General features: G+C 46.5%; 115 protein-coding genes, 1 tRNA gene, 1 other RNA gene and 3 pseudogenes. 94 read left to right on the top strand and 26 right to left on the bottom strand.

The window, feature by feature from the left end; all coding sequences use genetic code 11:
- Positions 1 to 508: putative HNHc nuclease (locus tag FC47_RS03575; RefSeq protein WP_056967949.1), on the top strand; the 508-nt coding region annotated here is incomplete at its 5' end.
- Between the two features lie 3 nt (positions 509 to 511).
- On the top strand, positions 512 to 721 hold the full coding sequence (locus tag FC47_RS03570) for a hypothetical protein (protein WP_056967946.1): 210 nt from the start codon (positions 512 to 514) through the stop codon (positions 719 to 721).
- Here the strand turns inward: FC47_RS03570 and FC47_RS03565 are convergent.
- Complete coding sequence (locus FC47_RS03565; RefSeq protein ID WP_039945827.1) at positions 718 to 966, bottom strand: hypothetical protein; 249 nt, start codon at positions 964 to 966, stop codon at positions 718 to 720. The genes FC47_RS03570 and FC47_RS03565 overlap by 4 nt on opposite strands.
- A 68-nt stretch (positions 967 to 1034) precedes the next feature.
- On the opposite strand from FC47_RS03565, the gene FC47_RS03560 reads away from it, so the two are divergent.
- From FC47_RS03560 to FC47_RS03330, 49 genes and pseudogenes are all read left to right on the top strand, one after another.
- On the top strand, positions 1035 to 1850 hold the full coding sequence (locus FC47_RS03560) for a conserved phage C-terminal domain-containing protein (RefSeq protein ID WP_235803988.1): 816 nt from the start codon (positions 1035 to 1037) through the stop codon (positions 1848 to 1850).
- Positions 1851 to 1890: 40 nt separating this feature from the next.
- Complete coding sequence (locus FC47_RS03555; protein WP_056967942.1) at positions 1891 to 2718, top strand: ATP-binding protein; 828 nt, start codon at positions 1891 to 1893, stop codon at positions 2716 to 2718.
- An 11-nt stretch (positions 2719 to 2729) separates the two neighbouring features.
- Positions 2730 to 2954, top strand: coding sequence for a hypothetical protein (locus FC47_RS03550; RefSeq protein ID WP_056967940.1), 225 nt, complete (start codon positions 2730 to 2732; stop codon positions 2952 to 2954).
- 2 nt (positions 2955 to 2956) lie between these two features.
- A complete protein-coding gene (locus FC47_RS10555; RefSeq protein ID WP_155519132.1) occupies positions 2957 to 3130 on the top strand; it encodes a hypothetical protein in 174 nt (57 codons plus the stop codon).
- Positions 3130 to 3546 (top strand): RusA family crossover junction endodeoxyribonuclease, encoded by a 417-nt coding sequence (locus FC47_RS03545; RefSeq protein WP_235803989.1) that lies wholly within the window; start codon positions 3130 to 3132, stop codon positions 3544 to 3546. Before FC47_RS10555 ends, FC47_RS03545 begins: the two co-directional genes overlap by 1 nt.
- Before the next feature lie 65 nt (positions 3547 to 3611).
- Positions 3612 to 4112 (top strand): hypothetical protein, encoded by a 501-nt coding sequence (locus tag FC47_RS03540; RefSeq protein ID WP_056967938.1) that lies wholly within the window; start codon positions 3612 to 3614, stop codon positions 4110 to 4112.
- Positions 4113 to 4115: 3 nt separating this feature from the next.
- Entirely contained in the window at positions 4116 to 4394 is a 279-nt protein-coding gene (locus FC47_RS03535; protein WP_056967936.1) for a hypothetical protein, read from the top strand.
- The gene (locus tag FC47_RS03530) at positions 4378 to 4644 is read left to right on the top strand and encodes a hypothetical protein (RefSeq protein ID WP_056967934.1); all 267 of its coding nucleotides are present in this window, start codon (positions 4378 to 4380) and stop codon (positions 4642 to 4644) included. The genes FC47_RS03535 and FC47_RS03530 overlap by 17 nt, the downstream gene beginning before the upstream one ends.
- Positions 4641 to 4829 (top strand): hypothetical protein, encoded by a 189-nt coding sequence (locus FC47_RS03525; protein ID WP_056967932.1) that lies wholly within the window; start codon positions 4641 to 4643, stop codon positions 4827 to 4829. The genes FC47_RS03530 and FC47_RS03525 overlap by 4 nt, the downstream gene beginning before the upstream one ends.
- Positions 4830 to 4977: 148 nt before the next feature.
- Positions 4978 to 5223: a hypothetical protein gene (locus tag FC47_RS03520; protein WP_155519131.1), complete on the top strand. Its 246-nt coding sequence runs from the start codon at positions 4978 to 4980 to the stop codon at positions 5221 to 5223.
- Positions 5224 to 5482: 259 nt separating this feature from the next.
- Positions 5483 to 6316 (top strand): DNA cytosine methyltransferase, encoded by an 834-nt coding sequence (locus tag FC47_RS03510; protein WP_235803987.1) that lies wholly within the window; start codon positions 5483 to 5485, stop codon positions 6314 to 6316.
- A gap of 17 nt (positions 6317 to 6333) precedes the next feature.
- Positions 6334 to 6588: a hypothetical protein gene (locus tag FC47_RS03505; RefSeq protein WP_056967924.1), complete on the top strand. Its 255-nt coding sequence runs from the start codon at positions 6334 to 6336 to the stop codon at positions 6586 to 6588.
- A 107-nt stretch (positions 6589 to 6695) separates the two neighbouring features.
- Complete coding sequence (locus tag FC47_RS03500) at positions 6696 to 7241, top strand: hypothetical protein (protein ID WP_155519130.1); 546 nt, start codon at positions 6696 to 6698, stop codon at positions 7239 to 7241.
- Positions 7231 to 7722 carry an ArpU family phage packaging/lysis transcriptional regulator gene (locus tag FC47_RS03495; protein WP_056967921.1) on the top strand — a complete coding sequence of 164 codons (492 nt, stop codon included), beginning with the start codon at positions 7231 to 7233 and terminating at the stop codon, positions 7720 to 7722. The genes FC47_RS03500 and FC47_RS03495 overlap by 11 nt, the downstream gene beginning before the upstream one ends.
- Positions 7723 to 8297: 575 nt before the next feature.
- Positions 8298 to 8364: transfer RNA gene (locus tag FC47_RS03490), tRNA-OTHER, on the top strand.
- Positions 8365 to 8709: 345 nt separating this feature from the next.
- Complete coding sequence (locus FC47_RS03480) at positions 8710 to 8943, top strand: hypothetical protein (RefSeq protein WP_056967916.1); 234 nt, start codon at positions 8710 to 8712, stop codon at positions 8941 to 8943.
- Positions 8944 to 8996: 53 nt separating this feature from the next.
- Entirely contained in the window at positions 8997 to 9494 is a 498-nt protein-coding gene (locus FC47_RS03475) for a phBC6A51 family helix-turn-helix protein (protein ID WP_056967914.1), read from the top strand.
- Entirely contained in the window at positions 9484 to 10710 is a 1227-nt protein-coding gene (locus FC47_RS03470; RefSeq protein ID WP_056967912.1) for a PBSX family phage terminase large subunit, read from the top strand. Before FC47_RS03475 ends, FC47_RS03470 begins: the two co-directional genes overlap by 11 nt.
- Before the next feature lie 52 nt (positions 10711 to 10762).
- Positions 10763 to 12166, top strand: a complete 1404-nt coding sequence (locus tag FC47_RS03465; RefSeq protein ID WP_056967910.1) for a phage portal protein — start codon at positions 10763 to 10765, stop codon at positions 12164 to 12166.
- Positions 12156 to 13547, top strand: coding sequence for a minor capsid protein (locus FC47_RS03460; RefSeq protein WP_056967908.1), 1392 nt, complete (start codon positions 12156 to 12158; stop codon positions 13545 to 13547). Before FC47_RS03465 ends, FC47_RS03460 begins: the two co-directional genes overlap by 11 nt.
- A gap of 5 nt (positions 13548 to 13552) precedes the next feature.
- A complete protein-coding gene (locus FC47_RS03455; RefSeq protein WP_034539803.1) occupies positions 13553 to 13777 on the top strand; it encodes a hypothetical protein in 225 nt (74 codons plus the stop codon).
- 70 nt (positions 13778 to 13847) lie between these two features.
- Positions 13848 to 14180, top strand: a complete 333-nt coding sequence (locus FC47_RS03450; protein WP_056967907.1) for a YjcQ family protein — start codon at positions 13848 to 13850, stop codon at positions 14178 to 14180.
- Positions 14181 to 14361: 181 nt separating this feature from the next.
- Positions 14362 to 15024: a DUF4355 domain-containing protein gene (locus FC47_RS03445; protein WP_056967905.1), complete on the top strand. Its 663-nt coding sequence runs from the start codon at positions 14362 to 14364 to the stop codon at positions 15022 to 15024.
- A 2-nt stretch (positions 15025 to 15026) separates the two neighbouring features.
- Complete coding sequence (locus FC47_RS03440; RefSeq protein ID WP_056967903.1) at positions 15027 to 15857, top strand: N4-gp56 family major capsid protein; 831 nt, start codon at positions 15027 to 15029, stop codon at positions 15855 to 15857.
- 10 nt (positions 15858 to 15867) lie between these two features.
- Complete coding sequence (locus tag FC47_RS03435) at positions 15868 to 16227, top strand: phage head-tail connector protein (RefSeq protein ID WP_056967901.1); 360 nt, start codon at positions 15868 to 15870, stop codon at positions 16225 to 16227.
- Positions 16228 to 16536 (top strand): hypothetical protein, encoded by a 309-nt coding sequence (locus tag FC47_RS03430; RefSeq protein WP_056967899.1) that lies wholly within the window; start codon positions 16228 to 16230, stop codon positions 16534 to 16536. It abuts the gene before it with no gap.
- Positions 16529 to 16831, top strand: a complete 303-nt coding sequence (locus tag FC47_RS03425; protein ID WP_191978669.1) for a hypothetical protein — start codon at positions 16529 to 16531, stop codon at positions 16829 to 16831. The genes FC47_RS03430 and FC47_RS03425 overlap by 8 nt, the downstream gene beginning before the upstream one ends.
- Before the next feature lie 99 nt (positions 16832 to 16930).
- Entirely contained in the window at positions 16931 to 17620 is a 690-nt protein-coding gene (locus tag FC47_RS03420) for a hypothetical protein (RefSeq protein WP_056967897.1), read from the top strand.
- A 293-nt stretch (positions 17621 to 17913) separates the two neighbouring features.
- Positions 17914 to 18306, top strand: a complete 393-nt coding sequence (locus FC47_RS03415) for a gp17 family tail completion protein (RefSeq protein WP_056967895.1) — start codon at positions 17914 to 17916, stop codon at positions 18304 to 18306.
- A gap of 14 nt (positions 18307 to 18320) precedes the next feature.
- On the top strand, positions 18321 to 18905 hold the full coding sequence (locus FC47_RS03410) for a phage tail protein (RefSeq protein ID WP_056967893.1): 585 nt from the start codon (positions 18321 to 18323) through the stop codon (positions 18903 to 18905).
- An 11-nt stretch (positions 18906 to 18916) separates the two neighbouring features.
- Positions 18917 to 19264 (top strand): tail assembly chaperone, encoded by a 348-nt coding sequence (locus tag FC47_RS03405; RefSeq protein WP_056967892.1) that lies wholly within the window; start codon positions 18917 to 18919, stop codon positions 19262 to 19264.
- Positions 19265 to 19305: 41 nt separating this feature from the next.
- Positions 19306 to 19698 carry a hypothetical protein gene (locus FC47_RS03400; RefSeq protein WP_081036723.1) on the top strand — a complete coding sequence of 131 codons (393 nt, stop codon included), beginning with the start codon at positions 19306 to 19308 and terminating at the stop codon, positions 19696 to 19698.
- Between the two features lie 235 nt (positions 19699 to 19933).
- Positions 19934 to 20527: pseudogene (locus FC47_RS11105) on the top strand (tape measure protein); the annotation flags it as partial.
- Between the two features lie 1385 nt (positions 20528 to 21912).
- Positions 21913 to 22674: a phage tail family protein gene (locus tag FC47_RS03390; protein WP_056967888.1), complete on the top strand. Its 762-nt coding sequence runs from the start codon at positions 21913 to 21915 to the stop codon at positions 22672 to 22674.
- On the top strand, positions 22674 to 24965 hold the full coding sequence (locus tag FC47_RS03385) for a phage tail protein (protein WP_056967886.1): 2292 nt from the start codon (positions 22674 to 22676) through the stop codon (positions 24963 to 24965). The genes FC47_RS03390 and FC47_RS03385 overlap by 1 nt, the downstream gene beginning before the upstream one ends.
- On the top strand, positions 24965 to 25141 hold the full coding sequence (locus FC47_RS10550) for a hypothetical protein (protein WP_155519129.1): 177 nt from the start codon (positions 24965 to 24967) through the stop codon (positions 25139 to 25141). Before FC47_RS03385 ends, FC47_RS10550 begins: the two co-directional genes overlap by 1 nt.
- A 14-nt stretch (positions 25142 to 25155) precedes the next feature.
- Positions 25156 to 26517, top strand: a complete 1362-nt coding sequence (locus tag FC47_RS03380; RefSeq protein WP_056967885.1) for a BppU family phage baseplate upper protein — start codon at positions 25156 to 25158, stop codon at positions 26515 to 26517.
- Positions 26518 to 26534: 17 nt separating this feature from the next.
- Positions 26535 to 27044, top strand: coding sequence for an Ig-like domain-containing protein (locus tag FC47_RS03375; RefSeq protein ID WP_056967882.1), 510 nt, complete (start codon positions 26535 to 26537; stop codon positions 27042 to 27044).
- 12 nt (positions 27045 to 27056) lie between these two features.
- Positions 27057 to 27527: a fibronectin type III domain-containing protein gene (locus FC47_RS03370; protein WP_056967880.1), complete on the top strand. Its 471-nt coding sequence runs from the start codon at positions 27057 to 27059 to the stop codon at positions 27525 to 27527.
- 11 nt (positions 27528 to 27538) lie between these two features.
- Positions 27539 to 28021 carry a hypothetical protein gene (locus FC47_RS03365; protein WP_056967878.1) on the top strand — a complete coding sequence of 161 codons (483 nt, stop codon included), beginning with the start codon at positions 27539 to 27541 and terminating at the stop codon, positions 28019 to 28021.
- A 16-nt stretch (positions 28022 to 28037) separates the two neighbouring features.
- Entirely contained in the window at positions 28038 to 28406 is a 369-nt protein-coding gene (locus FC47_RS03360; protein ID WP_056967877.1) for a hypothetical protein, read from the top strand.
- A gap of 17 nt (positions 28407 to 28423) precedes the next feature.
- Complete coding sequence (locus FC47_RS10390; RefSeq protein ID WP_240164301.1) at positions 28424 to 28558, top strand: XkdX family protein; 135 nt, start codon at positions 28424 to 28426, stop codon at positions 28556 to 28558.
- A gap of 69 nt (positions 28559 to 28627) precedes the next feature.
- Positions 28628 to 29077 carry a phage holin family protein gene (locus tag FC47_RS03355; RefSeq protein WP_235803986.1) on the top strand — a complete coding sequence of 150 codons (450 nt, stop codon included), beginning with the start codon at positions 28628 to 28630 and terminating at the stop codon, positions 29075 to 29077.
- Entirely contained in the window at positions 29055 to 29990 is a 936-nt protein-coding gene (locus FC47_RS03350; RefSeq protein ID WP_056967875.1) for a GH25 family lysozyme, read from the top strand. The genes FC47_RS03355 and FC47_RS03350 overlap by 23 nt, the downstream gene beginning before the upstream one ends.
- 58 nt (positions 29991 to 30048) lie before the next feature.
- On the top strand, positions 30049 to 31122 hold the full coding sequence (locus FC47_RS03345; protein WP_056967873.1) for a hypothetical protein: 1074 nt from the start codon (positions 30049 to 30051) through the stop codon (positions 31120 to 31122).
- 121 nt (positions 31123 to 31243) lie between these two features.
- Positions 31244 to 31372, top strand: coding sequence for a hypothetical protein (locus tag FC47_RS11010; protein ID WP_268888866.1), 129 nt, complete (start codon positions 31244 to 31246; stop codon positions 31370 to 31372).
- 172 nt (positions 31373 to 31544) lie between these two features.
- Positions 31545 to 31754, top strand: a complete 210-nt coding sequence (locus FC47_RS03340; RefSeq protein ID WP_056967870.1) for a helix-turn-helix domain-containing protein — start codon at positions 31545 to 31547, stop codon at positions 31752 to 31754.
- A 225-nt stretch (positions 31755 to 31979) separates the two neighbouring features.
- The gene (locus FC47_RS03335; RefSeq protein ID WP_056967869.1) at positions 31980 to 32777 is read left to right on the top strand and encodes a Fic/DOC family protein; all 798 of its coding nucleotides are present in this window, start codon (positions 31980 to 31982) and stop codon (positions 32775 to 32777) included.
- Between the two features lie 42 nt (positions 32778 to 32819).
- Positions 32820 to 34187: an RsmF rRNA methyltransferase first C-terminal domain-containing protein gene (locus FC47_RS03330; protein WP_006499223.1), complete on the top strand. Its 1368-nt coding sequence runs from the start codon at positions 32820 to 32822 to the stop codon at positions 34185 to 34187.
- 138 nt (positions 34188 to 34325) lie between these two features.
- Here the strand turns inward: FC47_RS03330 and FC47_RS03325 are convergent, their stop codons facing one another.
- Together FC47_RS03325 and FC47_RS03320 are read right to left on the bottom strand one after the other, a co-directional pair.
- Positions 34326 to 34760, bottom strand: coding sequence for a Spx/MgsR family RNA polymerase-binding regulatory protein (locus FC47_RS03325; protein WP_006499222.1), 435 nt, complete (start codon positions 34758 to 34760; stop codon positions 34326 to 34328).
- A 13-nt stretch (positions 34761 to 34773) separates the two neighbouring features.
- Complete coding sequence (locus FC47_RS03320; protein WP_006499221.1) at positions 34774 to 35385, bottom strand: TetR/AcrR family transcriptional regulator; 612 nt, start codon at positions 35383 to 35385, stop codon at positions 34774 to 34776.
- A gap of 136 nt (positions 35386 to 35521) precedes the next feature.
- Between FC47_RS03320 and scrK the strand changes: the two genes are divergently transcribed.
- On the top strand, positions 35522 to 36400 hold the full coding sequence (gene scrK / locus FC47_RS03315; protein WP_006499220.1) for a fructokinase ScrK: 879 nt from the start codon (positions 35522 to 35524) through the stop codon (positions 36398 to 36400).
- Between the two features lie 651 nt (positions 36401 to 37051).
- On the opposite strand, the gene FC47_RS03310 is transcribed toward scrK, so the two are convergent.
- The 8 genes from FC47_RS03310 to mvk all read right to left on the bottom strand — a co-directional run bounded on the left by FC47_RS03310 (position 37052) and on the right by mvk (position 44870).
- Complete coding sequence (locus tag FC47_RS03310; protein WP_006499219.1) at positions 37052 to 37717, bottom strand: ABC transporter permease; 666 nt, start codon at positions 37715 to 37717, stop codon at positions 37052 to 37054.
- Positions 37717 to 38658: an osmoprotectant ABC transporter substrate-binding protein gene (locus FC47_RS03305; protein WP_056967867.1), complete on the bottom strand. Its 942-nt coding sequence runs from the start codon at positions 38656 to 38658 to the stop codon at positions 37717 to 37719. The genes FC47_RS03310 and FC47_RS03305 overlap by 1 nt, the downstream gene beginning before the upstream one ends.
- Positions 38645 to 39295 carry an ABC transporter permease gene (locus tag FC47_RS03300; RefSeq protein ID WP_006499217.1) on the bottom strand — a complete coding sequence of 217 codons (651 nt, stop codon included), beginning with the start codon at positions 39293 to 39295 and terminating at the stop codon, positions 38645 to 38647. Before FC47_RS03300 ends, FC47_RS03305 begins: the two co-directional genes overlap by 14 nt.
- Positions 39295 to 40491: an ABC transporter ATP-binding protein gene (locus FC47_RS03295; protein WP_033934877.1), complete on the bottom strand. Its 1197-nt coding sequence runs from the start codon at positions 40489 to 40491 to the stop codon at positions 39295 to 39297. The genes FC47_RS03300 and FC47_RS03295 overlap by 1 nt, the downstream gene beginning before the upstream one ends.
- Before the next feature lie 220 nt (positions 40492 to 40711).
- Positions 40712 to 41752: a type 2 isopentenyl-diphosphate Delta-isomerase gene (gene fni / locus FC47_RS03290; RefSeq protein WP_174435175.1), complete on the bottom strand. Its 1041-nt coding sequence runs from the start codon at positions 41750 to 41752 to the stop codon at positions 40712 to 40714.
- A 60-nt stretch (positions 41753 to 41812) separates the two neighbouring features.
- A complete protein-coding gene (locus FC47_RS03285) occupies positions 41813 to 42916 on the bottom strand; it encodes a phosphomevalonate kinase (RefSeq protein ID WP_006499213.1) in 1104 nt (367 codons plus the stop codon).
- Between the two features lie 26 nt (positions 42917 to 42942).
- On the bottom strand, positions 42943 to 43923 hold the full coding sequence (mvaD, locus tag FC47_RS03280; protein WP_056967865.1) for a diphosphomevalonate decarboxylase: 981 nt from the start codon (positions 43921 to 43923) through the stop codon (positions 42943 to 42945).
- Complete coding sequence (mvk, locus tag FC47_RS03275; protein ID WP_033934874.1) at positions 43923 to 44870, bottom strand: mevalonate kinase; 948 nt, start codon at positions 44868 to 44870, stop codon at positions 43923 to 43925. The genes mvaD and mvk overlap by 1 nt, the downstream gene beginning before the upstream one ends.
- Before the next feature lie 182 nt (positions 44871 to 45052).
- On the opposite strand from mvk, the gene FC47_RS03270 reads away from it, so the two are divergent.
- The 6 genes from FC47_RS03270 (at position 45053) to FC47_RS03245 (ending at position 52985) form a co-directional block, all read left to right on the top strand.
- Positions 45053 to 47896, top strand: coding sequence for a helicase C-terminal domain-containing protein (locus FC47_RS03270; RefSeq protein ID WP_056967863.1), 2844 nt, complete (start codon positions 45053 to 45055; stop codon positions 47894 to 47896).
- 51 nt (positions 47897 to 47947) lie between these two features.
- Positions 47948 to 48466, top strand: a complete 519-nt coding sequence (locus FC47_RS03265) for a cell wall elongation regulator TseB-like domain-containing protein (protein ID WP_039944952.1) — start codon at positions 47948 to 47950, stop codon at positions 48464 to 48466.
- Between the two features lie 24 nt (positions 48467 to 48490).
- Entirely contained in the window at positions 48491 to 49789 is a 1299-nt protein-coding gene (gene asnS / locus FC47_RS03260) for an asparagine--tRNA ligase (protein WP_006499207.1), read from the top strand.
- Positions 49790 to 50031: 242 nt separating this feature from the next.
- Positions 50032 to 50736, top strand: a complete 705-nt coding sequence (locus FC47_RS03255) for a DnaD domain protein (RefSeq protein WP_006499206.1) — start codon at positions 50032 to 50034, stop codon at positions 50734 to 50736.
- Positions 50737 to 50899: 163 nt separating this feature from the next.
- The gene (locus FC47_RS03250) at positions 50900 to 51907 is read left to right on the top strand and encodes a DUF1002 domain-containing protein (RefSeq protein ID WP_006499205.1); all 1008 of its coding nucleotides are present in this window, start codon (positions 50900 to 50902) and stop codon (positions 51905 to 51907) included.
- A gap of 145 nt (positions 51908 to 52052) precedes the next feature.
- Complete coding sequence (locus tag FC47_RS03245; protein ID WP_006499204.1) at positions 52053 to 52985, top strand: DMT family transporter; 933 nt, start codon at positions 52053 to 52055, stop codon at positions 52983 to 52985.
- A 75-nt stretch (positions 52986 to 53060) separates the two neighbouring features.
- Here FC47_RS03245 and FC47_RS03240 read toward each other — a convergent pair whose 3' ends face one another.
- Positions 53061 to 55313 (bottom strand): PBP1A family penicillin-binding protein, encoded by a 2253-nt coding sequence (locus FC47_RS03240; RefSeq protein WP_056967861.1) that lies wholly within the window; start codon positions 55311 to 55313, stop codon positions 53061 to 53063.
- 18 nt (positions 55314 to 55331) lie between these two features.
- Positions 55332 to 55949, bottom strand: a complete 618-nt coding sequence (gene recU / locus FC47_RS03235; protein WP_033934870.1) for a Holliday junction resolvase RecU — start codon at positions 55947 to 55949, stop codon at positions 55332 to 55334.
- A gap of 110 nt (positions 55950 to 56059) precedes the next feature.
- Between recU and FC47_RS03230 the strand changes: the two genes are divergently transcribed.
- The 14 genes from FC47_RS03230 to FC47_RS03170 all read left to right on the top strand — a co-directional run bounded on the left by FC47_RS03230 (position 56060) and on the right by FC47_RS03170 (position 73424).
- Positions 56060 to 56635: an SLOG family protein gene (locus FC47_RS03230; RefSeq protein ID WP_006499201.1), complete on the top strand. Its 576-nt coding sequence runs from the start codon at positions 56060 to 56062 to the stop codon at positions 56633 to 56635.
- An 87-nt stretch (positions 56636 to 56722) separates the two neighbouring features.
- Entirely contained in the window at positions 56723 to 57082 is a 360-nt protein-coding gene (gpsB, locus tag FC47_RS03225; RefSeq protein WP_174435167.1) for a cell division regulator GpsB, read from the top strand.
- A 30-nt stretch (positions 57083 to 57112) separates the two neighbouring features.
- Positions 57113 to 57489: RNase P RNA component class B (rnpB, locus tag FC47_RS10385), an RNA gene on the top strand.
- Positions 57490 to 58123: 634 nt separating this feature from the next.
- The gene (glgB, locus tag FC47_RS03220) at positions 58124 to 60091 is read left to right on the top strand and encodes a 1,4-alpha-glucan branching protein GlgB (protein WP_006499197.1); all 1968 of its coding nucleotides are present in this window, start codon (positions 58124 to 58126) and stop codon (positions 60089 to 60091) included.
- Positions 60092 to 60126: 35 nt separating this feature from the next.
- Entirely contained in the window at positions 60127 to 61272 is a 1146-nt protein-coding gene (locus tag FC47_RS03215) for a glucose-1-phosphate adenylyltransferase (RefSeq protein ID WP_039945028.1), read from the top strand.
- Positions 61262 to 62425 (top strand): glucose-1-phosphate adenylyltransferase subunit GlgD, encoded by a 1164-nt coding sequence (glgD, locus tag FC47_RS03210; protein ID WP_039944943.1) that lies wholly within the window; start codon positions 61262 to 61264, stop codon positions 62423 to 62425. The genes FC47_RS03215 and glgD overlap by 11 nt, the downstream gene beginning before the upstream one ends.
- 2 nt (positions 62426 to 62427) lie before the next feature.
- Positions 62428 to 63855 carry a glycogen synthase GlgA gene (gene glgA, locus FC47_RS03205; protein ID WP_056967860.1) on the top strand — a complete coding sequence of 476 codons (1428 nt, stop codon included), beginning with the start codon at positions 62428 to 62430 and terminating at the stop codon, positions 63853 to 63855.
- A 35-nt stretch (positions 63856 to 63890) separates the two neighbouring features.
- Positions 63891 to 66290 carry a glycogen/starch/alpha-glucan phosphorylase gene (locus FC47_RS03200; RefSeq protein WP_056967857.1) on the top strand — a complete coding sequence of 800 codons (2400 nt, stop codon included), beginning with the start codon at positions 63891 to 63893 and terminating at the stop codon, positions 66288 to 66290.
- Between the two features lie 29 nt (positions 66291 to 66319).
- Positions 66320 to 68155, top strand: a complete 1836-nt coding sequence (locus tag FC47_RS03195) for a glycoside hydrolase family 13 protein (protein ID WP_056967856.1) — start codon at positions 66320 to 66322, stop codon at positions 68153 to 68155.
- A gap of 656 nt (positions 68156 to 68811) precedes the next feature.
- Positions 68812 to 69663, top strand: a complete 852-nt coding sequence (locus FC47_RS03190) for a MetQ/NlpA family ABC transporter substrate-binding protein (protein ID WP_006499190.1) — start codon at positions 68812 to 68814, stop codon at positions 69661 to 69663.
- A 35-nt stretch (positions 69664 to 69698) separates the two neighbouring features.
- Positions 69699 to 70220 carry a peptide-methionine (S)-S-oxide reductase MsrA gene (gene msrA / locus FC47_RS03185; RefSeq protein ID WP_033935574.1) on the top strand — a complete coding sequence of 174 codons (522 nt, stop codon included), beginning with the start codon at positions 69699 to 69701 and terminating at the stop codon, positions 70218 to 70220.
- 188 nt (positions 70221 to 70408) lie between these two features.
- Positions 70409 to 70873 (top strand): NUDIX hydrolase, encoded by a 465-nt coding sequence (locus FC47_RS03180; protein ID WP_056967854.1) that lies wholly within the window; start codon positions 70409 to 70411, stop codon positions 70871 to 70873.
- Positions 70874 to 71021: 148 nt separating this feature from the next.
- Positions 71022 to 72197, top strand: coding sequence for an MFS transporter (locus FC47_RS03175; protein WP_056967852.1), 1176 nt, complete (start codon positions 71022 to 71024; stop codon positions 72195 to 72197).
- Positions 72198 to 72290: 93 nt separating this feature from the next.
- A complete protein-coding gene (locus FC47_RS03170) occupies positions 72291 to 73424 on the top strand; it encodes a THUMP domain-containing class I SAM-dependent RNA methyltransferase (RefSeq protein WP_056967850.1) in 1134 nt (377 codons plus the stop codon).
- A 101-nt stretch (positions 73425 to 73525) separates the two neighbouring features.
- Here FC47_RS03170 and FC47_RS03165 read toward each other — a convergent pair whose 3' ends face one another.
- Entirely contained in the window at positions 73526 to 74182 is a 657-nt protein-coding gene (locus FC47_RS03165; RefSeq protein ID WP_033935570.1) for an HD domain-containing protein, read from the bottom strand.
- A gap of 212 nt (positions 74183 to 74394) precedes the next feature.
- Between FC47_RS03165 and FC47_RS03160 the strand changes: the two genes are divergently transcribed.
- Both FC47_RS03160 and FC47_RS03155 read left to right on the top strand, forming a co-directional pair.
- Positions 74395 to 75261: a glycosyltransferase family 8 protein gene (locus FC47_RS03160; RefSeq protein ID WP_052133690.1), complete on the top strand. Its 867-nt coding sequence runs from the start codon at positions 74395 to 74397 to the stop codon at positions 75259 to 75261.
- Between the two features lie 173 nt (positions 75262 to 75434).
- The gene (locus FC47_RS03155) at positions 75435 to 76073 is read left to right on the top strand and encodes an NAD(P)H-binding protein (protein WP_056967848.1); all 639 of its coding nucleotides are present in this window, start codon (positions 75435 to 75437) and stop codon (positions 76071 to 76073) included.
- A gap of 849 nt (positions 76074 to 76922) precedes the next feature.
- Here FC47_RS03155 and FC47_RS03150 read toward each other — a convergent pair.
- Positions 76923 to 77762: an alpha/beta hydrolase gene (locus FC47_RS03150; protein WP_412133612.1), complete on the bottom strand. Its 840-nt coding sequence runs from the start codon at positions 77760 to 77762 to the stop codon at positions 76923 to 76925.
- A 131-nt stretch (positions 77763 to 77893) separates the two neighbouring features.
- Here FC47_RS03150 and FC47_RS03145 point away from each other — a divergent pair, with 131 nt between their 5' ends.
- From FC47_RS03145 to FC47_RS03130, 4 genes are all read left to right on the top strand, one after another.
- A complete protein-coding gene (locus tag FC47_RS03145) occupies positions 77894 to 78415 on the top strand; it encodes a GNAT family N-acetyltransferase (protein WP_006499181.1) in 522 nt (173 codons plus the stop codon).
- A gap of 80 nt (positions 78416 to 78495) precedes the next feature.
- Positions 78496 to 79347 (top strand): alpha/beta hydrolase family protein, encoded by an 852-nt coding sequence (locus tag FC47_RS03140; protein WP_006499180.1) that lies wholly within the window; start codon positions 78496 to 78498, stop codon positions 79345 to 79347.
- A 295-nt stretch (positions 79348 to 79642) separates the two neighbouring features.
- Complete coding sequence (locus FC47_RS03135; protein ID WP_006499178.1) at positions 79643 to 80368, top strand: AzlC family ABC transporter permease; 726 nt, start codon at positions 79643 to 79645, stop codon at positions 80366 to 80368.
- Complete coding sequence (locus tag FC47_RS03130) at positions 80355 to 80681, top strand: branched-chain amino acid transporter permease (RefSeq protein WP_056967843.1); 327 nt, start codon at positions 80355 to 80357, stop codon at positions 80679 to 80681. The genes FC47_RS03135 and FC47_RS03130 overlap by 14 nt, the downstream gene beginning before the upstream one ends.
- Positions 80682 to 80764: 83 nt before the next feature.
- Here FC47_RS03130 and FC47_RS10890 read toward each other — a convergent pair whose 3' ends face one another.
- Entirely contained in the window at positions 80765 to 81040 is a 276-nt protein-coding gene (locus tag FC47_RS10890; RefSeq protein ID WP_235803985.1) for a flavodoxin family protein, read from the bottom strand.
- A gap of 39 nt (positions 81041 to 81079) precedes the next feature.
- Positions 81080 to 81241 (bottom strand): hypothetical protein, encoded by a 162-nt coding sequence (locus FC47_RS10885; protein WP_235803984.1) that lies wholly within the window; start codon positions 81239 to 81241, stop codon positions 81080 to 81082.
- Positions 81242 to 81318: 77 nt separating this feature from the next.
- Here FC47_RS10885 and FC47_RS03120 point away from each other — a divergent pair, with 77 nt between their 5' ends.
- The 6 genes from FC47_RS03120 to FC47_RS03095 all read left to right on the top strand — a co-directional run bounded on the left by FC47_RS03120 (position 81319) and on the right by FC47_RS03095 (position 85647).
- On the top strand, positions 81319 to 82008 hold the full coding sequence (locus FC47_RS03120; protein WP_080967895.1) for a DUF2238 domain-containing protein: 690 nt from the start codon (positions 81319 to 81321) through the stop codon (positions 82006 to 82008).
- A 197-nt stretch (positions 82009 to 82205) separates the two neighbouring features.
- Positions 82206 to 83135: an SGNH/GDSL hydrolase family protein gene (locus FC47_RS03115; RefSeq protein ID WP_045025318.1), complete on the top strand. Its 930-nt coding sequence runs from the start codon at positions 82206 to 82208 to the stop codon at positions 83133 to 83135.
- 16 nt (positions 83136 to 83151) lie between these two features.
- A complete protein-coding gene (locus FC47_RS03110; RefSeq protein ID WP_056967951.1) occupies positions 83152 to 83754 on the top strand; it encodes a YpmS family protein in 603 nt (200 codons plus the stop codon).
- Positions 83755 to 83768: 14 nt separating this feature from the next.
- Positions 83769 to 83993 carry a YozE family protein gene (locus FC47_RS03105; protein WP_006499170.1) on the top strand — a complete coding sequence of 75 codons (225 nt, stop codon included), beginning with the start codon at positions 83769 to 83771 and terminating at the stop codon, positions 83991 to 83993.
- A gap of 18 nt (positions 83994 to 84011) precedes the next feature.
- Complete coding sequence (gene ylqF, locus FC47_RS03100; RefSeq protein ID WP_056967841.1) at positions 84012 to 84884, top strand: ribosome biogenesis GTPase YlqF; 873 nt, start codon at positions 84012 to 84014, stop codon at positions 84882 to 84884.
- Positions 84877 to 85647, top strand: a complete 771-nt coding sequence (locus FC47_RS03095; protein WP_056967839.1) for a ribonuclease HII — start codon at positions 84877 to 84879, stop codon at positions 85645 to 85647. The genes ylqF and FC47_RS03095 overlap by 8 nt, the downstream gene beginning before the upstream one ends.
- Before the next feature lie 159 nt (positions 85648 to 85806).
- Here the strand turns inward: FC47_RS03095 and dprA are convergent, their stop codons facing one another.
- Positions 85807 to 86682 (bottom strand): DNA-processing protein DprA, encoded by an 876-nt coding sequence (gene dprA / locus FC47_RS03090; RefSeq protein ID WP_056967837.1) that lies wholly within the window; start codon positions 86680 to 86682, stop codon positions 85807 to 85809.
- A 298-nt stretch (positions 86683 to 86980) separates the two neighbouring features.
- On the opposite strand from dprA, the gene topA reads away from it, so the two are divergent.
- Together topA and FC47_RS03080 are read left to right on the top strand one after the other, a co-directional pair.
- Positions 86981 to 89152 (top strand): type I DNA topoisomerase, encoded by a 2172-nt coding sequence (gene topA, locus FC47_RS03085; protein WP_048344841.1) that lies wholly within the window; start codon positions 86981 to 86983, stop codon positions 89150 to 89152.
- Between the two features lie 99 nt (positions 89153 to 89251).
- The gene (locus FC47_RS03080) at positions 89252 to 90136 is read left to right on the top strand and encodes an aldose 1-epimerase family protein (protein WP_056967835.1); all 885 of its coding nucleotides are present in this window, start codon (positions 89252 to 89254) and stop codon (positions 90134 to 90136) included.
- Between the two features lie 61 nt (positions 90137 to 90197).
- On the opposite strand, the gene FC47_RS03075 is transcribed toward FC47_RS03080, so the two are convergent.
- Together FC47_RS03075 and plsY are read right to left on the bottom strand one after the other, a co-directional pair.
- Positions 90198 to 90971, bottom strand: a complete 774-nt coding sequence (locus FC47_RS03075; RefSeq protein ID WP_006499164.1) for an SDR family NAD(P)-dependent oxidoreductase — start codon at positions 90969 to 90971, stop codon at positions 90198 to 90200.
- A gap of 172 nt (positions 90972 to 91143) precedes the next feature.
- On the bottom strand, positions 91144 to 91773 hold the full coding sequence (plsY, locus tag FC47_RS03070; protein ID WP_006499163.1) for a glycerol-3-phosphate 1-O-acyltransferase PlsY: 630 nt from the start codon (positions 91771 to 91773) through the stop codon (positions 91144 to 91146).
- 187 nt (positions 91774 to 91960) lie between these two features.
- Between plsY and parE the strand changes: the two genes are divergently transcribed.
- The 4 genes from parE (at position 91961) to FC47_RS03050 (ending at position 98810) form a co-directional block, all read left to right on the top strand.
- Positions 91961 to 93964, top strand: coding sequence for a DNA topoisomerase IV subunit B (gene parE, locus FC47_RS03065; RefSeq protein ID WP_056967834.1), 2004 nt, complete (start codon positions 91961 to 91963; stop codon positions 93962 to 93964).
- A gap of 13 nt (positions 93965 to 93977) precedes the next feature.
- Complete coding sequence (gene parC, locus FC47_RS03060; protein ID WP_056967832.1) at positions 93978 to 96464, top strand: DNA topoisomerase IV subunit A; 2487 nt, start codon at positions 93978 to 93980, stop codon at positions 96462 to 96464.
- Between the two features lie 138 nt (positions 96465 to 96602).
- On the top strand, positions 96603 to 97538 hold the full coding sequence (locus FC47_RS03055) for a manganese-dependent inorganic pyrophosphatase (protein WP_006499160.1): 936 nt from the start codon (positions 96603 to 96605) through the stop codon (positions 97536 to 97538).
- Positions 97539 to 97631: 93 nt separating this feature from the next.
- Positions 97632 to 98810, top strand: coding sequence for a zinc ribbon domain-containing protein (locus FC47_RS03050; protein WP_056967830.1), 1179 nt, complete (start codon positions 97632 to 97634; stop codon positions 98808 to 98810).
- A 71-nt stretch (positions 98811 to 98881) separates the two neighbouring features.
- Here FC47_RS03050 and FC47_RS03045 read toward each other — a convergent pair whose 3' ends face one another.
- From FC47_RS03045 to FC47_RS03025, 5 genes are all read right to left on the bottom strand, one after another.
- Positions 98882 to 99925 carry an iron-containing alcohol dehydrogenase family protein gene (locus FC47_RS03045; protein ID WP_056967828.1) on the bottom strand — a complete coding sequence of 348 codons (1044 nt, stop codon included), beginning with the start codon at positions 99923 to 99925 and terminating at the stop codon, positions 98882 to 98884.
- Between the two features lie 80 nt (positions 99926 to 100005).
- Positions 100006 to 101316, bottom strand: a complete 1311-nt coding sequence (locus tag FC47_RS03040; RefSeq protein ID WP_056967827.1) for a lanthionine synthetase LanC family protein — start codon at positions 101314 to 101316, stop codon at positions 100006 to 100008.
- Positions 101317 to 101985 (bottom strand): amino acid ABC transporter permease, encoded by a 669-nt coding sequence (locus FC47_RS03035; RefSeq protein ID WP_056967825.1) that lies wholly within the window; start codon positions 101983 to 101985, stop codon positions 101317 to 101319.
- Between the two features lie 24 nt (positions 101986 to 102009).
- A complete protein-coding gene (locus FC47_RS03030) occupies positions 102010 to 102792 on the bottom strand; it encodes a transporter substrate-binding domain-containing protein (RefSeq protein ID WP_056967823.1) in 783 nt (260 codons plus the stop codon).
- Between the two features lie 424 nt (positions 102793 to 103216).
- Complete coding sequence (locus FC47_RS03025) at positions 103217 to 104455, bottom strand: L-lactate MFS transporter (protein ID WP_056967821.1); 1239 nt, start codon at positions 104453 to 104455, stop codon at positions 103217 to 103219.
- 230 nt (positions 104456 to 104685) lie between these two features.
- Here FC47_RS03025 and FC47_RS03020 point away from each other — a divergent pair, with 230 nt between their 5' ends.
- Positions 104686 to 105183 (top strand): GNAT family N-acetyltransferase, encoded by a 498-nt coding sequence (locus tag FC47_RS03020; protein WP_056967819.1) that lies wholly within the window; start codon positions 104686 to 104688, stop codon positions 105181 to 105183.
- A 721-nt stretch (positions 105184 to 105904) separates the two neighbouring features.
- Positions 105905 to 106042, top strand: a pseudogene (locus FC47_RS11100) (YSIRK-type signal peptide-containing protein); the annotation flags it as partial.
- A gap of 17 nt (positions 106043 to 106059) precedes the next feature.
- Here FC47_RS11100 and FC47_RS10880 read toward each other — a convergent pair.
- Positions 106060 to 106290 (bottom strand): hypothetical protein, encoded by a 231-nt coding sequence (locus FC47_RS10880; protein ID WP_235803983.1) that lies wholly within the window; start codon positions 106288 to 106290, stop codon positions 106060 to 106062.
- A gap of 184 nt (positions 106291 to 106474) precedes the next feature.
- On the opposite strand from FC47_RS10880, the pseudogene FC47_RS11095 reads away from it, so the two are divergent.
- A pseudogene (locus tag FC47_RS11095) lies at positions 106475 to 107341 on the top strand (BspA family leucine-rich repeat surface protein); the annotation flags it as partial.
- 405 nt (positions 107342 to 107746) lie between these two features.
- Positions 107747 to 110058 (top strand): mucin-binding protein (locus tag FC47_RS10875; protein WP_420896566.1); only part of this gene is annotated, 2312 nt, incomplete at its 3' end.

Below are 110058 nucleotides of genomic sequence, written 5' to 3'. Positions count from 1 at the left end.
GTTAAGCGATATTCATCGCTGGTCAGGCGAACCGGCTGAGTGGTTGAAGGAATACTTTTACCTTCAATACACGATAAAGACTGCCGGGAAAGAAATTAGCTTGGCAAACGATACTGTTAGCACGGTATCAGATGCAACGGAACTAATTAATTTGGTGATCGATTTTATTTTCGATTACCAGGTTCCGATCAACGACGGCTATCCATTGTTGCCTCGTGATGAAGCATATTTTCAATTCAAGTGCATTCAAAAAAGGCGCTGCTTGATCTGCGGTCGTGCTGCTGACATCAACCACATTGATGAGGTCGGCATGGGTCGTAACCGTAACAAGTTAGACCATACGCAGGCAAGATTATCAGCCTTATGCCGGGTGCATCATACGGAATTCCATCAAATTGGTTATCAAATGTTTTGCAAGAAGTATCGCTTAACTAACTTAGGTGTGAAGGTTAACGCCGAAACACTGAAACGAATCGGCATGAAAGGAAATTACAGAGGAGGAAATTAAAAAATGGACTTCAAAGAAGAAATGGACGCTTATTCACAAGGATTGAGAAGAACGTTATTGCTATCGCCATTGGGCATTGACATTAGCGATGAAGCAAAAGAGTTAGCAAAGGACATCGCTAATTTATGCCGTGAAAGTGGCCTTGACTATGTAGAAATTCAAAAGGCCATTATCCATGCAGATAACAGCCTTTACTATCATGCGAAACCTTAATAATCCCACCGATCATTGTCTAGTTCGTGTTTCGCGTCAATTTGTGAATATTGGTCTGAAATTTGTTTAGTAGCACCAAGAATAAAACAGTTAGTTGAATGCTGATAGATTCCACGTTCTATATATCTATCGTCTGCATAACTCGTTGTTGTTACTTTTAACAATTTCCAACCATGTTCAAGCAGCTTATTAGCGAGATCAATTGATTCAACACTAGCTAAACGGTAAACATTTTTTAAATTCATAAAATCACCACCTTTAAAGTTGATATCAAGATTTTAACAAACAATCAGCATGAAGGGAGCTTATGGCAATGGATAAATACGAAGGAAGCCGACTATTCTTAAACATTCCGGCTGATGTCGCTCATATGCCAAACATTAAAGATAAATCAATCCTATTATTCGGTGAGATTTATTCAATGCTTAACGTAACGGGGAAGTTTTATATGAGCAACAAGGCGCTGGCAGAGCGTTTGCATTGCAAGCCAAGAACGATCACTGATTGCGTAAAGCAACTGCAAGAGTTAGGGCTGATCAACGTAAAGAATGTTTATCAACCTAACTCAAAAGCAATCAAAGGCCGTGAAATAACTCTCAACCCCCTATGGCAAAAAAATGCTAGAGGGTATAGCAATGAAATGCTAGAGGGGTATAGCAATAATTTGCTAGAGGGTATAGCAGCAGATTGCTATGTAAAAGAGCAAGAGAATAGAACAAAGAATAGAACAGTAAAAGATATATATAGTCAGGCAGAGCCTGACGGTGTAGCTGACAAAACGAAAACAATCATTGACTACCTGAACGAAAAAACAGATAGCCACTACAAAGCAACTACACCAAAGACCAAGCAGCTAGTTCAAGCAAGGCTAAAAGAAGGATTCACGGTTGATGACTTCAAAACGGTTATCGACAAGAAAACTGCTACTTGGCTGAACGACAACAAGATGAACAAATATCTACGGCCGTTAACGCTGTTTGGCACGAAGTTTGAAGACTACCTTAACGAGAAAGTAAAGGGCCAACCAGACAAGAACGATCCTTACTACACCGAAAAGATTAATCCGATGACTGGTCAGCCAGACCCTAACGGACTGACGCGGTATCAAATGGACAACGAATACTGGTAGTTTACGGATTTCAAATCCGAAAACATAATGGAGGTGAAACATGCTTAGCGTAAAAGATAGCGCCAAAGAAGGCGTTAAGAGTCTAAAGAAAATCTTTGCCAAAGAAGGCTGGGAACTGCCAGATGTTGATCTGACTGATAAGCAAGCAATGGCTGACTATCTTAAAAAGAAAGCTGAACCGCTGCATGCTGAATGGCGGAAAGAGAATGTACGGCACAACTTTAACCGAGTGTTTAACAAGTCGCTATGGACTGGTGAGCCAATCAAATTCACATATGCTGATTGGCAACCAAAGAAACAGCCAAACGAGCAATTGGCCCGTAATCTAGGCAATCAGTCGTATTTGTTAGCCAAAGAAATTGCGGAAGGCAAACCATATCGGGTTTATCTAGCAGGAAAGCCAGGCACTGGCAAGACAAGCCTAGCGTTGGCAATGGTTGATTTCATCAGAAACAACTCGAACAAGACGGCTATGTTTGTTTCAACTGATGCACTAGCAGAACTGTATGCAATGCGTTTTGACGACAAGCAAGCCCAAAACCGGCTTTATGAGTTGAACGCCTATATGAAGGGCGACAAGCGATTGAAAATTGAGCCGGTGGACGTTCTAATCTTAGACGACTTTGGAACGGAAGGCGGTATGCGGACCGACAAACAAAGTCAAGTCCGAGTTGATATGCAAAAGGGACTGTTTGCAGTAGCAGACGCACGATACGGCAATCAAGCGACGATTGTAACAACAAACAACACAATGGCAGAGCTTGAAGCTATGTACAACGAGAAGTTATTAAGCAGACTGATAACGCGGAATCAAAAGCGCCGACTGGTGTTTAACGGCATGACAGACGTTCGAGCAAGCATGATTTAGAAGGTGAAAAAATGCTGAAAGTAACGAAAGACAAAAAGATTCTGGACACTGAGCAACGTTGCGCTTGGTGTGATGGTTCGGGCTATCTGGACGCAATCGAACGCAAGTGCCCGTTCTGCGAAGGCGATGGCATGCTGCGTATTGACCCGGCAATCGTAAAAATCATGAAGAGTTCCGGGCATTGGGACAGCAACAACGAAGTAGACGCAAGCCTAATGCACGATATGGGGGTATAGAGTTGAAAGTTTTGGTGAAGTTATTCTACGCATTGGCGATTATCGCAATGCTGGCAACAACGGTCGGCTTTTTCTGGGCATTATGGATTAACGCCACTTTAGGTATCAAAGCAATGGTAACTGCTATGTTTAGCGCTTTGATTTTCGCTAGTGTCGGCGAGTCATTAGACCATTGATGATTAAGCTGATCTTACCGATTGAACCGGTAGCACAAGCAAGGCCACGAGCAAGAAGGTTCGGCAAGGGCATTCGGCTGTATGACCCACCTAAAACAGCAGCATTCAAGAAACAGTTGCGAGCATTGGCAACAGAGATGTATCACGATGCACCAGTCGAGGGTGAAATCTATATCAAGGTAGCCTTTTATCGAAAGATTCAAAAGAGCATATCGAAAAAAGAACACGATAGACGGGCGTCAGGAGCGCATAGACCGATTGTAAAAGCCGACTTGTCTAATTACCTTAAATCATTCGAAGATGCCTTAAACGGCGTTTTATGGAAAGATGACGCAATGATCGTTCACGAAGAAATAGACAAGTATTACTCGGACAAGCCAAGAATAGAGGTTGAAATTTATGCAAAAGAAACTTAACGGCCGTAAATGCTCTGTGGTTGGGAATTCTCAAGAAATTACGATTGAAGTTAGGAGTATGACAAATGCTGACTAAAGAGGAACTATCAAAAATCACCAAGCAAGCAATCGGAACGCTGCATTATACCTATATCGTTGGGAAGGTAAGCTCACAAAACAGCTTTGCAATTCAGCTGTATGACGCTATCAGTGAAGAGCTTGTCGCAAACTCGTTCATTTACGAAGGCGATAAGCCAGGCCGGTTCACAATTGATTTCGTACCAGAACGGAGCAACAAGACCGATCGTGAAGTGCTGCGTGATATTAACAGCCAACTGTACGACTATTTCGATGAACAACTAGAGCCGAAATATTATATCAAGCTGCTAAACACCGAATACGGGTATCTGGCAAAGGTAGAAGGCACAGATACGTGGAGCGTAACATCGCTCAAGATTGCCAAGATGAGCAACCAAAAAGTAGCGTTCACGGCTGGTGAAATCAGCGAAATTGCAAATAGCGATTTATGCGCTAACTTGAACCCTATGGATTTATGGCACGCTGCGGAAGAAGTCGAGGAGGATTAAATCATGGTATCAAGCTACAAAGGGACTGAAAACAACGAACAGCCAAAGCGCTTGTTGTTGGCGTTCGAAACGAGCGAAGAAGTTCAAAGGTTTTTCATCAAAGGCGTATTTCGTACCGAAACCGCGCTGATTGATCAAGCAATGCGCAAGGGTACGTTGTATCGCACTACTGGTGAATTTGGCAATATGATCGCTATCGTGCCGAACAAAATCATTAGTTTGTGTGAAATTCCTGACTTGGAACGAGTTAAGGGGCTGATTAAAGATGAAGATCAAGATTGACGACAACTATTACATTACTAGCGACAGTTACAACCCTGCCATTCTAGTTAAGTTTGGTATTAACAAGGAAAATGGCGAAGTCGTTGAGCTGCGGCGCTGGTATTGCGGACGCAAACTAAGTGCTGCGTTTGACGAGTATATCAAGCAGACGGCGAACAACGATGATGAGATTAAGACCATGCAAGGCTATGCTGCGCTAGTTGATAGCGCTGAAAAGCGGATTGCAAAGATGTTGGAGGAAAAAGAATGAAAGCAGCAAAAAGACTATTCGGAGTGTTGTTTTTCGTATCGTGGCTATCTACGTTTGTCGGAGCTTTTATTTATTTTTGGTTTGATGGTTCTAATGCTGCTATTGGCGACAAGGTGTTTTCAATTGCGTTGACGGGTGCAACGGTTTTCGGTGGTGCATATCTAATCATGAAGGAGCAAGAATAATGAGCAGTAAACGGGCACGGGAACATGCAGGGCTTGTACTTGCGTTGAAAGCATACAAGCGTTGCTATCGTGCCAACGGGCCAGGCGTTTCTGGTCCACGTTGGCGAGCATATCGAACGGAGCGAGAAAAGGAAATGAGGCGTTGGCGATGAACTTAAAGGAAATGTCGAAAGAACTAAAAGAACGGTTAGGCGTTGATATTATGTCGGACGCGTTATCTAAGCACGAACGCCAAGAACGAAAAATGAACAATTGCGTTTCAACTGATTATCCGTTAGGAAACGTTAGCGATATGTGCCGTGAAGAACAAGAAGACCCAGAAGAAATCAAGCAGTTAATAGATTGGTACGATTTCAAGTATTGCCCATACTGCGGGCGAAAATTATCTTTTTAGACGCAAAAACGAAAGCGAGGGACCTATGAAAATTTTATATGATTTGATCAAGACGTTCTTGGAAACAGGCCTTTTAGTTGCGATTCTCTTGATAGCGTCTTTTATCGAAAAAACATTTCACATTGACGGATTCGTGGCGTTGATGATAGTGGTACTGGTTTTACAGATTCTTCTAGGAGATAGCTGGCTATGTATTTGGAAGATTTAGAAGATAAACGAGCCGAGTTGGTTTTGCCGTTTGAGTTTTTAGAAAGGAAGATTGCTGGTCTATATGATTGTTTGGTCTTTATTCGACAGCGGTGAGGGTGCATATCAACGCACGATTAACCATTATTTCAAAGGTGCGTTGGACAACTACTCGCTTGGGATTGACAAGTTGCATAAGGGCAATAACTTTATCAACGTTAATCTTGCTGATTATAATGCAATTTTTGGCGATGATACATTGTTTGATACGTTGGATAAATTGCCAAAGCCAGACATTATTTTGGCAAGCCCACCATGTGAGTCGTGGAGCGTTGCCAGCGCTATGAAGGGGGGGAACAGCTGCTACGTTTGGAATACAGGCGAATTGATTATGCGCACAGATGCCAGCATGACAATTAACAACGACCATTCGCCATTTAAGCATATCCCTTGGAAAGTTATGTATACACGGGTTAATGGTGAGTTATGTGCTTACAACACCGTTCGTATTATTCAGCGTTACCAACCTAAGTATTGGGTAATCGAGAATCCATATAGCTCGCATATATGGCTCTACTTGGAACATTATCACGGCTTCAAAGGCTACTTAAATCAAGCACATTACGGGGCTTATAGCGACGATTTTCCCAAGAAACCAACTGGGTTCATGAGCAATGTAAAACTGGTGCTTAGAAAAATGCCCAAAGGTGCTAAAAGCAAGTTCAAGATCGGTTGCGACAAAGATGACCGCAAGCAAATTCGCGATTACAACAAGCGCAGCGACATTCCCGAATTGTTGGTCAAAGACATTTTAGACCAATTAATCAGCAAGGATCACACTTGCCGGAAATTACCGCAAGACAAAACGGAAGGACTGCTGCAATTCGTAACAGACATATTTGAGTAAGGGCGAGGTACAAAACGATGGAAATGAAACAGGTGAAAATCAGATTTCAGCAACGTCAACCTGTAACACTAGGCGATAGGCGTTGGTATCTGATCGAAGAAATAAATTATAACAACGGCGAAGTTATGTTAGATGAGTGTTGTTATGAATTCAAAAAAGATGGTGGGAAATTGGTATCTAAACATTTGCCAAAGGTATTGGCAACAGTTGGCAGCATTGAAGTGCCAGGATTGCTAATGTATAAACCTAGCGATTTAGGTTGGTGGTTCTAATGCGTAAAAATTGGAACGGTTTAGGGGCAGTTATAGTTGGTTGCATTGTATTTTGGGTGCTAGTAGCAATGGTGGTTTTGAAAGTGATAGGCGGTTAGATGGTAGACATGAAAGAGTTTTACTATTTAGAAAACTGGTATCGTACAACGTACCCGGATTTATATATGGAGTACGATTTCTTGGACGATGATGGTTGTCCAGACGGTGAAACAGCAACAGCAAAGTATAAGAGATTGCAAGGCATGATTAAGGAAATGCGAGCAAGCTATCATAAGCCGGGGCGAAGCGTTGATAACTTTTCCATTGAAGCCGAGATTTACGAAAAGCAAAAGGAAGCGCTTGAGCAAGGGAAAAGCTGGCATTGGGTTATCGAGAACGTGCCAATTTCTAGAAGTAGCTACCTTTACCATGTTCGGAAAAATGGTGCATTAAAAGTTATGCACAAAAAGATACCGTCAATCGTAGAAAAGCCGGGAATCAAAATCACTGTTAAAGATCTAAAACTTGGAAAAGTTATGCACTATAACAGTATCCAGGCTGCGGAACGTGCACTAGGTTTCACTCACCACACACTTCACAACTATTTGAAACGCAGACTAAAAAGCCGTATCTGGAACGCTATGAAGTCGAAAGGGGTTAGGCATGGAAATTAAACAAGCTGAACTATTTGACGAAATCGATGAGCAGGCAACCCGCCAAGCGGTGCGTGATTTCTTTTTTGATGATGGATTCAACAAGCGGACGTTTAGCCATATTTTACGCAAGGCGGGGTCAGGCGATATTAAAAGCCCGTCATTATCTGCTGACGGCGGTTTCGGCGGTGGCGGTGGAAATCACAACGAAGACGCTTTTATCGCTCACACGGAGTATTCACGGGCATTAAACGCGGTGTATGACGCAATCAACAATTGCTTGAGCGAAGAAAGCCGGGTTATTCTGAAAAACCGGTTTGTCAAGCGAGAACAGGTTGAAGACGTGAAAGAGCTGCTGCATATCAGTAGCAACAAGAGCTGGCATAAATCAGAAAAGTTTGCATGCTATGAGTTTTCAGAAACGATTGAAACAGCGATTGCAAAATACCAAGTTGAAGAGCTTTTCCCGACGTTTACAATCATGAAAAAAGCAACAGCTTGAAAAGTGGTATATAAGGTAGTACCAATTGGGGTACTAAGAGGGGATTAAACAATCCTTGAAAATGCGATATATTGGTATTGTGCCAGAGATGGCATAGAACCTTTCTGTTCCGATGGTCTTTCAAATTTGTTGGAAATGGAATCCTTTCAAGACGATTGTTTAATTTAGTCATACTTTGATTTCTAGGCTTGCATGCGCAAGAAAAATATTCGCGATTGCGAAGCGACTTTATACCTACTAAGCAAGGAAACTTGCTTTTTTATACCGTATAAGATGGCAAATGATTACTTCCGTAAACCTTAAACTTAATCGCTCCAATATATGATCATTTGCGAGGCGGTGCGATTCCGCCTTACGGTGTTACTACTCGAAAGACACGACGAGTAGTTGGAAGGTCCCAGGTGGGCTTGCTGTTAACGTTACTTGAACGATCTACCGGCGTTAGCAGCATGCAAAAAGTGGTGCGAGTCCACTACCTATCCTTTGCCAGAGATGGCGCAATTTAAATAGATTGCATAATCCTTTGCATATAATCCTTCCGGCAATGGTGTTCCTTATCAACGCCGGCGGGTTGTGTATCCTTAGCTCAATGGCAGAGCATCCTAATCCGAAGGTTCGCAGGTTCGATTCCTGCAGGATACGTTGCCTATGGGCAAAAAATAAAACTACTTTTCGTTGAGTTACACAAAGAATAGTTTTATAGCGTACGTTGACAGTGGTCGTTGGCGTGCTGCTTACGCATCAGTTTCAATTGACGGGTTTCGGCCCGTCTTTTTTATTTGGTCAGGAGAGCGAACGAATGTTTATCACAAAGAAATACGGGCTAGTCAGTAGCCGGTCTGAGTATATCGCGTTGGCTCATGCTGACCGGATATGCAGAGCACGACACAAGGCCGAGAAAGAACGACACAAGCCCGCAAAGACAAAGATTGATAAAAAGGCCAGGTATAGTGTTAAACCGCCTATGATGAAGTTGTGAGGTGCAAAATGGAACGATCAAACGTTATTTATTTGGTTCCTGATATCGAAGGCAAAATGCACGCTATCAACGCAAGCGATATAGAAGGTCTGATAGTCGCTGAAACCTATGGAGATGGCGACACATACGATACGCTTACGGCAAAATGCAAAGATGGCTATGAAATGTTTTTGTTACCGGCTGGCACAATTGAACAGCGATTTGATAGGACGATATGGCGATATAAATATTTAGAAGTGTGATAGCAACGGCTACCACTTTTTATTTTTAATAAAGTGAGGTGTGGTGATATGGTATGAGTGGCACTTACAAAACTAAACAAAATGGTCCTTTTTACGAATTGGACCACCGCCGACAAAAAGCGGTTATGTTATTGTTTGAAGATGAGCTAACAGATGAAGAAATTGCTAAGTCCGTACAGCGGAGCAGGTTTACATTAAATAACTGGAAACATGATGAACTGTTTAGGGCAGCGCAAAAGCAATATCAATCACTTGTTGTCAAAATCGACTACCAAAGCAAAGCAGTCAAGAAACTTAAAGAGTTGTTAGACGCTAAATCAGAAATGGTTCAATTGCAGTCAGCAACCACGATTTTAAAAATGGCCGGTATGTTATCAGATAACGACACGCCGGAACTTACACAAGCTAAGGTTCGTAAGGCAAATGCAGATGCACGGGTTGCAGAGGCACGGGCTAAGGCGCTTGAAGATAACGGGGCGGACGTTGAAGTTCTGATCGACAAGATGCTTACAACAATCGAACATAAGGATAGTGAAGAGAATGCTAACTGATTTATTTACGGAAAAGCAGAATAAGGTTCTGCATACGTACTTAAATAGTGATTTTCGCATTATGATTCTATCCGGTGCCGTTCGTTCTGGTAAGACGTTCATAAACAACTATCTGTTTTTGCTTGAGCTACGGCGAGTAGCACGGCAGGCGAAATTAGAAGGCGAGAAACACCCGCAATACATTTTAGCCGGTGCGTCCAGTGGTTCGATTTATAACAACGTGATTCTAAGCATTGTAAACACGTTTGGTATCGACCTACCACCAGACCGGCACAATCATTATCATTTGTTTGGTGTTGACATTACGCCGGTTTATACTAATTCGATTAGGGGTTTAGCCGGTGCACGTGGTTTTACGTCCTATGGAGCATACGTTAACGAAACAAGTTTAGCTAATCAACGGGTATTTGAGGAAATTAGCAACCGTTGTTCTAAGCCTAACAGCCGTATTATTTGCGACACGAACCCCGACAACCCGCAACATTGGTTGAAAACTGATTATATCGATAAGGACGACCCTAAAGCACGGACAATCTACTTTAATTTTACGATTGACGAAAACACTACGCTTTCAGCCGACTACGTGGAATCATTAAAGGCTGCTAAACCGAGCGGGGTATTTTATGATCGTGATATTTTAGGTTTGTGGGTAAGCGGTGATGGTATTGTCTATCGTGATTTTGACAAACGTAAGATGCTGATCGATAAGAAAGACCTACCAGACGACTTAAGCTACTATTGCGGTGTTGACTGGGGTTTTGATCACGCTGGTGTGATCACGGTCTTTGGTGATGATAGGCAAGGCAACGTTTATTTGATTGAAGAACACACCAAGCAATTCAAGTTCATTGAGTATTGGAAAAGCATTGCGAAGGATATTCAGGCTAAATACGGTCGGAATATCCTTTTTTGGTGCGATTCAGCCCGTCCGGACAACGTGAGCGAGTTTCAACAAGCTGGCATTCAAGCCCGAAACGCTAACAAGGCGAAAATGGCAGGTATTGAAAAGGTCAGCGAATTTATGAAACAAGGCAAGTTCTTTGTTGTCAAAGATGGTGTTGATCAGTTCCTTGATGAAGTTTATCAGTACGTTTGGGACGACAAGACCGGCGAGCCAGTCAAAGAGAATGATCACGTGATGGATTCAATGCGGTATGCGGTATACAACCAACATCGCGACAACCAAGCACGGACGATTAAATCAAGATATTTCTAGTATTAAACACTCATGGTGTGCGTTTAATAGATAGTGAAAAAGAGGTGAGAGAATGGCAATTCAGAAAACGATTAGTGAAAACTGCTACGTTACCAAAGAAGGCGTATATCTGTACGCCGGTGAAGAGCTGGACACAAACAGCTTAATGCAGTTTGTCAATGAAAACCGTCAACGGGCTGCGAAGTATAACCACTACTACGACTTATATAGCGGTAATCACGATATTCTGCACAAACCGCGTTATCGATCTTTTAGACCTGACAACCGTATCATTAGCAACTGGGCTAACTATGTTGTTGATACGTATGTCGGCTATTTTATTGGCAAACCACCTAAGATTGCGTTAGATGACGATAGCACTAACGAGCGACTGCAAGACTGGCTTAACGTCAACTCATTCCAAGACAAGCTGAGCGAAGTTGCCAAGCAAGTTGCTATCTATGGCCGATCATATATGATGGCTTATCAAAACGAGAGTAGCGAAACTGAAATTGCGGTTGCTGCGCCCGATAGTAGTTTCATGATCTACGACACCACGATTAAGCGGAATCCCGTTGCGTTCGTGCGCTATTCAAGCTACAACAACCAGTTAAGCGGTGAAGTTTACACCAAGAAGAAAATTACGTATTTTGGCAACGATGGTAAAACAATAGAACAGGCTAACCATTTGTTCGGTTCTGTTCCTGCTGCTGAATTTTATGCCAACGATGAGCGGTTATCTTTGATCGGCAAGATTGATACGTTGGTTGAAGAGTACGACCGCGCCATTAGTCAGAAAGCTAACCAGGTTGCTTATTTCGACAACGCCTACCTTAAGATTCTGGGTATTCCGTTGCCAACAGATGATGATGGCAATACGGTTTTGAACCTTGAACAAGACCACGTGCTTTACTCACCGAGTGCAGATGCTGCGCAAGGCGAAGTTGATTTCATCACCAAGCCAGACGGCGATAACATGCAAGAAAACATGCTTAGTCGGTTGAAAGATGATATTTTCCAAACGGCAATGGTCGCTAATCTTAACGATGAAGCGTTTAGCGGTAACGCAAGCGGGGTCGCAATTCGCTACAAGCTGTTAAGCATGCAGAACCAAGCTGCGTTTGAAGACCGCAAGTTTGCTATCAGTCTGCGTCAACTGCTGGGCACTGCGTTAGGTCTGGGCAAGGCAATCGGCACGATTAACCGTGTTGATGTCATGAAGGATTTGCAAATCGTGCCAGCGCGCAACATTCCGCTTGATATTGAAAACGAAGCACAAACTGCGTCTACATTGTCCGGCATTGTATCGAAGGAAACCCAGTTAAGTACGTTGTCGATTGTTGATGACCCTAAGAAGGAAATCGATCGTATGCGAGAAGAGCAAGCGGAAGACGTTCGCAACAACTTGCAGGCTATGCCTTCCATGACTGATCAGCAAAAGCAAGACACCGAAAGCGATGATGTAAATGCCGAGTAGCTACTGGGAAGAGCGAGCCAAGCAAGAGAAAGCCTGGCAACTCAAACAACTTGAAAATGATTCTGAGTTTGGCAAGTTGCTTGAAACCTACTACAACCAAGCTATCGAAGACATTAACGACAGTATCGAAAAAGAGCTTAACCGAGTAGGTAAAGACCAAGTAATGCAAATGGACGTCAAAGCGTATGAAACCAAAGCTAAGTCAATCGTGGCTGAGGCTGAGAAAATGCGGGCTAACGGTCAAAAGGTAACGTATGCTGATTTCAGCGACCAGGTGAACCAGCGTTTGAAGGTCTACAACGCTACAATGCGAATCAACCGGCTTGAACATTTGAAGTCCGAAGTTGGTCTTGATATGCTGCGAGCTGGTATCAAAGTCGATTCCAGTCTGCGGGACAAGTTAAGCGGTGATTATCAGAAAGAAGTCATTAGACAAGCCGGTATCATGATGGACAGCGCGCAACGTTCGCCTTGGACCGGAAAAGATGCTGCTAAGATCTTAATGGCACAAACCAACGGAGCAACGTTCAGCCAACGTCTGTGGGCTGATCAAGACGCCCTTAAAGCCAAGCTAGACCAAGTTTTAAGTGTTGGCATGATACAGGGCCAAAACCCACGTAAAATGGCTGTACGGCTACGAGAACAGGTCAAAACAGCGGTTGGCAATCAGAAGTATGTAACCGAGCGATTAGCACGGACTGAGAGTGCGAGAATTCAAACTAACGTGCAACTGGAATCAATCAAAAAGCATGGTTACAACTATGTTCAATGGATTGCTGAGCCGAAAGCGTGCCCTGCTTGTCGAGCAATTGCAAGTCGTGATAGTGGGTACGGCGAAGGTGTCTACAAGGTTGCTAAAGTGCCAAAGATTCCAGAACACCCCAACTGCCGTTGCAGCATATCCGAAACGTGGGTTGAAGGCAAAGATGATAACCTTGTCGGTGGTAAGCAATCTACTAGATTAAAAATGATGCGTAGAAGTACCCATCAACTTAAGGGAAATGACCACGTGCCAACTGATTTAATGAACCAGATACTTGGTTCGTTTATTCGGCGCGGTGGGTCCGTTCAAATGGGCAAAAAAACAGATGAGTGGCTGCGTTCTCAAGGGGCTTCAGCTTCAATTCTTGATAGTTCTACAATTTTAATTGGAACATTTGCTACTGAAATGGCAGTACGGGAAGAAGCATTTCATGCTAATCAACTAAAGCGATATGATGGTGCCCCGTCAGATGAAGAACTTATAAACATGGAAATTGAAGCGCAAATCTATTTGTTAAAGTATGCAAAAGAACACAACATGTCCTATAATGAAATTAAAGAATTAAAACGAAATCTGAGATATTGGAAACGTAAATTAGCTGATTATAAGGGAAGGTGATTGCAATGCTGAAAGTTATAGATCAATTTAAAGTGGCAGGTAAATATGCAATTATCGTCCAAGGGGCTAGATTTATTAAATGGGGTTCGTATTTAGTTGACAAAGATAATCATAAAGTCAAAGTTCTAAGCAGTAATTTCCCGTCGGTTGAAGCAGATAAGAAAAAGATCTTAATGCTTCAAGTTGATGGTGTAGTATCTGGTGATGAATTAAAAATCGAATCGGAATAATAGTTATGAGAACGCGTTAAAAAGCTTAGCTGTTTGCTAGGCTTTTTTATTAATGAATGGAGTGCCTAGCATGAGCAACAATGATTTCTTTACGGTAGCTTACAAGATTTTGAGTTATCTAAAATTCTGTTATGAGAATGGGCAAACGCCAGACCCTAATGTATTAAACGCTGATACATTCAACGTTAGTAAAGTACAGTTTGGCAACACTCTTGAAATGCTTGCTGATCATGGATACATTAGCGGTATTCAATTTCATAGCACTAAGATGGGTAAAACGTATTCGTCATTGTTGGATTTAAAAATCACCATTGAAGGGCTTCAATACTTAGCTGAAAATTCAATGATGAAAAAGGCTTATCGAATCTTCAAAGAAGTTAAAGATTGGTTGCCGTTAGTGTAAAGGTTTAGCCGAGAGCTAGGCCTTTTTATTTTCCAAATTAAAAAACAAAACTGAGAGAACTCATGCGTGGCAAGGGTTCTCTTTTTTCATGCTTAAATTTCGGCCTTTTTGACTTACTTGCAGGCCATAAAGAACAAGTTCGGAATATATAGCCGACCGGGCTTAAAACGAGGGTGTATCTATGTACAAGAAGTTAGTACAAAGCGGGCTTGTTAAAACTCATAGCTTGCCAATGATGTTGCAGTTTTTCGCTGAACAAGGCAACGAAGGTTCGGACGGTGCACCAAATACCGAATCAGAACAGCCAAGCGATAGTGAAGAAAAGCAAAGCGAGCAACAAGCCAAGACTTTCACGCAAGACGAAGTAAACAAGATTGTTAGTCAGCGTTTGGAACGCCAAAAAGAGCAGCTTAAGGCCAAGGAAGACGAGGCCAAGAAGTTGTCCCGTATGAACGCCGAACAAAAGGCTAACTACGAACTAGAGAAGGCAAACAAGCGAGCGGAAGAAGCCGCTGCAAAGCTGGCACGTTATGAAATGCGCGATAGCGCCAAGCAAATGTTGGCAGACGGTGGTTTCAGCAACGCTGATAACAGTCTGCTTGACTTGGTTGTAACTGACACCGCCGAAAGCACTCAGGAAAATGTAAACGTGCTGCTGAGCGCTATTGAGGCGATTCGAGAAGACGAGCGAAACAAACTCTTAGCGGGGAAGACGCCTAAGGTAGGCGGGAAAGAAATCAAGCCGGTATCAGCTCAAGAGCTTGTAAAGATGAGTACGGCTGAACGGGTTAAATTCCAACGAGAAAACCCTGCTGAGTATGCACGAATTTTAGGAGGTAACTAATTATGGCAGATAACATGACGATGATTGCGGACCTGGTAAATCCTGAGGTCAATGCGCCGATTGTCCAATATACGATGGAACATGCAATGCGGTTTACTCCGCTTGCACAAGTTGATTCTACTTTGGTTAACAACGCGGGGGACACGGTTAAATTCCCTAAGTTCACTTACATTGGCGACGCTAAGAACATCGCCGAAGGCCAGCCAATTCCACTGGACAAGCTGGGCACTAAGCAAGCCAGCGTTAAGGTACAAAAGGCTGCGAAGGGTACGCGAATCACTGATGAAGCTATCCTGTCCGGCTATGGCGATGTAATGGGCGAAACCAACCGTCAACTGGGCATGAGTATTGCTGATTTTGTTGATACTCAACTGCTGACTGCTGCTAAGGGTGGCACGCAAAAGGTTACGATTGCGCCAACGGTTGAAGGCCTGCAAACTGCACTTGATATGTTCAACGATGAAGATGATTCTACGGTCGTAGCTATCATGAGCCCTAAGACTGCATCTAAGCTGCGTATGGACGCAATCAACAAGAAAATGGGCAGTGAGGCCGGTGCAAACCAAGTGATCACTGGTACTTACTATGATGTTCTGGGGACGCAAATCGTACGGAGCAAGAAGCTAGCCGACACTGATATGATTCTGATTAAGGCTAACGCAACTTCACCAGCGTTGAAGCTGATCATGAAGCGTAATGTTGCTGTTGAAACCCAACGCGACATTGTTACTAAGTCTACGATCATGACGGCAGATGAACACTTTGCAGCTTACCTTTATGATGACACGAAGGTAGTTGTCGCAACGGTTCAAGATGCAACCCCCGGCAAGTAGGTGATCTATCATGGCAAGTCTTGACGATCTGAAAACAATGCTAGGGCTTGCGACTGATGATACAAGCCAAGATTCTGTTTTAGCACTGATTCTTAAAAACACTGACTTACAACTGCGATTTAAATTGGCTTTAGGCGTTGGCGAGCAAGTGCCTAATGAATTAGCATATATTCCGATTGAAGTTGCTGTACGGCGCTATAATCGCTTAAAAAACGAGGGTATGACTTCATATACTCAGGAAGGCGAAAGCATCACGTTTAACAGCAACGATTTTGACGACTTTCAGGCTGACATTGACGACTGGCGCAAGCGCCATAGCCAAGATGTTTTGATCACGGTTGACCCGTTCTATCGAAAGCGGGGCGATTAAATGCGTTTTGACCACGTTATCAAGTTTTTTGACAAGTCTGAACGGCACTACGACCCCAAAACACACGGCTATGTAGGCGGAGAAAAGCTAGTTTCAGCCTTGCATGGCAATGTTACTGACATCGGCACGGTTAAGTCGGTGCAATTGTTCGGCGACTATAAACAGAACAGTCTAGTGATACGGCTTTATGCTGCACCGCCTAAGTGGTCTTATCTGACCATTGATGACGGGGCGCAGAAGTATGTATTGCAGACAATGCGAAAACCGTTAAAACTGATCACTTTGATAGTGGGTGAAAGCAATGGCTAAAATCACGTTTCAACTTAAGGGCGCTAGGGAGCTACAACGAGCGATCGCCAAGCGACCTATGATGATGGCAACACAAACGAAAACAATTGTAGCCAAACATGGTGCGCTGCTTAAGACGAAAACGGCACAGAACATGCTTGCTGCATATACCGGGCACATGGAAGGTAGCAAATTTGTTAAGGCAACCGGTACTACTAGGCGTTCGTTGTCTACAACGTTCTCTAATGCTGGTATGACAGTAGCCGTTGCACCACATACCGAGTATTTTCCTTATGAAGATAGGGCTGTTGCATAGTAATATGTAACTTAGCACTGACCAAAATCGGTGGAAAACTTGGTCTAACAACGTTTTTACGAATACGGAACGTGATATAATTATAGTGAGGTGATCACTATGGATATCATTGATCTTTCTAATCGTAAAGGTAATGGTTTTAATAATCTAACTGGCAAGCGCTATGGGAGATTAATAGTTATTGGCTTATCCCCTAAGAAGAGCGGAAGAAAATCATATTGGGTTTGCAAATGCGATTGCGGAAACACAATAGCTGTTAGAAGCGATATGTTAAAAAATGGCAATACACGTTCTTGTGGTTGTTTGAAGCGTGAACAAGATAAAGTTAATCTTTCTAAATTTCACAAAGGATACCATACACCAACTCGACTGTATGATATATGGATGAATGTGAAAGGCAGATGTTTAAACCGAAATAACAAAAATTATTATCGTTATGGAGGTCGAGGCATAAAAATTTATCCTGAGTGGATTCACGATTATAGCAAATTCAGAGATTGGGCTTTTAATAATGGGTATAAAAAATATCTAACTATTGATCGCATTGATAATAATGGAAACTATGAACCTGACAATTGCCGTTGGGTAACTATGAAAAAACAATCTAACAATCGCAGAAGCAACCATAACGTTACCTGGAATGGCGAAACACACACACTAATGGAATGGTCTGAAATTTATTCAATTAACTACGGTACATTAAATGATCGTTACCATCGCGGTGATGTTCCACCACGATTATTCAGACCAGTTAAACCAAGAAGACACCGAGGTAAACATCAGAACTAAAGCGCTGATGTCACCGTAGAGCATAGGGATTGAACCTGTGCTTTTTATTTTGCACAGAATAAAAAATCCCCACGAGTGGTTGGCAACCATGAATATGGTTGAAAATGTATGCCGAACTTACAGGCGACTGTAAGAAGTAAAGGATAAAAAGCCTTTACGATAACAAATGTATCTGGAGTACGGTACTCGGTTCATGTCGGCACGGCCTACGCTTAAACCGGCATTTGCATATCAAAGTGTTCAGTTTGTTAACGATCTAAAGAAAATGATGAAGTAAGAAAGGAGCAACGGCCATGATACCTGAGCAGGAACTATTCGATGCGGTATTTTCGAGAGCGCAAGGGCTAGGTTATACCGTATACGATCATTTGCCGTTAGAGAGCGAGAACGCCCCATATCCGTTCATTAACGTTGGTGATGTAAATTCCACCATTAGTCCATATAAGGACGCCTATGGAGCTAGAATCGACATCACGCTTAATGTGTGGGACATTGGAGAGAATCGCTACAACGTTGCAAAAATGATGAACGCCTTGTCTGCTATCGGACGAGGCGTTTTACTTTCCGAAAATTTCCGGTTCGTTGGTAGGCCGTCGCTGAGTAGCAATCAAATCATTACTGATACAAGCGTCAAAGATACTGTGTTAATGCACGGCATGGTGTCGCTTGTGTTTCAGCTAAGTTAGTTAGGAGTGAGAGAATGGCAAACGATTTAGAACAAATCCAGGGTGTTAATATGGTTGTCTATGCCCGTAAGCTGGCGGAGGCTGCTAAGGTGGCTGGTCAACTTATCCCGTATCAGACAAGCTTAACCATTGACCCACAACGAGATTCCGACACCAAGAAAACCAAGTCGGGGTCTGTAACTACCACGTCGAGCTTGGAAACTGATTTCAAGTTTGAATTTGTGAACAACTGGTCCAAAATCGCAGACCAGTTGCTTGATTCCATTTTCGACAACGAAGAAATGGAATTTTGGGCTGTTAACCGACAACGTAAAAATTCCGAAGGGCAATATTATGCACTGTATCTGCGCGGTAAGGTAACCGAAGACAGCAACGACAACGATCCGGACGATGTTTCGAGCCGTGAAACTACTATCACGGTTGACTATGGCCCGGTTCGTGGTTGGGTAACGCTGAGCGAAGAACAAGAAGCCGAATTGGCTTACATTTTCCGTGGTGTTGGTGCAATCGAAGGTTCACCAAAGAACGATGGTACTGATGGCGCTGGTAAGGCTTGGAACAAAGAAACTGACGCTGGTCAAGGCGTTAGCGACAACTAGGAGGGCTTTTAATGCAAATCAAAGTTAACGGAAAGGACGTCAATCTTAACTTTGGCGTCCATTTCATTCGCGAACTTGATCAAAAAGTCGGTTTGACGCTGACAGTTCAAGGTATTAAGCAAAATTTCGGTATGGCGCTAACTAAGGTTATCCCAGCACTGCAAAGCTATGATGTCGCTGTTCTGGCTGACTTGCTTTATTGTGCTGCGTGGGACAACCAAAAGCGCCCGTCTTTGAACGACATTGACGCTTTCCTTGATGACACTAACACCGACATTGATAAGCTGTTTGATGATGTTCAGAAAGAGCTTAAGTCAAGCAATGCTGCGCGCACTGCGACAAAAAATCTGAAAGCCTAGATAGTCAAGAGAACGACCAGACAAGCGAAGAAACATATCGCATGATCTTGGTCAACTGCCTGGCATATCTAGGCTTTAACGATGTAAAACAGGCAGAGCGTATCACGTTAGCTGAATATCAACTAAGGCTTGAAGCGTACGAACTGCGATCAATTCGCAAGCGTGAGGATCAGGCATATCAAGCGTGGTATAACTACGCTGTTCAAGCAACCACTGGTGGCAAAAATCCAAAGTGGAAGTATGCGTCTGTCCAGAAATTTCTCAAAGATGTTGGCATAACCAAGTCATTATCAGCGATTAACGCCCAGTATGGACGTTCTAACGGCAATGATAAGGAAAATACTACGAAACTGTTTCAAAAGCGCTATAAGGAATTCAGAGAGCTTAAAAAGCGCGGGCTGATTGATATGCAAGCATGGAAAGGTGGCGGTTAGAATGGCACAAGAAATGAGTATCGAGGCGATTCTTTCCGCCGTCGATCAAAATTTCACCAAAACGATGGAAAAGGCCGTTGATAGCCTTAGCAAAGTTGTTGGCGAAAGTAATCAGTCTGCAAGCAAGTTTGCTGCAAATGGTGCTGTTTTCGGTGCGAGTGCTGCGGTTGTAACTGGAGCACTTGGAATGATCAAAAATAGCGTTGGTGAAATCTTTTCTGGTCTTGAAGAATCAAGTGCTGCATGGCAAACATTTGACAGTAACATGTCATATATCGGAAAGTCGAAAAGCCAAATCAGCAAGGTTAGGTCAGAGCTTACCAAATATGCTGCACAAACGATTTATTCATCGTCTGAAATGGCTTCAACGTACAGTCAGTTAGCTGCGGTTGGTATCAAGAACACAACGAAACTTGTTAAAGGCTTCGGTGGCCTTGCTGCTGCTTCTGATAATCCAAAACAAGCGATGAAAACATTGTCGCAACAAGCAACACAAATGGCTGCTAAACCAACAGTACAGTGGCAAGATTTCAGACTTATGCTTGAGCAAACACCGGCCGGCATTTCAGCTGTTGCAAAAGCTATGGGCATGTCTACGTCTGAAATGGTTTCTGCTGTTAATGATGGCAAAATCAAAACGGAAGATTTTTTCAAAGCAATTGAAAAAGTTGGTACAAATAAATCTTTCTCAAAAATGGCTACGCACTATAAAACTATGGGGCAAGCCTTGGACGGTCTTAAAGAAACGATTGCCAATCAATTGTTGCCAGCATATATGCAATTGAGTGCGGTTGGAACTAAAGCAATTTCTGGAATTGTCAACGCGATTGACAATGGCGGGCCAGCAATCCAAATCATTACTGGTCTAGGAATTGCTTTAATGACTTTCATTGGTATTGTAACGGCGGTTGGTATAGCGTTGAAACTCGCTTCACTTGCTGAAATGGCATTTAATGCGGTGTTTTCACTCAATCCGGTTATTTTGATCATTGCGGGTATCACTGCATTAATTGCTGCGCTTGCTTACTTTTTCACTCAGACAGAGGCGGGCAAAAAGGCGTGGAAGTCGTTCTGTGATGTCGCAACTGCTGCGTGGAACGCTTTCTATCCGATTATCAAACCGGCGATTGATATGATTGTTGACGCTTGGAACGGTTTAGTGCAAGCGGTCCAAACTGCTTGGCAAATGCTTCAGCCTACATTCAGTGCTTTGTGGCAAGCATTCCAAGCATTTATGCCGATTATCCAGATGATTGCCGAAGCTGTTGGCGTAGTGCTTGTTGGGGCAATCGTCGCGGTTGTATATGCAATTGCCGGCTTGATTACTGGAGTCATGACAATAATCACAACGCTTATGCCATTGATTCAAGCTGCTATCGGAGTTATCCAAGCTGCACTGTCAGCGATCATGTATCTGATCGGCGCAATCGTATCTGGTTTTGCCGGTTCGCTTTCTGGTTTGATTCAAATCGCACAGTCAATCTGGGACGGCGTTGTCGCTGTATTCCAAGGCGGTTGGCAAGTGCTTAAAGGCGTGTTTGATGTCTTTATCGGCATTATCACAGGCGATTGGACGCAAGCATGGAATGGCATCAAAGAAATATTCAGCGGTATCTGGACAGCCCTTTCTGGAGTTGCCAAAGCCGGTTGGGGATCGATTAAGGGTATCTTTAACGCCGGCGTTGGTTTTATCAAAGGCGTAATGCATTTCAGCCTTAGCGCTGAAGGTGAAGCTATCATGAACAGTCTGCTTGGCGGCCTTAAGAAAGCTTGGGAAAGTGTCAAGTCGTTTGTCAGTGGAATCACAAAATGGTTCCCGAAGCATAAAGGACCTATCAGCGTTGACCGGCGTTTGCTGATTCCAGCTGGTCATGCAATCATGAACGGTCTGGGCAACGGGTTAGTTGATGGCTTTAGCGATGTTCAAAAGTCTGTTCTGGCTATGAACAAGCAAATCACTGATGCAATGCAACCTGATGTATCTGGTTTCGCTAACCGTCTGAACGGCATGGCGAGCGATGTACAATCGCGATTCGCCGGTTCGCTGACTATGCAAGACAGCACTTTGCAAATGCAAAACAACGCGCTTTTGCGCCAAATTGCAGGAAAAGATACAACGATGATTCTTGATTCTGGAGCACTTGTCGGCGCGACGGCTGGCAGTTACGATCAACGACTGGGGCAACGAACAGCATTAAAGGATAGGTGGAGTTAATGGCATTCATATTCAGAGATTTACCGCCAACCGAAGTTGACGTTGACACGTTGCCAAACGTTGAAGGTTTCGCTTTCGCCGATTTCGATAGCATTAAATCTGGTTGGTGGTTAACCGAGCGAACGGCACCAACGCCGGAAGAACAAGAAATCACTGAAAGCGTGCCATATCGTCAAGGTAGCTATGATTTCTCGATGATTGATAACGAGCGTTTTTTCAACAATCGAGAAATCACCTACAAGCTGTTATATGTTGGCGAAGAGTATCACAACCGCAAAGGCTTTGAACAAGAGCTGAAACGACAACTAATGCCCCACAACTGGGGCAAGTTGGTTGATACTCACGAGCCAGTTTATTACTGGTGGGCCAAGTGCAAGAGTGTTGAAGTTGACGATAGCAGCGATGATGAAACGCTTGAAGCGTCAATCGTGTTCACTGCATATCCTTATGCTTACACGAACCATAATGAAGGTGCTGATTATTGGGACGATGTTTTCTTTCCGCACTGGATATGGCAACAAGTCAAGTTCAGCGTCAACGGCAGTCAGGACGTCAATGTTTTTAACATTGGCTCACGGCCGGTTTTATCGTCATTTGTGGTAACTGGTAACGTCAAGGCAAAAGGGAGTTTCGGCGAAGTATCGTTAAACGAAGGAAACTACAAACAAACGCAAGTGGTTCTTGATATTGGCGACAACAAGATCAACTTGTCTGGCAACGGCACGATTGAGTTTGTTTTTAAACGTGAGGAGATGGTTTAATGTATCGCATTATCGGCTACAACGAACCAACCGACAAAAACGGCTTTATCGTGCTTGATCAACGAGTTAATCGCACGGTCAGCGAAGGCAAGTTGACAATCAAAGAAACTGATATTGACGATCTGGAGTTAACTGTAAATCGTGATAACTTGCTGTTTGACAACGTTAGGCCAATGCACACACATGTTGAAGTCTACGATGACGATAAACTGCTGTTTCGTGGACGTGCAATCAAGCCGAAGAAAGAAATGCAGTCAAGCGGGCGTTTTATCAGAACTTACACGTTCGAGGACATCGAAGCGTATTTGCTAGATAGCATTCAGCGGTTCTATGAAGCGGTTGGCCTAACGCCAAAAGAGTTCCTGCAATCGCTGATTGATGTCCATAACAGCCAAGTACCCCAGTATAAGCAGTTCAAGTTGCGTAACTGCAACGTTACCAACAATAAAGATGATGCTTATCGGCAAATCGACTATCCAAAAACGCGGGACGCAATCAAAGACAAGCTGATTAACGAGCTGGGCGGTTATCTGGTAACAGAGTACAAGCCGGACGGCCCGAATATCCTTGACTATGTAACCGATATTGGCAACGATCATAAGAACGATACGCCTATCCAGTTAGCAGTTAACATGCAATCGGCTAGCCTTACGATTGACCCTACAAAGGTTATTACCCGTGTAATCCCACTTGGTAAGCAGTTGGATTCGCAAACCGTTGATGTTAGCGGTGAAAACTCAACCGTAACAACTGGCGGTGGGGCTACAACTGCTATTAATGGCGATTGGACGGAAGCTATCAAGCATGCTGCTAAGATGATGAACGTTAATCTTGACCAGAACGGGTTGAACGCTGTTCTAAGGCGTATCAATCAGGAATCTGGGGGTAGCGAAACGGTAACGAACAACTGGGACAGCAACGCACGGGCAGGGCACCCGTCAACAGGGCTATTACAGTATATTCAGCCAACTTTCGATACCTGGAAGGTGCAAGGCTATGAAGACATTCATAAAGGCTTTCACCAACTTTTAGCGTTGTTCAACGATTCGAACTGGCTTGCTGATATTTCGCGTGCCGGTGGTTGGGGCCCAACTGGTACACGGCGGGTTAATGGCCCAGTTAGTGATACCACGACCGAAACGCTCACAAATGGTTGGGGCTGGCCATTCCCTAACGTTGGCGAAGGCAGTTTTAGCCAAGTACAACGGTTCGGCTATGATGGCGGTTATCGAACAAATTCATTCCATGACGGTTTGGACTTTGGTTCGGTTGATCACCCAGGAAGTGAGGTCCACGCAATCCACGGTGGCACGGTTGTTTTCAAGGGCTACATGGGCGGGCTTGGCAATTACGTTGTAACGCACAGTACGGACGGTTTTAACATCGTCTATCAAGAGGCATTCAGCAGTGCTGGTCAGATTCGCGTCAATATCGGTGATAAGGTCAAAACTGGCGATGTTATCGGTTGGAGAAACACTGACCACTTGCATGTTGGCGTTACCAAAGCCGATTTCTATGAGGCGGTCAAAAAGTCGTTCACGAACGATGGCACGTGGTTAGACCCACAAGCGCTGATCAAAAACGGCGGTGATGGCTCACAGTCTGAGGACGAAAGTAAGAAAGAAGAGGTCAGCAACTCAAACGCTGCTAGACCGAAGCTAACGATTACTAGCGTTAATGAAGGGCGTGATTATATCGATATACCAGACTTGCAAAAAGAGTTTGGCATTATCAACGGTACAATTGAGTTCAACGAAGTAACCGACGCTAACGACTTGATGAACCAAGCGAAAGCGTGGATTAGCGCGCAACGAGTGCCCGAAAGCTGGGAAGTTAGCGCGGTTGAGTTGAACTTGCCTAACTTTGACCATTTCAAAGTTGCCGACCGGTATATGTTCATCAATCCTTATGTAGCGCAATCGCAACTTCTGCGAGTGGTGCAAAAAGAAGTTGATCTATTGCAACCGCACAAGTCAACGCTGACTATCGGCGATAAGTCGTTAGGACTGACCGACTATCAGTTGGAAACGAGCCGTCAAGCGCAAGACCTAGAAAGGGTTAAGGTTATCGTTAGCCGTGTTGCTGAGATTCAAGCGAGCGGTCAGGCGGACACGTCAAGCACGACTACGATTGTCCAGAGTGGGGCAAGTAGCCAAGACGTAACGCAATTGAAGTTTGATATGCAACAACTGCAAACGATCATTAACGATAAGATACCGGCGGGCTATGTATCGCAAGCGGACTTTAACGTACTGAAAGCCGAAGTTGATAAGTTGAAGGGAGCTAACTAATGGCAACTACCGATGATATGAAAAGCATTGCGGAAACGATACGTAAAGCCCAGTACGGAAAAGATGTTCGGGAAGCTATCGCAAAAGGCTTTGAACTGTTAGCTACAAAGCAGGACAAAGTAGACGGTTTTCTGGATTCGTACGGGCTTGATGAAGACACTTTAAACGAGCGATGAAAGAAGGTGAATGAATGGCATTACGAGAAAAGGCACGGCTAACGCTTGATCTAACACGCTATCAAGACCAAATTCTTGATATTAGCGGTTATTTCAAAGGCCGTGTAGGTGATACGGACGATTATTTGCCAGTGTATATCACTAGCAATAGTCTTCCCGTTGATATGCGGGGTTGGAAATACGAGTACGGCGGTGTTGACAGTCAAGGATATGCGCACAAGCATATCTATCCCGTTGAAGCTAACGATCGCAACGATCAAATCGCATTAGGACGGGTAACGTTGCACTTTGACGAGCGCACATTTAACGTGCCTGGACACTGGCAACAATTTTTTGTTCGTTTCATCGGCCGAGATGGTCAGACGGTATCAACCGTTGACATGGATTTTGATGTAATCGATGATCAGTTTTTCGCACACGTTGGGAATGCTGGCCGAGATTATATTGAAGAGTTTGAGCAAATCCTTAAACAAGTAACCGATGAAGGTAACACGATTAAGGGCAAACTTGATGATGCTGGCGAAACGTATAGCAAGGAATTTAACGATTGGTTGACCAAGTATAAGCAATCATTAAGCGATGCAATGGCGGAAGTGAACGACCCTAAGGACGGTTTGTTCGCACGGTATAACTCGCTGCTGCTTATGACGCAACAAATTCAAGAAACGCTGAAACAAGCCCAGTTCCATGATCGAGCATGGCAATTCAGCGATGTTCCGACAATGCAGAGTTATGCTGCGTTAGCTGCGAACGACCTTGCAATCACCAAAGGTTGGGATAACTACGATGACGGGCATGGCGCTGTTTGGCAAATCCGCGTTAAGCACAAGGACGAAACCCCAGATGGTACTAACGTCATTGCGCTGTCTAACGGCATGGTTGCCGAGCGTAACGCAAGCATGGTTACGGCTGATAGCTTGGAAGATTTACTCTACGGGTACGAAATCACAATCGTACACAATCAAGCGGATTATCCAGAACCAAAAGTTATGTATTACGAATACGCAATCGGCACTGAACCAAACGGGCTTGGGAGTGGTCCGAGCGGTTTTGGGCAAACTAACACAAAGCTAGTTCCGTGCATGGCTACGTATCCAGACGCCAACACGATTAAGGTTCGACTACCGCGTAATTTCTACCTAGATGACGCGCCGAACTTTGAATCGAGTGCTGGTGCTTGGTATGTTCACGACGGCTATAAAACGATTAAAGTCAGTCTGGGTAACGTTAACGCGCAACTGGCACTGACTGGAGAAGATAAAGGCAAGAGCGCCCTTGCAGGCGGTTCAGGCTATTTCAGCAAACCAACGAGCCCCACTGATCTGCGAGCTATCTATATTGATGAGCATACGCAACGGCTAGAATGGCGTAACTAAAAAGGGAGGGAGTTAAGTTGAAATACTATATCTATCAAGGTTTAGGCGCTGACGGGGAACTAACCAAGATTGCGGAAGTTACCGACCAGAAAACCTACACGGTTACTGGCTTGCAAGCAAAAACTACCTATCGCTTTGCCGTAAGCAGTTATAACGGCTTGCGTGAAAGCGCCAAGTCGAACATCGTAACGGTAACTACTAGCCAAATTCCAGTACAATCTATCACGATTGCGATTGATAAGACTTCGCTTGAAGTCGGCGGTACTGCTAAGGTCAGCGTAACAGTAACGCCCGCTAACGAAACGGACGGGAACTACACGTTGAGCAGTACAACGCCAACGGTTGCTACGGTTGATCAGTCTGGCAATATCAGAGCGGTTGCACCTGGTACGACCACGATTAAGGCAACTGTCGGCACTAAGACGTCTAACGTGGTTACAATCACGGTCTATGAAGCACTGGTCAACGTATCTAACCTTACTGCTAGCGATGTTACAACTAACTCTGTCAAGCTGAGTTGGACTTAAGCGGGTGATCTTATGCAGTTTCGCATTGAAGATAGTAGCACGAAAAACGGGGCTGCTACTTTGATTGCAACAACGAGCGCCAAATCGTACACGATAACCGGCCTTAAACCCAGAACTAACTATTGGTTTCACGTGTATTCTTGGAACGGGATTCGAGAAGGAGCGGGTTCCTGGCTGGCCGTCAATACGCATGGCATTCGTATTCGTGTTCCTACTACCTTAACAGTAGGGACAACCTACACTGTAACCTATCTTGAATATCCATTAGGTAGCGTTCCAATTGGGACTGAGCCTAGCGGTTTTTTTGGTGGTGGGAATCGTCAAACGTTGTCGGTTGAAGTGGTTAGTGTTGCTAACGGCATTAGCACGCTTGAGATTCTTTCATCGTTTGATAAATTCTCAGACAACAAACTAATGCAAAGATTAGATGATGGTAGCTTTGGCGTATTCGATGGCGTCAAGGCTATTTATTTTAAGAATTAAGAGGTGAAAAAATGGACCTTACTAAGATTTTTAGCGGAATGGACAAAGGCCCTGAAGCTATTCAAGCTAACTTTGAAAAGTTGAAAGATTTCGTCAATGCAACAACTGTAAGTATTGATCACACTAACAATATTGTTCCTGCAATTGGTAAGTTAAAGGATGGTTATAATCAAGCTGACATTATCAAAGTCGGTACTACGCTTAGCATTTTTATGATCGAGTTCACGTTAATTGAAGTCCCAACTTATAACGAGTGGCAGAATATGAAAATTGGTTCTGTGCCTAAAAGTTTTCTGGGAGGAGCTACTCATGCAATCAAACTGCATTACGGCCTTGCAGTTGGCGAAGGTAATCAAAATAACGGTTTTTACACGGCAGATTTCAATCTAGACACTAACACTGGACAAATCAACATGTATTCTCGTTCTCGTTATCCGCACGATTCTGGGAGTCAGCCGATGGTGAATGTATCTGGTGTGTGGTTGCTGTATTAATCGGAGGTGATTATTAATGTCAAAAAAGATTTATTTTTTCGATTCAACGAACAAAAACGCATTTAGCTACTTTGACATCGTTGAAGATGACGCACAAGTTCCCGCAAACGCAACGACTATCGCGCCATTTGACAACGAAGGTAAGCCGTTGCTTAACCCTACCTGGAACGGGTCGGCTTGGGCCGGTGTAGACGAAGAAACTTGGCGCAAGAGTTTACCGGAAGTGCCACATGAAGAAACAAAGGCAGAGCCAAACTCTGATGATAAAACTATCAGCATGCTTACGGCTCAACTGCTGCAAACGCAAATGACGGTTAATCAGCAAGGAAAGCAAATCGCTAGTCTGACCAGTGCACTACTGGCAAACGCAAAGTCAACTAACTAAGAAGCGAGGTAAAAGCTATGTATTCTATTTTTAAGATGTATTACCCAAAGGGCTATTTCACGGTACAACAATGCAAGGACGCGGTTTTTGTCGGTTGGCTGACCGCCGAACAATTCAAGGAAATCACCGGACAAGATTACGTAGCTGCGTAATCTTTTTATTTTGTCGCCTATGAAAGATAACAGTATTGCATAGCAAGGCGGCAGTTAGGAGTTGGGAAATTGGACGTTATTAAGTATCTTGCTGACGGTCCAGGCGTACCATATCATATGCAATACATGGAGCACTTGCATATGCTTGTCGATAACAAAATCGTGTGGCTGTTTGTCTGGATTGTCGTCGCTGACATTATCACGGGCTTTTTGAAGTCTTTGGTTACCAAGAAAACGAGCAGTCGCAAAGGCACTGATGGCTTGATTCGGCACGGGGTATTGCTGCTAATCATTATTACGCTTTATCCTATGCTTGACATCAACGGATTTCGGAGTGCCGGCGACACGCTGATTATCTTTTATGTTTTGTTTTATGCTGTTTCGATCATTGAAAATCTGGGGCAAATGGGCGTACCCGTTCCCGATTTTGTCAAGCAGTATATCTACAAATTAAGTGATGAGTATGTTCACGAAGACAATAACAAGGAGGTCAAAAATGGCACGCGAAATCATGATTGATCTGGCTAGTTATCAAGCTAACCTGACCGCTAACGACTACCGCGCAATCGGTGCAACTAAAGCAATCGTTAAGGTTACAGAAAGCACTAACTACGTCAACCCTTATATTCAAAGCGAAGTAAATAATGCTGCTGCGGGTGGTGTTAACGGCTTTGCATTCTACCATTTCGGACGTTTCACGAATGACGCCGGAGCAAAGGCGGAAGCTGATTTCTTTATCGCAAACGCTAAGGCAAAGGCAAACGTTAAGCCTGGCACGCTGTTAGTCCTTGACGCTGAAATCAACAACATGCCAACGTCAAGCGTTATCGTGTTCTTGGATATGTTGCGCAACGCTGGTTATCATACCGGTTTCTATACCTACAAGTATCTGCTACCTAAGTTTGATCTGGAAGCAATCCACCCGCACTGCGATTTCTTCTGGTTAGCTGCATACGTACTGGCAAACGGTAAAGCAGACGGCAAAGAGCCTAACTTTAACTACTTCCCAAGTGCCAACTACGTTGACGCATGGCAGTATACTGATAACCTGTTAGGTTACAAGGTTGACGGGTCTATCACGCTGACTGACAACGCTTTGGCGCTGTTTAACCCAACCGAAGTTAAGCAACCGGAACAGCCTGCACAACCGACTAACAAGCCCGCTGAAACGGTCTGGAAGGACGCACTGGGCGACGAATGGCACGCTGAAAATGGTACGTTCACGAGTACAACTGCACTGCATCTGCGGTGGGGTGCTAAAGTAACCGCAACGTCAATCGCTGTCTTGCCTTCTGGTAGCGTGATTAAATATGACGCATGGAGCCGTCATAACGGGTTCGTTTGGCTGCGTCAACCACGTGGCAACGGTCAATACGGCTATCTGGTATGCCGAAATGCTAATACTGGTGAGCCTTACGGCACTTTCAAATAACGATTAGACCTAGCTTAACGGCTAGGTCTTTTTTTCGTATCAAAAGGGAGCTTATATAATGGAACAATTAATTTTTTATCCACGTGTTATCAAAGTCGATGACACAGACCGCACTATTAACGTCATAGCGCTTGTTAATGATGAACGGCTAGAATTTACCGACAACATGACTTACACGCTGAAATTGGGCAATCAGAGCGGTTATATCAAGGATATAGCGTTAACCGAACCTTCATTCAGCAGTCAGGAACTTAAAGGCTTGCCGTCTGATATGTACACCGCTGAACTATGGGTTACGAATGGCGATAAAACAAGAATCTATCCTAACAAGGATAAAGGCTATCTGGGTTTGCAAGCCAATGTAACGGCAATGGTTGGCGAAGTGCTGCCAACCTTAACGGTTAGCGAAATCAAGGCTGAAATCGAATCTAAGCTGAAAAATGCGGGTAGCGGTGGCACTGCTGAAAAAGGTAACGATGGAAAAAGCGCTTATCAAATTTGGCTTGACGCCGGAAACAAAGGCACTCAACAAGACTTTCTGAATAGCTTGAAAGGTACTCAAGGCGAAAAGGGCGATCCTGGTAGCAATGGGAACGATGGCAAGAGTGCCTACCAAACATGGCTTGACGCCGGTAACAGCGGAACAGAGCAAGACTTTATCAACAGTCTTAAGGCGCCGAGTGTCGCGCCAACAAAACGTGCTGCGACAAGCCTTTTTGTTGATATGAACGATTCAAAAAATATCATCGGTCGGTTCGACAATGGCTGTTGGGTTGAAATGCGGACGATGGCAAGCTGGGTCCCGTTGTATGCAACTGGTTCAGCTGGCTATGGTAGTGTAACTTCACAATCGTTTGTTCACGATCAATGTTGGTGTAACGTGCTATCCTATATCAACGGTTTTCTGACCGTAAGCGCAATGCAAAAAGCTACACCAGCGCAGTTCGAGTTGTGGAAGTCTTGCGTGGTGCATGAACCATATGCTGATGTTGATCAGTACGACTGGAGCGCTTGCCGTATTACGTCAACCGGTAGCGATGTCGGCGAAGTCGATTTTGCAAAGATGATGTTTGCGGTTGGCCTTTTCACTGAAAGCACAATCTTATCATTAGGTGCAACGAAAAAATCATAGTGTTTAGTCCTAGCTACGGCTAGGGCTTTTTTTATTTTAAATAAAAAACACTGTAAAGTATTGAATATAGTTCTGTACAGTGTTATAATAAATATATCAATTAGGAAAGGGGGGAAGCAAAATGTCTAAACATAAAGGACATAAAAAGAAAAAGAGCGTAAAAGCTTCACCGCTCGAAACCACATCAGCAATCGCATCAATCATTGCGGCGATTATCGCATTGCTAGATTGGCTAGGAGTTAAGCCTTAACACTCTTTGAAATAGGGGCGCGGGGAAACCCAAACCCTTATTTCCGTATTTTAGAATATGGAAGGGGATTAATCAACTATGACTAAAAAAACAGCACACACTATTGTCTTAGTATGTTCGATAATAATTATCATTTTGATTGTTTTACAATGGTTAGGAGTGAAACCTTAAAATGGATATTGATTTAAATAGCCCAGACATTATGAGCGCAACTGATGCAGCTAAGATTTGGGGAAAAAATATTGCGTATGTTCGTAACTCGATCCGACAAAGCCCTCAAAAATGGCCCAATGGATCATATAGAGTAATCGGGAAAACTTTGGTAGTAACAACTGCGGGAATGGAAGCTGCAACTGGCATTAAAGATCCACGTAAAAAATAAAGCGGTCGTCATATGACGGCCGTTTTTTGTGCAATGAAAGTGCAACGGTTAGAAAATTTATAGGTCATTATATATCGCTGAATTAAGCTGATATGCATATTTGCGCACTATAAAAAACTATATAACATTATACCGACCTTAGCTTTTAATGTTTGAAAGCATTGTTTGATGGCCAACGGGCGCGCTACAATTGGGTTAATTAGATTCAGAAGGGAAGATGGCAACATGACAGCTTTGATTAATCGCAAAACGCATCATATTGGCGGCGTTGAGTTTCGCAATCCGCGCAAATTTCAGCTACTGGCAGTGACGGTTGCCAACAGTGCCGTGGAAGGCTGGGAGCCAACCGATGAACAGATACGGGCATTGGCTGATGCATATGATCACCCGCAGCCTGAATTAGACGCACAATTGGATCGGCTGCGGCATTGGCGGGTTCCGGTTGCTAAGCCGGCGATCACGGATGAGCAGGCCTTAACTCATACTTTTTTAAATCCAAACGGCACCTTGAAAAATAAGCTGGGCATTCATGATAAAGCGGATCTTGATGAGCATGAGTTTGTTCAAGGTTCATTGGTAGGGCTGAGAATGCTGCAGCGCGGTTTTAAGATAGCCAGTGTTGACGATCTATGCCGGATCAACCGGGCCTTGTTTGGCGATCTATACGACTGGGCCGGTGAGCTGCGCAACTATAATCTAACCAAGCAGCAGACGTTGTTTTTGCCGCCGAACGTTTTTGACAATGGCATTCGCTCGGTCAATGCTGAGATTACCGCTTTAAAACGGCAGTCACGACCACAGACAGCCGCATACGCCAAGCTTTTGGATGAGCTGAACTACCTGCATCCATTTCGCGAGGGCAATGGTCGGGCCATTCGTATTCTGATTGAATTATTGGCAAACGAAAAAGGCCAGTATCTTTATTATGACGCTGAGGATGATGAGTTTATCCAGGCGCTGTATGACTCAAAGGTTGACGTTCTAACCCGTAAGCTCCATCTAACGGCTTTGGCGATAGAATAATGCTATAATAATAAGGATATTTTATGACGAGGAGCTTTTTTTGTGAAACTACCAACTGCTTTTATTGAAAAATACCGTCAGCTGTTAGGTAATGAGACCGATGCGTTTTTGGCCGCGTTTGATCAGCCAAGCTGCAGCGGCTTTCGTACCAATCCTTTAAAAAACGGCCAACCGGATGCCACGTTGAAAACAGCGTCAGGTAAGATTGAATATGTTGAAAATGGCTGGTTTGGCAAGGTTGATGGCAAGTCGCTGGATCACGTTACCGGTTGGGTATACAGCCAGGAACCCAGCGCCATGTACGTTGGCGAGGTCGTGGATCCGCAGCCGGGTGAGCGTGTGCTGGATCTATGCGCGGCCCCAGGTGGTAAAAGTACGCATTTAATCGCCAAAATGCATGATGAGGGTCTGCTGGTTGCCAATGAGATCTTTCGCAAGCGGGCCAATATCCTAGCTGAAAATCTTGAACGCTGGGGGACTCGGCATGCAGTCGTGATGAATGAGAGCCCAGCTGACCTTGAAAAACAGTTTCCGCAGTTTTTTGATCGAATCTTAGTGGATGCGCCTTGTTCTGGTGAGGGAATGTTCCGCAAAGAGCCGGCCGGAATTGAGTATTGGACGCCGGATTATCCAAGTGAATGTGCCAATCGTCAGCGCAAGATTCTAAGCTCAGCTATGAAAATGCTCAAACCGGGGGGCACGCTGGTTTATTCCACCTGCACGTTTGCCCCGGAAGAAGATGAGCAAAACGCGGCCTGGCTGTTGGACAACTATGATCTGACCATGGAGCCGATCAAGAAGTATGCCGGTATGGACGATGGCCGACCAGAATGGGCAGACGGCAATCCTGAATTAAGTCGTGCCGTGCGTCTGTTCCCGCATCATATCCAAGGCGAAGGCCATTTTATTGCTAAATTCCGTCTGCAGGGCGGTTCAGTGATGCCGGTATCAGCTAAAAAGAAAAGCAAGAAAAAGGGCAAGCAGCGCGCTAACCATAATTCGATTACCAAAGAGCAGCGAACCTTATTTGAAAAGTTTGCTGCCCAAACGATGCCCAGCTATCAGGCAAATCATCTGCTGACTTATGGTGATCAGCTTTATGATCTGCCAAAGGGAATCGATGAGATCGCGCAGATGACGATTCTGCGGCCGGGACTGCATTTGGGAACGTTTAAAAAGAATCGATTTGAACCCGCGCTGGCTTGGGCCTTAGCCAGTCAGCCCACGGATACCGACCATGTCTTGTCGATTACGCTTGATCAGTGGCGCCAATACGTGCATGGCGATACGCTGCAGCTGAGTGGCGAGCCTGGCTGGCAGCTGCTGGTTTGTCAGGGTCATGTCTGTGGCTGGGGCAAGCTGGTTGGTCAAACGCTTAAAAACTTTTATCCAAAAGGGCTTCGATTCTAGATCGCTTTATTTTCTTGAACGATCATGCAATCAGACTAACGAGAGTCGTAAATAAAAGCGGTGCTGTCCCGAGGTGAGGACGGCACCGCTTTTTAAGATTAAAAAACCTCATCTCATCGGTTGAGACAAGGTTGGAGGCTAATTGTAGGCCAGCTGCATGGCTTGACTTGAGCCGCGACCGTTAAGCTTGCCCAAGAGTTGCGACAGTTCCAGGCGCCGCTGCTGATGAGGAACCAAAACCCCCATCTTATCAGCATTGAAACCCGTCAGCATTTTGTGGCCACTGACGATTAGCGGACTTTTAAGGATCTGTGGTGTTTCTTGAATGGCATCAATCAGCTGATTCATCGTTGGCGCGGGATGTTTGGCGTAAAGTTCTTTGGTTGCCTTGGAACGTTCGGATACCAGCGTTTCAGTGCCATCGGGCGAGAGTTCCAGTAATTGGAGAACTTCATCGCGCGTTAAAGGATCTTTATTCAGGTTGCGGGATTGGAAGTCAAGGCCATGCTTGGTCAGCCATTTTTCCGCGCGCCGTTTGGCAGGATTATTTGTGTGAAAGTAAAATTTAATCATTGGCAATTTCCTTTCATAAACTAGTTTCGTGTTTTTCTTCTTCAAACAAGCCATTAACCGAAATGCGGACGACTCTTTTGATCTGTGCATCGTCGACTTGCGTATTGTTGAGCTTTGCTTGACGCAAAAGCCACATGATTGGTCCCAGCAGCAGGGCACCAACCAGAAACTGGTCGCCAACGACTGCTGATTGACTTTCTTTGCACAGACGGCAGTACAGGCCGCTCAGACTGTTGGTAAACGAGGCGCCTTCCTGCCTGGCAGTTGGCGTAATCAATTCGGGAGCGGCATGAATGGCCATGATATAGTTGGCCTGCAGAGGATATTTTATATACTGCCGAGCAAAATACTCTAGGCAGGTGATTAGTTGTTCTTTAGTTGAGTCGGTTTGGGCCAGCTGTTCGTCCAGCCCGGATTCCAGCTGCTGTTTAGCAGCAACATAAATCTGTGAGAGCATGTCCGTTTTATCGCGGTAGTACACATAAGGGGTGCCGGAACTGATGCCGGCCCATTTGGCGATTTTACCAAATGACAGCCCTGCGAGACCGTCACGATCCACGATTTCAAAAACGGCTTGGATAATTTTAGCTTTTTTAGATTGGTCTTTTTCTCTCATGTTAATCATACTAAATGATCATTTAGTTAAAGTCAATGAAATCTTGAAAAAAACCGGAAAAACTTGTTGATTAATTAAGAAAGCGTTATTATTGATAAACGAATAACAATAATAGGACAATTTTAACGAGCGAGGGATTAATTTTATGATACTTGGTAGTATTGAAGCCGGCGGGACCAAATTTGTCTGTGCAGTTGGCAATGAAAATTATGAGGTAATCGATAAGGCAATCTTCCCCACGATTGACCCAGCAACCACGATTGGCAACTGTATTGCATTCTTCAAAAAATATCCGGAAATGCAGGCGATGAGCGTTGCCAGCTTTGGACCGATCGATATCGACAAGCATTCGGCTAAATATGGCTACATTACTGATACGCCAAAGATCAAGTGGTCAAACTGTGATTTTATCGGAATGCTGAAGCGTGGGCTGGGACAAAACCTGCCAATCTACTTTACAACCGACGTTAATGGCTCGGTTTATGGAGAATACGTCAATCTAAAGGATCAGCTGCCTAAAGCCGACCTGGTCTACTATACGATTGGGACTGGCGTTGGGGCCGGAGCAATTCAAGATGGTCACTTTATTGGCGGCGTTGGGGCACCGGAAATGGGGCATGTCTTGGTAAAGCGGCATCCTGACGATCTGAACTTTACGGGGATCTGTCCTTATCATGGCGACTGTCTGGAAGGCCTGCTGTGCGGTCCGACCTTTAAAGCACGCCTTGGTAAGCGAGGTGAAGACGTAAGCGACGATGATCATGTCTGGGACATTATGGCTTATTATGCTGCTCAGGCAGTAATGCAGGCAACGTCAATTCTGCGGCCCGCCCGCGTGATTTTTGGCGGCAGCGTTTCACGACCACACTTTATGGAAAAGGTTCGCGATCAGTTCAGACAGCTCTACAATGGCTATCTGGAAGTCGGCGATCTGGAAGAATACATCACGAATCCAAGCGTTCCTGGCAATGGTTCGGCAACGCTGGGCAACTTTGCTTTGGCAGAAAAGATGCTTCATCAATAAAAATGAGATCACGGTGCTTGAACGGGCATGCGTGATTTTTTTGGTAACGGGCTTTGGTTTTCCCAGGAAATAATCAAAGCAAGCCGGTCGCATTACATCAAAAACGAAAACTGCACGGGTAATTGACGTGATTTTGGCAAGTGCAGCCTGAGATTTGGCTAGGGCTTAACGTGGCTTGGCTGTCATTTGATGATAAAGTAAATGATCGGGCGTTGATGCTTTCAAGCAGGCTTGTTTGTGAAGAAAAACGAATCTTGAGCAGCTTACAGGACTGGATTTACCTACTATTCTTCGTTTTTGGACCGGAAGTAGGTAAGTGAATATTAAATTCGCCAAACATTACCTACTTGAGACGAATTTTTTCCGAATCGTAGGTTTAGAAACTGGTAGGGGTTGATTGGATCAGACCGACTTTGTGAATTACCTACTATGCATTGATTTTTGATGAAAAGTAGGTAATGAGGTTTTTGTCATATGCTTTATACAAGATTTTTTGCATATCTGCTGGGCATCAATTAACTATTGGCAAAATATTTGAAGAATACATAATCAAAAAGGTCTTTAAGAATCAATAGCGTCACCTCAAGCCGGAAAAACTTGAGGTGACGCTATTTTTATTTGACAGTTGCCATAAATGAAGCAGTTTTGGCTTTATTGCGCTTTTTTCGCGGTGTGCGGTGCCAGTTTATGCTGAACCCAGCCCAGTACCCAGTCAGTAATGATCGCCATTAAAGCAGTTGGCAAGGCACCGGCAAGGATGATGGCCCCGCCGTTGGTTGCGTTGGTCCCACGAATGATAATATCACCCAGACCGCCGGCACCAACAAAAGAGCCAATTGCCGTAATTCCGATGGCAACGACCAGGGCATTCCGAATCCCGGCCATGATAACGGATACGGAAAGCGGCATTTCAACCATGACCAAAAGCTGCCACTTCGTCATGCCCAGCCCGCGACCGGCATCCAGTGAAACAGGACTGACGCTGTCCAGGCCGGCTGCCGTGTTTTTAATGATCGGCAGCAGCGAATACAGAAAGTTGGCAACGATAACGGTCTGGTCCCCCAGTCCTAAGACCAGCATCAGCATTGAAACCATGGCCAAGGAAGGAATCGTTTGAATAATGTTGGCGATACTGATAATCGGCCCATTTAAGTGATGGTGACGAGAAATCAGGATTCCAAGTGGGATTCCAACTAATGCCGCCAGTAAGACGCCATAGACAGAGATGGCAAAATGATGGTTAAACTGCTGCAGAACATAGGTGCCATTATGACCGAGGTAGTACCAGAACTGCTGCCATAGACTCAAACCCTTCATTAATTGTCGCCTCCTTCAAAGTAGTGGTGCTTAACTAAGAAACGGTGCGCAACCGTAGCGGGCTCCAACAGTTCGTCATCAGCCTGATAGTTAAGCTCCTGCATGGTTGATAGACTGATTTTGCCATCCAAGCGGTGCAGGACTTTTTTAAGATGCGGATCATGACGAATGATTGCGCCTCTGACGACTAGTGAGCAGTTATATGGCGGGAAAAAGTGCAGATTGTCCTTTAAGATCTTCAGGTTATAGCTGCGGATTCGTCCGTCAGTTGAGTAGCCTAAAATAACCTGCATTTTGCCTTGTTCGGCCGCATCATAGACCAACCCGATCTGCATTGGGTAGACGCGCTTGAACTTAAATCCATATACCTTGGCAAAGTCGTTGTAGCCATCGCCTTTGCGGTTCATCCAGGAACTGTCGACCCCAGCCGTTAATTGACTGGCAACCGGCTTCAAGTCACCGACCGTGGTTAGATTATACTTTTTGGCATTGGCCTGGGTTACCATGAAGGCATAGGTATCGGCAAAACCGTACGAAGGATAGCGAATCTCATCGTAACGCTGCTTTAAAAGGCGATCAACGGTTTTAGTAGCTTTTTTGGGGTCTTTTTGAGCGGGCATGCCCAAAGTCCCAGTCAAATCAGTTCCCGTGTAGCTGGTCGCCATAATATCAGCATCATTGTTTTGCAGCGCCTTGTGTGAAACCGATGAGCTCCCCAGGTTATTGACCATCTTGACCTTATAGTTGGTATCATGTTCGATCAGATCCTTAAGCATGTAGCCCATGATCTGAGATTCAGTTGAGCTTTGGGTAGCAATCCGCAGCGTCTTAGGCTGATGATAGGTGGTCTCAGTAGAAGAGCTACAGCCGCTGACGCCTAAAACGAGGATAAAAATGCTAAAAAGCAGCGCCCCGATCTTTAAATTTCTATGCCTGATCATTAGCCGCACCTCCCCGACTCGTAGTAGGTGTGAGTTTGCGTTCCACAATGCCCAGCAGCCAGTCAGCAACCAAGGCCAGGATGGTAACTGGGATCGTACCGCCGATGATCAAATCCGGTTCGTAAAGGTCCAAACCATTGAAGATGAAATCACCCAAGCCGCCAGCCCCAATGTAGGAAGCCAGCGTTGACCAGGCAATAACATAGACGGCCGCCAGACGAATCCCGGCCATGATTACGGGCAGGGCTAATGGCAGTTCAACCATCTTGATTGATTCCCAATTGGTCATGCCCATTCCCTTGGCGCTGTCAATCAAGGTTGGATCAACGTCTTCCATGCCGGCATAGGTATTGCGTAGAATCGGCAGCAGGGAATAGATAAACAGTGCTACGATTGCCGGCGTCTTGCCAATTCCTAAGATTGGAATCATCAAGGCCAGCAGTGCCAATGAAGGGATGGTCTGCAGCATGCTGGCCAGCCCAATTACGAATCTGGCAATTTTTTTACAACGCGTTAAAGCAATTCCAAGAGGTACCGCAACAATGATTCCCAAAGCAAGCGAAACAGCAGAAATATAGATCTGCTCCCATGTTTTGACGATCAGTTCGGTCCCATGTGCTTGCAAGAATGCCATCATTATTGCTCACCTGCCTCTTTTAGATCCTTAGCTTGGTCTTTGGCTGGATGGGGATTTTCAGTGGTTCCCCAAACGGCATCATAGATTACGTCAACCAGTGCTGATCGGGTAATGATGCCTTTTAAGTGATTTTGCTCATCAACTACGGGAACGTACTCCCAATTCCGTTCCAAAAGCGGTTCCGTAATCATCTGCAGGCGTTCGTCTTCCTTGATCTTAACCGGTACCGCATGCTTCATGTCATCAATAATCAACTGCGGCTGCTGCTGGTTGCGCAGCGTCTTTAAGTCAAGAATCCCGGTCAGATGATCTTCATCGTCGACGACCATCAGACTGTCGACGTGGTATTGGTGCATTTGGTTCAAGGCATCGCCGAGATTTTGCTGAGCGTGAATCTTGATTGGATTTGGCCGCATGATCTCGGCTGCTGTCAAGTGGTTGACCTTGGCCTGGCGGAGACGTTCTGGACCAATCAGATTGGCAACGAACTCATTGGCAGGGTGAGTCAGTACATCGTCAGGCGAGGCATTTTGAATGATATGTCCTTGATCCATAATCACGATTCGATCGGCCAGCCGAATTGCTTCATCCATGTCGTGGGTAACCATGATGATGGTCCGGCCCATCTGCTGCTGCAATCGCTTAACCAGCCGCTGCAGTGCTTCACGCGTCAACGGGTCCAGGGCACCAAACGGCTCATCCATCAAGATGATCTGCTGATCGGCAGCCAAGGCCCGAATAACCCCGATCCGCTGCTGCTGACCGCCGGAAAGCTCGGAAGGATAGCGATCCAGAAATTCTTCGGGTAGTTCGACCATTTTGATCAGTTCCTTGGCACGGGCATCGCGTTTTTCTTTAGGCCATTTTAAAAGCTTGGGAACCAGCGTGATGTTATCGCGAATCGTCATATGTGGCATCAGCCCGATGTTTTGAATCACATAGCCAATACTGCGGCGCAATTCGATTGGGTCAATATCATGGATGTTTTTACCATCGACAGTAATATCGCCGCCAGTTGGAATCAGCATACCGTTGATCATTCGCAGGGTCGTCGTCTTGCCACCGCCAGAGGTCCCGATAAAACAAACGAATTCTCCACGCTCAATGCGCAGATTGATATTTTCAACAGCTACCTTGCCTCCCGGATAAATCTTGGAGACGTTCTTAAATTCGACCATTGGTGGTTTAGCAGCCATATGCATCCTCCTCCTTACAGTCAAAAATTAAAATTTCCCAGTGCAAAAAATTAGAAATCCCTCACTAACTTTAGTATAAGATTGACCAGCCAAATTGTCATTACTTAAAAAACGTTCACCTGTCGCGCAAGTGAACGTTTTCAAAAAAATATCCAAGTAAAATAGTTTATTAAATATAAAATGTTATTCTAATTATCCGAAATAGTATTTTGAATTATGCTTATAAGCCACGTTGGGTTGCATAGCTGATCAGTTCAGGACTTAAGACTACTTCGGCCTGCTTCAGCTCGGCAAAATCATGACAGCCCAAAAGCGTCAGCAAGCGCAGGATTGCTTCTTGCCAAGTGTCCAGCTCGCGATCTAAGGCGTCGTTGCCCTCATCAAGCAGCGTGTGCAGAAAATGGCCAGCCACGCCGACTGCACTTGCGCCCAGAGCACCAGCCTTAATGACATCGAGTGGCGAAGTAATGCCGCCCGAAGCAATAATACTAACATCGGGATCTTTAACGGCGCGGGCCTCCAACAATGATTCTGGCGTCGTCTGTCCCCAGTCATTGAGCATTGACAGGTCGAAATGATGATTGCGCCGATTTTCGATGGCCGCGAAGTTGGTACCGCCGCGGCCACTAACGTTGATGTATCTAACGCCCAGCTTCTGCAGCCTGGCAATGTTTTTTTTATCCATGCCGAAGCCGACTTCCTTAACGATGACGGGGATGCTTAGCTGACTGACCAGTTTTTTGATGCGTTCCTGCCAGAAAAACTCACGATCTCCTTCTGGCATTACCAGTTCCTGGGCAGCATTGAGATGAATCTCAATGGCATCGGCTTTTAGAATCTCAATTGCCTTTTGGGCCTGCTTTGGATCGACGCTGGCGCCAAGATTGGCAATGACTGGTTCAGTCGGCATCTTTTCGCGAACGATGGCAAAAGATGCCTGGGCCTGGGGATCTTTTAAGGCAACGCTTAAAGATCCGGTTGCCATTGCCAGCCCATGCCGATGAGCAAGTGCTGCTAGTTGGGCGTTGATTTTAGCCGTCTGCATGCTGCCGCCAGTCATCGCTTCGATATAAAAAGGCGATTTGAAGGTCAATTCGCCCAGCTTAACGCATGGATCCGCCTGGCTGAGTGCCATTTCCGGCAGGCTGTTGTGAATCAGGCGGACCTGATCAAACGGATGATTGGCATGGGATTGCGAGTAGAGCTTTTCGGCCAGTGAAACATGTTCATTTTTACGGTGAGCTTGCAGCGATTCCATAATACCTCCTTGAATAGGGTACATAAAATTCGCGCGTCACGAAATAGCGGCGCGCGAATGGATTTATTTGATCTTGAGCTTGTAGCGGCGAATCGAGTTGACAAAATGAACCGCTAACGGCAGCTGTTCGATTTTCTTAGTCTGCCAAGCCGCTAAAAGGCCATCCAGATCAGCATGACCATCAATTGCTACGATGCCGCAGTCGCCGCCGCCAGCACCGGAAGTCTTGGCCGCGCCGCCGAAATCTTCGGCAATGCGACATAGTTCATGCAGAATCGGCGTTTCAATCTGGACTCCGGAATTGGCACCCAGATTTTTCAGCAGCTCGCGGTTTTTGCGAATCTCGCGCTTGATTACGTCCAGATCAGCCTGATGAAAGCCTTCAATCATACGCTGAATGCAGGCCTTGCTTTCTTCCAGGAAATGATGATACTTATCCTGCTGACGGGCCTTAAACAAAGAGATCTTGTCGACCAGCCGCGAAGTTGAAGCCGGGCTGCCGGTCCAGCCGATCAAAAGCTGCAGATTGGCTGGGGCGGTGAGTGATTCGATTTTTAGATCAGGCCATGGCAGGTCCAGCAGAGTCGGCAGATCCAGGTATTGGCGCTGTTCAGCAAGCCATTGCCGATCAAACGAATGGTACGCGATCCAACCGCCATATACCGAAGCCGCCACATCCCCCAATGAACCGTTGCCTTGGACGGCGAAATGGGCGATGGCAGCCAGCTTAAAGAGCTTGTCCTTGTCAACCGGCAGATCATAAAAAAGACACAGCGCCTTGACCGTGGCAACGGTAACCGCGGCGGAAGAACCCAGACCATATTTTTTGCCATTGGCTGAGTCAAGCTGACTGTCAATATAGATGTCGTAGATCTGCAGCTGACGATCCAGGCTGCGGGCATATTCTTCGGTGACGCTGATGGCAGAAAGAATGTAGGCGAACGGGTTGTCGCGCTGATCAACGACCATTTTATCGCCTTGCCGCCGCCAGAGCAGGGAGTTTTCGTGGTACTGCTCACTGATGATGCGTCCCGTGTCGGCAGGACTGACTTTGATTGAACAGGTAACGAACTGGTTTAGCGCAACCAGAATTGCCGGGTAGCCATTTTCAACTACGGCATATTCACCGGCAATATAAAGCTTGCCAGGAGCTTTTGCAGTAATCAATTTTCCATATTCCTCTCAATATTGGTTTATTTTTGATCCAATAAGACTGTTCCTGGTCCGGGCTGGGACACGACCAGATTGTCGGCGCCGAACAGTGGGGTCAGGGCAGCTTGAATTTTACTACGGTCAGCCCGATCGTAAATGACTTTTACGTTCGGACCCGCATCCATCGTATAATAACAGTTTGTACCACTGGCGCGCAAGTTATCGATCGCGTGCATAGCTTGGAGCGTAGCGGCATTAAAGTATGTAAAGCCAGGATCGGCGGCCAGATTCAGGGCATGCATGCGCAGGGCATTTGTCTGAGCAATGTGGCCAATTTCATTGATATCGCGTTTTTCAATGGCCAGCTTGATTTTCTGCATGTCGGCTTGAACGACCTCGCACCAGGATGGGTAGTAAGGCGAGGTCTCAACGACGTGCTGCATACCCAGCGTGCTGGAAACCTTTTTTTGCTCGGTATTGAGCAGGATGGCCATCATTTCAAGCGGGAAATCCACCTTTTCCATAATTGGCTCCGCATACGAGGTGAGGTCATCAACACCGCGATGCCACTCAACCAGGCCGCCATAGATTGAGCGGGTAGCTGAGCCTGATCCGCGACGCGCCAGTCTTGAGAGATCACGGCGCGCCAGTTTCAGACCTGCAGCCGAACTGGCGGCCATTGCCAAAGCAGCAAAGGCTGAAGCCGAGCTGGCCAGACCGGCTGCCATGGGAACGTGGTTGATTGATTCGACCCGGGCAAACTGATTGATCTGACTCATCTGACGCACGATCGACAAGACTTTTTGAACTTTTTTTAAGCCTTTGCCGCTCACCGGTTGACCATCAATAATCAGCTCATCAGCGGTCAGCTGGGCAGAAAACTCAACCTTGGTGTCGGCATAGAACTCATTCAGCGTTAAGGAAAGACTGTCAGTTTGCGGCAGCATCAGCTCACTGTCGCGTTTTCCCCAGTATTTAACCAATGCGATGTTGGTGTGCGCCCGCGCGACTGCACTTGTCATTATTCATCCCCCTTTGCCAATGGCTGAATCCAGGTTTCAACCGCACCATGCTGTTTTAAGATTCCGGCCAGCTTGCGAGCACCCAGGGCAGTTTTGGCAAGTGCAAACATGCAGCCGCCGCGTCCGCCGCCAGTCAGTTTGGCACCTAAAGCTCCATTTTGCCGCGCAACTTGGATCAAGCGTTCAAGTGCCGTGTCGCTGACGTTAAGCTCGGTCAGTTCGTCTTGAGCCAGATTTAAGACGCGTCCCAGCTCATTAGGATCATCGCGGCTTAAAATCGTCCGCGCACGCTCAGTCAGCTTACCCAGATGTGCCAAACGCTGCTGGGTAGTCTGCGGATCAGTGGCCAGCAACTCTCTGACGGCCATGATGGCTTCTTTAGTGGCACCTTTGACGCCGGTGTCGGCAATCACCATTGTGGCATGCAGGTTGAGCTCAATTGGCTGGCCGGGCTGTCCCTTGATGAAGTAAATTGGCTGATCAGAGCTGGTCGTGGCCGCATCCAAGCCGCTGGGACTGCGATGCGTGATCTGTTCTTCAACATCGGCCAGCTTTAATAGCGTTTCACGGTCCAATGGCGTTTCATATAAATCAAAAAAGGCCCGTACAATGGCAATCGCGGTGGCGGCTGAAGATCCCATGCCGCGCTCGGATGGCAGCATGCTGTCGATTTCCAGTGTCCAACCGTCATCTTGACCGTTGAAACGTTCCATCAGGGTGTTGATGAGTTTTTGAATGCCTGCCATGGATTCGGGCAGACTGGTTAAATTTCCTTGGGCCCAGCTGCATTTGACAACGTGACTGGCAGATGTCGTGTCAGCCGTGAGCGTTGCCTTAAGCTTGACGTTTGGCAGCGGCAGGGCAATTGCCGGCTGACCATAGACAACGCTGTGCTCGCCAATCAGAATAATCTTGGCGTGACTTTGCCCAATACCTTGTTGTTTCAATCTGAAACCTACTTTCTTCAAAAATGTTTCTCTAATTATCTTAACCTAATCTGGGGATGTCTGAAAGATTTTTATATTTTTTAGCGCTTTTTGCTGCCAAACATCCAGATGCAACAATGGTCAAGATGACAAATGAATAGTATCATGGTGGTGAGAAATATAACGAAGTACGGTGAAGACAAGTGAAAAAACAGTCAAAAAAGCGCGAGCCGATTTATGCGATCGTTGACTTGGAAACTACCGGTACCAGCGTTAAGCATGGCGATCGGATCATTCAGATTGGCTGCGTTTTGGTTCAGGCAGGCCAGATTATCAATCAGTTTGAAACCAAAATCAATCCGCGCACCAAGATTCCTCACAGTATTGAGCAGCTGACGGGAATCACCAACTCAGACGTTCATGACGCGCCTTGGTTTGATGACGTAGCGGATACGCTGGAAAGCCTGCTTAGCGATACGATTTTTGTTGCGCATAACGTTAATTTTGATTTTCCGTTTTTAAATGCAGAGCTGGAGCGGGCAGGGCATCAATCCTTGGCAATTCCAGCGATTGATACGGTGACGCTGGCCCAGATCCTGCTGCCCACGGCTAAGAGCTTTCGATTGCGCGATCTGAGCTCTTATCTGGCAATCGAGCATGATCAGCCGCACAGTGCCGCCAGTGATGCTGAGGCAACGGCTGTGCTGCTGATTGATCTTTTAAAAAAGGTTCATCAGCTGCCCACGCTGACCCTGGCAAGCCTGGTTAAGATGAAGCTGCAGCTGCCAAAACAGACGGCAGACGTGTTCAGCCAGGAGCTGGAAAAACGCCGCCATCATCCGCAGAATCTAAGCGCTGATCTCTACGTCAGCAATGGTCTTGTACTGCATAAGTCGCGTCCTTTGGCAACCCCAATGGCCCATGACAAGAATGCCTACCCAGCCACCAAAAAGGCCAAGGAGAAACTGTTTGGCGATCAACTGGAGTTCCGTGCCACGCAGTCTAGGATGATGAACAGCATCTATAATCACTATGCTCATGATGCTGAAAAGCCAATGATCATTGAGGCCGGAACCGGGGTCGGCAAGACTTTGGGCTATCTTTTGCCAATGGTCTATCAAGCTTATCCAGATCGGCAAATCGTGGTTTCAACGGCGACCAACCTGCAGCTGCAGCAGATTGAGCAAAAAACGATGCCGCAGCTTAATGCAATGCTGCCATTTGAGGTTGCCAGCGTGGTTGTAAAGGGCAACGATCATTATCTGGATCTTGCCAAATTTGCACACTCGCTGAGCATCGTGGAGGATTCTAAGCTCGTGCAGCTGCTTAAGGCGCGCATTTTGGTATGGCTTTTGCAGACGACCAGCGGCGATATGGATGAATTGAATCTGAATGCTCAGCAGTCGCCTTATTTTACCGAGATCCGTCATCATGGGCTCAGAACGCTGAGTCGCGACAACCCGTTTATCAAAGATGATTTTTTGATGCGGCGCAACCGTCAGCTTCAGCATGCTACGGTCGTGATTACCAATCATGCCTATCTGGCTGCCCACGCGGCTGAGTTTGGCCACGACGCGCTGCGGCCGTATCTGGTGGTTGACGAGGCGCAGCACCTAAGCGACAGTATTTTGAAAAAAGCGCGGCAGACCGTGGATTTTCAACGCTTGACGACGGCAGCTCACGTTTTGGAGGGCCTGGTTAAGGAAGGCAGCGAGCGCAATCTGATTGATGTCTTCGCGCATCTGCCGCTGGGAATCTATAACGTTGAGCTGCTGCAGGGTGATCTGCAGCAGCTGGATCAGGCATTCTTAGATTTTCAAGGAGCGCTTTACCGCAGCTTTATGCTGAACGCAGCGGGCGAAGACGATCAGATTATTGAACAGGTCGTTGATAATGACCGGCTTTATGCACTCCTGGATGCGTCAGGACCGGTCATGATGAATCTTGAACAGTCATTAGCCAGCGTCCAGCTGCATTTTTCCGCGCTTGATCATCTATTTGCCTCGCGCAGTGACAGCTGGCTGACCAGTGATCGCTACCTGATGAGCCAGTTTGCGACCCAATTGGCAGCATTGAACGGGGCTGACGAGGTGCTTCACGAGTTTGTGTCGGCCTTGGATCAGCATGATGAGGCCGCGGTTTTCTGGCTGACGGTTCAGCAGTTGCATGAGCGCAGCACGATGAAATTGAGCGGGGGACTCTTAAACGCCAGTCATTACCTCAGCGAACAGGTCTATCCATTCTTTCAGCCGGCACTGTTTGTCGGGGCGACGCTGTTTACCTCTAAGCGCTCCAACTATCTGTACCAGCAGCTGGATCTGAATCGTGATAACGTCAAGGTCAAGCATTTCAAGTCGCCGTTCAACTACCAGCAAAACAGCCGGCTTTTGATTGCCAAGGACGCGCCGATGCCAGCCGATGCCGATAATGGCGACTACATCCGCTATCTTAGCCAAACCATCTACCGCCTGGCCAACGAGACTCAGTGTCAGACAATGGTGCTGTTTAATTCACTCGTGACGGTTGAACAGGTCTACAGTCAGCTGCGCAGTACCGATCTGTTTAATCAGCGTGATATTTTGGCTCAGGGAATCACGGGCAATCGCGAAAAGCTGCTGAAACAGTTTGCAACGGGCGAAAATTCGGTTTTACTGGGCGCGGCCAGCTTTTGGGAGGGAATCGATCTACCCAACAACCAGCTGCAGCTTTTGATCATTACGCGGCTGCCGTTTGACTCCCCGCAAGAGATTCTTAACCGCGCGCAAAGCAGCCTGCTTAAATCAAAGGGCATCAACCCGTTTTATCATTTAGAGCTGCCTAAAGCGACGATGCGGATGCGGCAAGGAATCGGGCGTCTTTTAAGAACACCGGATGATTATGGCGTGGCCGTTGTTTTGGATCCGCGGCTGAGCGATCGGCGCTACGGGAAAACGATCCTGAATGCCTTGCCGGAAATGATGCCGGTAGCAGCAGCGGCAACTGCCAATGTGATTGAAGAGACAAAAAAATTCTTAAAAAACCATGAACGATCCACGCAGCGCCAGTAGATTTTGTTATAATGCAAGAGATACTGAATTGAATTAGGAAGGAAGGCCGCTATGCAAAGTCGCCGCGAGGTACAAAGAGAACGCAGTCGTGGAACATCGAAGCGGATGATTCGTGATCTGCTGATTCTGATCATCCTAATTTTTTTGGTTGGCTGGAGCATCTATGCTGTCGGCAATCATCCCAAAGCAGAAGCGGAACGTCAGGCAACCACAATTGCCAAGCGTTATGCCAATTTAAAGACGCGCACTGATTTTTACATCTACAACCGAGAAAATACTTATTACACGGTTGCAGGCAAAAACAACAAGGGCCAGCGGATTCTGGTCATCGTGCCGCAGAAAAACGGCTCAGTGCGGGTTGTCAAGCAAAGTACGGGATTAACCGAACAGCAGGCGCTTGCCCAGGTTAAGAGCAATGAGCATCCGAAAAGGGTACTCAAGGCCGTGCCGGGAATCTTTAATGACAAGGTAGTCTGGGAAGTTACCTACCTTAACAGCAAAGGCAATCTCTGTTATGACCTGATCAACTTCAAGACGGGCAGCTATGTGCAACAGATCAACAACTTATAGTTACATTGTTTGGAGGAATTTTTTGTGGAAACCATCAACATTATTGATGCGCCAAAGCACGTCAACGAACGCGTGCGGATTGGCGTTTGGCTGACTGACAAGCGTTCCAGTGGTAAGATCGCTTTCTTGCAGCTGCGTGACGGGACAGCATTTTTCCAAGGCATTCTGCGGAAAAATGACGTAACGCCAGAAGTGTTTGAAATGGCACGGCATGAACTGCGTCAAGAAAGCAGTTTTTGGGTAACGGGCGAGATTCATGAAGATGCTCGTTCCAAGTTTGGCTACGAAATTCAGATTGAAGACATCGAACTGATCGGCGAAAGCGTTGACTACCCAATCGGCAACAAGGAACACGGAATCGACTTTTTGCTTGATCACCGTCATCTGTGGCTGCGTTCCAGCAAGCCACACGCGCTGATGCGGATTCGTGACCGCGTCATTCGGGCTAACTATGAGTTCTTTGGCGAACATGGCTTTACCAAGATTGACGCGCCGATTTTGACGGCCAATGCACCAGAAGGCACGACCGACCTGTTTAAGACTAAGTACTTTGACCGGGATGCCTACCTTTCTCAGTCCGGCCAGCTTTACGAAGAAGCCGGCGCGCTGGCATTTGACAGGGTCTACAGCTTTGGTCCGGTTTTCCGTGCTGAAAAGTCCAAGACGCGTCGTCACCTGATTGAATTCTGGATGATCGAACCAGAAATGGCCTTTATGCACCAAGAAGAAAGTCTGCAGCTGCAGGAAGAATACGTGGCCTACCTGATCAAGGCCGTAATCAAGGACTGCAGCCGGGAACTGGAAGTCGTTGGTCGTGATCCAAAGACGCTGGAACCATTCACGCAGACGCCATACCCACGCATCAGCTATGATGAAGCAATTAAGCTTTTGCAGGATGCCGGCATGGACGTTCAGTGGGGCGACGACTTTGGTTCACCAGAAGAAACCTACCTGGCCAACCACTTCAGCAAGCCGGTATTTGTATTGAACTATCCTAAGTCAATCAAGCCATTTTACATGAAGGGCCACCCAACGCGCGATGACGTCTATGTCTGCGCCGATCTGCTGGCTCCAGAAGGCTATGGCGAGATCATTGGCGGCTCAGAGCGTGAAACTGACTATGACACGCTGGTAGCATCAGCTAAAGAGGCAGGGCTGAACATCGATGACTATCAATGGTACTTTGACCTGCGCAAGTATGGCACGGTGCCACACAGCGGTTTTGGTCTGGGGCTGGAACGTTTCCTGACCTGGATCTGCCTGCAGGATCACCTGCGCGAAGTCATCCCATTCCCACGTCTGTTAAACCGGATCTACCCATAATCGGTATTAGACGCAATAATGTAGCTTAAAATATAAATTAAAGGACCGATGGCAGCGAGTCATCGGTCCTTTTGCTTGGCCTGGATTGGTTAAGTTAATGATCGAACCCGTTTTAAGAGATGAGCGGCATTGCCATGAAGAAGACATTTGAATGAATTGCTGATTGAATGGCTTTGAGACTTGTATAAGTGCAGCCCGTTATTTTAAAATGATTGTTGCATGAATGAAAAAGGGGGATGCTTATGGCGAAGCAGGATTTTTTGTTTTCCTATCTGCAGGCCGGCGAAACTTCAATCAGTAATCTTTTGCTTCATCATTACCGAGAAATCGGGATGACCAGTGGTGAGCTGCTGGTCTATCTGGAATTAAAGTCCTACATCGATCGGGGAATTGAAAACCCCAGCATCACCTGGATTGCGGAAAATCTGCAGACTGATGAGCGGACCGTCTATGACCAGATTCATCAGATGACTGAGCATCAATTGCTAGTGCAGCGAATGAAACGCGATGCTGAGGGAAAAGAAACGGCCTACTATGACTTTTCGCCACTGATCAGTCGTTTGGTTGGTCGTGAGGGACAGATTCAGTCGCAGCAAAAAAACGTCAAGCAGACCACGGCACGTGAAAAACTGTTTGCCGAGATTGAAAGCGAGTTTGGCCGCCCGTTGACGCCAATGGAGATTACCTATGTCAATGACTGGCTGGATAAGGATCATTATGAGATTGAAATGATTCGGCTGGCCTTAAAAGAAGCAGTCGTCAATGGTTCACTGCGGTTCCGCTATATGGATTCAATCCTGATGAACTGGCGCAAGAACAACCTTAAGACGCCCCAAGAAGTCGAACAGGATAAGCAGCGCTATCAGAGTCGCATGGCACAGCAGGGCGGACAGCTGGGCAACCGGCCGATTCCCAACATCCCAATCCTTAAGCTGCCTGATGATTAAGACTCAGCTGACTGCTTGGTGATCATGGCCACGGGAATCAACCGTCTGCTCAAATTCTAATGAGTGCTTGATCTAATCTTTAAGTTTTGGTCAAGACAGCGTTTTTAAAACGAATTCAAGGTATAATTAAGAGGCAAATAATCAGAAAGGCGGTTTGCTAAAGATGAACAAACCAATCAAAATGCTGGCTGGATTGATGCTGGCAGTAACGCTTGCTGGTGCGGCAGCAGTAGCGGCTCCAGCGGTCGTATCTGCTGACACTGCAACCGAGCAGTCAAGCTCATCGTCTTCTACGGCTACGCATACCTTAAGCAGCTCTTACGTGGTTTATGGTGCCGGTGCGCCACAAAGCGTCTATGATCAGCTGAACTCGGTAATGGGCGTGGATTCGTCTTTTAAGAAATTAACGGCCACGGCCAGTGACTACGCTAAATACATCGGCAATGGCACGACTACCGATGCTGCCATGATTAGTTCGGTGGCAATTGCACCAACCGATCCAGGCAGTGGGGTCAAGGTCAACATCAAAAAGTACAACGGTCAAAGCAACATCACTGAGGTTACGGCTCAGCAGTACGCAATGGTTGCTCAGATGGCAGGGGTAACCGACATTACGATCGTGGTCACTGCCAATCGCGCCGTATCAGGTGAATCTGCTTTAACTGGGGTCTACAAGGCCTTTGAAGAAGATGGTCATCAGCTGAACAGTCAAAACACGGCGGCAGCCAACTCGGTTCTGGATGCTACTCAAGATGCCATTGATGCCAATAAGGACGACTCATCCTACCCAGGTAAGCTGATGGCGGCAGTTGGCGATACATCCAAGCAGATTGCTCAGCAAAAACAGAGCAGTGGCGAGCTGGCAACCAAGGCAGATATTCAGGAAATGCTGAACAAGGCCCTGGAAAAACGCGGCATTGCTGATCAAACGACTACGACGCAGCAGGAAAAGATTGCTGGCGCGTTGGTCAACTTCCAAAACTCACCAATTTCTTCCAGCAAGACCTATATCAATAATGTAACCAATACGATCAATAACGTTAAGAATTCAACCGGCAACTTGATGAATAAGGCGAAGAACTGGGCCAACAGTGAAGCCGGCAAGGAAACGGTCAAACAGGCGCAAAACTGGCTGACTAGATTTATTAATTGGGTCAAGAGCTGGTTCTAAACTTAATATAATTAAGCAAACCGTTCGTGAAACTTTCATGAACGGTTTTTTTGCTGAAAAAAAGCATTTTGCCAGAAGAATTTATCCAAAAATGTTAGAATATTTTCTATTGTGATTTGAAATAATTTATGGGTAGGATTTTAAGATGAATAAACAAAAAAATATCGTTAAAGGGATGCTGTGGGCAGGAACGGCCTCAATCAGCTGGGGTGTTTCCGGCACGGTTCTGCAGCTGATCTCACAGAATCTGGCTATCCCTGCACATTGGATGCTTTCAATGCGTACCTCGGCTGCGGGGGCAATTTTATTGATAATCAGCGCGATTTTATACCGCGGTAAGATCTTTAACGTTTTTAAGTCATGGCCATCCGTAATCTCACTGTTCAGTTATGCGGTTTTTGGCTTGATGGCTAATCTCTATACTTTCTATTACGCGGTTCAGACCGGGAATGCGTCCATGGCGACCATTCTGCAGTATCTGTCACCATTGTTTATTGTTTTTGGCGGCTGGTTCTTCCAGCATAGCCGTCCGCTGAAAAGCGATCTCTTATCATTTGTGATTGCCATGGCTGGGGTTTTTCTCTGCTTGACTAAGGGGAATTTTGGTCATTTGGCGATTCCGCTGAATTCATTCTTATGGGGGCTGGGTTCTGGTATTACGGCAGCTTTCTACGTTGTTTTACCGCAAAAGGCTGCTGAAGAAAATTCGCCGCTGGTTGTGTTGGGTTGGGGGACCGCGATTGCTGGGGTCTTGTTTAATCTATACCAGCCATTTTGGGTCAACCCGCCGCACATTACCGGAACACTGGTTGCATCCGTTTCAACAGTGGTCTTATTTGGGACGATTATTCCATTTGGGATGCTGATGCACGCGACCAAGTTTGCCCCTTCAGACGTGGTCAGCATTATGGACGCGCTGCAGCCAATCGTGACGGCAATCCTAAGTGTGATCTTCTTTAAGGAATGGATGAACTGGATCGAAATCTTGGGCATTGTGCTCGTGATTCTGGCCATTTATATTCTGCAAAATGGTCGTCGTAAGGGTCATCTTGAACAAGAATATGATTTGCACTACTAAGCTGTAATTTTGAAAAATACAAAAAGACGATCAGTTCTCAATTTGGGAACTGACCGTCTTTTTGATTATATTGAATTATTGACCAACGGCTGGCTGTGGCTGCTGAGCTGGCTGTTGAGCTGAGCTGGAAACTGCCGGAGCCGAGCTGGAGGCGCTGGAGGCACTTGATGAGCTTTCGCTGGCCGAGCTTGCAGCACCGGAACTGGAGCTGGAAGAGCTGGATTCCGAACTCGAATCAGATGCTGAGGATTCAGATTTGGAATGAGAACTGGAACTAGCTGAGCTGCTAGAGCTGGATGACAGTGCTGAGCTGCTGGTTACGCCTAGTGCCCATTTAGAATCTTTAATAACCAGCTGACGAGTACCGTTTACCGTAACGGCCTCGACCGTGCTTGGCATTGACCAGTTCGTAGCGTGATTCTTGCTGTCAAGATATTGCATCAGATCCTTATACAGCAATTGTGCTGTTGTCTGGTAGGCTTTGGTAATTCCGCTGCCGGCCTGCATTGGATGATCATAGCCAGTCCAGATGGCAATTGAATAGTTCTTAGTGTAACCGGCCATCCAGGAATCCATTTCACCATCGGGATGGCTGGAAGTTGGATAATCCGTCGAACCAGTCTTGCCGGCTTGGTAGACGCCAGAAAGGTAGGCCTTAGTGGCGCTTCCTTGACCGGTAAAGACGCCCTTGAGCATATCAGTGATCATGTAGGCCGTTGCCTTGCTCATGGCCCGCTTGCCGCTTGGTGAGTAGGTAAGCGTCTTGCCATCCTGCGTCGTGATCGAACTGATGTAGTAAGGCTTGTAGTAGGTACCGCCATTAGCAAAAGCCGCGTAGGCAGCCGCAATCTGCAGCGGCGATACGTAGATGCCAATCCCGTTTTGCAGCGTGTATGCCTTGGATTGGGAAATACCCAGGCCCTTTAAGAACTTGGTAGCCCGTGAAATGCCAACGGTCTGCAGCGTTCGAATGGCTGGAACGTTTCTGGATTGAACCAGTGCCTCACGCATCGTCATCGTACCCTTGTATTGGTTGTCAAAGTCATGCAGAACCTTGTTGGTACCAGGGTAGACGAATTTGGTATCTTCAACGGACTTATAGGTTGGCCACTGGAGGTATTGAATAGCTGGGCCATAGTCCATCAAAGGCTTAACGGTCGAACCAGATGAGCGGTCAGTCTGAACGGCACGGTTAAGGCCATAGACAACGTTGCCAGTCTTGCGGCCACCAAGCATGGCAACGATTTGACCATTGTTAGGATCAACGACGGCGACCCCCGTCTGCATCTTGTCGCTTTGGAAGGCTACCGAATTGTTGGCAGCATTGTACAGGTGCTTTTGGGCGCTCAAGTCAAGATTGGTGTGCACTTTTAAGCCGTCTGTGTAAGGGTTGTATCCTTTAGCCACCAGCTGCGACAGAACTTCCTTGACGTAGGAGTCCACCACTTTTTCCTTAACTTGGACGGAATTATCGGAAGTGTTGCCATGGTTAGGATCAAGTCCTTCTTTGATGCTGACTTGCTTAGCGGCGTTGGCCTGACTTTGTGAGATGTACTTGCTGCGAACCATGGCATCAAGTACCTGGTTGCGGCGTTGGGTTGCGTATTTGGCATTGCCAGTTGTTGGGTTGTAGTAGGTTGGCGACTGAGGAATCCCGGCCAGCATTGCCAGCTGAGCCAGACTGAGCTCATTTAGATCCTTGCCGTAGTAGTATTGAGCGGCCGTCTTCATCCCATAGACCCCGTTACCCATGTAGACTTTATTGATATAAAAGCCGAGAATCTGCGACTTGGAAAAATGCCTTTCAACGTTAATAGCCAGCCATGCTTCCTGAGCCTTGCGCTTAAGCGTGCGGTCGGCATCAGAAGTTGAGAAGACGGAAAGCTTGACCAGCTGCTGAGTCAGGGTACTGCCCCCTTGCATGCCGCTTGAGCGATGGGTAATGTCGGCGACGGCAGCTCCCATGATTCGGACGGGATCAACCCCATGATGCTTGTAGAAACGTCGGTCTTCAATGGCAACGACCGCGTTTTTCAAGGTACTTGGAATCTCGCTGCTGCTTGCGTATTCACGCTTTTGTGCGCCCAAGCGTGAGATGACGTTATTATCAGCATCATAAATCGTGGTAGTAGTCTGACTGGCTAATTCATTGCGACTGATCTTGGGCGCGCTGGATGCATAATAGAAAAATACGCATGCCCCGGCAACGACCATTAAAACAAACAGTCCCAAGATCCACAACAGCACGCGCTTGACAATGCTGCCGCGACCAGTCTTTTTCTTACCGGACCGTTGACTGGAACGGCTCGGCCTTGATTGGTTGTTCATTGCTTACTCCTTTTAAAATTAGTGCTTTTTGGCGGCAATCAGCTGGTCAACCGCTGTCAGATAGTGCAAGCGCGGATTTAGGCCATACTGAACTGGATAGCCGTCTTGAATAATAGCGGTCAAGGGAATTGATTTACGTCCGCCATGCAGCTGCCGTTGCCAATATTCAAACAGGCTGGTGGCTGGAAAGACATACATTTGATCGAGTTCGACAAATCTGATCAAGGCAAAACAAATTCCACCCTGATCAACACACTCACGCATATGACGAATCTGATGCTCATGAAAGTTCTTTAATGGAAAAGAGGCCTTATTGCGGGTTTCCTTGGCGTCAAAATCAATGTACCATCCTTTATAGATGCCATTGTAGTCAGTGGTTGAAGGCTGTTTAAAGTAGGCCTCGCGAATAACGGCGGCACTTCTTTTAGGATAATCAACCTTTACCAACTGAACTGGAGTTGGTTTTTTATGAATTACGGCAATATGATTTGCCAGGTAATACTGATTGCTGGCATTGATCTCAGCTTCCAATGACATTCCGCGCTGAGCATAGGATGAACGCAGCGCAACGGATCGAGACTGCGGTCGTTCGTGAACAGCGAGTGGCTTTTGACCACTTGGATAATGAATGCTCATCAGTTTTTCCTCCCCTAACTAGGTGTTATTATACCAGAGTACGAAAAAAACCGGTTAAATCCATACAATAAAATTAATTGCAAACCAAATTCGGAAAGGAACATGATTAGATGAAAAGACTGTGGACGACGGGCTATCGAGCATATGAGCTGGGCGTCTTTGATGAAAAGGATCCCAAAGTTGCGGTGATTAAAGACGTGCTGCAAAAGCAACTGCGCTATCAATTAGAAAGCATGTCAGAGGAGTTTTGGCTGATTACGGGACCACAGATGGGAGTTGAGCGCTGGAGCATCGAAAGCGCGTTGACAATCAAAGCCGACTATCCACAGCTAAAGATTGCCTTGATGGAGCCGTATGCTGATTTTGCCGCACGCTGGAATGAAAACAACCAGGCCAGTTTGGCAGCAATCAAGGCCCAGGTTGATTTTGCCGGTCGGGTCAGTGAGAAGAAATATGAATCGCCAGAACAGCTGCGCGCCTATCAAAACTTTATGCTCCACTATACTGACGGTGCGCTTTTAATCTATGATCCCGAGCGTGAGGGCAAAACGGTCTGGGACTGGCGAGCTATCAATCGCTACCGTGAGCAGAATGCCGATTATTCAATGAGAATGATTGACTTTGATGAGCTGCAGGAAGCGGCTGAAGAATACAGTGAGCGTCTGCGAGAAACAGATGAGGAATAAAATTCAAAATTGACTCTTGCAATAATTTTTGAGTCTGGTAGAATTAGTTAATGTATTACGGATTAAATAAGCAATGAGGTGTTTAAGTTGGATGGCATTAAGTTTACACCGCAAGATATTTTGCAAAAACAGTTCAAAGAAAAAAGCATCGGTAAAGGTTACGACGTTTCTGATGTAGATTCTTTCCTCGATGATGTTATCAAGGACTATGACACTTTTAATAAAGAAATCACGCGGCTGCAAGATGAGAATGCTCGCTTGCGGTCTAAGGTTGATGAGCTTAATCGGCAGGTGGAGGTTGGCTCTTCCATTCCACGCTCGGCAAGCTCGCAGCCAGTTTCAAATGCAACCAATATGGACATTTTGAAACGACTTTCGAATCTGGAACGGCGGGTTTTCGGCTCACAGCTGAACAGCGGCGACCGTGACGATTCTCATTTGCTCTAGTCCGCAAATAAAATTGAAAAAACTAATGCAGGTCTTGGGCGATCGGGCATGATCATGCATCATGTCAGGAAGGTCCATGCTCGCACAGACTGCGATGTCTGTAGTGTTTGTGCTCGCTGAAAAAATAAGGCGGGGCACCGAGTAAATTCGGTGACGGCGGGAAAACCGGCTAAGGCGCAAGCTATGCCCTAGTATCCCTGAAAAGTGCCACAGTGACGAAGCAGGATTGGAAACAGTACTGGTGGAACGCGGTAAACCCCTCAAGCGGTAAACCCAAACTACGGTAGGGGAGCTTTGGATAGCGAATTGAAGTGATTCCAGGGGAGAGTTTTTACTCTGAGATAGATGATTGCCTCGACATCGTCATGACCTGGTGATGGTGTTACGACAAAACATGGCCTACAGAGATCTGCATTACAGGTGCCCGAGTTTATGCTCGGGTTTTTTATTGCCAATTAATGTAAACGTTTTCTTAAAAAGACTGCGGATGAATTACAGGAAGGTTTGATGTTTGATCTCATGCTTGCTGATTTATGATGATTAATCTAGTTACGGCTTGGCTAGACTCTAAATTAAAGACGCAGTAACTGCTTGTCTGTTTGAATGATTGCCAGGCCTATTAATTGATCATATCCAAAATAAAATTATGGAACGATGCATTTTTATAAATGGAACGAACCAAATAAATTAAAAAATATTCATTTAATGCTGATTAAATCTTGAGCGATGTTGTCAAAATTACAATTCAAGGGGCATATGTTGCCAAAAAAACTGAGAAAAAATACTTTTTTGAAACAATTCGCCAAATCTGTATTAAATTACTAATAATATATTACATATTTAACTAAGTTCGTGTTGTTGAAAGTACTGAGTCGTTTTATACTTTAGATAGTTAAAAGCAGTAAACGAAATTTCTTTTGGAAAAGATAGTTGGCTGATTTTGTTAATTAATTTCTAATAATTAATAAAAATTGCTTTTAGCTAATAATTAGCTATTTTTATGCATAAAATTTACATTCGATTTTGTAAAGGGGTGATCAAATGCTGAGTGAAAAAGATTTGTCAGCCTCGCTGCAGGCCTTTGTCGATGGCTCTAATTATCGTGCCCAAGATGTTTTAGGCGTTCATCGCGAAAAGCGTGCGGAAGGTGAGGGATTCGTTTTTCGGGTCTGGGCACCGCATGCTCAGCAGGTTTGGCTGGTCGGTGACTTCAATCAGTGGGATGAGCATTCGCTGCCGATGCAAAAGGATCAATATGGCGTCTGGAGCATTTTTACCGACCAGGCGCAGGCCGGCCAGCTTTATAAGTTTAATATCAAGCAGAGTACCGGCCGCGAAATCATGAAGATTGATCCATTCGCGGTCTGTTTTGAACAGCGACCTGGCGTGGCGGCCCGCATCATCGATTTTCCCAACCGAAAATGGAAGGACGGCTTATGGCGAGGAAGGCAAAAACGCGAGCATCATTTTAATCGTCCGCTTAATATTTATGAGGTGCATGCCGGCTCATGGCGCTTTCATGAAGACGGTACTCCTTATGATTTTAGTGATCTAACGCGCGAACTGATTCCTTATTTAAAAAAGATGCATTACAGTCACGTTGAGTTTATGCCGTTGATGGAACATCCGCTGCCGGCATCCTGGGGCTATCAAATTATTGGCTTTTATGCGCTTTGCTCCAGCTATGGCACTCCCGAACAGTTTCAAGAATTTGTCGAGAGCTGTCATCAAGCCAACATTGGCGTAATCGTTGATTGGGTGCCCGGTCATTTTAATATCAATGATGACGCGCTGGCTTATTACGATGGCACGGCGACGTTTGAATATGAGGATGCCGATCGGGCTAAAAACATCGGCTGGGGGGCCTTGAACTTTGATCTGGGCAAACCACAGGTACAGTCATTTTTGATCTCCAGCGCGCTGTTTTGGCTGAACGCCTATCATGTTGATGGGATTCGGGCTGATGCAATTTCCAGCATCATCTACCTTGACTACGATTTCGGTCCCTGGAAGCCGAATAAGTATGGCGACACGCGCAACCTGGAAGGCTATGATTTTTTGCATAAGGCAACCAAAGCCATCAAGCTTGAGCATCCCGAGTCGTTATGGATCGCGGAGGAAAGCTCGGCTGGCGTGCAGGTTTCCGGTCGAATCGAGGATGGCGCGCTGGGCTTTGACTATAAGTGGAACATGGGTTGGATGAACGATACGCTGGATTTTTACAGCGAGGATCCAATCTATCGCAGCTTTGACTTCCACAAACTGACCTTCTCGTTTATGTATCGCTTGGCGGAAAACTTTATCCTGCCGCTGTCGCATGATGAGGTGGTTCATGGCAAGCGCAGTCTGATGAACAAGATGTGGGGCGATCGCTATAAGCAGTTTGCCCAGCTGCGGAATCTGTATGTCTGGCAGATGACGCATCCAGGCAAGAAGCTGCTATTTATGGGCGGCGAGTTTGGCCAGTATCTCGAATGGAAATATGATGCGCCACTGGAATGGGTTGACCTAAAAGACCCATTGAACCAGTCGATGCAGCACTTTACCGCGGTTTTAAACGGCCTGTATCATGACAACCCATCGCTTTGGGAACTGGATACTAAAGACAGCGGATTAGAGATCATTGATGCCGATAATAAGGATCAGACGGTCTTGAGCTATATTCGGCATGGTAAGCGCAAGCGTGATTTTTTGATCGTGATTCTGAACTACACGCCGGTTGAACGACGCGGCTTTAAGATCGGCGTTCCTTACGCGGGTACCTATCATGAGATTCTCAATACTGAAATGAAGGAGTTTGGCGGCACCTGGACTCGAAATAATCCTGCCTGTCATACCAAGTCGGATTCATTTAAGGAATATGAGTATACGATTGAAACCACGGTACCGGCATTGGGGGCCTTGATTCTGAAACCTGGCAAGGATGTTAAGATCGCGCGTCGCAAGCCTCGACCAAGAAAGCAAGTTAAGCCAACCAACAAACAACAGCAGCAAGCGGGGAGCAAATAGAAAGGGGTGTTGGATGGAGCCCACCATCCATGATTATGAATGATGAAATGTTAGGGATTGTATTGGCCGGCGGTAAGGGAACTCGGCTGGGCAAGCTGACGCAGAATCAAGCCAAGCCTGCCGTACCATTTGGCGGCCGCTATCGAATTATTGACTTTACGATGAGTAACTGTGTCAATTCAGGCATTCGCAATATTGGCGTAATCACACAGTATCAGCCCCTGGTTTTGGATCGGCACATTGGTAATGGGGCCAGCTGGGGATTGGATCGTTTGGACTCTGGCGTGACGATCCTGCAGCCATACTCCAGTCCAGATGGCAGCAAGTGGTTTGCAGGAACGGCGCATGCCATCTATCAAAACATCGACTATATCGACAGTATCAATCCAAAGTATCTGCTGGTCTTGTCCGGTGACCACATCTATAAGATGGACTACAGCGACATGCTGCAGCAGCATATTGACAACGGTGCCTCTTTGACGGTAGCCGTAATCGACGTGCCGTGGGAAGATGCTTCGCGGTTTGGCATCATGAACACAGATGAGCATGATCGGATTACCGAGTTTGTGGAAAAGCCGGCTGAGCCAAAGAGCAACCACGCCTCAATGGGAATCTACATCTTTAACTGGGCCCGGCTTCGTGAGGTCTTGGTCAACAACTTTACCAAAAACGACAATATGCTCGACTTTGGCAAGAACGTGATTCCATACTATCTGGACAGCGGCGAGCCGGTCTACGCCTACCGCTTCTCGGGCTACTGGCGGGATGTTGGGACGATCATGTCGCTTTGGCAGGCTAACATGGAATTTCTGGAACCAAACAACGGCCTTAACATGCAGGATCGCAGCTGGCGGATCAATTCCCGCAGTCCACTGGCGCCACCGCAGATGCTGACTGATACGGCGGAAGTCTCACAGTCGATGATCGTTGATGGCTGCTACGTGGCTGGTAAGATTCAGCACAGTATTCTGTCAGCCAATGTTCGGGTCAAAGAAGGCAGTCAGGTGATCGACAGTATGATTATGCCAGGTGCCAGCATCGGTCGCGACGTTACGATTCGGCGGGCAATTATTGGCGAGAATGCCGTGATTGGCGATGGCGTAACGATCGATGGCGGAGATGATGACATTGCGGTAGTCGGCAATGGCGAAACGTTAGGGGGAACCTCAAATGAAGAATAATCAAATGTGTGCAATCATTGTCGACGAGCTTAATGATGATGCCTTAAAGCCATTAACCAACGAACGACCACTGGGAACGCTGTTTTTTGACTGCAAGTACCGTTTGATCGACTTTGAGCTGTCCAGTGTCGTCAATGCCGGGATTCGTAACGTTCAGCTGATTGAAGACGAAGACAAGGTGCGGTCCGTCTTTGATCACCTGGGCGGCGGTCGTGAATGGGGACTGGATGCGATCGGCTCCTATCAATACGTCAACTATTTCCAGGACAGTGAAAACAAAAAGGCCGCTGGCGAAAAATATTTCAACAACACGATTGAGTTTTTGGAAAAATCGCACACCGCCTATACGGTCATCATGGGGACGCGGATGCTTTGCAATCTCAATCTGCGGGCAGCTTTAAAGATTCACAAGCAGACCGATAAACCGCTGACGGTAATCTACAGTCGAACCGATGCCGATGAAATTGCCGCTTACGACAACATCTTGAGTTTTGACAGCCTGGGCAACGTGATTACCTGCGATGAGTTTGCCAAGCTGTCTGATCAAACAGGAATCTTCAACCTGTCGATGAACGTCTACATTGCTGATACGCGTTGGCTGATCGACGCCCTGCGCAAGGGACAGCAGCTGGATGCGCCGGCTCAGCTGGACGACTTTTTAAAAGCGCAGCTGCCTAAGCCGGGATTGGCAGGCGGCTATGAATACGTTGGCTATCTGCAGAACATCTATGACCTGCCAAGCTATTACCAAGCCAACAAAGACATGCTTGATTCCAACAAAATGAACGAGCTGCTCTATACCAATCAGCGCATCATCACCCGGACGCGCAATGAGGTTGCTACCTACTATGACAGGCACGCCAAGGTTAAGAACAGTCATCTGGCAACCGGCTGCGATATTTACGGTACGGTTACCGACAGCTTGATCTCACGGCGCTCAGTCGTTGATCCAAAGGCTGTCGTAACCAACTCGATCGTGATGCCAAATGCAAGAATTGGTCATGATGCTGAGGTTCACTGGGCAATTCTTGATAAAAACGTGGTCGTCAAACCGGGCGTCAAAATCGTCGGGACTCCTGACAACATTTTGGTAGTGCCCAAAGATACTCGGGTTGAGGCTAATTTGAGCAGTACGGAAGAAGAGGCGAATTAATCATGAAAATTATGTTTGCGGCCGCGGAATGTGCCCCGTTCTTTAAGAGCGGTGGTCTGGGTGACGTGGTCGGTGCGCTGCCTAAAGCCCTTGCTAAAAAAGGTCATGAGGTGCGGGTGGTTTTGCCGCTGTGGCGCTGGATGCCAGGCAAGTTTCAAGAAAAAATGGAAAGCTGGGGCTCATTTGAGGTCAAAGTCGGTTGGCGAACCGAGTACTGTGGCGTTGAGACGCTTTATCAAGACGGCGTGCGCTACATGTTTTTGGACAACCGCTACTATTTTGATCGGCCTAAGCTTTACGGCTACTATGACGATGGTGAGCGGTTTGCCTGGTTCCAACAGGCAGCCTGTGAATTGATGGGCCGCTACAACTGGGTGCCGGACGTTTTGAACTGCAACGACTACCATACCGCGTTTATGCCATTTCTGCTTAAGGAAAAATATGGCTGGGTTGGACCATATCATCACATCAAGACGGTTTTGACGATTCATAATCTGGAATTCCAGGGTGAATATGGCCGCGAAGTCATGACCGAACTGTTTGGCATGTCGCCGGAACGCTATGACGATGGCACGGTTCGCTATGGTACGGCCGTTAACTTTATGAAGGCCGGGATCCTGTATGCTGATCGGGTCAACACGGTCAGTCCAAGCTATGCGGCCGAGATTCAGACGCCTGAATTCGGCTGCCATCTGGATGAGGTGCTGCGCATGGAAAACTTTAAGCTGTGCGGCATTCTAAACGGGATCGACTATGACGTCAATAACCCGGCAACCGACCATAATCTGGCTGCCAATTACTCAATTAAGGATCTAAAAGGCAAGGCCAAGGATAAGGCGGACCTGCAAAAAGAGTTTGGCCTGCCGCAGCGTCCAGACGTTCCGTTGATCGGGATCGTCAGCCGCCTGACCTATCAAAAGGGCTTCCAGCTGGTCGTCAATGAAATGGAAAATCTGATGAAATTTGATGTGCAAGTCGTGCTGCTGGGAACGGGCTATGCCAATTTTGAACACGACTTCCGTTGGTTCAACGGCGTTCATCATGATAAGTTTGGCGCCAAGATTGAGTTTGATGTTGGTCTGGCCCAGCGCATCTATGCCGGAGCTGACATGTTCTTGATGCCATCTGGTTTTGAGCCATGCGGACTTTCGCAGATGATTTCAATGCGCTATGGCACGCTGCCAATCGTTCACCAAATCGGGGGACTAAAAGACAGCGTCGAGCCATATAATCCGATCACCAATACTGGTACGGGCTTTGGCTTTGAGCAGTTTAGCGGCTTTTACATGATGGAGGCCATTAAAGAAGCCATGGCAACCTATCAACAGCCGAAAATCTGGCGTCATCTGATGCAAAACGCGATGGCTAAGGACTTTAGCTGGGACAAGCAGAGCCAGGCCTATTTGGATATGTATAAGTCACTGTTTTAGTTTTTGATTGCGAAAAACTGAGAGGGGATAGAAATTTGAGTTTAACAAAATCACAGTTTAAGCAGGATTTTAAGCGGCATTTAAAAGATGATCTGGCGCTGGATATTGACGAGGCCTCATATTTTGACATGTATAAGGTCTTGGCAGGCATGGTGAAGTCAGCCTATAACCAAAACTGGCATCATACCTGGCGCAGCTATGATCAGCAGCACAAAAAGCAGCTGTACTACTTTTCAATTGAATTTCTGCCAGGCCGCATGCTGCAAAGCAATCTGTTCAACCTGGGCTGGCTGGACATCGTTAAAGACGGCATGAAAGATCTGGGCGTTGATTTTGAAAAGATCGTCGAACAAGAAAACGACATGGCGCTTGGTAATGGTGGGCTGGGACGACTGGCTTCATCGTTTATGGACGCTTTGGCCAGTGATGGTTTTGCCGGCAATGGTAATGGGATTCGCTACAAATACGGCCTGTTTAAGCAAAAGTTCATCGACGGCTACCAGGTTGAATTGCCAAACAACTGGCTCAATGAAGGCAACGTTTGGGAAGAACGCCGGGAGACTCATTCCGTAATGGTACGCTTCGGTGGGCAGGTTTTCTTGAAGCCGCAAAATGGTCAATTGGTACCGGTATATGAAGGTTCGCAGCTGATTAAAGCCGTGCCATATGATACTGGAATGGTTGGCTATGAAAATGGCGTTGTCAACACGTTGCGGCTTTGGGATGCCGAAATTCCCGAAGATGAGGAAAGCAAGTACCGCACGATTGATGATCTGCGTCGTGTTGAAGATTTAACCAGCGTGCTCTATCCGGACGATTCAACTGAAGATGGTCGCCGGATGCGAATTCGCCAAGAATACTTCTTTGTTTCAGCCGGTCTGCAAAGCATCATCAACCACTATCTGAAAAAGTACGATCAGCCATTGACCAAGCTGGATCAATACGTTGCCGTGCACATCAACGATACGCACCCATCAATGGCTATCGCCGAATTGATGCGGTTGTTGATGGATGAGCATGGTCTGAGCTGGGAAGACGCCTGGAAGGTAACGGTCAACGTAATGAGCTACACCAACCACACGATCATGGCTGAGGCGATGGAACGCTGGGATATCAATATGATGCAGCAAGAAGTGCCACGGGTGCTGCAGATTATTCAAGAAATCGATCGACGCTTTGTCCTGTCTTTGGAAGGCAAATACGACCAAAACTTCATCAACCGTACGCGTATTATTTTCAACAACCAGGTTCACATGGCACACTTGGCAATTATTGGTTCACACAGTATCAACGGGGTGGCCAAGCTGCATACCGAGCTGCTGAAAAAAGAGGTACTGCACGACTTCTATCGGCTTTACCCCGAACGCTTTAACAACAAGACCAATGGGGTAACGCTGCGGCGCTGGATGGCTATTGACAATCCGCGGCTGGCTGCTATTTTGGATCAGGAAATCGGTACTGACTGGCGCGAGAATCCGCTTGAGTTGGAAAAACTGTTGAAGTACCGGAGCAACAACAAGGTCTTGGATCAGCTGATTGCCGCCAAGCAGGCTAATAAGCGTGATCTGGCCAAGTTTATCAAGCAGCAGACTGGAATCGAGGTTTCATCAAAAGCCATCTTTGACGTTCAGATCAAGCGGCTGCATGCCTACAAGCGTCAACTGCTGAATCTGCTGCGCATCGTCAAGCTCTATCAGGATCTAAAAGCCAATCCAAATGCCGACATCTACCCACGCGTCTTCATCTTTGGCGCCAAGGCAGCACCAAGCTATCAATATGCTAAAGCCGTGATCAAGTGCATCAATGAAGTTGCTAACCTGGTCAACAACGATCCCGATATTCACGATAAGCTCAAGGTCGTCTTCTTGGAAAACTATAACGTTTCATTGGCTGATCGGATTATTCCAGCTGCCGATGTTTCTGAACAGATCTCACTGGCCTCAAAGGAAGCATCCGGAACCAGCAACATGAAGCTGATGGCCAATGGTGCTTTGACCGTAGCTACGATGGATGGCGCCAACATTGAGATTCATGATTATGTTGGTGATGACAATATCTTTACGTTTGGGCTCTCATCACAGGAAGTCTACCGCTACTATGCCGACAATTCATATCATGCCAGCGAGTACTATGAGAACGATCCGGTTATTCATCGTGTCGTGGATGCATTTGTTGATGGCACGATTCCAAACATCAGCATGGAAGGCCGCGAGATTTTTGAATCGCTGGTTCAGTATAATGGCGATCAGTTCTTTGTGCTGCGCGACTTTGAATCCTACCTTGAAGCTCAAGACAAGGTTGATCAAGCCTACCGTAACCCTAAGCACTGGGCCCAGATGAGTCTGATCAACACTGCCAATGCTGGCCACTTCTCATCTGATTTGACGATTGACCGCTACGTTGATGATGTTTGGAAACTGACGCCAAACAAGTAATCATGCCAAACAAGTAAGGGGGGACTGCTTTGGGGCAGATCCATTACAATGCCTGGCAGCTGGAGTTCAAGCAGCCTTTTGGGGCACTGCAGGCCGGTAATAATGTTCAGTTCAGCGTTAGGGTTGACTGCCAAAATGTTACGCAGGTCGCGGTTGGCGTTACCAAGCTGGATGAGAACACGGTTTTTTACCCGCTGACTCAAGATGAAGATGAGTCAGACAAATATACTGGTGAGATCAAGATTACGACTTCCGGCTTATACCACTATTATTTCCGAGTGCGCCGCGAAAATGATGCCGCGCTCTACTTGGGACATCTGCATGGCGGCTTGGGTAAAGAAACCACTGATATCAGTAAAGTTGAGCCGTTTCAGCTGACCTGTTACGATCGGCAGGTACCGCGACCGGAATGGTATCGCAATGCGGTTTTTTACCAGATTTTTCCGGATCGGTTTGCAAACGGCAATCCGCATGGTGAAATTGACGGGAAGAAGCCAAATACGTTTTTGTACGCTACTACTGACGATCGGCCGATGTATATCTATGATGAGAACCACAAAATTGCGCGCTGGGATTTTTATGGCGGCAATCTGCGTGGCATCATTGCTAAACTTCCCTATCTTAAACGGTTAGGCGTAACCGCGCTTTATTTGAACCCGATATTTGAGGCCTCAAGCAATCATCGCTATGATACCAATGACTACTTGAAAATTGACCCGATGCTGGGCACTGAAGAAGACTTTAAAATGCTGGTCACGATGCTGCATGAAAACGATATGCATCTGATCTTGGATGGCGTCTTCAATCATGTGGGCAAAAACAGCCGCTATTTCAATGCCGGTCATCTCTACGGCGAGCAGACCGGAGCCGCTAATGATAAAAACAGTTCTTATTATGAATGGTTCAATTTCAAGCATTATCCGGATCAATATGACTGTTGGTGGGGAGTTGATGATCTGCCGACGGTCAATAAGGATAATCCTAGCTACCAGCAGTTCATTTATGGTGAACGGGGCAGTGTCTTGACTAAATGGAATGATCTGGGGGTTGATGGCTGGCGGCTAGACGTTGCTGATGAGTTGCCAGATGACTTTCTGCGAGAAATTCGGCATAACCTGGACCGTTATGATGATCGCATTCTGATTGGCGAAGTCTGGGAGGATGCCTCCAGCAAGGTCAGCTATGGTCATCGGCGTCCCTATGTCAGCGGCGACAATCTGTATGGTACAATGAACTATCCGCTGCGCCAATGGGTAATCAGTTTGCTGAACGGTCATTGCGATTTGATTAAAGCTGGTGAAGACTTATTGACGCTGGTGGAAAATTATCCACGCAATTTCCTGCTTGATTGCCTAAATAACCTTGGGACTCATGATACCGAACGCATTCTGACCGTTTTGAATCAAAGCGTGCCAATGGTAAAGATAGCGTTTGCTCTACTATTTAACCTGCCGGGAATTCCATGTGTCTATTATGGTGATGAGGCCGGTGTGGAAGGTGGCAAGGATCCCGATAATCGGCGCTATTTTCCTTGGGGGCATGAAAACGCTGAATTGCAAAAAGCGGTGCACTACTGGGCAGATATTCGCCAAGAATGCGAATCGCTAAAAGAAGGGCAGACAGGGATTATGATTGCCGGTAATGAAGTCTTGGGACTGATTCGCTATACCGCAGATAGCGCGACGTTGCTGTTGGTCAACCGGGAGAATCAGTACGCGCAAGTACGGGATCTGCAGTTTATGCATGTTCCGGCCAGTTTGCAGCAGGCCATTGAAAAACGGGTTGCCGGGCTGCGGATGGCACCATTTACTACCAGATTTACCGAGTTGAACGTGATTTCAATAATGGCCGATAAAGATAACTGATTAAGAAAAAGCATCGCTACAGTTTTGCGGCGGTGTTTTTTAGTTGCAGTCAAAGCAGAACTGGGGAGCCGAGGAGAGGGACAGATCTGGGTTGACTGATAGCTTTTAATGGCAGCGTGAAAATAATCTCGGGGAGATTTTTGGAAACTAAGGATGTCAACTGGCCTAAAGTTAGTGATGCCAAGCTGAATCGGCAATCGCTGATAAATTTGACTGCTTGGTACTGCCGCTTTCCGAGTGCTGATGAAGGTTTTTGCTGAGCAGATTAAAATTTTTTGAGATTCTTGTTGACAGTCGTCGTCGATTCAGTTAAGATACTTTATGAAAAATAAATTAAAAAGTGCTGAGAAAAGATGAGTATCCAATGAAGACCGCTTAGAGAGTCGTTAATGGTGGAAAGCGATCGGTCAAAGTTGGTGAAGATGGTCTTGGAGTGGTTTGCTGCGTGAGCCTTTGGTGAGCGCAGCACGGGGCGACGCCGTTATCAAAGTTGGGGTTTTCGAATAATCGAGAACTCGCTGAGGAGAATGCTGCAATGCGTTCTTGAAGATGGGTGGTAACACGCTGATCATGAACTGTCAGACGTCCCTGAAAAATGGCTGAAGAGCCGTTTTTTAGGGGCGTTTTTAATTTTCAACAGCACTGAGGAGGATCTTATGAGAAGAAAGCGACGTCGAAACTGGATTATTGCCATCGTTGCCTTATTAATCGTTGCAGCAGGAGCGATTGGCCTAATCTATAAACGGACGGCCAAGCCAAAGACGACCACGGTGCGATTAGGGTTGGTCGGAACTGACTCGCAGCCGGTTTGGAATAACGTCAAGGCGCGGCTCAAAAAGCAGGGGATCAATATTGAATATGTGGTCTTTGATGATTACGTTCAGCCAGACAAGGCCTTGAAGGATGGCAAGATTGACATGCACTCCTGCTTGACCAAGTACTACTTTGAATCTTACAACAAGTCACAAAACGCGCATCTGGTAAGCATTGGTAATACGGTGATCTCGCCATTGGGACTGTACTCCAAGAAATACAGCTCACTTAAAGATCTGCCGGACGGGGCCACGATTGCGATTCCAAATGAACCAACGACTTTGGGCCGCGGACTGAACATGCTGCAGTCGGCAGGGCTGATCATGGTAAAGAAGAGCAGCGGCATCAAGCCATCATTAAACGACATTACCAGCAACCCTAAGAATCTGAAGTTTAAAGAAGTTGATCCAGCCACGGCAGCCCGGGCCTTAAGTTCTGTCGATGCATCTGTAATCAACGGTAACTACGCGGTGGCTGCTAAGCTTAAGCCAGGCAAGGATTCGCTTTACATGGAACCAATCAACAAAAAGGCTAAGCCATACGTAAACATCATTGCCGTACAGGAAAAGGACAAGGATAATCCAGTCTACAAGAAGGTCGTAAAGGCTTACCAGACTGAAGAAACCAAAAAGGCAATCCAAAAGACTTACAAGGGTGCCCAAAAAGCTGCTTGGGATATCTATGGCACGAAGTAATAGTTAGTGACGATTAAACGAAAGGGGCAGTTAAGATGAGTTTTGAAACGGCAATTTTTGCAGGAGGATGCTTCTGGTGCATGGTTGAGCCATTCGATACCTATCCGGGCATTGAAAAGGTTGAATCTGGCTATACGGGCGGGCACGTTGAGAACCCAACCTATGAACAGGTCAAAACGGGGACGACCGGTCATACGGAGGCAGTCCGCATTACGTTTGATCCCGCCAAGGTTTCTTATGAACAGCTGGTTGAGATCTACTGGCACCAGACTGATCCAACCGATGCCATGGGCCAGTTTCAAGATCGTGGCGACAACTACCGCCCCGTGATTTTTGTTAAGGATGAGCAGCAGCGGCAGATCGCATTGGCGTCACGGCAAAAACTGGCCGACAGCGGAATTTTCGATGATCCGATCGTAACCAAGATTGAAGACGCCCAGCCATTTTATCTGGCAGAAGACTATCACCAGGATTTCTACAAGAAAGATCCGGAACGCTATGCCAAAGAGGAGGCTGGCGGACGGGAGCAGTTCAAACAGGAGCACTGGCACGCCTAGCTTTTGAAAAACTAAGGATTCATTGTCTGAAAGGGCAATGGATCCTTTTGTTAAATCAGATAGGTGCGTCTCATTACTGCCTGATCAAAGCAAAAAGTTTTCGTAATTGGTCGGTCGCTGGTAAGACAATTACTGACGATCAGCAATCCGTGTTAAAATTGACCAAAAAGATGAGAGGAAGGATCAAGATGGCCTATATTAAAGACTTGCGCGCCAAAGTCGGCCATCAGCCATTGATCATGACCAGTGCCTCGGGAGCTTTAGTTAACGAAAAGCAACAGGTATTGCTGCAGGAACGGGCTGATACTGGTGATTGGGGATTTCCCGGCGGCTATATGGAATATGGCGAGTCATTTCAAGATACAGTCAAGCGCGAGTTTAAAGAAGATGCCGGAATTGAGATTGAGCCAGTTAAACTGCTGAAGATTTCAGATCAGGAATTCTACACCTATCCAAACGGCGATCGGGTTCAGCCAATCAATGCCTTCTTTCTGGTTAAGGCAGCCGGCAGTCGGCAAACGGCTTTTAAACCGACCGAAACACTGCGGATTCGCTACTTTTCCCTGGATGAGGCGCCGAAGTTCTTCAATCATCAGCACGCAATGATGTGGCAGACGATCAAGGATGAACTGCAATCGTCATCCCGTGCTTGACACCGGCTGCTGAAGTTTCTAAAATAATTTAAGTAATTTAATAAATAAGTCACCTGAAAGCAAATTTCAGATAAATAAAAAATAATGGCTTGCTGACTATGTTTTCCATAGTCGGCAGGTCATTTTTGATTTAGAGGGGAAATTATTGATGAATAAACTAAAGTTACAGACGAGCATCTTTGTGTTAACAGCTTTTTTATTAGGCTGTAATGAATTTATGATTGTTGGAATTATTTCTGATCTGGCTCAAAGTTTTAATGGCTCATTATCTTTGCTGGGCCTGTTGGTTACACTGTTTGGGATCGTTTATGCGGGGACAACACCGGTTTTGACGGCTTGGACCAATCGTTGGCCACGGTACCATGTCTTAATGTGGCTGATGGGAATTTTCTGTATTGGCAATACGTTAACGGCAATGGCGCCCAACTTGTTTTGGCTGTTTGTCTCGCGTGTGATTACGGCTGCGGTTGCTGGGACAATTATTTCATTAGTTTTGGCGTTCGTGAGTCTGCTTACGCCAATGGAGAAGCGGGGAATGACCGTGGCGGCCGTCTTTGCTGGGTTTAGCATTGCCACGATTATTGGCGTGCCGATTGGAACCATGATCAGTGCGGCCTTTTCGTGGCGAGTAAGTTTTGGTGTTATCTCGATTTTGTCGATGCTGGTTTGGTTTTTGCTGGCTAAGATATTGCCGCGCTATTCGGAACAGATGGCTGGAAATTTAAATGGCCAGCTCAGTATGTTTAAGGATGCGCGAATTGTTTGGGGAATCGAAGTCATGATTGCATTAATGGCTGCCGAATACGCGTTTTATACGTACATCCGTCCTTTAATCGTTAAGCAGCTGAGCTTCTCCGTTAATCAGTTGAGTCTGTTGCTGGGATTGATTGGCATCATGTTTATTTTAGGAAATCTGACGGCAGGCCAGCTGATTGAGCGTTATGGCACGCAAAAGATTGGTTGGGTCAGCGGCATGGTTTTGGTTTTGCTGCTGATGCTTACATTGACTGTAAAGAATTCTTGGAGCGGTTTACTTAATCTTGGCCTGCTTTGTTTTGTGTTGGGAATGCCAGGATCGATGCTGCAGGTAATGTTTTTGAATACGGCTGAACGGGATTTTCCCATGGCACTGAATCTGGCATCATCATTGAATCCAATCTGTACGAATATTGGGGTGACGATTGGCTCATTGACGGCCTCGATTGGTATTCGGTACATCAAATTGGCACAGATTGGCTGGCTAGGGTGCGGTTATGCTCTAATAGGCGTTTTGGGTTCACTGAGCTTGCTAAAGGCATTGAAACGATCGAAGGCCAAAAGCTAGAATACGCTTTGATGAAACATTCATCCAGCAAGCCGTTGATTGATAGTTTATGGTAAAATGATGTCAGCAAAATTTTCATGAGGAGTTTTTATATTGCAAAAATTTCATTTGATAGCTACTGCGGCAGCCGGGATTGAAGCCTTGGTAGGCAAGGAGCTGCGGGCACTGGGCTATGAAACGCAGGTCGAAAATGGCCGGGTGCGTTTTGAAGGCGATATGCGCGATATCATGGTGGCCAATCTCTGGCTGCGGACGGCTGATCGGGTCAAGATTATCGTAGGTGAGTTTGACGCGACTGATTTTGACAGCCTGTTTGAGCAGACCAAGGCATTGCCATGGGAAGACCTGCTGCCAATTGATGCGGCTTTTCCAGTTGAGGGCAAGAGTCATCGCTCACAGCTGCATAACGTTCCCAGCGTACAGGCAATCGTCAAAAAAGCAATCGTTGACCGTTTGAGCACCGTTTATCATCGGCGGACGTGGCTGAGCGAAACTGGGGCGACCTATCCGCTGGAAGTTGCCATTAACAAAGATCACGTACTGCTGACGCTTGATACGACTGGCCCCAGCCTGTTCAAGCGCGGCTATCGCAAGGGCAAGGGGGGCGCGCCATTAAAAGAAAATATGGCCGCGGCTTTGGTGATGCTTGCCCACTGGTTCCCTGACAATCCGTTCGTAGATCCCGTTTGTGGTTCGGGAACGATTCCAATTGAGGCCGCCTTGCTTGGTCATAATATCGCTCCTGGCATCAATCGCGACTTTCAATGCGAGCGCTGGATCAATCTGATGCCAGAAAACCTGAGTGATGACGTGCGCGATGAAGCTGATGCCAAGGCTGACTATGACATCGAATTAGATATTCATGGCTACGACATTGACCAGAATATGATCGATATTGCTCAGCGGAACTGTCAGGCAGCCGGTTTGACGCATGACATTACGTTTAAGCAACTGGCGGTCAAGGATTGGCACACTGATAAGATTAATGGCGTCATCGTAGCCAATCCGCCATATGGTGAGCGTTTGAGCGATCAAGAATCAGTGCGTGAGCTGTATCGGCAGATGGGTGAGATCTACCGTCCTATGACGACTTGGAGCAAGTATATCTTGACGGCCGATTTAGAGTTTGAAACCTACTATGGCCAAAAAGCTACCAAACGCCGCAAGCTTTACAACGGTGCCTTAAGAACGGATCTATTTCAGTACTGGGGGAAGAGACAGCGTTAACGGATCAAAAAGCTTAATATTTATAAGTAGAGGCGGGAAAATTAACCGTCCAATCAAAAAGCCAAGCACCGTATCCGGCAGCTTGGCTTTTAGTTTGCAAATTAAGCTTTGGCATCCCATTCCAAGAAGAACTCATTTAAAAAGTCTTCCATGATCTGCTGACGATGAGCGGCTATTTTGCGAGCCGTTTCTGTATTTAGCATGTCTTTGATCTTCAGCAGCTTTTCGTAAAAATGATTAATGACGGTCTCATCGCGTTCCGTGCGGTATTCCTCACGATTCATGTGCTCACGCGGCCTGATCAGCGGGTCATAGATGCGTTCGCCGTGGCTGCCACCGTAATAGACGGCCCGAGTGATGCCGATGCTGCCCAGACCGTCCAGCCAGTCGGCATCCTGGACGATCTGGCCCTCGCGCGAAAGGGTTGGTCGGGCATCGCCCAGCGTATCGGCAAATGACATGTTGGAAATGATATCCATGATTGCTTGGATCTGCTCATTGGTCAGGTCAATGCGCCGCAAGAAATCTTCCAATTCTTCCTCGGCTTCTTTTACGCTGATTACCAGCTTCTCGTCAATCGTGTCGTGCAGGTAGGCCGCGGCAACGGCGATAAATTCATTGGCAGCTTCGGTTTCGATCAGTTTTTTGGTCATCCGTACGACGCGCATGATGTGGTCGAGACCGTGTCCAGTACTGTCACTGCCCAGTTTTTGGATAGTGTAGCGTTTGATGGCCTCCAATTGTGCTGCTTGTTCCATAAATCTTTCCCTCTTAATAATTGTAGTCGCAAATGTCACCACTCGATCGTAAGCCAATTTAAGCGGTTTGGCAAGTAGAAAACCATAAATTAGGGCAATGAGATCGCTTGGCAGATGAATTGGTCTAAGAAACGTTTTGCAACATTTGCTTCGTGCAAAATCGGTCTGGTCATCTAAAATAGAATTAACAGCAGCTATGAGAGGTGAAAATTTTGAATCTATTGTTTTCAATTGACGATCGTTTTTGGCGCCAGATGCTGACGGTCCTAAACTCGATCCGACTTAATTCCCAACCGCGCCCGCTTGACGTATACGTGATCCAATCACAAGAACTGGTGCACACGCCAGAGATCCGAAAAACTTGTGAACTCTGGGGGATGAACTATCATCCGATTATTATCAGAGACGAGGAATTCGATCAGGCACCGGTTACCGATCGTTATCCCAAGACCATCTATTATCGCTTGCTGGCTCATCAATACTTGCCAAAACAGCTGCATCGCATTCTATATCTGGATGCTGACGTATTGTGCATTAATGATATTGGACCACTTTATGATACGGATTTGGATGGCTATCTGTATGCTTCAGCAATTCATACCGGCTTGACTGGTACCACGGAAGTCATCAATAAGATTCGCCTGCAGAACTTTGACGCGGATGGCTATTATAATTCCGGCGTGTTGTTGATGAATCTTGATCTGATCCGGCAGCGGGTTCATGCGGAAGACATCTACGAATATATCCGAGAACACGTCTTGCTGCTGCCAGACCAGGACGTGCTGAATGCCTTATACGGTAAAGATATTAAGACGGTGCCCGATCAGCTTTATAATTTTGATGCCCGCAAAGGCCAGACCTATGAGACGATCAGCTTTGGCGAGTGGACGCTTGATTGGGTCATCAAACATACGGTAATTCTGCACTATTGCGGTCGTCATAAGCCGTGGCTCGTCGATAAGAACACGGGACGCTATACGGCGCTTTATAAGAATTACTTTCAAATGACGCAGCGGGCGCTTAAACAGGTCGCCGTCAGTCAAGCTGCTCCGACGGCTACTGCCCTGCAGCCGGATTAGCGACTTCCCGCATTTCAACATCGATGAAAGGCCGATCGCTGGCATCTTTATGGATGATAAAACGGAAGGTATGCGGTTTTAGCTGCCGGAAGACTAAAAATTTGTCTTTTAGCTTACAAAAAGTTAGTATAAAGCAAATAGTAAATTACTAGTGCAGTTGAAAGGAGATTGCAATGAAAGTTTTTGTCGCCGGAGCTACGGGACGAGTGGGACAAGCCGTAGTCACTGAACTCCAAAAAGCAGGTCATGAAGTAGTCGCGGGTGCTCGTCATCCAGAAAAGATCAGTCAACCAGATATCTTGAAAGTCAAGCTTGATCTGCATGCCTCCATTACTGAACTGCAAAAAACACTGGGTCAAGTTGACGCGGTAATCTTTGTAGCAGGATCACGTGGCAAGGATCTGCTGCAGGTTGATTTAAACGGCAGCGTTAAACTGGCAGAAGCAAGCCGGCAAAATGGCATCAAACGTTTCGTTCAGCTGAGCTCTGCTTTCGCGCTTGAGCAGGATAAATGGGCAGCGATCCCGGCCTTAAAAGCCATTACCGATTACAATATTGCCAAGTTCTATGCGGATCGCTGGCTGATTGATCATCCGGGGTTGGATTGGACGATTATCCAGGCAGGAGTCTTGGATGAGCGGCCAGCTACGGGGATGGTTGCCTTGAATGATGGCAGTTCAGGACATAACGCGATTCCTGACGTTGCCGCCGTATTGGTAAAAAACCTTGAACATCCAAATACGATTGGCAAGGTCATCATGATGCACGACGGCAGCCAGTCAATCGATGCCGCATTAAGCAGCCTAAAGTAGTCTGATCGCCAGAGCTGTTTTTACGAGCGCGATATTGCCTAAGCAATCTGATTATGGATGTACTTTTGTCTGGGCAGCAGATGGGATTTTTGATCGAACAGTGATTCATTCCAGATCGTGCATCGACTTTATAGATTATGTGCCTGTGTCAATACCGTTTGATTTAGAGAGGGGAGATTCACGACTATTTTACCTACGATTTTGAATTTTTTAGCCGAAAGCAGGTAGCTGTATAATCGATTTCGTGAAAATTACCTACTTTAGTGAATTTTGAGGCTGATAGTAGGTAATCTCGCATATTTTACGGCTGAACGGTGTAGACCAGAACTGTAATTTACCTACAATTTTTGATTTTTCGCCCGTTAGTAGGTAAAGTTAGGAATCCCTAACTTGATATACACGAAATTTTACCTACTATACATCAATTTTTCACTGATCGTAGGTAATGACATTTTTGTCAGATGTTTTATGCGCCCTGATTTGAATAATTTGGTGGGTGCATTTTTTTTTGCTAGCCAATAATATCTAATTTGTCTAAAACTACTTGCTGGCTTGAGACGGGCTGACAGCTGGTGATCGATTATAAGTTTGACGGTACTCGCTTTTCACTTCGGGAGGCTGTCGTAAACGGTTGCGAGAAGCTTCCCGTTTGGCTGCCAGTCATCAAGGGCTGTGGAATCATTGAGCGCATCCCAACAGACGTTTAGAGAATACCGTCATGACTGTTTGAGAAAAGTTCAAGTTGGGACGTATCCATACATTGATGTGACCAGATCGTTGCTTAAGACATTCAAAACTTAATTTGCATGATCAAAGGCCGCATCATGATTTCCGATTAGGTCGTGCTGCTTATTTGCCCCATAAGAACTTGATCAAGATCGCGTCGACCTGTGGATTCCGGTGCAAAAGCTCATGTTTGGCATTGGCACCTGTAATGCGCTGTTCTTGATATGATTTGGCGCGGCCAGCAACCAGGTACTTTAAGGCTTTGGATGATTTATTGTCCACCTGGCTGTCGGTACCATCGCCCAGATCGCCATAAATATTTAAGACGCGGGCAGTGGTTGGATAAGTGTGGCGCAGTTTTTTGAGTTTTTGATATGATTTGGTAGCTGGCGTGGCTTCACCGGTTCGTTCGTTATACTGCAGGTTGGCGGGTTGATTCCAGCCAATTACGCCATCAAAGGTACCAGCCATCGCGACTTCTTTTTGCAGCTTGGGAAACTTAGAATTGTTGGCGTTTTGCAGCAGGCAGTAAAGAAACGCCATGTTGCCCATCGAATGCGCCTCAACCTGATATTTTTTGAAATGATAGGTTTGGCAGACTTTTTGAATGGCCGCGGCAACGTAATGACCATCCGTAGTATAGTTTGAGTTTTCATTATCGATCAGGTTGACTTCAATGATTGGGTTGATCGCGCCGTGGGGAATCTTGCCTTCCAGCTCGACGGTACCGTTTTGCGCAACGTTGGCTACGATGACGGTTTTGGTGACGCCGGAATCAATCGCCGCCTGAGCCATGTGTCGTTCGGCATGCGCCCCGCTGCCCCAGCCATGAAAGAAAAAGGTTGGCGTGGTTGACTGAACGTATTTTTGAGAATTCAATGCAGCTGCTTTGGCGGATGAAGTCATGGTCATCATCAGACAAATTGTCAGCATAATTTTAAGCCAGAATTTATATTTCAAGATGTTCGCCTCGTATCATTGTTGATGATGTTATTCTAAGTCTGTTTGTTAAAATTGACCATTTTATTGTCAATTTTTGGCAGAATGTGTTAAATTGATAAACGCTTGATACTTTAAGGAAAGAAGGTTGTGCTATGCATATTGAAAAAGCCGAAATGAAGGATCTGGATCGAGTTGTCGAAATTCTGCGTGATGGCCGCAATCAGCTGGCGGAAAGCGGGATTGATCAATGGCAAGGCGATTATCCGAATGTTGAACATATCCAAGAAGATATTGAACATGGCTTTGCATACCTGGTACATTCCGACGATCATGAAACGGTGGGAGCTTTTGCAATCGTAGCAGCTCCGGACCACTCTTACGATGAATTGGATGGCAAATGGCTCGTTGATACTGACAACTATCTGGTTATTCACCGGGTTGCCATTCACTCTGACCATGCCGGCAATGGCTATGCTTCTGGTTTGTTTACGAGCGTTATCGACTACGTTAAGGAAAATCCCAACGGTGTCAAGTCATTACGGATCGACACCCATGAGGACAACAAGCCAATGCAGCATTTAATTGAAAAGTATGGCTTTACGCGTGTGGGGACTCTGCATGGCGTCTACCGTCCTGAAGAAACCTCATACGTCTACGAAATGCCGATTCAATAAAAGCAAATAAATAATGTGATAAAATCGACTCAATAGATCATATCGATCATTGAAGTCGTTTTTCATTTTGGGGTGAAAAAATGGATGTAAATGCTCAGCTAACCGATCAGCAGCGAGTCGAGCTGGCAGGTTTGGAATATCAGCCGCTGGGGGTTGGCGATCACGTCAGATTATCCAATGGCAAGCGAGTCGGTCGCGTCAAACGAGCTTTCTATAAACAAGATGGCCTGCGGGGCACCATCATTGTCAATCACCATCAGGATCATAAAGAGATTACGGTGCTGTTTCGCGGCTCATCCGGCTTGAGACATGGCAATCCAACGACATGGTCCAATGAATGGCTGGCAACCAATCTGCCCATTGGCCGTTCAATCGTTGAACATCGAGTTGGTGAGATTCCTTCTCAGCTCAAGTCGGCGGCGAGTTTGTTGAATCGGCTGATGCAGCAGGACTTAACGGCACATTACTATATCTACGGCCATTCACTGGGAGCAATCAATGCTCAGTATGCCCTTGCCAACTGCGATTATCCGGCATGCCTGAGTGAGGCTTGGCTTTATGAGGGCCCAAACGTCTACTGGCTGCTTAATGACCAGCAGAAAGCCCAAGCCGCGATTTTGCGCAATAAGATCAATAATTATATCGACTCACTGGACATCGTGACCCTGGGCTATACTGACCTGCATCATGCAATCGGCCGGGTGCGCTACGTTCAGTCGATTCTGCTTGATCCAATCAGTCAGCATATGTGGGGCGGCTATCAGTTCGATCAAAACGGTCGGCTGTATACCAAACCAGTTGCTGAGTATCGGGAAAAAATCGATCGTGAACTGATTGAACATGTCAGTCAAGCCAGCAGCAGTTGGCGTCAATGGCGTCAGGAACAGGTAAAAAAGCGCCAGGAATTGAATCGATGGCTGCCCTATCGCTAGTTCGTTTCCATGATGGTGTCAATCTGATCATATAACAGCATCAGAATTATAGGTATTGGGTCTTGCAAACGCTGGCCGACTGCGGATTGGCGGCTTGTTTAGTCAAGATCGGCTGACGGCTGGATCTCACCGGCATCATTGCAGTGACCGTCGCGATGATGCGCCTGTCGCAGAGCAGCATGTATCTGAATGATAATGCATAAAATATCTTGCTGGTAAAAAGGCCCTGTTAATCAATAGTGGCTTGCGTTAAAATTAATCTCTGTAATCACTTATTCACAGGGGAGAGGAAAATATGCAAGCATCACCACCGGCAACGCGCCAGGAAACCGTGCGCTTTGCTTTTAACAGTTCGTTACCGATTTTTTTCGGTTATGTTATCTTAGGAACCGGCTATGGGCTATACATGCATAACCTGGGCTTTGGCTTCTGGTTTCCCACGATAATGGCAGCGGTAGTTTATGGGGGATCCGTTGAATTTATCCTGGCTTCCATGCTGGTTCAGAGCTTTTTGCCGGGCAACGTTGTCTTGATAACGCTGGTCGTTGGCTTTCGGCAGTTTTTTTATGGCCTTTCAATGCTGAAAAAATATCGCGGTGCGGGCTGGCGCAAGTTTTTTTTGATCTATGGCTTAACCGATGAAACCTTTGTCGTCAACTATAGTCTGTCGATTCCTAAAGAATATGATCGTTACTCAGTCTATACGCTGATTTCGCTTTTTGATCACAGCTACTGGGTCTTGGGCGCATTTTTAGGCGGCGCACTGGGGAGTCTGATTGGCAAAGAGATTCCCGGCATGGATTTTGTCATGACGGCGCTATTTATTGCCTTGGCCGTTGACCAGTTTCAAAAAGAAAAGGATCATCTTAGCTCAACCAGTGGCGTGATCGTTACGATTGCCTGTCTGCTGCTGTTTGGCAAGACGTATTTTTTGGTAGCGACGCTGTTAATTCTAGTGGCTGAATACGCCGTTATCTACTGGCGTCAAGCAAAGAGGGGGGACCAAAATGACGCTGACTGATCAGATTATCTGCATTGCCTTAGCCGCGCTGGCAAACTTTGCCACCCGGGTAACGCCATTTCTGCTTTTTAGAACGGAAGCGGCCACGCCTGATTTCGTAACGGGGCTGGGCAGGTTTTTACCGGCTGCGATCATGGGGATGCTGGTCGTATACTGCTATCGCAACGTTAATTGGCTTGGCGGCACGCATGGACTGCCAGAAGTCATTGCCGGCGTGGTAACGGTAATCGTGCGTTTATGGAAGCACAGCCTGTTTTTAACCTTGATCGTCGGGACGCTTTGCTACATGCTGCTAATCAATTTTATTTTTTAAGAAACAAGAATGGTTGAAAACGCCAAGCTTAGAAAAATGCTGTCGTGGACTTTTGATGAGTCGGCGACAGCATTTTTGCTTTATCATAGTTTGCGCAGCCAGGCGGCCAGATTGTTTGCTTTGAACTGATGAGAGCCGTGAGTCGTGACGTGGAATCCATCAGTGACCTGCAGTCGGCCAGCCCATTTAATGAAATTTGCTTGATAATCATCAGAATCACTCCAGGCAGTTGAGAATGGCGCAATCAAGCCTTGGTATCCTTGAATGGTTTTCAAAAACTCAATCACTGGTGCCGCCACGTTGCCATTCCAGACGGGGCCGCCGACCAAAACGACATCATATTGATTCAGCTGAGGCACGGAATTGATAAGTATCGGCAGCTGGCGTTGTTTTAGCTGCTATTGATAGATGCGACCAGTAGCTTCCATGTTATTTGGATAGACGCTGTCGGCCACGCGCAGACGCAACGCGGGAGCCTTGGTCGCATCTTGAATTAATTTGGCAAGTTTAGTGGTATTATTAAATTGTGAATAATAAACAATGAGTGCTTGCTGGGCCATTATCTACAGCTCCTTTAATCAGTTTTTGACCTTGATTATAGCAATGAATGCTCAGCACGCTCAAATTAAAGGATGTGATGATGATGAAAAACGGCTCAAGCACCAGTGAAAAAGCCCTTAACGTTTTTTTGTGGTTTATTGTAATTTCGATGCTGGTTTCACTGATTTTAACTACCAAAACGGCTTTGACGGCTGCGACAGCCAAAGCAGCAGGGGCCGCCTGGTTTTTGGATCTGGAAATCGTGGCCGGCCTGCTGATTGTTATGCTGCCTAAGTTTTTGGCGATCAAGCTAAAGGTTTATCTGCCGCCGCTGCTTTACGGTCTGTTTTTAATGTTTATCTATGGAGCCATTTATCTGGGCACGATCTATCACTTCTACAGCATTCCATACTGGGACAAAGGTCTGCATCTGATCAGCGGTGCTTTGCTGGCTGGTTTTGCGCTGTCGGCATTTGGCGGCTTGATTCCTGATGAGGGGATCAAGCACGTACCGCCATTTTTTATCAGTATGTATGCCACGGCGTTTGCGGTTTTTTGCGGCGTTTTATGGGAATTTTATGAATTTACCTGTGACTCGTTTGGCATGAATCTGCAGCGGTATATGAAAAACGGTCACTTGCTGTTGGGACGGGCAGCTTTAATGGATACGATGGGTGATCTGTTTGCTGACTTCTTTGGCGCTCTCATTTTTGCAGTGATTGCCTACTTTAAGCTGCGCAAGGACAGTCGCTGGATTGAGAAGTTCTTCTTCCATCGTAATCTGTAATCGAATTAAGCAGTTGCTGAGCATGCGGTTGAGGCTTGATTAAGTCATCAACCGTTTTTTACTTAGTGAACGATCCAATCCATAAATTATTGGCAATTGGATCCGCTTCCGAATTTGCCGTGGCATGATAAAATGCACTATAATATTTCTTATGTATCTTAATTGACTTTAAGAATTTTTTAGTGAGAGGTAATTTTATGCTGCGCGGCAAAAAAGGCTTGCTGTTGTTGATCGGCGCCGTTTTAGCGGTGGCTGGCGGAAGTGGATACTGGTATCACCAGCAGCAGTCAGCATCGACAACGGTTCAACAGACTTCACAAAAAGATCGGGTTTTAAAGAAAAAAATAACGCTGGTCGCGATTGGCGATTCGCTGACGCATGGTCAAGGCGACGATAAAAACGAGCAGGGTTATGTCGGACGGATTAGGAAAAAACTGCAAAAGCACTACCATAATCGCGTAACTACGTATAATTATGGGGTAACTGGCGACCGGTCCGATCAGATGCTCAAGCGGCTTAATGAACAGCCAGAAATGCGGGCAAATCTAAAAAAAGCCGATGTGATCGTGATGACGGTTGGCGGCAATGACTTGATGCAGAAACTGGAGAGCAACCTGTTGAGCAATTCAACCAATAAGATCGAGAGCAATATCGAACAGGCAGGCACGACCTATCAGCAAAAGCTAAATGAATTGCTGACCGCGGTTCGCAAACAAAATGCCACCGCGCCGATTTTTATGTACAGCATTTATGATCCGGTTTACACTTATTTTCCTGATGTGTCGATTATCAACGAGTCCGTCGCCAAGTGGAATCAAATCACAAAACAGACCGTGGCTCAGTATGGCCCGTCCTATTTCGTTGATATCAATCATTTAATGTCATATGGCCAGTATAAAACGCCCAAGCAGCGGCAAAAACTCTCACAGCAGGCTCAAAAAGCCAATAGCGATCAGATTACCCAAAAGCAGGTCATTGCGATTATGAACAATGATACGCACAACCTAAACAACTACATCTCAACTGAAGATAATTTTCACCCTAACAGCAAGGGCTATGATCAGATGACCAATGCTTTATACAAGGTGATGCTGCAGCACGATGACTGGGAATATCAGCAAGAGTAGGATGATTTGAATGAATATGGAAGATAAGTTAAAGAAACAATATAATGGCTGGAAGGCAGCTTTTTGGGTTTTGGTAATCGTCTTAATTGGCTCGCTGCTAACGGTAGTTCATCTAGCCAGCGCACCAGTTAAGACACCAACTGAAACTACGGCTCCCAAAGCCAGTGATACGTCATTGGAACTGGTTTTGAATCAAAAACAGGTCAATGCCTTAGCCAACAGCTACATTAAAAAAATTCAGAAAAAGTCCAAAAAGCCGCAATATCGTTTTATCGTAGGCAATCAGTATGCAACGGTAATCGGCCACGCTAAGTTTTTGGGGGTCAACGTGCAATACGCGATGAACTGCATTCCGGTTAAAACCAGTGAAGGCAATATTCTGCTGAAAGCTAAAGGATTGGCGGTTGGCCGGCTTAACCTGCCGATCGGGTTCGTTATGGGTTATATCAAAAAGAACTATCAGCTGCCAAACTGGGTCTACATTAACCAAAAGAAAAAGACGATTCTGCTGGATCTGAATAAATACACCAAAAATAAGGCAGTGCATGCCCAAGCTGATGAGATCAACCTGGCAGATGGTCAGTTTAAGTTCTTGATTACCGTGCCGCAGGATAACTAACAGGGGGTCGGCAGATGTTTCGTGAAAGCTTCTATCATTTTTTGATGACCTTAAGGCAGCCCAATCAGCCAACTGAGATTGAGCAGTTTGCCAATAATGCTTTTTTGGACTCGTCGTTTCCTAAGCAATCCCAAGATTTTGATGAAATATCTCACTACTTGGAAGAAAATGCCGAATATCTGCCAGGAATGACGATTTTTGATGATGCCTGGCAGCTGTATCTAGAAAAAATGAATTAGAATTTAGGAGGAACTAAAATGGCAACAATTCAATGGTTCCCTGGTCACATGGCCAAAGCATTGCGCCAGATCAGAGAGCAGATGCCTTTAGTCGATATCGTATTTGAGCTGGTTGACGCGCGGGTGCCATACTCCTCGCAAAACCCAGAAGTTGATCTGGCAGCTGGCGACAAGCCGCGTCTTTTGATCTTAACCAAAACCGATTTAGCGGATCCAGAAGTCACCAAAGAATGGCTGCAGTACTTTAAGGATCACGGACAGCCGGTACTGGCACTGGACTCGCGTGCCCGCAGCGTTGCTAAGGCCGTTACCAACGCGGCCAAGCAGGTCTTAGCCGAAAAGCTGGCCAATGAGCAGGCTAAGGGGATGAAAAAACGGGCGATTCGCGCAATGTGTGTCGGCGTGCCTAACGTCGGCAAGTCAACGCTTTTGAATCACCTGGTCAAAAAGAACGTCGCGGCTACCGGTAATCGGCCGGGGGTAACGACCGGTCAGCAGTGGCTGCGTTCGTCGGCTGAATTGGAGCTGCTGGATACGCCAGGCGTTTTATGGCATAAGTTCGCGACCGAAAAAGAAGGCTTAATGCTGGCACTTTCTGGCGCGATCAAGGACAGTCTGTTTGCCAAGGATGACGTGGCCCTGTTTGCACTGCAGTATCTGCGCGCTAATCGGCTGACTGAATTGAAGCAGCGCTACCATCTGACTGACGCTGATGTTGACGAAAGCGTGACTGATCCGGATCTATTGCTGACGATTACCAAAAAGATGGGCTTTCGTGATGACTACGACCGCGGCAGTGAACGGCTTATCTTTGATTTGCGCAAGGGCAAGCTGGGAACGATCTCATTGGAAAAGCCGGCTGATATTAATGCTGAGGGTCTCAATGAATAAGCTCAGCATTAAAGAAATCAAGGACCGCTTAAAAAACGTGTCCACGCTTGATGATCCATTTGTTCAATCAATGCAGCAAGATGAGCGTAAAGGCGTCCAAACCGCGCTGGCCCAGCTAAAACGTCGATTGGAACGGCAGGCAGCAAGCTACGCGGCCTTCAAAGAGCGTTTCAAATATGAAAATCAGCTCTGGCAAGATGGTCAGCAGTACGTTGCCGGTATCGATGAGGTTGGGCGGGGGCCGCTGGCTGGTCCGGTAGTTACGTGTGCGGTAATTCTCAAGCCTGATTTTGACCTGGTGGGGGTTACGGACTCTAAGCAGCTGACCAGGCATGAGCGTGAGCAGCTGTATCTGCAGATCGTTAATGAAGCCCTGGAAGTCAGCATTGCCGTCAATCCATGCACGGTTATCGATCAGCTTAATATCTACGCGGCGACCCAGCAGGCAATGATTCGCAGTGTAAATTCATTGGCGCATCGGCCGTCCCACCTGATTGTCGATGCCGTCCCTCTGGCAATTGATATTCCGCAGACGACCTTGATTAAAGGCGATCAAAAGAGTATCAGCGTCGCGGCTGCCAGTATCGTTGCCAAAGAATATCGTGACCATCTGATGCGTGATTACGACCGGCTTTATCCAGGCTATGGCTTTGCTGAAAATATGGGCTATGGTACCAAGCAGCATTTGCAGGGCTTAGCAGAACTTGGACCATGCCCGATTCATCGGCACTCGTTTTCACCAGTCCAGCAATATCTGCATTAGCAAGTCAGCCACTATCGACTAAAGTTAAGGGATTTCTAGCTGGACATAATTGAATATTAGATAAAAAGAACAGCACTGTCTTGGTTTTGATGAAACTTGAGGCCGTGCTTTTTTAATTGGCTTGTAGGATCGTGTCGTTTCTAAAATTATTAAGACAGTCTATTTCGCAGAAAACAGCCAGTCAGGCAGCTCCTCTAAAATGTCTTGACTGCTTAGGATCGGTCGTGCTCCAGCAGCAATCAGTTCATTGGCTCCAAGCGACATTGGCGAATCGATTGGCCCGGGAACCGCACCGACATTTCGATTATCCTGCAGCGCCAGGTTGGCCGTAATCAGACTGCCGCTGCGCCGACTGCCTTCAACCACCAGACAGGCATGACATAAACCGGCAATGATCCGATTGCGTTCGGGAAAATTGCTCGGGTAGGGCGTAGTTGCCAGTGGATACTCCGTCAGCAAAAGACCAGACTGCGCAATTTGCCGCTGTAAAAATGCATTGCAGCGTGGATAGCTGCCATCTAGACCAGTCCCGATTACGGCAATCGCGGCCCCGCCATCCAGCAGCGTAATCTGGTGAGCCAAGCCGTCAACTCCTTTGGCCAGGCCGCTGACGATCGCGACTTGGCTGCTGACGACTCCTGGTAGTAATTGATTGATCGCTTGTTCACCATATTTAGTGATGTTTCTTGATCCAACTACGGCCAGACAAGGGTACTGCAGCAGTTTTAGGTTGCCATGATAATACAAAACCAATGGCGGATCATAAATTTCTCGCAGACGCTGCGGATAGATCGTGTCAAGCGGCGTTATGAAAGGCATCGACAGATTTTGCTCAGTCTGACGCCGCAGTTCCTGGCTGAACCATTCGTCAAACCACTGCATTCGTTTGTTAAAAGTAATGTTCAAGTGATCAGTTAATTTAGCGAGATTGGTAATTTGTTTTTGCTGAATGGCAGCCATTAAAAGCCGATATTTCATCCGTCGACTCAAACAGCTGCATAGACTCAGCCTTAAGATAAATTCACGCAGATGCATCGCTTTTCCCCCCTTACCATTGCTATATGCCAAAAATTCAGTTTGACACTAAAATTCCACTCGTTAATTTATAAATTCGACTTTTTGGCTAAAATGATTTTATCGTTGCCTTGATTTTTTTAATAAACTCGATTATATTGATACGCTAGTTAGACCATTTTCTTTTTTGAATTAATCTAGGTCTATCTGATCGGTTCATTGCTGATTGAAATCAGCCAGACGGGTTTGACCGCACAAGAGACCATATAATAGTATAGAAGATAAAACCGATCAAATTCATCATGATAGGAGCCTTATGATGGCAACTAAAACTGTAAAATCAACTGCTAAAACAACTTCGGCCACTACGAAAACTGCAAAACCGGCCGCTAAAACAACCAAAAAGACGACTGCCAAGCGCCCTAAGACCAAGAAAAAGCTGGTCATCGTCGAATCGCCTTCCAAAGCCAAGACGATTGGCAAGTATCTGGGACGGACCTATAAAGTCGTCGCCAGTCTGGGTCATGTCCGTGATCTGCCAAAGAGCCGGATGGGGGTTGATATTGAAAACGACTATCAGCCCGACTACATCTCCATTCGCGGTAAGGGTGACGTGATCAAAGAACTGCGCAAGGATGCCAAGCAGGCCAAAGCCGTCTATCTGGCATCTGACCCGGACCGGGAAGGGGAAGCAATTGCCTGGCACGTTGCCAACCTTTTAAAGCTGGATACTAAAGACAAGAACCGGGTTACCTTCAATGAAATTACCAAAGACGCCGTTAAGGAAGCCTTTAAGGAACCGCGTGAGATCAACATGGACCTGGTTGACGCGCAGCAGGCACGGCGGGTTTTGGATCGGCTGGTTGGTTATTCGATCAGCCCGATTCTTTGGAAAAAGGTCAAAAAAGGACTGTCTGCCGGACGGGTGCAGTCAGTCGCGCTAAACCTGATCATTCAAAGAGAACAGGCGATTCGTGACTTTAAACCCGAAGAATACTGGACGATTGATGGTCGGTTCAAAAAGGGCAGTGACGAGTTTGCGGCATCTTTTTATGGCGAAAACGGCAAAAAAGCCGCGCTGCCTAATAACGAGGCCGTTCAAAAAGTACTGGCCAAGATTGATCGCAAGGCGCCATTTACGATTGATGACGTTACGCGTAAAGAACGCAAGCGGATGCCGCAGCCGCCATACACTACCTCCACGATGCAGCAGGATGCCAACCGCCGTCTGAACTTCCGGACGCGCAAGACGATGATGGCTGCGCAACAGCTTTATGAAGGGATTACGCTTGGGCACGGCAGCGCGGTCGGTCTGATCACCTACATGCGTACCGACTCAACGCGGATTGCCTCAATTGCCAAACAGGAAGCCTCTCAGTTTATTCATGAAAACTATGGGGAACAATATGCCGCAATCAAGCCGGTCAAGGGTAAGCTGCCGGAAGGGGCCCAAGACGCGCACGAAGCAATTCGGCCAACTTCGGTCAATCGCACGCCCGCGGAGATGAAACAGTATCTGACGGCTGATCAATACAAGCTGTACAGCCTGATCTGGAGCCGATTCGTGGCCAGTCAGATGACGCCGCAAATTGTTGATACGATGGCCGTTTCGTTGAGCCAAAACGGGGTCGACTTTCATGCCAACGGATCCAAGGTCAAATTTGATGGCTTTACCAAGGTTTACAAGCGTGGTCAGGAAAAAGACAATGTTTTACCAGACCTGAATCAAGGCGACCAGGTCCAAATGATCAGTGATGACCCGGCACAGCACTTCACGCAGCCGCCTGCTCGTTATACGGAAGCTGCCTTGATCAAGACGCTGGAAGAAAACGGGGTCGGCCGGCCTTCCACCTACGCGCCAACCTTGGACACGATTCAGCGCCGCTACTATGTTCGTTTGGTATCGCGCCACTTTGAGCCAACCGAGCTGGGTGAGATCGTCAACCAGATCATCGTCAAGCAGTTCCCAGAAATCGTCAATGTCAAGTTTACGGCCGAAGTTGAAGACGACTTGGACCGGATTGAAGAAGGCAAGGAAAACTGGGTTAAGGTCGTTGACAAGTTCTACCAGCCATTTTCTAAGGAAGTCCAGGCTGCTGAGGAACAGGTTGCCAAAATCGAAATGCATGATGAACTGGCCGGCAGCAATTGTGAGATCTGTGGGGCGCCAATGGTCGTTAAGATGGGCCGCTATGGCAAGTTCCATGCCTGCTCGCGCTTCCCGAACTGCCGCAACACCAAGGCAATCGTCAAGGATATCGGCGTAACCTGTCCTAAGTGTGGGCAAGGAAACGTAGTCGAGCGCAAGTCCAAGAAGAATCGCGTCTTTTATGGCTGCTCGCGCTACCCTGAATGTGATTTCGTTTCATGGGACAAGCCAATTGGCCGTAACTGTCCTAAAGACGGCCATTTCTTGATTGAAAAGAAGGTCAAGAAGGGCAAGCAGATCGTTTGTCCTAATGGCGACTACGAAGAATCAGTCCAAAATTAAAAGATAGACTTGCGAAAGCCCTCTCAATCTGTTATTGTGCAGATTAGAGGGCTTTTGGCATATACCATTGTCCATTGAGAGTTGAAAGGATGACGAGAGATGATTCAGATTGAAAATGAGCAGCTGACGGTACAGATTGATCCATTAGGCGCGCAGATGCACAGCATTAAGCGAAATGCAGCGGGATTGGAATATTTGTGGCAAGGTGATCCAAAGTCTTGGAAACGGCAAGCACCGGTTCTGTTTCCATTTGTCGGCCGGCTCAAAGATGATCAGTACGAATATCAAGGCAAGGTCTATCATCAAACGCAGCATGGTTTTGCCCGCGATCGGGAGTTTAAGGTTGTGGAACAGAGCAGTGAGCGAGTAGTTTTTGAGCTGCGTGATGATGAAAAAACGCGGGCTGCCTTCCCGTTTGCTTTTGTGTTGACGATTGCCTACCAGCTGGATGAGGATCGTCTGCTGGTCAGCTATCGCGTTGAAAACCCAAGCAATGACCAGACGCTGATCTATGCTTTGGGTGCGCACCCTGGTTTTAACGTACCAGTTGATGAACAGGGCAGTTTTGAAACGACTCAGTTCAGTGTTTCACCGGCGATTGACTATCAACAGGTTAAATTGGTCGCACCTGGTCCATTTAATGATCTGGAACATCCAGCGGTTCTGCACATGCAGCAGCCCATTCAACTGGATCATGAGCTGTTTGATGAGGATGCCCTGATCTTTGCAACCAAGGGCATGCCATTTACGGCAACGCTGACGGAACCGCAGACCAATCATGGGGTTCACGTTCAGGTTAACGGTGCACCATTTGTCGGCGTCTGGTCGCCATACCCAGCCCAGGCCAACCTGGTGTGCGTTGAGCCATGGTGGGGGATTGCCGACAGCATCCACAGTGACGGCAGACTCGAAGACAAGCAGGTGATGAGTCGGCTGGCATCTGGCAAGCATGAGGACTATGCATTTGCCATTCAGCCTTTCTAACGACTTAAAAAAGACGTGGTGAGCTTGATCACCACGTCTTTTTGATTATAGCTGAATTGGATCAGCGCAGCAGGTAGCCGCCATCAACTGGCAGCATTACACCGGTTACGTAATCAGATGCCGGACTGGCTAAAAATACCATTGGCCCCATCAATTGTTCAGGACGGCCCCATTCACCAGAAGGAATATGTTCTTTGATCTCAGGCCCTCGCACCGGATCTTCGGCCAGCGCCTTAGTCATATCCGTTAAAATATAGCCTGGTGCCAGACCGTTGACTTGAATGTTGTATTTGGAAAGAGCATCAGCGTAGGCTTTAGTCAGGCCCAGGACGCCATGTTTGGCTGCCGTGTAAGGGAAGATGAACTTGCCGGCACGGTAGGACTGCATTGAGCCAATGTTAATGATCTTGCCGTGCTTTTGCTTAGCCATATACTTGGCTGCGGCCTGCGACATGTGGTAGAGCGCGTTGAGATTCAAATTGATCACCTTGTCCCAGTCTTCATCCTTGAACGCCAAGACGTCATTACGAATCTGAATGCCGGCATTGTTGACCAAAATATCCAGCCCACCCATTTCCTTAACGCATTGCGCGATGATTTCGTCGGCACAGCCTGGTTCAGTGATGTCGTGCTGCAGAAAGCCGATCTTTTGTCCATTGCCTTCAACCGCTTGACGAGTTTCTTCCCAGCCGCGCTGTGAATTTGAAACGACAAAAATATCCGCGCCGTAAAGCGACAGCGCCTTTGAATAGTTTTGGCCCAGCCCGCTAGCACCGCCAGTGATCAACGCAACCTTGCCATTAAGCTGAAAACTTTGTTGGTTAAATGAACTCATAAAAAGCACCTCGATGTTTAAAATTGATTTTAGGAAATCGTTACACCTAATTATAAGCGCTTTCAATACTTTTGCAAGAAGCTTTAGGAAATCGGTTGCCTAAATTTGTCAACAAAATAAAAATCGCATTCAGCTCGGTCTGTAATACCAAGCGATGCGATCATCAGCTTAATTATTTTTGATTGCGTTTTTGCTGTCGCCGATAGCCCAATCCAAAATGAACCAGCGATTCGGTACCATTAAAGATGCGCTTGATGTTGGCACGGTGCAGCCAGATGATTACCACTGTCAAGAACCCGGCAATGGCTGCCAAAATCCAGTCGTGAATGCATAAGGCAATGATGAAAATTGCGGTAATGCCCACCATGCCAGCCGCGCTAGCCATGCTGGTCAACAATAATACCGTCAGATAGATGGCCCAGGCAACCAAAAAGAGCAGCGGGTTATATGCCAGCAGGATCCCGGCACTGGTTGCAACGGCTTTACCGCCATGAAAGTGATCAAAAATCGAGCAGGTATGGCCCAAAACGGCAAATAAACCAATTAAAAGCGGGCTGACGGTCTGACTACAGTGAAAGAAATATGGCTGACAGGCTGCCAGCGTCCCCTTGAACATATCAAGAAACAATACGGTTACGCCTGCTTTAGGTCCCAAAACGCGCAGAGTGTTGGTCGTGCCGATATTGCCGCTGCCCAATTTGCGAATATCCTTGTGGTAGAACACCTGACCGATCCAAAGCCCCCAGGGAATCGAGCCCAAAAGGTAGGCAATGATTGCCATTAAACAGATTTTAAAAATCATAAATCATTCAAAACTCCCTCGATAATAATTGCATAATTGTTATAATAGCACATTGAGTGGCATCGGCAACTTTTGTTTGATGTGTTAAAATAATGGGGCACAAATGTTTGCAAAATTTCTTTGCTAAATTTTGCCAAATCAGTTATATTAAAAAACGTTACTAAAAAATTATGAGGAGGGCCTTTCGTTGGCAGAACAAGAATATCAATATGATGCATCCTCCATTAAAATCCTTAAGGGGCTGGAGGCGGTGCGCAAACGGCCTGGGATGTATATCGGTTCAACGGATACCTATGGCCTGCACCATTTGGTATATGAAATCGTTGACAACGCGGTCGATGAGGCTTTGTCTGGTTTTGGCGATGAAATCAACGTCACGATCGAACCCGACAATTCAATCACGGTCCAGGATCATGGTCGTGGGATGCCGGTAGGAATGCATGCTTCTGGCAAACCAACGCCGGAAGTCATCATGACCGTGCTGCATGCCGGGGGAAAGTTTGGTCAAGACGATGGCTACAAGACTTCCGGTGGGCTGCATGGGGTTGGGGCCTCAGTCGTGAATGCTCTTTCAACCAAACTGACGCTGACGATCGTGCGCGATCACGTTCGCTATCAAGAAAAATTCGTCAATGGCGGCAATCCGGTCGGGACGCTCAAAAAATTAGGCAATACGCGCGCGGGTTCCGGAACGACGGTTACCTTTAAGCCGGATCCAAAAATCTTTTCCACGACGGTCTATAACTACGATACTTTGGCAAGACGGCTGCGTGAATCGGCATTCCTGCTAAAGGGACTGAAGATCACGCTGACTGATAAGCGCGCTGGTCAGGAAAAAGAAGAGGTATTCCAGTTTGAAAATGGCATCAAGGACTTTGTCGGCTACCTCAATGAAGACAAGGATACCTTGGGCCAGATCATGTACTTTGACGGCAAGCAGGATGGCGTTGAGGTTGAGGTTGCGGCTCAGTATAACGATGGCTATTCAGAAAACGTCTTGAGCTTTGTCAACAACGTGCGCACTCCAGATGGGGGAACGCATGAAGCCGGTTTTCGCAATGCCTGGACCAAAACGTTCAATGACTACGCCAGAAAAGTCGGTCTGCTCAAGGAACGCGACAAGAATCTGGAAGGGTCTGACGTTCGTGAAGGCTTGACGGCAGTCGTCTCAGTACGAATCCCAGAACGCATTCTGCAGTTTGAGGGCCAGACCAAAGACAAGCTGGGGACGCCAGAAGCCCGTAAGATCGTGGACTCAATCGTCAGTGACCAGCTAAGCTACATGCTGCTGGAAAATGGTGATGAAGCTCAGCAGCTGATCAGAAAAGCACTCAAGGCTCGCCAGGCAAGAGAAGCCGCGCGCAAGGCTCGTGACGAATCACGCGGCTCCAAGCGCAAAGGCCGTAAAGAACGCAATCTGTCCGGTAAGCTGACGCCGGCCCAGTCAAAAGATGCCGCTAAAAATGAGCTTTTCTTAGTCGAAGGTGATTCAGCCGGTGGGAGTGCCAAGCAGGGGCGCGATCGAAAGTTTCAAGCGATCCTGCCATTGCGTGGTAAGGTTCTCAATACGGAAAAGGCCAAGCTGGATGACGTCTTGAAAAACGAAGAGCTTAATACGATCATCTATACGGTTGGCGCAGGGGTCGGCAGTGAGTTCAACGTCGCAGACTCCAATTACGACAAGATCATCATCATGACTGATGCCGATGACGATGGAGCCCACATCCAGATCCTGCTGCTGACGTTTTTCTACAAGTACATGCGGCCAATGATCGAAGCCGGTAAGGTATATATTGCCTTGCCGCCACTGTATCGCATCCAGTCTGGCAAAGGAGCCAAAACCAAGATTCAGTATGCCTGGACCAACGATCAGCTGACACAAATGACCAAAAAGATTCGCGGCGCTCAGCTGCAGCGTTTCAAGGGGCTTGGTGAAATGAACGCTGATCAGCTTTGGGAAACCACGATGAATCCTGACACACGGACGCTGATTCGAGTGCGGATAGAAGATGCCGAGCTGGCTGAAAAGCGCGTCACTACCTTGATGGGCGATAAGGTTGCACCACGTCGGAAATGGATTGAAGAAAACGTGCAATTTACGCTGAGCGATGACGAAGAGTCTGATCAGCTGATGGAAAATCGCGGTCAAAAGGCCAAAACGCCTACGATCAATACCTGGAATCAAAAGTAAGAGGTGAAAGTCAATGAGTGAACCAAAAATCGAAAATATGACTTTGGAAGACTTGATGGGCGATCGCTTCGGCCGGTATTCCAAGTCCATCATTCAAGAACGGGCCCTGCCGGATATTCGCGATGGCCTCAAACCGGTTCAGCGTCGGATCCTGTTTGCCATGAACAAGGATGGCAACACCTATGATAAAGGCTTTCGGAAGTCAGCCAAGTCAGTCGGTAACGTAATGGGTAACTTCCACCCGCACGGCGACAGTTCCATTTATGAAGCACTGGTACGGATGAGTCAGGATTGGAAGCTGCGTGACCCATTGATTGAAATGCACGGCAACAACGGGTCGATGGATGGTGATCCACCGGCTGCCATGCGTTATACCGAGGCTCGTTTAAGCAAAATTGCCGGTTTAATGCTCAAGGATATCGACAAAGATACGGTTGATATGACGCTGAACTTTGACGATACCGAAAAAGAGCCGACTGTCTTGCCAGCCCGCATTCCCAATCTTTTGGTTAACGGTGCGACCGGGATCTCGGCGGGGTATGCTACGGAAATTCCGACGCATAATCTGGGCGAGCTGATTGATGCACTGATCTACCTGCTTGGTCATCCCACGGCCAGTCTGGATAAGCTGATGGAATTCGTGCCGGGTCCTGATTTTCCAACTGGCGGGATCATTCAAGGCAAGGAAGGAATCAAAAAAGCCTATGAAACTGGTCGGGGACGCATCGTCGTACGGGCTAAGACCAGTATCGAGACGCTGCGTGGCGGTCGGCAGCAGATCAATATCACGGAGATTCCATATGAAGTCAACAAGGCCCAGCTGGTCAAGCGAATTAACGACCTGCGTCTGGCCAAAAAGGTTGAGGGAATCGCTGAAGCTCGCGATGAGACTGACCGCAGCGGCCTGCGCATCGCGATTGAACTGAAGCGCGGCGCCAATGCCGAGGGGATCTTAAACTATCTGCTAAAAAACACCGACCTGCAGATCAACTATAACTTCAACATGGTGGCGATCGATAATCAGCGGCCAATGCGGGTAGGCTTAAAGCATATTTTGACGTCTTATCTGAGCTTCCAAAAAGAGATCATTATGCGGCGGACGCGCTTTGATTTAAATAAGGCGCAAAAACGGCTCCACATCGTTGAAGGTTTGATCAAGGCGCTCAGTATGCTTGATCAGGTCATTCAAACGATTCGGGCTTCTAAAAACCGGGCTGATGCCAAGCAGAATCTGATTGAATCGCTGGGCTTTGATGATCCGCAGGCCGAAGCCATCGTTACCATGCAGCTGTATCGGCTGACCAATACTGACGTGACGGCGCTTGAAGATGAGCAAAAACGCTTGAATGATAGAATTGCCGAATATCAGCTGATCTTAAGCGATGAAAAAGAGCTGGCTAAAGTGCTGCGCCAAGAAATGCGGACGATTAAAAAAGAATTTGCGACACCGCGCCGGACTGAGATTCAAAGCAAGGTTCAAAAACTGGAGATCGACACCAAGGTTACGGTCGCTAAAGAAGACGTGGTCGTATTGGTTTCCAAAGCCGGCTACATCAAGCGCAGCAGTCTGCGGTCGTTTAAGGCTTCCAATGTTGAAGAAAACGGGTTGCGAGAAGACGACTATCCGCTGCTGATCCAAGAAACCAGTACGCTGGCGCATCTGTTCATGTTCACCAATCTTGGCCATCTGATCTATCGGCCGGTGCATGAATTGACTGACGTGCGCTGGAAAGACGTTGGTGAGCATATTTCACAAACGATTGGCCTGGCCATGGGTGAAGAGATTATCAAGGCAATGATTTTTGATCGGCTGGACATGCCAGGAACGCTGCTGATGGGAACCAGCGATGGTCAAGTCAAGCAGACTGAGTTCAAGGAATATCAGCCAGGATCCCGTTATAAGAGCACGGCGACGGTCTACATGAAGCTTAAGGGTGATGACGCTCAAGTCGTTAACGTAATGTATTATGAGCCAAAAGATACCGCGCAGTCGCTGCTGGCAATCAGTCATGAAGGCTATGCCGTTCGATTTGACGTAGCTGAAGTACCGATTGCCGGGGTCAGAACGACGGGGGTACGGGCCATTAATCTGCATGACGATGACAGAATGGTTGACCTGCAGCTGGTTGACGGGGATCAGCATCTGGCTATGGTAACTCAGCGTGGGGCCTTTAAAGAAATGGCCGTAGCCGATATCAAGCTGGGCGCGCGGGCAAGACGCGGCGAACTGGTGCTGCACCGTTTGAAGAAGCTGCCGCACAAGCTGGTCGACTTTTTGCCTTATGATGCTGACTATCAGGGAGCCGTTGAGATCATAACCGATCGGCCGCTGTTCCAGGATGTTTTGATTACTGATCACCATCTGGGAACGGCCCATTCAAACGGTACTTTTGTAATTGATACCGAAAGTCAAGGTATTCCGGTTAAGCTGCGCATCAAGCCCCAGCTGACCGAGACGGCGACAAGCGAGCAGCTCGATCTGACGGATTCAATTTCATAATCTGCATAAATATGCATCTGAAATGAAATTAGATTCCCATTTAAGAGCTGGTCGTGCTAAAATAAAAGGGTATAATTAATTTGCGAAAACGTTGCAGTTAACGTTTTACGTGATGATTGAATCAAAGGAGTTGTCTTTATGAGCAAGGAATTAGTTTTTGGTCATCAAAAGCCAGATACTGACGCCATTACGGCCGCAATGGCATTTTCATACTTTGAAAACGAACTGGGCTACGAAACGGAAGCCGTTGCCCTGGGCGAACCAAACGATGAAACGAAGTACGCTTTGAACTACTTCAACATGGAAGCACCACGGGTCGTTAAGACGGTTGCCAACGAAACTGACAAGGTAATGCTGGTTGACCACAACGAACCACAACAATCAGCTGCTGACATCGACCAAGTTACGGTTACGCACTTGGTTGATCACCACCGGATCGCCAACTTCAACACGGCACAGCCACTTTGGATCACGGCGCGCCCATACGGCTGTGTTTCCACGATCATCACGGAACTGTTCCAAGAAAAGCACATTGAAATTCCTGCCAACCTGGCTGGGATGATGATGTCTGCTATCATTTCCGACACGCTGTTGCTGAAGTCACCAACGACTACTGACCATGACGGCGAAGCTTTGAAGTACTTGGCAAAGGTTGCCGGTGTTGAAGACTACGAAGCTTACGGAATTGAGATGCTGAAGGCTGGTACCAACCTGGCTGCCAAGTCTGACGCTGATATCGTTGATGGCGACGCCAAGACGTTTGAACTGGGCGACGCTAAGCTGCGGATCGGTCAAGTAAACACGGTTGACCTGGATGACGTCTTCTCTCGTCAAGCCGACCTGGAAAAGACGATGCAGCAACTGAACGATGAAAACGGCTATGACACGTTCATCTTGATTGCCACCAACATTTTGAACAGCGATTCTGATCTGCTGGTTGTTGGCGGCAACACGGAAAAGGTTGAACAGGCATTCGGCAAGAAGCTGGGTGACAACCACCGTATGAACCTGCCAGGCGTAGTTTCACGTAAGAAGCAAGTGGTACCTCCATTGACGGACGTCTTTGAAGGCTAATCAGCGCTTAATCAAAACAGCACTCCGCCATTGCCGCGGGGTGCTTTTACTTTGCATAATTAAGTTAATTGATGGTTTGACGGAGGAATTAAGATGAAAATCTGTCCAAACTGTGGTAGTGAAGTTCTAGAAAATGCCCAATACTGTACGCGTTGTGGCTGGCATTTTGAAGCGGTTGACGATCACAAAACGGCTGACCAAGAAATTCAGCCAGCTTCGACAACCGGCGAACACAGTGAGCCACCGGTAACTGAACCAATCAGCGAGTCACGGACAATAGCGGCTGAACGGCCTCAAGCGGCAGCAGGACAGCATGAGCCGCAAACATCAACGGATCCTGTCCATTCACAAAAGACCGCTGAACCGCATCCAAGCGCGCTGGCACCAGGTCGTGACGAAGCTTCAGACATTCAAAAAGTCGCAGAACAGCGGCATCCTTTGGTCAACGATCCAAAAGCAGGCAGCCAGCCGGCCAAACCGGATTCAAAAGCAGCAGTCAGCGCGGCTGGTGAAGCCAAAGGAAATCATGAGTCCGCGTCATTTAAGAGTCGTGCGGAAGCCAGGAAGCAATCCGAATCAAGTACGGCTGGAAACTCAGTTGAACTGACGCTGAATCTCGAGCATACCAAACAGGAATTTAAACGGGCCTGGGACTGGCTGATCGAATCATTGAGACATCCCGGAGCATATCAGCAGCCAAGCTGGCGTTGGACCGGTTTGACGATGCAGATTCTTGAGGCCTTGATTGCGGTTGTGACGATTGGTTGGATGGTTGATCATCTATCGGCTAAGCTTGCTCAACTTGTGTCAGGCTCGGCAATTGTTTTTCACATCAGGGCCATGACGACGGGAAGTTTTTTCTTGCTGTGGCTGCTGATCGTGGTTGCCATGCTGCTGATGAGTGCCGTGGCGTACGTCTTTAAACGCTATGTTAGTGGTATTGAAGGCGGCGATTACGTTGATATGATCAATCGTTTGACGTGGTCCAGCAACTTTAATGTTATTTTGCTGCTGGTCAGCTTGTTGCTGGCATCATTAACCAGCTCGCTCGGCATGATGACTCTGATTGGCGTGATTCTGCTGACTGCTTTGGGAATGTTTGCCCTGGCATTGGCTGATGTGATGCTTGAGGCTGACAGTCAGAAACTTGATCGCATGTATGGCGCACTGATCGTTTTGGTCATCAATGGTTTGATCGTTTTTGCCGCAATCTCGTTGGGCGGTAAGCTGATTAAAGAAATGATCATGGCGCTGATGCTGCAGCTGTTTTAGCATAAATCCAGATAGAATTTAACCCCCAACCGATTCGCGGGTGCATTGCGAATCAATTGGGGGTTTATTACTTAGAAAAGTTTTGTTAACGTCTTGCGAATCGTGGTCGCGGTAATGTCGGGAAAAATCGACTGCATTCTAACGTTGTCGGGTTTAGCCATATATTCAGCCAACGAGTTCAGCTGCTCACCCTGGGTAATGTCAAGGTCAGCTAATGACAGCGGCAGGCCAACGCGAGGATAGTAGGCGCGGATTTCGTTAATCAACGCGGTATCATTTTCCAACGTTACTTGAAACAGATTGCCTAAAGCAACGATCTCGCCATGCGTAAAGCGTTGCGGGCCAATGACCTTGACATAGGCGTTATAGAAGGTATGAGCCGCCACGCTGCGTCCATCCAGGTCTGCAAAGCCATCAACCAATGACGCTGCTAAAAAGATGGTATCGATAAAGTTCTGCAGGTCAAGACCGTTAAGCGACCGCGGATTATCAACATTCAGCATTTCTTCACGACACCGTTCGATCATATCGCGGGCTAAGGACAGCGATAGCGAATGCATTTGATCGTCAGTCAGGCGCCGCCGAATCTCATAGTATTTGGCCAACGTGTCGCCGATGCCTGAACGCAGATATTCAAGCGGCGCGTTTTTTAACAGCTCAGGTTCCAGAATAACGGCATCAACGGGCTTTTTTTCACGGATGCTGGCAATCATCTCATGAGTTGGCGAATAGACGATGCTTTTAGTGGTGAAGGCCGAACAATTAGAAGGAACGGTCTGGACGTTGATCAAGACGTTGTTAAGACGATCGCTGACGACTTTTGCCGTATCCATCAACTGACCACCACCAAATGCGATGATTCCATCATAAGACCTTAACTGTTCGGTTAGACGATCGATTTCGGCAAACTCGCAGCTGCCATTAAAGATTTCGACTGGATACCGAGTCACAAAATCAGCCGGCAAATATTGGGGGATAATTTTTAAAACGGTTTGATCAGTCAAGATGACCGGACTTTTAAGTGTAAATTCATTGATCAGTTCGGGCAGCTTTTTCAGCGCGCTGGGTTCATTGACATAAATACCGGGACTGAGCCGGATCGTACGTTTAAACATCAAATCATTCCAATCTATAAAATTAATGCTTGATTCAAAACCGGTTCAGCATGGTTCAATGCCTACTTGCACCGGTTGTTTTACAGATTTTGTTGCCAAACGGCGGGGTAGGGGTCATCGATGAAACGGTGCGTCGACAGCTGACCATTTTCCACCTCGCCCAGCTGCAGCAGATATGATGCGATGCCGGCTGCGCCATCGTAAAAACCTAGAGCCGCCGTAACGTTTTGCGGGTTCTTGCGTTCAAAAGCCTGCTTCCAATAGGCAAATCGATCATTTTGAGTCGCCCGTTCAACTAAAATCGTGGCAGTCTGCTGAGCATGTTTAAGATAGTCTTGATTATTCGTTACCAGATAGGCGCCGGTAAACAGCTGTAGAATCCCAGCCGTGCCACAGCAGTAGTTGTCGGTTTCCCAATAGCCGGCTGAACGCTTCTGAGGTGCCTGTACGCGCTCAAGTCCCGCGATGGCTGCTTCAAAATCATCCACGGCAGATGCATCTTCAGTTTGTTTGGCCAGTTCATAAAAATAGCGCGCCGTGCCCACGGGTCCACCACAGTAGCCGACGTAGCAGATATGCTCGGTATCGGGATGATAGTGTGGTAGAAGCAGTCCCTCGCCATGATTATAGTATTCGTAAAATTCGCGAATCCCCTTGGTGCCATCAATAAAACGATTCTCACCCGTCAGCTCGGCTAATTTAAGCAGCGTAAACGCCACGCCGGACGGTCCCAGCGGAAAACCGGTATTGAACTTGCCGATGGGGCCGCCCACGAATTTAAGATCTAAGCCGACATAAAAAGACTGTCCGTGCTCATCAACCTGCTTGTGAGCCAAAACATAATCGCCAAATTTGATCAAAGCATCCTGCCAGCCATCGATCAGATATTTTGAGCCAAGTCGCCCCAACAAAAGCGCCGTGCCACCGTCAGCCACGATGCCAATCTGACCGCTCCATGAGCCATCCTGCTTTTGATCGTTGACGATGCCGTTTAAGATTTTGATGATGGCGTGATCAAAAATGGTCTCATGATGTTCTTGATTGATCCAGTCCAATGCCTGGGCCACGCCGCTGAGTCCGGTGGTAAAGGCATAGCGGCTAAAGGCCTTATCCAGCTGCGGATTGATTGCTAAAGCACGAGCGGCTAGTTCATGTCCGGCTGCAACTGCAGTATCCAGATAGCGCTGATTGCCGCTGATCTGGGCCAGTTCCAGGTAAAACTTCACGATTCCGCTGGCCCCGGCATACATGGAAGCTTCATCATAATAGCGCCATGGTCCCTTAAACGACTGGCTGATATCCCAGGTGATGCCATGGTCGGTTTTGATGATATGTTCATCAAGCCAATTGGCAGTTTTGATAGCAATTGGCAGATACTGATTCTTGCTCAATTAGGCAGCCTCCTCTCCAAAGCGCCGTGCCAAGCGTTTTTCTAATAATTTCTGCAGCAGCGTGTAGGCATAGATCATGATTACGTACCAGATTCCCACGACCAGGTAAACGTCGAAGTATTCAAAGTTTTCCGTTGCTAAAAGCTTGCCGGCACCAAAAATTTCCGTCACCCCGATTGAAAATGCCAGTGAGGTTTCCTTCAATAGGCCGACAAAGGTGTTGCCAGCGGGGGGAATGATGATGCGAATGGCCTGCGGGATGATGATCTTGCGGTAGACCAGTGATTTGGACATTCCCAACGCCAGACCGGTTTCCAATTGACTTTTAGCAACCGAAGCTATGCCAGACCGGAAAATCTCAACCAGATAAGCGCCTTCTTTTAACGCCAGGCAGACCGTTGCAGCGATTGAGGCCGGTACCAGAGAGCGACTGTGCAAAAGCTGCGGCAGTCCATAATAGCCGACAAAAAAGATCACCAAAGTCGGAAAGCCCCGAAAGATCAAGACGTAAAAATCAACCAGCCAGCGACTGGATTTATGATGCTGACCAACGCTTAGAATTGCGGCGACAATGATGGAAAGAATCATTGCCGCAACTGCCATTAGAAGCGTTACCGGTACGTATTTGCCGATTTCAGGAAAGACCTTGAGCATATAGGGAAAATCCATATTCGTTCCTCCGTTGACTGGTGACTAGTCGTTGCTGATGGACTTTTTGGTTACGTCCTCACCGTTGTAGTACTTCTTGGACAGCTTTGAAAGCGTGCCATCCTTCTTCAATTTCAGCAGGGCTTTGTCAAACTTCTTCTGCTTGGCTTGGGCTTCGCTGTTTTTGGCAAATGGGAAAGCTGACTTGTTCCAGCCAGCGACACCTTTGAGAATCCGCAGATCCAGGTTTTGCTTCTTGATGGTTTCTTGCAGGAACTGCCGCTGGTTTAAGACCCCGGCAACCGTACCATTGTTGGCATCGGTGAAGACGGCATTGCGATCATCATACTTCTTGATCTTGATCTTGGAATCATACTTTTGCAGCAGGTCAATGTTAGAAGAGCCAACCGTCGCGGAAACCCTCTTGCCTTCCAGGTCCTTGATCGTTTTGTACTTGGAATCTTTTTTGACCGCAATCTGAGCTGCATAGTAGGAGTAGACTGGCGAGAAGCTGTACTTCTTTTCACGTTCAGGCAGGACCGTTACGGAGTTGGCAATCGTATCAATGCTGCCCTTGTCCAGTTCACCAAACAGACTTGGAATGTCGCCAACAACCTTGAACTTCACTTTGTCGCCCATTTCCTTGGCTACGGCTTTGGCAACGGCAACGTCAAAACCGGTTAACTTGTCGCCTTTTTTGTAGGAAGTCGGGTAGGTCTGTGCCGTGGTACCAACCGTCAAAGTCTCGGCATGAGCAACGGGAGCAGCCGCAACGGTTCCGCCTAAGGCAAGTGCGGCAATCAGCAGTTTGATCTTCTTAAATGTCATGTGTAAAACTCCTTTAAAAATTGAATAATAGCAGTAAACCAACAAAAAAGGCCGTGACTCCATCAAAGGAATCACGGCCTGGTCGCCGACCTGGATATGGCAAGCGTTTTGTTGAGGATCAACGCCCGATTACCTAAGTCCAGATTGATTCAGTGATGGCATGCCAAATAGTGCGCGGCACACTACAGTACAGCACATGCATTGACAACACATCATTGAATCAGACTTAATCATGGCGTTGAAATCCTCCTTTCGAAAATCGTTGCAGATAGCATACCGGTTATTAGTGACAACTGTCAACAATAAAATTAGAATTTTCAAAGAATTGTGCATGGCGACAGCTTGACAAACCTTATGATGATTAGGATATAGCTGTTGTACGAGCAGATAAAAAAATTATTTTATTGTTTTTAACAAAAATAGATTATTTAGCGGATACCGTTTCTTTAGGTGAGACAAAATCACGTTGAATCCAAAGCGAGATCAGCATAGCGATCACGTCAATCACAATAAAGGCCAGTAAAGTAACGTAGTAGTTGTGCAGAACTTGGTGCGTAACGGAAAGCAGGACGGGACCGACCATACCGGCAACTGCCCAAGCCGTCAGCACGTAGCCATGAATTGCGCCCAGTTCCTTGGTGCCAAAAACGTCGCCCAGGTAAGCTGGAATAACAGAAAAACCAGCACCATAGCAGGAAAGCAGCAGACACAGAGCAATGGCGAAGATTGCGGGTACCTGGCAGAAAATCAGAATAATCAGCATAATAATGTCAACGATAAAAATCAGGCTGTAGGTTAAAGGACGGCCAATCCAGTCAGAAAGCGTAGCCCAGATAAGGCGGCCGAAACCGTTGAACAGACCTAAGATACCAACCATTACGGCTGCCGTGGCCGCGCTCATTTTGGTCATTTCTTGGGCCATTGGTGAAGCGGCGGAAACCAGGCCGATTCCAGTCGTGATGCTGATAAAGAACATTAGCCACAGGAAAGCAAAAGTTCGGGTTTTAACGGCTTGGTTGGCAGTGAGCTGTTGACCGTTCGTCAAGCTGACCCGAGAGGCTTTTTGGGCAATTGCGGTTGGCAGTTCATTAGGCCGCGGCTTCTTGATGAACTGAGCGGCAATCAGCATTACGACCAGGTAAAAGGCGCCTAAGACGTAGAAGGTAGCGGAAAGACCAATGCCAGCCATCAGCTGCTGAGCAATTGGACCCGTCAGCAAAGCGGCAAAACCAAAGCCCATGATGGCCAGGCCGGTTGCCAAGCCACGCTTGTCGGGGAACCAGCGGATAATCGTGGAAACCGGCGTCACGTAGCCAGATCCGAGGCCCAAGCCACCGATAACGCCGTATGCCAGATACAGCAGCCAAAGTTGGTGCGTATGAATGGCGACCCCGGTCAGCATGATCCCTGATCCGTATAAAACAGCAGAAATAGTACCAGTAACGGTTGGGCCGAACTTTTCGACCAAGCGACCCATGAAAGCGGCTGACATCCCCAGACAGAAGATGGTCAGGCTAAATGCAAATGATACCGAGGCTTCCCGCCAGCCAGTTTGTTGAGCGATCGGCTTGGTAAAAACGCTCCAGGCATAGACGCCGCCAATCATTAAGTGCAAGACGACACCAGCGAAGGCGACGCCATAACGATTCCTTGTCTTAGTCATAGTATTCTCTCTCCCTTATTTTTTAAACACGAACATTAATAAAGTTAAGCTTTATAAAATTCGGTGTATTGCTACATTAACATGCTGAGGTGGCAAAATCAACGGCCAAAAGCGACTTCTAAGCGAACTTTAATCTGGGAACCTTTCCATCGGCTGATCAAGGACGAATTTGCTAAAAAAAGAAAGCTTTTCTATAATTTGACAAAAATAATAATGAGGTGAGCAGCAAATTGAGTCTTCGTTTTGAGACGGCCAGACATGAAGATCTGCGCCGAATTGTCGAAATTTATAATCAAATCATTCCTTCACGTCTGGCAACAGCTGATCTCGAGCCGTTGATGACTTCAGATCGCGAGGCGTGGTTTCATAATTTTACGCCAACCCATCCATTATGGGTCATCAGAAACAAGGCTGGTGAAATTTTAGGATGGGTAGGACTGGAGCCGTTTTATGGGCGGCCGGCTTATGAACACACAGCCGAGGTTAGCATTTATATCGATCAAAACGCGCGGCATCAAGGCCTGGGATCGCAGGCGCTCGAGTTTGTGATTGCCCAGTTGCCAAGTTTAAACGTGACTGCGTTGGCAGCTTATATTTTTGGGCATAACCAGCCAAGTCTTGGTTTGTTTAAAAAGTTCGGCTTTAAGCAGTGGGGATGGTTGCCAGCTGTTGCGGAACTTGATGGTCAGAAACGCGATTTAGTAATCATGGGGCAAAGATTTGACTAGCAAATCAAATTTTATTAAAAAGCCTGAGTCGTAGCAAAGAAACGGCTCAGGCTTTTTATGACGTACTGTTGTTTGATACAAAAAGCATACAGTAATCAAGCAATTCTAAACTCATAACATAAAAAATCTATGACAATTTTAATTTTTTGCATTTATAAGTTAATTGACTAATACTGTGTGAACAATTAAATATTTATTTAAAAATTGTTTTTATTTTATTTGAATGTATATAATTCAACCTTTTACTAAATTGAAAATGGCTGAAAAATAAAAAGATAAACTGGAAAAATGAATAAATTTCATCTGAGATTTTAATTAGTTTGGATCACATTTCTATAAACAAGTAGATGCTAAAATATCAAAATTGATAACTTTTTCATAGATAGAAATATAGTAACGATTGCATTTAGTAAGCGAATAAATAACAGTAAGGTGGATGATTGAGTATTAGTTGGGGAGACGCCATAACTTAAGAGATATGAACTATTAAAAGATTACCGATTTAATTAAAGTAATTAATATGGATATTATAGAAAAACATTGACTTATCAATTAACAAATACTAATCTTTGAAGTATAGAAACAGTATTATATGTAGATTTTAGACTTAACGAAGCGCGTTAAAATATACTTCGTTCACTTAAATTCTTATGTGTATATATGCCTAAAAAGTAGAGTTCGTAATTTTTGAGTTTTGACTCTTTTACTGGATTTTATCTATATGAGCGAGTTCGAACATTCAAGGGAGTGTTTTAACAAAATGGTTGGGAAAAATAATAGTTATCTTAGGGAAAGTAAATTAAATGATCATTTCAAACGATTTTCCCTAAGAAAATTGAACATTGGGGTCGTTTCAGTTGCAATCGCGGCCGGCTTTTATTTTGGCAATGGGGCAACGGCACAGGCTGCTACTACTGAAACGAGTACAGCAATCAAAACTGAACAGGTTGAACAACAGGATTCAAACACAATCGTAGCCGCTACTGCTTCGGCATCTAATAGCGGTTCGGCTAATGCAGTCGTTTTAAAGAGCGATACAGCTCCAGCGAGTGCTGCTTCGCCTGTCAGCACGCCTGTTTCTGAAACGGCTGATTCTTCAACTAGCACACTAACTTCTACCAGTACTAATTTAGCTGATCAAATCAAGTCTGCTGATGCAAATGAAAGTAACAATCAGACGGCTTCTAATTCATCTGCCGGAGCTGCTGAAGCTGTTTTAGCTAATGATTTACAGGGATTGGATGAAGGAGTTTCTCAAGGTACAGCTGTTTCAAATCTTTTATCTTCATCTATGAATACAAATTTAACTGCTGTAAACCAGATAGCAAGCACAAATAATGCAACCTCTTCTGATGAAAAACCAGATGTTAAGCAATGGACTTATAAAGTAGTGGCTAATGGTACGGCTAACGAAATTGTGTTAACCGGATATACGGGGACTAACTACTCTACTATTGTCGTACCTAATGCGGTTGATTTTGCAAATGCAGGAATTTCAATCAGTAATAGTACGGTTTATCTGACCTATGATTTAGCAGAAAAATTGGCGTCAAAATGTTACTATAAATTTATTATTTCAAACACTGGTGATGCTAAAGTTGTTGCCTGTGGCAGCAAAAGTAGTTACAATACTGGAACTATTTCGATTAAAGCTGACTCGATCGTAGGTGATGCTGATTGGTCCTATATATTTGCTGGCGATAGTATGCCAGTAATGGATTTAGATGGGTTGGATACTAGTCAAATTATTAATATGTCACATATGTTTGACGATTGTGTTGATTTAACATTATTAAATGTGTCAAACTGGAATATGTCTAGGGTTGAACGTACGGATATGATGTTTGGACGCTGTTTAAATTTAACGTCATTAAATTTATCAAAATGGGATATGTCTAAAGTTAACTTAATGGATGACATGTTTGAGCAGTGTCAAAGCTTGACTTCATTAGGAGATGTATCAAATTGGAATATTGAAAATGCTACTGATATAGCATATATGTTTGAATATTGTTACAATCTCACTTCACTAAATTTGTCAAAATGGAATACGTCTAATGTTACTTATATGACTGGAATATTTCGTGAGTGTAGAAGTTTGACTTCCTTGGATCTTTCAAATTGGGATACATCTAAAGTTGAAAATGGCGCTATGGAGGATCTATTCATTACTGATCACTACACTATTTTGGAGGTTATTACTAAAGACGCTAAATTACTAGCATATAATTATAAAGAAGATAATCGAATAGCTGCTATTTTCTTTAACGCAATGTCCTCTGATGCAAAGCTTAGCAGCAACGGTGCCGAAACTGATTGGAAATCACTAACAGTCGTATTTACGCCGGAGCAAGCGTATAGTAATACGTTGACGCGTAAAATAGATCAGTTAGCTGCTGACCAAACCAGTAAGTATCAAAATCTTGCTGGAATATATCAAGCAACGATTAAAGCCAATCCCGGTCTAACTGCAATACTTTCGGAAGCATTTGATAAGATTATCGCTGAGACTGCTACAAGACCAGGTTATAATTTTGAGAAATTTTATTATCATGATACTAGAGTGTTAGGAGCCACTGATCCTCAAGAACTAATTAGTGGTGGTTATCTTGCACAATATACTCCTGACCCCCAAACGATGCATATCAAGTACGTTAATCAAAAAACCAACGAAGTTGTTAAAGATGATCCCGTTAACGGCTATACGGATAAAACAGTTGATACTAATAGCAGCGTACCGGGCGGTGGTTGGAAATTAGTTGATGGCCAACAGCCAGCACCTAAACAGATTACGTTTAAAGTTGGCAAAACTCCAGACATCATCATTATCAAAGTCGAGCATGCACATGTGACGGTCTTGCCAACTGATCCTAAGACGCCTCTTGATGAACTGCCAGATAGAGCTTTTGAAGGATATCCGACTGGTGTTGCTGAAAATGACCTAAATAAGAAGATTAAGCGGACAATCAACGTGCATAATCTGGATGGGACGATTACGCCAATTGTTCAAACGGCTCATCTGACTCGGACAGCCGACGTGGATGAAGTAACTCTTGAGGTAACCTATAGCGACTGGACGACTGGTAGCTGGGATAAGTTCACCTCGACACCAGTTGCAGGCTACACTGCTAGTCTGACGGAATTGCCAGCAGTTAAAGTTTATGCAACGACCAACGATGAGATCAGAGATGTTATCTACACAGCTAACAACCAATCAATGCGAATCAATTATGTGAGCGATGATGGTGATAATGTTGGCGAAGTGATTGACTTTACGCCGGTTAATGGTCATACGGATGAAACAGTTGAGACTAATGGAAAGGTGCCAGCTGGATGGAAATTAGCTGATGGCCAGAGCATACCAGCTAAGATTACTTTCAAAGGTGCCAAGACAGATGATGTTTCGGTTAAGGTAAAGCATGCTCATGTTACGGTTCTACCAGACAATCCTAAAACAACGGTTGATAAGTTACCGGACAATGAAAATAAGAACTATCCTACAGGTGTGGCTTACACTGATCTGAACAAGACGATCACGCGGACGATTGAGATTGATGAACCAAACGGCAACATTATTTTCGTGCCAAAACAGGAAGTTCATTACACGCGAACGGCCGATGTGGATGAAGTAACTGGCGATGTAACTTATGGTAATTGGACAACGACTGATGAGTTTGCTGAATTCGATGGAGTGCCAGGAATACCAGGCTATGCGCCTAGTCAGTCAAAAGTTGATGCAATGACACCAAAAGTTGACGATCACGATTCAACGGTTAAGATTACCTACACGGCTAATGAGCAGTCAATGCATATTATCTATGTTGATGGGGAGGGTAATACGGTCAAGACTGATCCAGTCAGCGGTCACACCGATGAAACGGTGAAGACGAACAGTACGGTACCAGCTGGGTGGAAATTAGCTGATGGCCAACAGCCAGCACCTGAAAGGATTACGTTTAAGGGTGCTAAAACAGATGATCAGACTATTAAAGTCAAGCCAGCGCACGTCATAGTTACGGCAGATAAGCCCAAAACCACTGTTGACAAGCTTCCAGATAATCCAACTAAAAATTATCCAAATGGCGTTGCCGAAAACGATCTGAATAAGACGGTTAAACGAACGATTAATGTTCACAATACTGACGGAACAACGACGACGGTTATCCAAAGCGTTCACTTTACTCGGAATGCTGATGTTGATGAAGCCCATGGCACGGTTGAATATAGTGAATGGAAAGCTGACAAGCAGTTTGAGCAGTATATCATACCAACAGTGCCAGGCTATGTATCAGTGGTTGACGGCAAAGAACAGACGATGATTCAACCAGCAATGCCAAGCATTAGCGACCACGATTCAACGATTGAAGTCAACTATCAGGCAGTTGATGGCAGCCAGACGATTGACTACGTTGATAAAAATGATACGGTAGTTGGCTATCAAATTATTACTGGTAAGACGTCAGAAGAAAAAACAGTCAAGAGTGCCGTGCCAACCGGTTGGAAACTGGTTGACGGTCAACAAGTACCAACAACGGTTACAATTAAGGCTAAAGATGTTCCTATTAAAATATGGATCGAGCATGATCACGTCCAGGTCAGCCATGACGATCCACAAGTTGACGGCACGAAGATTCCAGGCGGCGCAGCTGACTTCCATGGCGTAGCGAAGAGCGATCTGAACAAGACGATCACGCGGACGATTACGGTTGTCGACCCACATAAGGGAGCACAGACCGTAACGCAGCCAGCAACGATCCATCGTGATGCCACGGTAGACAAGGTAGACGGGTCAGTGGTTTACGGCGACTGGACAACAGCTGAATGGCCAGCATACGAGGTGCCAGCAGTTGCGGGCTACACGCCAAGTCAAGCCAC

Origin of the sequence: Limosilactobacillus mucosae DSM 13345, from assembly GCF_001436025.1 — a bacterium.
GTDB lineage: Bacteria > Bacillota > Bacilli > Lactobacillales > Lactobacillaceae > Limosilactobacillus > Limosilactobacillus mucosae.
This window is presented reverse-complemented; position numbering and strand designations above follow the sequence as displayed.

Coding starts and splice junctions, on each gene's coding strand:
- FC47_RS03180 (WP_056967854.1), top strand. CDS start 70,409: ATGGCCTATATTAAAGACTTGCGCGCCAAAGTCGGCCATCAGCCATTG.
- FC47_RS03050 (WP_056967830.1), top strand. CDS start 97,632: ATGAAAATCTGTCCAAACTGTGGTAGTGAAGTTCTAGAAAATGCCCAA.
- FC47_RS03500 (WP_155519130.1), top strand. CDS start 6,696: ATGAAAGAGTTTTACTATTTAGAAAACTGGTATCGTACAACGTACCCG.
- FC47_RS03410 (WP_056967893.1), top strand. CDS start 18,321: ATGGCAAACGATTTAGAACAAATCCAGGGTGTTAATATGGTTGTCTAT.
- ylqF (WP_056967841.1), top strand. CDS start 84,012: ATGGCAACAATTCAATGGTTCCCTGGTCACATGGCCAAAGCATTGCGC.
- FC47_RS03545 (WP_235803989.1), top strand. CDS start 3,130: ATGATTAAGCTGATCTTACCGATTGAACCGGTAGCACAAGCAAGGCCA.
- FC47_RS03250 (WP_006499205.1), top strand. CDS start 50,900: ATGAACAAACCAATCAAAATGCTGGCTGGATTGATGCTGGCAGTAACG.
- FC47_RS03080 (WP_056967835.1), top strand. CDS start 89,252: ATGATTCAGATTGAAAATGAGCAGCTGACGGTACAGATTGATCCATTA.
- FC47_RS03470 (WP_056967912.1), top strand. CDS start 9,484: ATGCTAACTGATTTATTTACGGAAAAGCAGAATAAGGTTCTGCATACG.
- FC47_RS03305 (WP_056967867.1), bottom strand. CDS start 38,658: ATGATCAGGCATAGAAATTTAAAGATCGGGGCGCTGCTTTTTAGCATT.
- glgA (WP_056967860.1), top strand. CDS start 62,428: ATGAAAATTATGTTTGCGGCCGCGGAATGTGCCCCGTTCTTTAAGAGC.
- FC47_RS03120 (WP_080967895.1), top strand. CDS start 81,319: ATGATGATGAAAAACGGCTCAAGCACCAGTGAAAAAGCCCTTAACGTT.
- FC47_RS03055 (WP_006499160.1), top strand. CDS start 96,603: ATGAGCAAGGAATTAGTTTTTGGTCATCAAAAGCCAGATACTGACGCC.
- FC47_RS03400 (WP_081036723.1), top strand. CDS start 19,306: ATGATCTTGGTCAACTGCCTGGCATATCTAGGCTTTAACGATGTAAAA.
- topA (WP_048344841.1), top strand. CDS start 86,981: ATGGCAACTAAAACTGTAAAATCAACTGCTAAAACAACTTCGGCCACT.
- FC47_RS03190 (WP_006499190.1), top strand. CDS start 68,812: ATGAGAAGAAAGCGACGTCGAAACTGGATTATTGCCATCGTTGCCTTA.
- FC47_RS03570 (WP_056967946.1), top strand. CDS start 512: ATGGACTTCAAAGAAGAAATGGACGCTTATTCACAAGGATTGAGAAGA.
- FC47_RS03165 (WP_033935570.1), bottom strand. CDS start 74,182: ATGGAACAAGCAGCACAATTGGAGGCCATCAAACGCTACACTATCCAA.
- FC47_RS03480 (WP_056967916.1), top strand. CDS start 8,710: ATGGAACGATCAAACGTTATTTATTTGGTTCCTGATATCGAAGGCAAA.
- FC47_RS03540 (WP_056967938.1), top strand. CDS start 3,612: ATGCTGACTAAAGAGGAACTATCAAAAATCACCAAGCAAGCAATCGGA.
- FC47_RS11010 (WP_268888866.1), top strand. CDS start 31,244: ATGTCTAAACATAAAGGACATAAAAAGAAAAAGAGCGTAAAAGCTTCA.
- FC47_RS03030 (WP_056967823.1), bottom strand. CDS start 102,792: ATGACATTTAAGAAGATCAAACTGCTGATTGCCGCACTTGCCTTAGGC.
- FC47_RS03245 (WP_006499204.1), top strand. CDS start 52,053: ATGAATAAACAAAAAAATATCGTTAAAGGGATGCTGTGGGCAGGAACG.
- FC47_RS03495 (WP_056967921.1), top strand. CDS start 7,231: ATGGAAATTAAACAAGCTGAACTATTTGACGAAATCGATGAGCAGGCA.
- scrK (WP_006499220.1), top strand. CDS start 35,522: ATGATACTTGGTAGTATTGAAGCCGGCGGGACCAAATTTGTCTGTGCA.
- FC47_RS03440 (WP_056967903.1), top strand. CDS start 15,027: ATGGCAGATAACATGACGATGATTGCGGACCTGGTAAATCCTGAGGTC.
- FC47_RS03265 (WP_039944952.1), top strand. CDS start 47,948: ATGCAAAGTCGCCGCGAGGTACAAAGAGAACGCAGTCGTGGAACATCG.
- FC47_RS03450 (WP_056967907.1), top strand. CDS start 13,848: ATGAGCAACAATGATTTCTTTACGGTAGCTTACAAGATTTTGAGTTAT.
- FC47_RS03135 (WP_006499178.1), top strand. CDS start 79,643: ATGCAAGCATCACCACCGGCAACGCGCCAGGAAACCGTGCGCTTTGCT.
- FC47_RS03535 (WP_056967936.1), top strand. CDS start 4,116: ATGGTATCAAGCTACAAAGGGACTGAAAACAACGAACAGCCAAAGCGC.
- FC47_RS03240 (WP_056967861.1), bottom strand. CDS start 55,313: ATGAACAACCAATCAAGGCCGAGCCGTTCCAGTCAACGGTCCGGTAAG.
- FC47_RS03525 (WP_056967932.1), top strand. CDS start 4,641: ATGAAAGCAGCAAAAAGACTATTCGGAGTGTTGTTTTTCGTATCGTGG.
- FC47_RS03465 (WP_056967910.1), top strand. CDS start 10,763: ATGGCAATTCAGAAAACGATTAGTGAAAACTGCTACGTTACCAAAGAA.
- FC47_RS03360 (WP_056967877.1), top strand. CDS start 28,038: ATGTCAAAAAAGATTTATTTTTTCGATTCAACGAACAAAAACGCATTT.
- FC47_RS03140 (WP_006499180.1), top strand. CDS start 78,496: ATGGATGTAAATGCTCAGCTAACCGATCAGCAGCGAGTCGAGCTGGCA.
- FC47_RS03325 (WP_006499222.1), bottom strand. CDS start 34,760: ATGATTAAATTTTACTTTCACACAAATAATCCTGCCAAACGGCGCGCG.
- FC47_RS03405 (WP_056967892.1), top strand. CDS start 18,917: ATGCAAATCAAAGTTAACGGAAAGGACGTCAATCTTAACTTTGGCGTC.
- FC47_RS03350 (WP_056967875.1), top strand. CDS start 29,055: ATGGCACGCGAAATCATGATTGATCTGGCTAGTTATCAAGCTAACCTG.
- FC47_RS03530 (WP_056967934.1), top strand. CDS start 4,378: ATGAAGATCAAGATTGACGACAACTATTACATTACTAGCGACAGTTAC.
- FC47_RS03025 (WP_056967821.1), bottom strand. CDS start 104,455: ATGACTAAGACAAGGAATCGTTATGGCGTCGCCTTCGCTGGTGTCGTC.
- FC47_RS03175 (WP_056967852.1), top strand. CDS start 71,022: ATGAATAAACTAAAGTTACAGACGAGCATCTTTGTGTTAACAGCTTTT.
- plsY (WP_006499163.1), bottom strand. CDS start 91,773: ATGATTTTTAAAATCTGTTTAATGGCAATCATTGCCTACCTTTTGGGC.
- FC47_RS03460 (WP_056967908.1), top strand. CDS start 12,156: ATGCCGAGTAGCTACTGGGAAGAGCGAGCCAAGCAAGAGAAAGCCTGG.
- FC47_RS03255 (WP_006499206.1), top strand. CDS start 50,032: ATGGCGAAGCAGGATTTTTTGTTTTCCTATCTGCAGGCCGGCGAAACT.
- FC47_RS03445 (WP_056967905.1), top strand. CDS start 14,362: ATGTACAAGAAGTTAGTACAAAGCGGGCTTGTTAAAACTCATAGCTTG.
- FC47_RS03430 (WP_056967899.1), top strand. CDS start 16,228: ATGCGTTTTGACCACGTTATCAAGTTTTTTGACAAGTCTGAACGGCAC.
- recU (WP_033934870.1), bottom strand. CDS start 55,949: ATGAGCATTCATTATCCAAGTGGTCAAAAGCCACTCGCTGTTCACGAA.
- FC47_RS03215 (WP_039945028.1), top strand. CDS start 60,127: ATGAATGATGAAATGTTAGGGATTGTATTGGCCGGCGGTAAGGGAACT.
- FC47_RS03115 (WP_045025318.1), top strand. CDS start 82,206: ATGCTGCGCGGCAAAAAAGGCTTGCTGTTGTTGATCGGCGCCGTTTTA.
- FC47_RS03155 (WP_056967848.1), top strand. CDS start 75,435: ATGAAAGTTTTTGTCGCCGGAGCTACGGGACGAGTGGGACAAGCCGTA.
- FC47_RS03475 (WP_056967914.1), top strand. CDS start 8,997: ATGAGTGGCACTTACAAAACTAAACAAAATGGTCCTTTTTACGAATTG.
- FC47_RS03370 (WP_056967880.1), top strand. CDS start 27,057: ATGCAGTTTCGCATTGAAGATAGTAGCACGAAAAACGGGGCTGCTACT.
- parC (WP_056967832.1), top strand. CDS start 93,978: ATGAGTGAACCAAAAATCGAAAATATGACTTTGGAAGACTTGATGGGC.
- FC47_RS10885 (WP_235803984.1), bottom strand. CDS start 81,241: ATGGCCCAGCAAGCACTCATTGTTTATTATTCACAATTTAATAATACC.
- FC47_RS03045 (WP_056967828.1), bottom strand. CDS start 99,925: ATGTTTAAACGTACGATCCGGCTCAGTCCCGGTATTTATGTCAATGAA.
- FC47_RS03550 (WP_056967940.1), top strand. CDS start 2,730: ATGCTGAAAGTAACGAAAGACAAAAAGATTCTGGACACTGAGCAACGT.
- FC47_RS03110 (WP_056967951.1), top strand. CDS start 83,152: ATGGAAGATAAGTTAAAGAAACAATATAATGGCTGGAAGGCAGCTTTT.
- FC47_RS03365 (WP_056967878.1), top strand. CDS start 27,539: ATGGACCTTACTAAGATTTTTAGCGGAATGGACAAAGGCCCTGAAGCT.
- FC47_RS03105 (WP_006499170.1), top strand. CDS start 83,769: ATGTTTCGTGAAAGCTTCTATCATTTTTTGATGACCTTAAGGCAGCCC.
- FC47_RS03230 (WP_006499201.1), top strand. CDS start 56,060: ATGAAAAGACTGTGGACGACGGGCTATCGAGCATATGAGCTGGGCGTC.
- msrA (WP_033935574.1), top strand. CDS start 69,699: ATGAGTTTTGAAACGGCAATTTTTGCAGGAGGATGCTTCTGGTGCATG.
- FC47_RS03435 (WP_056967901.1), top strand. CDS start 15,868: ATGGCAAGTCTTGACGATCTGAAAACAATGCTAGGGCTTGCGACTGAT.
- FC47_RS03345 (WP_056967873.1), top strand. CDS start 30,049: ATGGAACAATTAATTTTTTATCCACGTGTTATCAAAGTCGATGACACA.
- FC47_RS03560 (WP_235803988.1), top strand. CDS start 1,035: ATGGATAAATACGAAGGAAGCCGACTATTCTTAAACATTCCGGCTGAT.
- FC47_RS03035 (WP_056967825.1), bottom strand. CDS start 101,985: ATGGATTTTCCCTATATGCTCAAGGTCTTTCCTGAAATCGGCAAATAC.
- FC47_RS03335 (WP_056967869.1), top strand. CDS start 31,980: ATGACAGCTTTGATTAATCGCAAAACGCATCATATTGGCGGCGTTGAG.
- FC47_RS03415 (WP_056967895.1), top strand. CDS start 17,914: ATGATACCTGAGCAGGAACTATTCGATGCGGTATTTTCGAGAGCGCAA.
- FC47_RS03420 (WP_056967897.1), top strand. CDS start 16,931: ATGGATATCATTGATCTTTCTAATCGTAAAGGTAATGGTTTTAATAAT.
- FC47_RS03385 (WP_056967886.1), top strand. CDS start 22,674: ATGTATCGCATTATCGGCTACAACGAACCAACCGACAAAAACGGCTTT.
- FC47_RS03320 (WP_006499221.1), bottom strand. CDS start 35,385: ATGATTAACATGAGAGAAAAAGACCAATCTAAAAAAGCTAAAATTATC.
- FC47_RS03300 (WP_006499217.1), bottom strand. CDS start 39,295: ATGATGGCATTCTTGCAAGCACATGGGACCGAACTGATCGTCAAAACA.
- FC47_RS03555 (WP_056967942.1), top strand. CDS start 1,891: ATGCTTAGCGTAAAAGATAGCGCCAAAGAAGGCGTTAAGAGTCTAAAG.
- FC47_RS10390 (WP_240164301.1), top strand. CDS start 28,424: ATGTATTCTATTTTTAAGATGTATTACCCAAAGGGCTATTTCACGGTA.
- FC47_RS03295 (WP_033934877.1), bottom strand. CDS start 40,491: ATGGCTGCTAAACCACCAATGGTCGAATTTAAGAACGTCTCCAAGATT.
- mvaD (WP_056967865.1), bottom strand. CDS start 43,923: ATGACAAGTGCAGTCGCGCGGGCGCACACCAACATCGCATTGGTTAAA.
- FC47_RS03095 (WP_056967839.1), top strand. CDS start 84,877: ATGAATAAGCTCAGCATTAAAGAAATCAAGGACCGCTTAAAAAACGTG.
- FC47_RS03505 (WP_056967924.1), top strand. CDS start 6,334: ATGGAAATGAAACAGGTGAAAATCAGATTTCAGCAACGTCAACCTGTA.
- FC47_RS03565 (WP_039945827.1), bottom strand. CDS start 966: ATGAATTTAAAAAATGTTTACCGTTTAGCTAGTGTTGAATCAATTGAT.
- FC47_RS03340 (WP_056967870.1), top strand. CDS start 31,545: ATGGATATTGATTTAAATAGCCCAGACATTATGAGCGCAACTGATGCA.
- glgD (WP_039944943.1), top strand. CDS start 61,262: ATGAAGAATAATCAAATGTGTGCAATCATTGTCGACGAGCTTAATGAT.
- FC47_RS03520 (WP_155519131.1), top strand. CDS start 4,978: ATGAACTTAAAGGAAATGTCGAAAGAACTAAAAGAACGGTTAGGCGTT.
- FC47_RS03130 (WP_056967843.1), top strand. CDS start 80,355: ATGACGCTGACTGATCAGATTATCTGCATTGCCTTAGCCGCGCTGGCA.
- FC47_RS10550 (WP_155519129.1), top strand. CDS start 24,965: ATGGCAACTACCGATGATATGAAAAGCATTGCGGAAACGATACGTAAA.
- FC47_RS03425 (WP_191978669.1), top strand. CDS start 16,529: ATGGCTAAAATCACGTTTCAACTTAAGGGCGCTAGGGAGCTACAACGA.
- FC47_RS03075 (WP_006499164.1), bottom strand. CDS start 90,971: ATGAGTTCATTTAACCAACAAAGTTTTCAGCTTAATGGCAAGGTTGCG.
- FC47_RS03390 (WP_056967888.1), top strand. CDS start 21,913: ATGGCATTCATATTCAGAGATTTACCGCCAACCGAAGTTGACGTTGAC.
- FC47_RS03310 (WP_006499219.1), bottom strand. CDS start 37,717: ATGAAGGGTTTGAGTCTATGGCAGCAGTTCTGGTACTACCTCGGTCAT.
- glgB (WP_006499197.1), top strand. CDS start 58,124: ATGCTGAGTGAAAAAGATTTGTCAGCCTCGCTGCAGGCCTTTGTCGAT.
- FC47_RS03455 (WP_034539803.1), top strand. CDS start 13,553: ATGCTGAAAGTTATAGATCAATTTAAAGTGGCAGGTAAATATGCAATT.
- dprA (WP_056967837.1), bottom strand. CDS start 86,682: ATGCATCTGCGTGAATTTATCTTAAGGCTGAGTCTATGCAGCTGTTTG.
- FC47_RS03380 (WP_056967885.1), top strand. CDS start 25,156: ATGGCATTACGAGAAAAGGCACGGCTAACGCTTGATCTAACACGCTAT.
- FC47_RS03145 (WP_006499181.1), top strand. CDS start 77,894: ATGCATATTGAAAAAGCCGAAATGAAGGATCTGGATCGAGTTGTCGAA.